The organism is Caulobacter sp. GW821-FHT10A10 (assembly GCF_059415745.1).
Genome location: NZ_JBWKNV010000005.1, coordinates 280,787 through 389,740, shown reverse-complemented (window position 1 = coordinate 389,740; position 108,954 = coordinate 280,787). Strand labels below are relative to the sequence as shown.

General features: G+C 69.3%; 111 protein-coding genes, 2 pseudogenes and 1 riboswitch (2 of these 114 only partly in view). Of the genes and pseudogenes, 56 read left to right on the top strand and 57 right to left on the bottom strand.

Features of this window, described 5'->3' with window-relative positions:
• The 4 genes from AC07NS_RS16125 to dmeF all read left to right on the top strand — a co-directional run.
• Window positions 1-122, top strand: the end of a protein-coding gene (locus tag AC07NS_RS16125) for a hypothetical protein (RefSeq protein WP_494604795.1). It extends 574 nt beyond the left edge of the window; 122 of the gene's 696 nt are visible here — the last part of the coding sequence; its start codon lies off the left edge, out of view; it ends in the stop codon at window positions 120-122.
• Between the two features lie 34 nt (window positions 123-156).
• Window positions 157-1,086 (top strand): M20/M25/M40 family metallo-hydrolase, encoded by a 930-nt coding sequence (locus AC07NS_RS16120; protein WP_494604793.1) that lies wholly within the window; start codon window positions 157-159, stop codon window positions 1,084-1,086.
• 204 nt (window positions 1,087-1,290) lie between these two features.
• Entirely contained in the window at window positions 1,291-1,566 is a 276-nt protein-coding gene (locus tag AC07NS_RS16115) for a metal/formaldehyde-sensitive transcriptional repressor (protein ID WP_110121486.1), read from the top strand.
• 8 nt (window positions 1,567-1,574) lie between these two features.
• On the top strand, window positions 1,575-2,516 hold the full coding sequence (dmeF, locus tag AC07NS_RS16110) for a CDF family Co(II)/Ni(II) efflux transporter DmeF (protein WP_494604791.1): 942 nt from the start codon (window positions 1,575-1,577) through the stop codon (window positions 2,514-2,516).
• A gap of 170 nt (window positions 2,517-2,686) precedes the next feature.
• Here the strand turns inward: dmeF and AC07NS_RS16105 are convergent, their stop codons facing one another.
• The gene (locus tag AC07NS_RS16105; RefSeq protein WP_487287863.1) at window positions 2,687-2,878 is read right to left on the bottom strand and encodes a hypothetical protein; all 192 of its coding nucleotides are present in this window, start codon (window positions 2,876-2,878) and stop codon (window positions 2,687-2,689) included.
• Between the two features lie 72 nt (window positions 2,879-2,950).
• Window positions 2,951-3,757 (bottom strand): SDR family NAD(P)-dependent oxidoreductase, encoded by an 807-nt coding sequence (locus AC07NS_RS16100; protein WP_494604789.1) that lies wholly within the window; start codon window positions 3,755-3,757, stop codon window positions 2,951-2,953.
• A gap of 126 nt (window positions 3,758-3,883) precedes the next feature.
• On the opposite strand from AC07NS_RS16100, the gene AC07NS_RS16095 reads away from it, so the two are divergent.
• The 3 genes from AC07NS_RS16095 (at window position 3,884) to AC07NS_RS16085 (ending at window position 5,852) form a co-directional block, all read left to right on the top strand.
• Window positions 3,884-4,378 carry a winged helix-turn-helix transcriptional regulator gene (locus tag AC07NS_RS16095; RefSeq protein WP_494604787.1) on the top strand — a complete coding sequence of 165 codons (495 nt, stop codon included), beginning with the start codon at window positions 3,884-3,886 and terminating at the stop codon, window positions 4,376-4,378.
• Between the two features lie 85 nt (window positions 4,379-4,463).
• Window positions 4,464-5,234 carry a hypothetical protein gene (locus AC07NS_RS16090; RefSeq protein WP_494604785.1) on the top strand — a complete coding sequence of 257 codons (771 nt, stop codon included), beginning with the start codon at window positions 4,464-4,466 and terminating at the stop codon, window positions 5,232-5,234.
• A gap of 69 nt (window positions 5,235-5,303) precedes the next feature.
• A complete protein-coding gene (locus AC07NS_RS16085) occupies window positions 5,304-5,852 on the top strand; it encodes a hypothetical protein (protein WP_494604783.1) in 549 nt (182 codons plus the stop codon).
• 10 nt (window positions 5,853-5,862) lie between these two features.
• Here AC07NS_RS16085 and ribH read toward each other — a convergent pair whose 3' ends face one another.
• The 4 genes from ribH to ribD are packed head-to-tail and all read right to left on the bottom strand — an operon-like array spanning window position 5,863 to window position 9,109.
• Window positions 5,863-6,321 (bottom strand): 6,7-dimethyl-8-ribityllumazine synthase, encoded by a 459-nt coding sequence (ribH, locus tag AC07NS_RS16080; protein ID WP_494604781.1) that lies wholly within the window; start codon window positions 6,319-6,321, stop codon window positions 5,863-5,865.
• Complete coding sequence (gene ribB / locus AC07NS_RS16075) at window positions 6,318-7,541, bottom strand: 3,4-dihydroxy-2-butanone-4-phosphate synthase (protein WP_494604779.1); 1,224 nt, start codon at window positions 7,539-7,541, stop codon at window positions 6,318-6,320. Before ribB ends, ribH begins: the two co-directional genes overlap by 4 nt.
• Window positions 7,517-8,131 (bottom strand): riboflavin synthase, encoded by a 615-nt coding sequence (locus tag AC07NS_RS16070; protein WP_494604777.1) that lies wholly within the window; start codon window positions 8,129-8,131, stop codon window positions 7,517-7,519. The genes ribB and AC07NS_RS16070 overlap by 25 nt, the downstream gene beginning before the upstream one ends.
• A 12-nt stretch (window positions 8,132-8,143) precedes the next feature.
• Window positions 8,144-9,109 (bottom strand): bifunctional diaminohydroxyphosphoribosylaminopyrimidine deaminase/5-amino-6-(5-phosphoribosylamino)uracil reductase RibD, encoded by a 966-nt coding sequence (ribD, locus tag AC07NS_RS16065; RefSeq protein ID WP_494604775.1) that lies wholly within the window; start codon window positions 9,107-9,109, stop codon window positions 8,144-8,146.
• Between the two features lie 144 nt (window positions 9,110-9,253).
• On the opposite strand from ribD, the gene AC07NS_RS16060 reads away from it, so the two are divergent.
• Both AC07NS_RS16060 and AC07NS_RS16055 read left to right on the top strand, forming a co-directional pair.
• Window positions 9,254-9,937, top strand: coding sequence for a GntR family transcriptional regulator (locus AC07NS_RS16060; protein ID WP_494604774.1), 684 nt, complete (start codon window positions 9,254-9,256; stop codon window positions 9,935-9,937).
• 40 nt (window positions 9,938-9,977) lie between these two features.
• On the top strand, window positions 9,978-10,430 hold the full coding sequence (locus tag AC07NS_RS16055) for a MaoC family dehydratase (protein WP_494604773.1): 453 nt from the start codon (window positions 9,978-9,980) through the stop codon (window positions 10,428-10,430).
• Between the two features lie 6 nt (window positions 10,431-10,436).
• Here the strand turns inward: AC07NS_RS16055 and AC07NS_RS16050 are convergent, their stop codons facing one another.
• From AC07NS_RS16050 to purL, 3 genes are all read right to left on the bottom strand, one after another.
• Complete coding sequence (locus AC07NS_RS16050; RefSeq protein ID WP_494604772.1) at window positions 10,437-11,105, bottom strand: phytanoyl-CoA dioxygenase family protein; 669 nt, start codon at window positions 11,103-11,105, stop codon at window positions 10,437-10,439.
• Between the two features lie 126 nt (window positions 11,106-11,231).
• Complete coding sequence (locus AC07NS_RS16045; protein ID WP_494604771.1) at window positions 11,232-11,588, bottom strand: hypothetical protein; 357 nt, start codon at window positions 11,586-11,588, stop codon at window positions 11,232-11,234.
• 33 nt (window positions 11,589-11,621) lie between these two features.
• Window positions 11,622-13,829, bottom strand: a complete 2,208-nt coding sequence (gene purL / locus AC07NS_RS16040) for a phosphoribosylformylglycinamidine synthase subunit PurL (RefSeq protein WP_494604770.1) — start codon at window positions 13,827-13,829, stop codon at window positions 11,622-11,624.
• Between the two features lie 66 nt (window positions 13,830-13,895).
• Between purL and AC07NS_RS16035 the strand changes: the two genes are divergently transcribed.
• From AC07NS_RS16035 to AC07NS_RS16025, 3 genes are all read left to right on the top strand, one after another.
• The gene (locus AC07NS_RS16035) at window positions 13,896-14,159 is read left to right on the top strand and encodes a type II toxin-antitoxin system VapB family antitoxin (RefSeq protein ID WP_494604769.1); all 264 of its coding nucleotides are present in this window, start codon (window positions 13,896-13,898) and stop codon (window positions 14,157-14,159) included.
• Window positions 14,156-14,551 carry a type II toxin-antitoxin system VapC family toxin gene (locus tag AC07NS_RS16030; RefSeq protein ID WP_494604768.1) on the top strand — a complete coding sequence of 132 codons (396 nt, stop codon included), beginning with the start codon at window positions 14,156-14,158 and terminating at the stop codon, window positions 14,549-14,551. The genes AC07NS_RS16035 and AC07NS_RS16030 overlap by 4 nt, the downstream gene beginning before the upstream one ends.
• Window positions 14,552-14,686: 135 nt before the next feature.
• Window positions 14,687-14,833 (top strand): hypothetical protein, encoded by a 147-nt coding sequence (locus tag AC07NS_RS16025; protein WP_198577659.1) that lies wholly within the window; start codon window positions 14,687-14,689, stop codon window positions 14,831-14,833.
• A gap of 87 nt (window positions 14,834-14,920) precedes the next feature.
• Here the strand turns inward: AC07NS_RS16025 and purQ are convergent, their stop codons facing one another.
• From purQ to AC07NS_RS15980, 9 genes are all read right to left on the bottom strand, one after another.
• Window positions 14,921-15,583, bottom strand: a complete 663-nt coding sequence (gene purQ, locus AC07NS_RS16020) for a phosphoribosylformylglycinamidine synthase subunit PurQ (RefSeq protein WP_494604767.1) — start codon at window positions 15,581-15,583, stop codon at window positions 14,921-14,923.
• 56 nt (window positions 15,584-15,639) lie between these two features.
• Entirely contained in the window at window positions 15,640-16,125 is a 486-nt protein-coding gene (locus AC07NS_RS16015; RefSeq protein ID WP_494604766.1) for a DUF3291 domain-containing protein, read from the bottom strand.
• 73 nt (window positions 16,126-16,198) lie between these two features.
• Window positions 16,199-16,777: an SCO family protein gene (locus AC07NS_RS16010; RefSeq protein ID WP_494604765.1), complete on the bottom strand. Its 579-nt coding sequence runs from the start codon at window positions 16,775-16,777 to the stop codon at window positions 16,199-16,201.
• Window positions 16,777-17,217, bottom strand: a complete 441-nt coding sequence (locus AC07NS_RS16005; protein ID WP_494604763.1) for a copper chaperone PCu(A)C — start codon at window positions 17,215-17,217, stop codon at window positions 16,777-16,779. The genes AC07NS_RS16010 and AC07NS_RS16005 overlap by 1 nt, the downstream gene beginning before the upstream one ends.
• Before the next feature lie 2 nt (window positions 17,218-17,219).
• Window positions 17,220-18,566, bottom strand: coding sequence for a PepSY-associated TM helix domain-containing protein (locus tag AC07NS_RS16000; protein ID WP_494604761.1), 1,347 nt, complete (start codon window positions 18,564-18,566; stop codon window positions 17,220-17,222).
• A 2-nt stretch (window positions 18,567-18,568) separates the two neighbouring features.
• Complete coding sequence (locus tag AC07NS_RS15995; protein WP_494604759.1) at window positions 18,569-20,626, bottom strand: TonB-dependent receptor family protein; 2,058 nt, start codon at window positions 20,624-20,626, stop codon at window positions 18,569-18,571.
• A 97-nt stretch (window positions 20,627-20,723) separates the two neighbouring features.
• Window positions 20,724-21,161: a DUF2946 family protein gene (locus tag AC07NS_RS15990; protein WP_494604757.1), complete on the bottom strand. Its 438-nt coding sequence runs from the start codon at window positions 21,159-21,161 to the stop codon at window positions 20,724-20,726.
• A 49-nt stretch (window positions 21,162-21,210) separates the two neighbouring features.
• Entirely contained in the window at window positions 21,211-22,041 is an 831-nt protein-coding gene (locus tag AC07NS_RS15985) for an endonuclease/exonuclease/phosphatase family protein (RefSeq protein WP_494604952.1), read from the bottom strand.
• Window positions 22,041-22,796, bottom strand: coding sequence for a DeoR/GlpR family DNA-binding transcription regulator (locus AC07NS_RS15980; RefSeq protein WP_494604755.1), 756 nt, complete (start codon window positions 22,794-22,796; stop codon window positions 22,041-22,043). The genes AC07NS_RS15985 and AC07NS_RS15980 overlap by 1 nt, the downstream gene beginning before the upstream one ends.
• Before the next feature lie 188 nt (window positions 22,797-22,984).
• Here AC07NS_RS15980 and AC07NS_RS15975 point away from each other — a divergent pair, with 188 nt between their 5' ends.
• On the top strand, window positions 22,985-25,777 hold the full coding sequence (locus AC07NS_RS15975) for a TonB-dependent receptor (RefSeq protein WP_494604753.1): 2,793 nt from the start codon (window positions 22,985-22,987) through the stop codon (window positions 25,775-25,777).
• Between the two features lie 160 nt (window positions 25,778-25,937).
• A complete protein-coding gene (locus tag AC07NS_RS15970) occupies window positions 25,938-27,338 on the top strand; it encodes an alkaline phosphatase PhoX (protein WP_494604751.1) in 1,401 nt (466 codons plus the stop codon).
• A 251-nt stretch (window positions 27,339-27,589) separates the two neighbouring features.
• Here AC07NS_RS15970 and purS read toward each other — a convergent pair whose 3' ends face one another.
• Both purS and purC read right to left on the bottom strand, forming a co-directional pair.
• A complete protein-coding gene (gene purS / locus AC07NS_RS15965; RefSeq protein ID WP_110121476.1) occupies window positions 27,590-27,829 on the bottom strand; it encodes a phosphoribosylformylglycinamidine synthase subunit PurS in 240 nt (79 codons plus the stop codon).
• A 141-nt stretch (window positions 27,830-27,970) separates the two neighbouring features.
• Window positions 27,971-28,726 carry a phosphoribosylaminoimidazolesuccinocarboxamide synthase gene (purC, locus tag AC07NS_RS15960; protein WP_109454828.1) on the bottom strand — a complete coding sequence of 252 codons (756 nt, stop codon included), beginning with the start codon at window positions 28,724-28,726 and terminating at the stop codon, window positions 27,971-27,973.
• Window positions 28,727-29,115: 389 nt separating this feature from the next.
• Between purC and AC07NS_RS15955 the strand changes: the two genes are divergently transcribed.
• From AC07NS_RS15955 to AC07NS_RS15945, 3 genes are all read left to right on the top strand, one after another.
• Entirely contained in the window at window positions 29,116-29,433 is a 318-nt protein-coding gene (locus AC07NS_RS15955) for a DUF1476 domain-containing protein (protein ID WP_110121474.1), read from the top strand.
• 228 nt (window positions 29,434-29,661) lie between these two features.
• Window positions 29,662-30,084, top strand: coding sequence for a DUF1842 domain-containing protein (locus AC07NS_RS15950; RefSeq protein WP_110121473.1), 423 nt, complete (start codon window positions 29,662-29,664; stop codon window positions 30,082-30,084).
• A gap of 176 nt (window positions 30,085-30,260) precedes the next feature.
• Window positions 30,261-30,626 (top strand): DUF1842 domain-containing protein, encoded by a 366-nt coding sequence (locus AC07NS_RS15945; RefSeq protein WP_494604749.1) that lies wholly within the window; start codon window positions 30,261-30,263, stop codon window positions 30,624-30,626.
• 136 nt (window positions 30,627-30,762) lie between these two features.
• On the opposite strand, the gene AC07NS_RS15940 is transcribed toward AC07NS_RS15945, so the two are convergent.
• The 5 genes from AC07NS_RS15940 to AC07NS_RS15920 all read right to left on the bottom strand — a co-directional run bounded on the left by AC07NS_RS15940 (window position 30,763) and on the right by AC07NS_RS15920 (window position 35,295).
• Window positions 30,763-31,257, bottom strand: a complete 495-nt coding sequence (locus tag AC07NS_RS15940; protein WP_494604747.1) for a DNA-deoxyinosine glycosylase — start codon at window positions 31,255-31,257, stop codon at window positions 30,763-30,765.
• Between the two features lie 2 nt (window positions 31,258-31,259).
• Window positions 31,260-32,012 (bottom strand): 2OG-Fe(II) oxygenase, encoded by a 753-nt coding sequence (locus AC07NS_RS15935; RefSeq protein ID WP_494604745.1) that lies wholly within the window; start codon window positions 32,010-32,012, stop codon window positions 31,260-31,262.
• Between the two features lie 5 nt (window positions 32,013-32,017).
• The gene (gene purB / locus AC07NS_RS15930; protein WP_494604743.1) at window positions 32,018-33,328 is read right to left on the bottom strand and encodes an adenylosuccinate lyase; all 1,311 of its coding nucleotides are present in this window, start codon (window positions 33,326-33,328) and stop codon (window positions 32,018-32,020) included.
• Window positions 33,329-33,382: 54 nt separating this feature from the next.
• Window positions 33,383-33,706 carry a hypothetical protein gene (locus tag AC07NS_RS15925; RefSeq protein ID WP_494604741.1) on the bottom strand — a complete coding sequence of 108 codons (324 nt, stop codon included), beginning with the start codon at window positions 33,704-33,706 and terminating at the stop codon, window positions 33,383-33,385.
• A 65-nt stretch (window positions 33,707-33,771) separates the two neighbouring features.
• Window positions 33,772-35,295 (bottom strand): spinster family MFS transporter, encoded by a 1,524-nt coding sequence (locus tag AC07NS_RS15920; protein ID WP_494604740.1) that lies wholly within the window; start codon window positions 35,293-35,295, stop codon window positions 33,772-33,774.
• Between the two features lie 216 nt (window positions 35,296-35,511).
• Between AC07NS_RS15920 and AC07NS_RS15915 the strand changes: the two genes are divergently transcribed.
• Complete coding sequence (locus tag AC07NS_RS15915; RefSeq protein ID WP_494604739.1) at window positions 35,512-35,679, top strand: hypothetical protein; 168 nt, start codon at window positions 35,512-35,514, stop codon at window positions 35,677-35,679.
• Window positions 35,680-35,969: 290 nt separating this feature from the next.
• On the opposite strand, the gene AC07NS_RS15910 is transcribed toward AC07NS_RS15915, so the two are convergent.
• On the bottom strand, window positions 35,970-37,304 hold the full coding sequence (locus AC07NS_RS15910) for a spinster family MFS transporter (RefSeq protein ID WP_494604738.1): 1,335 nt from the start codon (window positions 37,302-37,304) through the stop codon (window positions 35,970-35,972).
• 152 nt (window positions 37,305-37,456) lie between these two features.
• Here AC07NS_RS15910 and AC07NS_RS15905 point away from each other — a divergent pair, with 152 nt between their 5' ends.
• Complete coding sequence (locus AC07NS_RS15905) at window positions 37,457-38,074, top strand: glutathione S-transferase family protein (RefSeq protein ID WP_110121465.1); 618 nt, start codon at window positions 37,457-37,459, stop codon at window positions 38,072-38,074.
• Here the strand turns inward: AC07NS_RS15905 and AC07NS_RS15900 are convergent.
• The 3 genes from AC07NS_RS15900 to AC07NS_RS15890 all read right to left on the bottom strand — a co-directional run bounded on the left by AC07NS_RS15900 (window position 38,071) and on the right by AC07NS_RS15890 (window position 40,161).
• Window positions 38,071-38,721 (bottom strand): glutathione S-transferase family protein, encoded by a 651-nt coding sequence (locus tag AC07NS_RS15900; protein ID WP_494604737.1) that lies wholly within the window; start codon window positions 38,719-38,721, stop codon window positions 38,071-38,073. The two genes, AC07NS_RS15905 and AC07NS_RS15900, sit on opposite strands and share 4 nt — an antisense overlap.
• Window positions 38,722-38,849: 128 nt before the next feature.
• Window positions 38,850-39,833 carry a methylmalonyl Co-A mutase-associated GTPase MeaB gene (gene meaB / locus AC07NS_RS15895; RefSeq protein ID WP_494604736.1) on the bottom strand — a complete coding sequence of 328 codons (984 nt, stop codon included), beginning with the start codon at window positions 39,831-39,833 and terminating at the stop codon, window positions 38,850-38,852.
• Between the two features lie 10 nt (window positions 39,834-39,843).
• A complete protein-coding gene (locus tag AC07NS_RS15890; protein WP_494591470.1) occupies window positions 39,844-40,161 on the bottom strand; it encodes a heavy metal-binding domain-containing protein in 318 nt (105 codons plus the stop codon).
• Window positions 40,162-40,335: 174 nt separating this feature from the next.
• On the opposite strand from AC07NS_RS15890, the gene AC07NS_RS15885 reads away from it, so the two are divergent.
• Together AC07NS_RS15885 and AC07NS_RS15880 are read left to right on the top strand one after the other, a co-directional pair.
• A complete protein-coding gene (locus tag AC07NS_RS15885; RefSeq protein ID WP_101712668.1) occupies window positions 40,336-40,800 on the top strand; it encodes a DUF4112 domain-containing protein in 465 nt (154 codons plus the stop codon).
• A gap of 32 nt (window positions 40,801-40,832) precedes the next feature.
• Window positions 40,833-41,306: a DUF4112 domain-containing protein gene (locus AC07NS_RS15880; protein WP_494604734.1), complete on the top strand. Its 474-nt coding sequence runs from the start codon at window positions 40,833-40,835 to the stop codon at window positions 41,304-41,306.
• Between the two features lie 4 nt (window positions 41,307-41,310).
• On the opposite strand, the gene AC07NS_RS15875 is transcribed toward AC07NS_RS15880, so the two are convergent.
• The 5 genes from AC07NS_RS15875 to AC07NS_RS15855 all read right to left on the bottom strand — a co-directional run bounded on the left by AC07NS_RS15875 (window position 41,311) and on the right by AC07NS_RS15855 (window position 46,621).
• The gene (locus AC07NS_RS15875; RefSeq protein WP_494604732.1) at window positions 41,311-41,886 is read right to left on the bottom strand and encodes a Uma2 family endonuclease; all 576 of its coding nucleotides are present in this window, start codon (window positions 41,884-41,886) and stop codon (window positions 41,311-41,313) included.
• Window positions 41,887-41,931: 45 nt separating this feature from the next.
• Complete coding sequence (locus AC07NS_RS15870) at window positions 41,932-42,390, bottom strand: hypothetical protein (RefSeq protein WP_494604730.1); 459 nt, start codon at window positions 42,388-42,390, stop codon at window positions 41,932-41,934.
• A gap of 104 nt (window positions 42,391-42,494) precedes the next feature.
• A complete protein-coding gene (gene ybiA / locus AC07NS_RS15865; protein ID WP_494604728.1) occupies window positions 42,495-43,001 on the bottom strand; it encodes a riboflavin biosynthesis intermediates N-glycosidase in 507 nt (168 codons plus the stop codon).
• Window positions 42,998-45,154 carry a methylmalonyl-CoA mutase gene (gene scpA, locus AC07NS_RS15860; protein ID WP_494604726.1) on the bottom strand — a complete coding sequence of 719 codons (2,157 nt, stop codon included), beginning with the start codon at window positions 45,152-45,154 and terminating at the stop codon, window positions 42,998-43,000. Before scpA ends, ybiA begins: the two co-directional genes overlap by 4 nt.
• A gap of 3 nt (window positions 45,155-45,157) precedes the next feature.
• Window positions 45,158-46,621 carry a methylmalonyl-CoA mutase family protein gene (locus AC07NS_RS15855; protein ID WP_494604724.1) on the bottom strand — a complete coding sequence of 488 codons (1,464 nt, stop codon included), beginning with the start codon at window positions 46,619-46,621 and terminating at the stop codon, window positions 45,158-45,160.
• 162 nt (window positions 46,622-46,783) lie between these two features.
• Here AC07NS_RS15855 and AC07NS_RS15850 point away from each other — a divergent pair, with 162 nt between their 5' ends.
• The 6 genes from AC07NS_RS15850 (at window position 46,784) to AC07NS_RS15825 (ending at window position 54,631) form a co-directional block, all read left to right on the top strand.
• Window positions 46,784-47,791, top strand: coding sequence for an NAD(P)H-dependent flavin oxidoreductase (locus AC07NS_RS15850; RefSeq protein WP_110121457.1), 1,008 nt, complete (start codon window positions 46,784-46,786; stop codon window positions 47,789-47,791).
• A 93-nt stretch (window positions 47,792-47,884) separates the two neighbouring features.
• Window positions 47,885-48,622 carry a DUF2793 domain-containing protein gene (locus tag AC07NS_RS15845; RefSeq protein ID WP_494604721.1) on the top strand — a complete coding sequence of 246 codons (738 nt, stop codon included), beginning with the start codon at window positions 47,885-47,887 and terminating at the stop codon, window positions 48,620-48,622.
• Between the two features lie 249 nt (window positions 48,623-48,871).
• Window positions 48,872-48,979, top strand: a riboswitch (yybP-ykoY riboswitch).
• A 91-nt stretch (window positions 48,980-49,070) separates the two neighbouring features.
• Window positions 49,071-49,646, top strand: a complete 576-nt coding sequence (locus AC07NS_RS15840; protein WP_494604719.1) for a TMEM165/GDT1 family protein — start codon at window positions 49,071-49,073, stop codon at window positions 49,644-49,646.
• Window positions 49,647-49,703: 57 nt separating this feature from the next.
• Complete coding sequence (locus AC07NS_RS15835) at window positions 49,704-53,309, top strand: hydantoinase B/oxoprolinase family protein (RefSeq protein WP_494604717.1); 3,606 nt, start codon at window positions 49,704-49,706, stop codon at window positions 53,307-53,309.
• Between the two features lie 59 nt (window positions 53,310-53,368).
• Window positions 53,369-53,974, top strand: coding sequence for a peptidylprolyl isomerase (locus tag AC07NS_RS15830; RefSeq protein WP_494604716.1), 606 nt, complete (start codon window positions 53,369-53,371; stop codon window positions 53,972-53,974).
• A 60-nt stretch (window positions 53,975-54,034) separates the two neighbouring features.
• Complete coding sequence (locus tag AC07NS_RS15825; RefSeq protein WP_494604714.1) at window positions 54,035-54,631, top strand: SRPBCC family protein; 597 nt, start codon at window positions 54,035-54,037, stop codon at window positions 54,629-54,631.
• Here AC07NS_RS15825 and AC07NS_RS15820 read toward each other — a convergent pair.
• Window positions 54,628-54,981 (bottom strand): potassium channel family protein, encoded by a 354-nt coding sequence (locus AC07NS_RS15820; protein WP_494604712.1) that lies wholly within the window; start codon window positions 54,979-54,981, stop codon window positions 54,628-54,630. The genes AC07NS_RS15825 and AC07NS_RS15820 overlap by 4 nt on opposite strands.
• Window positions 54,982-55,030: 49 nt before the next feature.
• Window positions 55,031-56,398 carry a pectate lyase gene (locus tag AC07NS_RS15815; protein ID WP_494604710.1) on the bottom strand — a complete coding sequence of 456 codons (1,368 nt, stop codon included), beginning with the start codon at window positions 56,396-56,398 and terminating at the stop codon, window positions 55,031-55,033.
• A 318-nt stretch (window positions 56,399-56,716) separates the two neighbouring features.
• On the opposite strand from AC07NS_RS15815, the gene AC07NS_RS15810 reads away from it, so the two are divergent.
• A complete protein-coding gene (locus AC07NS_RS15810; protein ID WP_494604708.1) occupies window positions 56,717-57,820 on the top strand; it encodes a methyl-accepting chemotaxis protein in 1,104 nt (367 codons plus the stop codon).
• A gap of 258 nt (window positions 57,821-58,078) precedes the next feature.
• Here AC07NS_RS15810 and AC07NS_RS15805 read toward each other — a convergent pair whose 3' ends face one another.
• On the bottom strand, window positions 58,079-58,669 hold the full coding sequence (locus AC07NS_RS15805) for a hypothetical protein (protein WP_494604706.1): 591 nt from the start codon (window positions 58,667-58,669) through the stop codon (window positions 58,079-58,081).
• Between the two features lie 39 nt (window positions 58,670-58,708).
• Entirely contained in the window at window positions 58,709-60,028 is a 1,320-nt protein-coding gene (gene aptA, locus AC07NS_RS15800; RefSeq protein WP_494604704.1) for an omega-aminotransferase AptA, read from the bottom strand.
• Between the two features lie 88 nt (window positions 60,029-60,116).
• On the opposite strand from aptA, the gene AC07NS_RS15795 reads away from it, so the two are divergent.
• From AC07NS_RS15795 to AC07NS_RS15745, 11 genes are all read left to right on the top strand, one after another.
• Window positions 60,117-60,842, top strand: coding sequence for a GntR family transcriptional regulator (locus AC07NS_RS15795; RefSeq protein ID WP_494604702.1), 726 nt, complete (start codon window positions 60,117-60,119; stop codon window positions 60,840-60,842).
• A gap of 10 nt (window positions 60,843-60,852) precedes the next feature.
• A complete protein-coding gene (locus AC07NS_RS15790; protein WP_494604701.1) occupies window positions 60,853-62,343 on the top strand; it encodes an aldehyde dehydrogenase in 1,491 nt (496 codons plus the stop codon).
• A gap of 5 nt (window positions 62,344-62,348) precedes the next feature.
• Entirely contained in the window at window positions 62,349-63,794 is a 1,446-nt protein-coding gene (locus tag AC07NS_RS15785; RefSeq protein ID WP_494604699.1) for an NAD-dependent succinate-semialdehyde dehydrogenase, read from the top strand.
• Window positions 63,791-65,158, top strand: a complete 1,368-nt coding sequence (locus tag AC07NS_RS15780) for an aspartate aminotransferase family protein (protein WP_494604698.1) — start codon at window positions 63,791-63,793, stop codon at window positions 65,156-65,158. Before AC07NS_RS15785 ends, AC07NS_RS15780 begins: the two co-directional genes overlap by 4 nt.
• A gap of 157 nt (window positions 65,159-65,315) precedes the next feature.
• Window positions 65,316-66,695: a glutamine synthetase family protein gene (locus AC07NS_RS15775; RefSeq protein WP_494604696.1), complete on the top strand. Its 1,380-nt coding sequence runs from the start codon at window positions 65,316-65,318 to the stop codon at window positions 66,693-66,695.
• A 66-nt stretch (window positions 66,696-66,761) separates the two neighbouring features.
• Entirely contained in the window at window positions 66,762-67,868 is a 1,107-nt protein-coding gene (locus tag AC07NS_RS15770) for an ABC transporter substrate-binding protein (protein WP_494604695.1), read from the top strand.
• Between the two features lie 158 nt (window positions 67,869-68,026).
• Window positions 68,027-68,920, top strand: a complete 894-nt coding sequence (locus AC07NS_RS15765; protein ID WP_494604693.1) for an ABC transporter permease — start codon at window positions 68,027-68,029, stop codon at window positions 68,918-68,920.
• Entirely contained in the window at window positions 68,917-69,774 is an 858-nt protein-coding gene (locus AC07NS_RS15760; RefSeq protein WP_494604692.1) for an ABC transporter permease, read from the top strand. Before AC07NS_RS15765 ends, AC07NS_RS15760 begins: the two co-directional genes overlap by 4 nt.
• Before the next feature lie 196 nt (window positions 69,775-69,970).
• Complete coding sequence (locus tag AC07NS_RS15755; RefSeq protein ID WP_494604690.1) at window positions 69,971-71,098, top strand: ABC transporter ATP-binding protein; 1,128 nt, start codon at window positions 69,971-69,973, stop codon at window positions 71,096-71,098.
• 148 nt (window positions 71,099-71,246) lie between these two features.
• Complete coding sequence (locus tag AC07NS_RS15750) at window positions 71,247-72,053, top strand: gamma-glutamyl-gamma-aminobutyrate hydrolase family protein (RefSeq protein ID WP_494604688.1); 807 nt, start codon at window positions 71,247-71,249, stop codon at window positions 72,051-72,053.
• 87 nt (window positions 72,054-72,140) lie between these two features.
• Window positions 72,141-73,547 (top strand): aspartate aminotransferase family protein, encoded by a 1,407-nt coding sequence (locus tag AC07NS_RS15745; RefSeq protein WP_494604687.1) that lies wholly within the window; start codon window positions 72,141-72,143, stop codon window positions 73,545-73,547.
• Window positions 73,548-73,555: 8 nt separating this feature from the next.
• Here AC07NS_RS15745 and AC07NS_RS15740 read toward each other — a convergent pair whose 3' ends face one another.
• Window positions 73,556-73,831 (bottom strand): type II toxin-antitoxin system RelE/ParE family toxin, encoded by a 276-nt coding sequence (locus AC07NS_RS15740; protein ID WP_494604685.1) that lies wholly within the window; start codon window positions 73,829-73,831, stop codon window positions 73,556-73,558.
• Window positions 73,819-74,001, bottom strand: coding sequence for an antitoxin (locus tag AC07NS_RS15735; protein WP_494604950.1), 183 nt, complete (start codon window positions 73,999-74,001; stop codon window positions 73,819-73,821). Before AC07NS_RS15735 ends, AC07NS_RS15740 begins: the two co-directional genes overlap by 13 nt.
• Before the next feature lie 97 nt (window positions 74,002-74,098).
• Here AC07NS_RS15735 and AC07NS_RS15730 point away from each other — a divergent pair, with 97 nt between their 5' ends.
• The gene (locus tag AC07NS_RS15730) at window positions 74,099-75,499 is read left to right on the top strand and encodes a glutamine synthetase family protein (protein ID WP_494604683.1); all 1,401 of its coding nucleotides are present in this window, start codon (window positions 74,099-74,101) and stop codon (window positions 75,497-75,499) included.
• Between the two features lie 153 nt (window positions 75,500-75,652).
• A complete protein-coding gene (locus AC07NS_RS15725) occupies window positions 75,653-76,954 on the top strand; it encodes an NAD(P)/FAD-dependent oxidoreductase (protein WP_494604681.1) in 1,302 nt (433 codons plus the stop codon).
• Window positions 76,955-76,958: 4 nt separating this feature from the next.
• On the opposite strand, the gene AC07NS_RS15720 is transcribed toward AC07NS_RS15725, so the two are convergent.
• Entirely contained in the window at window positions 76,959-77,342 is a 384-nt protein-coding gene (locus AC07NS_RS15720; RefSeq protein ID WP_494604679.1) for an SdpI family protein, read from the bottom strand.
• A complete protein-coding gene (locus tag AC07NS_RS15715; protein ID WP_494604677.1) occupies window positions 77,339-77,644 on the bottom strand; it encodes an autorepressor SdpR family transcription factor in 306 nt (101 codons plus the stop codon). Before AC07NS_RS15715 ends, AC07NS_RS15720 begins: the two co-directional genes overlap by 4 nt.
• Window positions 77,645-77,733: 89 nt before the next feature.
• On the opposite strand from AC07NS_RS15715, the gene AC07NS_RS15710 reads away from it, so the two are divergent.
• The 8 genes and pseudogenes from AC07NS_RS15710 to AC07NS_RS15675 form a co-directional block, all read left to right on the top strand.
• The gene (locus tag AC07NS_RS15710) at window positions 77,734-78,063 is read left to right on the top strand and encodes a hypothetical protein (protein ID WP_494604675.1); all 330 of its coding nucleotides are present in this window, start codon (window positions 77,734-77,736) and stop codon (window positions 78,061-78,063) included.
• Between the two features lie 30 nt (window positions 78,064-78,093).
• A pseudogene (locus AC07NS_RS15705) lies at window positions 78,094-78,187 on the top strand (hypothetical protein); the annotation flags it as partial.
• Window positions 78,188-78,310: 123 nt separating this feature from the next.
• The gene (locus AC07NS_RS15700) at window positions 78,311-80,332 is read left to right on the top strand and encodes a tetratricopeptide repeat-containing sulfotransferase family protein (RefSeq protein ID WP_494604673.1); all 2,022 of its coding nucleotides are present in this window, start codon (window positions 78,311-78,313) and stop codon (window positions 80,330-80,332) included.
• 135 nt (window positions 80,333-80,467) lie between these two features.
• Window positions 80,468-82,804, top strand: coding sequence for a TonB-dependent receptor (locus AC07NS_RS15695; protein WP_494604671.1), 2,337 nt, complete (start codon window positions 80,468-80,470; stop codon window positions 82,802-82,804).
• 81 nt (window positions 82,805-82,885) lie between these two features.
• Window positions 82,886-84,193, top strand: coding sequence for an APC family permease (locus tag AC07NS_RS15690; protein ID WP_494604669.1), 1,308 nt, complete (start codon window positions 82,886-82,888; stop codon window positions 84,191-84,193).
• A gap of 10 nt (window positions 84,194-84,203) precedes the next feature.
• Window positions 84,204-85,529 (top strand): Xaa-Pro dipeptidase, encoded by a 1,326-nt coding sequence (locus AC07NS_RS15685; protein WP_494604667.1) that lies wholly within the window; start codon window positions 84,204-84,206, stop codon window positions 85,527-85,529.
• Between the two features lie 129 nt (window positions 85,530-85,658).
• Window positions 85,659-85,901 (top strand): hypothetical protein, encoded by a 243-nt coding sequence (locus tag AC07NS_RS15680; protein WP_494604665.1) that lies wholly within the window; start codon window positions 85,659-85,661, stop codon window positions 85,899-85,901.
• Between the two features lie 88 nt (window positions 85,902-85,989).
• Window positions 85,990-86,118: pseudogene (locus tag AC07NS_RS15675) on the top strand (hypothetical protein); the annotation flags it as partial.
• Between the two features lie 41 nt (window positions 86,119-86,159).
• On the opposite strand, the gene AC07NS_RS15670 reads toward AC07NS_RS15675, so the two are convergent.
• From AC07NS_RS15670 to AC07NS_RS15640, 7 genes are all read right to left on the bottom strand, one after another.
• Window positions 86,160-86,747 carry a TetR family transcriptional regulator C-terminal domain-containing protein gene (locus AC07NS_RS15670; protein ID WP_494604664.1) on the bottom strand — a complete coding sequence of 196 codons (588 nt, stop codon included), beginning with the start codon at window positions 86,745-86,747 and terminating at the stop codon, window positions 86,160-86,162.
• Between the two features lie 186 nt (window positions 86,748-86,933).
• Window positions 86,934-88,073, bottom strand: coding sequence for an aromatic ring-hydroxylating oxygenase subunit alpha (locus AC07NS_RS15665; RefSeq protein ID WP_494604663.1), 1,140 nt, complete (start codon window positions 88,071-88,073; stop codon window positions 86,934-86,936).
• Between the two features lie 181 nt (window positions 88,074-88,254).
• Entirely contained in the window at window positions 88,255-89,880 is a 1,626-nt protein-coding gene (locus AC07NS_RS15660) for a phytoene desaturase family protein (RefSeq protein WP_494604661.1), read from the bottom strand.
• 251 nt (window positions 89,881-90,131) lie between these two features.
• Window positions 90,132-91,073, bottom strand: coding sequence for a prephenate/arogenate dehydrogenase family protein (locus AC07NS_RS15655; protein WP_494604660.1), 942 nt, complete (start codon window positions 91,071-91,073; stop codon window positions 90,132-90,134).
• 101 nt (window positions 91,074-91,174) lie between these two features.
• Window positions 91,175-92,290 carry a histidinol-phosphate transaminase gene (hisC, locus tag AC07NS_RS15650; RefSeq protein WP_494604658.1) on the bottom strand — a complete coding sequence of 372 codons (1,116 nt, stop codon included), beginning with the start codon at window positions 92,288-92,290 and terminating at the stop codon, window positions 91,175-91,177.
• Window positions 92,291-92,330: 40 nt separating this feature from the next.
• Window positions 92,331-93,122 carry a chorismate mutase gene (locus AC07NS_RS15645; protein WP_494604656.1) on the bottom strand — a complete coding sequence of 264 codons (792 nt, stop codon included), beginning with the start codon at window positions 93,120-93,122 and terminating at the stop codon, window positions 92,331-92,333.
• A gap of 358 nt (window positions 93,123-93,480) precedes the next feature.
• Window positions 93,481-94,500 (bottom strand): DUF2125 domain-containing protein, encoded by a 1,020-nt coding sequence (locus AC07NS_RS15640; protein ID WP_494604654.1) that lies wholly within the window; start codon window positions 94,498-94,500, stop codon window positions 93,481-93,483.
• Window positions 94,501-94,538: 38 nt separating this feature from the next.
• Here AC07NS_RS15640 and AC07NS_RS15635 point away from each other — a divergent pair, with 38 nt between their 5' ends.
• On the top strand, window positions 94,539-95,087 hold the full coding sequence (locus tag AC07NS_RS15635) for a gamma-glutamylcyclotransferase (protein WP_494604652.1): 549 nt from the start codon (window positions 94,539-94,541) through the stop codon (window positions 95,085-95,087).
• Between the two features lie 166 nt (window positions 95,088-95,253).
• Here AC07NS_RS15635 and AC07NS_RS15630 read toward each other — a convergent pair whose 3' ends face one another.
• Genes AC07NS_RS15630 through ftsE form a run of 4 tightly spaced genes read right to left on the bottom strand, consistent with a single transcriptional unit; the run spans window position 95,254 to window position 98,211 of the window.
• The gene (locus AC07NS_RS15630; RefSeq protein WP_494604650.1) at window positions 95,254-95,967 is read right to left on the bottom strand and encodes a lysophospholipid acyltransferase family protein; all 714 of its coding nucleotides are present in this window, start codon (window positions 95,965-95,967) and stop codon (window positions 95,254-95,256) included.
• Window positions 95,964-96,590 carry a YdcF family protein gene (locus tag AC07NS_RS15625; RefSeq protein ID WP_494604648.1) on the bottom strand — a complete coding sequence of 209 codons (627 nt, stop codon included), beginning with the start codon at window positions 96,588-96,590 and terminating at the stop codon, window positions 95,964-95,966. Before AC07NS_RS15625 ends, AC07NS_RS15630 begins: the two co-directional genes overlap by 4 nt.
• Window positions 96,587-97,480, bottom strand: a complete 894-nt coding sequence (locus AC07NS_RS15620; RefSeq protein ID WP_494604646.1) for a cell division protein FtsX — start codon at window positions 97,478-97,480, stop codon at window positions 96,587-96,589. The genes AC07NS_RS15625 and AC07NS_RS15620 overlap by 4 nt, the downstream gene beginning before the upstream one ends.
• The gene (gene ftsE / locus AC07NS_RS15615; RefSeq protein WP_494604645.1) at window positions 97,480-98,211 is read right to left on the bottom strand and encodes a cell division ATP-binding protein FtsE; all 732 of its coding nucleotides are present in this window, start codon (window positions 98,209-98,211) and stop codon (window positions 97,480-97,482) included. Before ftsE ends, AC07NS_RS15620 begins: the two co-directional genes overlap by 1 nt.
• A 57-nt stretch (window positions 98,212-98,268) precedes the next feature.
• Between ftsE and AC07NS_RS15610 the strand changes: the two genes are divergently transcribed.
• Together AC07NS_RS15610 and AC07NS_RS15605 are read left to right on the top strand one after the other, a co-directional pair.
• The gene (locus tag AC07NS_RS15610; RefSeq protein ID WP_494604643.1) at window positions 98,269-99,231 is read left to right on the top strand and encodes an MJ0042-type zinc finger domain-containing protein; all 963 of its coding nucleotides are present in this window, start codon (window positions 98,269-98,271) and stop codon (window positions 99,229-99,231) included.
• Between the two features lie 15 nt (window positions 99,232-99,246).
• On the top strand, window positions 99,247-99,777 hold the full coding sequence (locus AC07NS_RS15605; protein ID WP_110118024.1) for a phosphoribosyltransferase: 531 nt from the start codon (window positions 99,247-99,249) through the stop codon (window positions 99,775-99,777).
• 216 nt (window positions 99,778-99,993) lie between these two features.
• On the opposite strand, the gene mnmA is transcribed toward AC07NS_RS15605, so the two are convergent.
• Entirely contained in the window at window positions 99,994-101,220 is a 1,227-nt protein-coding gene (gene mnmA / locus AC07NS_RS15600; protein ID WP_494604642.1) for a tRNA 2-thiouridine(34) synthase MnmA, read from the bottom strand.
• Between the two features lie 133 nt (window positions 101,221-101,353).
• Between mnmA and AC07NS_RS15595 the strand changes: the two genes are divergently transcribed.
• Window positions 101,354-102,013, top strand: a complete 660-nt coding sequence (locus AC07NS_RS15595; protein ID WP_494604640.1) for a GNAT family N-acetyltransferase — start codon at window positions 101,354-101,356, stop codon at window positions 102,011-102,013.
• 8 nt (window positions 102,014-102,021) lie between these two features.
• On the opposite strand, the gene AC07NS_RS15590 is transcribed toward AC07NS_RS15595, so the two are convergent.
• The 3 genes from AC07NS_RS15590 to AC07NS_RS15580 are packed head-to-tail and all read right to left on the bottom strand — an operon-like array spanning window position 102,022 to window position 105,430.
• Window positions 102,022-102,945 (bottom strand): flagellin, encoded by a 924-nt coding sequence (locus tag AC07NS_RS15590; RefSeq protein WP_494604639.1) that lies wholly within the window; start codon window positions 102,943-102,945, stop codon window positions 102,022-102,024.
• Window positions 102,946-102,953: 8 nt separating this feature from the next.
• Entirely contained in the window at window positions 102,954-105,062 is a 2,109-nt protein-coding gene (flgK, locus tag AC07NS_RS15585; RefSeq protein WP_494604637.1) for a flagellar hook-associated protein FlgK, read from the bottom strand.
• Entirely contained in the window at window positions 105,062-105,430 is a 369-nt protein-coding gene (locus AC07NS_RS15580) for a hypothetical protein (RefSeq protein WP_494604635.1), read from the bottom strand. The genes flgK and AC07NS_RS15580 overlap by 1 nt, the downstream gene beginning before the upstream one ends.
• Before the next feature lie 47 nt (window positions 105,431-105,477).
• Between AC07NS_RS15580 and AC07NS_RS15575 the strand changes: the two genes are divergently transcribed.
• The 3 genes from AC07NS_RS15575 to flgE form a co-directional block, all read left to right on the top strand.
• Complete coding sequence (locus tag AC07NS_RS15575; RefSeq protein WP_494604634.1) at window positions 105,478-107,091, top strand: flagellar hook-length control protein FliK; 1,614 nt, start codon at window positions 105,478-105,480, stop codon at window positions 107,089-107,091.
• Between the two features lie 11 nt (window positions 107,092-107,102).
• Entirely contained in the window at window positions 107,103-107,792 is a 690-nt protein-coding gene (locus AC07NS_RS15570; RefSeq protein ID WP_494604632.1) for a flagellar hook assembly protein FlgD, read from the top strand.
• Between the two features lie 139 nt (window positions 107,793-107,931).
• Window positions 107,932-108,954 carry the 5' portion of a flagellar hook protein FlgE gene (gene flgE, locus AC07NS_RS15565; protein ID WP_494604630.1) on the top strand. Its footprint extends 660 nt past the window's final position, so 1,023 of the gene's 1,683 nt are visible here — the first part of the coding sequence; the start codon lies at window positions 107,932-107,934; its stop codon lies beyond the right edge, outside the window.

Below are 108,954 nucleotides of genomic sequence, written 5' to 3'. Positions count from 1 at the left end.
TGCGCGACGCCGCGCGGCGCAGCGAAGGGCTCGCCGTCGCCGCCTCGCCGCCGCTGCGCTGGTTGCGCGAACACAGGCCTGATGATCAAACCTTCGACCAGTGGCTCATGTCCTGGCTGTGACTTGGCTGTGAACGGGCCGAACGGGAAAGTTTCGATGCGTAAGGTTCTCGCCGCCCCCTCCGCGCTTTTGCTCGCGGCCGCTGTCCTCGCCGGCCTCGCCGCGCCCGCCCTGGCCGGTCCGGGCGACCTGGCGCTGGACGACGTGAAGATCCTGTCGGCCGACGCCATGCAGGGACGGGCGGTGGGCTCGCCCGGCTCGCAGCTGGCGCGCACCTACATCCTGGAGCGCTTCAAGGGGATCGGCCTGGCGCCGATCGGCGAGGGCTTCGAGCGGCCGTTCCGCTTCAAGCGCAAGGACGGCGTGACGGTCACCGGCGTCAATCTCGTGGCCCGGATCAAGGGGACGGAAGGCGGCGGCAAGGTGCTGCTGGTCACCGCCCACTACGACCATGTCGGGGTCAGGAACGGCCAGATCTACAACGGCGCGGACGACAACGCCTCGGGCGTGGCGGGCCTGCTGGCGGTGGCCGAGGCGTTCAAGGAAAAGCCGCCCAGGCACGACGTGCTGATCGTCGCCCTCGACGCGGAGGAAAGCGGTCTGCGCGGCGCCAAGGCCTTCGCCGCCGCGCCTTCGGTCCCGCTGGCGAACATCGGCCTGGCGGTGAACTTCGACATGCTGAGCAAGAACGCCAAGGGCGAGCTCTATGTCTCGGGCGCCTCGCCGCAGCCGTTCCTCAAGCCCATCCTCGACGACGTCGCCAAGATCGCCCCAGTGACCCTCAAGCAGGGCCACGACACCGACGCCCAGGGCAAGGACAACAACTGGACCTTCCAGTCCGACCAGGGCGCCTTCGCGCAGAAGGGCGTGCCGTGGGTCTATTTCGGCGTCGAGGACCACCCCGAATACCACCAGCCCACCGACGACTTCGAAACCATCCCTCAGCCCTTCTTCAAGGGTTCGGTGGCGACGGTGGTCCAGGCGACCCGGGCGTTCGACGAGCGGCTGGGGGAGATCCACCCTTAATCCCTCTCCCCTTGCGGGAGAGGGTGGCCCCACGGAGTGGGGTCGGGTGAGGGGTCTCTCAGAAACCTGACGCCGCGACAGTCGATCCGCTGCCGCGGCGTTTTCGTCTGTGCGACCCCTCATCCGTCGCTTTCGGCGACACCTTCTCCCGCAAGGGGAGAAGGGGCGTGCTTTCGGAACGAATATACTATAGGGGGGTATGCTATGGCTCACCTCTCCACCGACAACGACGCCCTGCTCAAGCGGGTCCGCCGCATCGCCGGCCAGGTCGCGGCGATCGAACGCGCGATCGAGGGCGACCACGACTGCGCCAAGACCCTGCACCTGGTCGCCGCCACCCGCGGCGCGCTGAACGGCCTGCTGGACGAGATCGTAGAGGCCCACCTGCGCGAGCACGTGGCCGCTCCTGGCCTCACCGACGCCGAGCGCGAAAAGGGCGCGGCCGAGGTGATCGAGGCCTTCCGCCGCTATTCCAAATGAGATCCCACATGACCGCCGTCACCGCGCCCCCGCATCAGCACGACCACGTCTTCCTGGCCGCCGACCACGACGCCAACGCCCGCCGCACCCTTTGGGTGGTGGCCCTGACCGCCGTGATGATGGTGGTCGAGATCCTGGCCGGCTGGTGGACCGGCTCGATGGCCCTGCTGGCCGACGGCTTCCACATGGCCACCCACGCCGGCGCCCTGGCCGTGGCGGCCGCCGCCTACGCCTATGCCCGCAAGCATGCGACCAGCGCCCGCTACAGCTTCGGCACCGGCAAGGTCGGCGACCTGTCCGGCTTCGCCTCGGCCCTGGTGCTGGCGGTGATCGCCATCGGCATCGGCGTGGAGTCGGTGCGCCGCCTGTTCGAGCCGTCGTCGATCGCCTTCATGGAGGCGATCGTCATCGCCGTGGTCGGTCTGCTGGTGAACCTGGCCAGCGCCGCCCTGCTGTCGGGCGGACATCATCATGGGCATCACCATGGCCACGACCACCATCACGGTCATGACCACGCGCACCACGACCATGCTCATCATGGGCACGGCCACGACAACAACCTGCGCTCGGCCTATATGCACGTGCTGGCCGACGCCCTGACCTCGGTGCTGGCCATCGTCGCCCTGGTCGCCGGCCGTCAGTTCGGCTGGACCTGGCTCGACCCGATCATGGGCGTGGTCGGGGCGGTGGTCATCGGCCGCTGGGCCATCGGCCTGATGCGCGACACCGCCGCCGTCCTGCTCGACACCACCGACGACCACGTGGCCGAAGAAGTGCGCGAACTGGTCGAAGGCCCCGGCGACGCCCGGATCCTGGACCTGCACGTCTGGAAGGTCGGCCCCCAGGCCCACGCCGCCATCGTCAGCGTGGCCGGCCTGACCGCCGAGGCCGTGCGCGGCCGGCTGGTTCCGGTGCACGAGCTGCGGCACCTGACGGTGGAAGCTTCGTAGCATGGTCCCTCTCCCCTTGCGGGAGAGGGTGGCCCGAAGGGCCGGGTGAGGGGTCTCTCAAAAGCAAGGCGCCGCGGCAGCCGATCAGCTGCCGCGGCGTTTTTTCGTGGGTGCGCCCCCTCATCCGTCATCCTTCGGATGACACCTTCTCCCGCAAGGGGAGAAGGGGATCAGTCCACCTCGTCGTTGGCCGCCTCGACCTCGACGCCGAACACCTCGTCGATGACCTCCATGATCTCTTCCAGATCGTCGAGGGTCACGCGGACGCGCAGGGTCTGGTCGTCGTCGGCGGTGAGCGTCAGGAAGATGCCGTGCTCGGACTCTTCCAGGATGAACTCGTCGAGATTGGCGATGACGGACATGGCGCGCCTCCCAGCTGGCGAAGGGGGAGCGGACGGCGGCGGCTTTCGTTCCGGGCCGCCGCCGTCGAGGGCTCAGGCGTGTTCCGGGACCCGGTAGCGGGGCGCCGGACGGTCGCGCGACAGGTTGGGGGCCAGCTTCAGCCGCGCGCCGTCATAGGCGGCGAAGTCGGCGGCGTCGGGCAGGGAGGGGATGGTCACCAGCTCGCCCTGGTCGAAGCCCGCCAGGGCCGCGTCCACCAGGTCGCCGACCTCCATCAGGGTGGAGGGATCGAGCGCGTCGGCGCCGCCGCTGCCCGAACGGTCCCAGATCTCGGTGCGAGTGGCGCCGGGCAGCACCGCCTGCAGCCTGACGCTCTCCGGCAGTTGGCTGCGCAGGCCCTGCGTGAAGTAGGTCACATAGGCCTTGGTCGCGCCATAGACCGGCGAGCGGAACTCCGGCAGCAGGCCGACCACCGACGAGATGTTGACGATCGCGCCGCGATCGCGGGCCTTGAAGGCGCCGGCCGCGGCGTGGGCCAGGCGGGTCACCGACACCACGTTCAGCTGGATCAGGTTGTCGACCTTGTCGAGGTCCTGATCGACGAAGTCGCCGGCCAGGGCCGCGCCAGCGTTGTTGATCAGCAGGCTGATGGCGGCGTCGTCGCGCAGCTTGGCCTCGACACGGGCGAGGTCGGCGGATTTGGTCAGGTCGGCCTGCAGCACCTCGACCTTGACGCCGGTCTCGGCGACGAGGCGCTCGGCGAGGGCCGCCAGACGCGTCGCGTCGCGAGCCACCAGCACCAGGTCGTGGCCGCGCTTGGCCAGGCGGTCGGCATAGGTGGCGCCGATGCCGGTGGACGCGCCGGTCACCAGGGCCTTGCCGGAGATTTCCTTGCTCATGATCTTCAATCCCCTCGGGGTGTTCGCCGGGCGGTCGTCGCGGCGGCGTGACTTGCAGATGGCAAGTGACTTTTGAATTGCAAGTGACTGGCTTTCATTTTGCTAGCCAGGCCCTATCTTTCCTCCATGACCACACGCGCCTTCGATCCCGGACAATGCCCCGTCGGCCGCACGCTGGAGCGCGTCGGCGACGTCTGGAGCCTGATGATCCTGCGGGACGCCTTTCACGGCCTCACCCGCTTCGACGCCTTCGAAAAAAGCCTCGGGGTCGCGCCGAACATTCTGACCAAGCGGCTCGGGGCGCTTGTAGAATCCGGCTTTCTCGAGCGGCGGCCCTACCAGGAGCGGCCGGTGCGCCACGAGTACGTGCTGACGGAAATGGGCCGCGACTTCGCGCCTGTGCTGACGGCGCTGCTGGCCTTCGGCAATCGCCATCTCGCCAAGGAAGGGATCGCCAGCTGCCTCGTTGATCGCGAGACGGGCCAGACCGCCGAGCCGGTGGTGGTCGACGCCCGCAGCGGCAAGCCGATCGATAGCGCGGACTTCGCCTATGCCGCCGGCCCGGCCGCGGGCGAGGCGGTGCTCGCGCGCTTGGCGCTGATGGAGGTCTTGAGCGGCTGAAACTGAAACGGCGACCTTGCCAGCGGCTTTCGCCTTGGTTGTATGCTATCCTCGATTGTGAAAGCGCCGCCGGGGAGGCACGACCATGGACACCATCACCGCCAAGAGCGCCAACGGCGCGACCGATCCGGCCGCGATCTCGGCGCTGGCCGAGGACGTCGCCCCGTCCGCCTCGGTCACTGCCGCCGAACCCGAGGCCCAGTCCGAACCCCTGACCGCGACCGCGTCCTCGAGCGGTCCGGAGGTGAAGCTCAACTTCGTCAACCGCTCCAACGGCAGTCCCGCCACCCAGGTCCTGGTGTTCGGCGAGGCTGTGGAGCCGTCCGTCGACGAGGCCGCATCGGCCTGGCTGGTGATCCGCAACTGCGCGCCCGGCTGGAGCCACCCGTTCGTCTGGCCGGCGGCGACCAGCGTCGGGGTCACCGACGCCTGGGGCAACGTCTCGCCGCGACTGGCGATCGCCAACGGCCAGATGGCCGCCGTGGTCGCCACCGACTCCGGCCAGAGCCTGCGGCTGATCGACCAGACGGCCGGCCCCACCGCCTTCGGCGTGCTCAACCAGCTGCCCCAGGGCGCGGTGTCGGTCACCGTGTTCCGGGACGGCAGGCCCTACGCCCCGACCCGGGCGCTGTTTCCCGGCGCCCAGATCATCTATTCGTTCAAGCCGACCATCTGGATCGGCGCGATCTCGCAGCCGCACGAGGGCGAGGTCGTCAGCGGCGCCGTCGTCCAGCAGGTCAATACCGAGATCAACCTGACGGGCATCGCCGGCGCCGACATCGTCATGACCGGCGGCGGCGAAGGCCCCGACGCCAAGCCGTTCATCTTCACCCTGGAGAATGTGACCTACGCCTGAGGCGGCAAGAGCTGCGCGCCTGCTTCGATCGGAAGTTGCCAAGCTTTGCCGATCTCGTAGAAGGCGCGCATGAGCCACGACGCCGACAGACTCGTCATTCCCTACACGCCGACCGAGAAATCCATCGTCGCGGCCATGCTCTGCGTGGCCAACTTTCCGGCGATGTACGGGATCTCGGCGGCGGCCGGCGCGGCGATGGCCGTCTTCTTCGGCTTCACGATCTTCGACTGGAGCACGCCGGAGGCCGCGCGTGGATCGATGATCGGCTGCGTGCTCGAGGGGCTGGGCATGGCGGGCGCCCTGTTCGCCTACTTCCGCTTCATGCTGTTTCCGGTGATGGCCCGAACGATCCTGCGCAAGCACTCGGCCTACTACGCCCATTCCAGCGTCGTGGCGCGCGAGGACGGGCTGAGCTTCCTGTCGGCGAACACCCAGGCGACCTATGGCTGGGCCGAGTTGCGCGGTTATCACGTGACCAATGACGCCCTGGTCATCGTGGCCGACAAGTCGCTGTGGTTCTCGATCCCGACGGCCGGGACGCCGGCCGCCGATCTCACCGCCTTGCAGGCGCGGTTGGCGGGGCGGATCTCCGAGCTGGGCAAGCGCCGCCGCCGCTGAGCGGCGGTCGTCACGCCGCCGCGCGGATCGCCCTCAGCGTCGCCGCCGCCTCGACGCAGGCCGCCGCCGCCTCGCGGCCCTTGTTGCCGGCGTCGTCGCGGCTGCGCAGTTCCGCCTGCTCGTCGGTGTAGGTGGTCAGCACCCCGAAGGCGATCGGGGTCTCGGTGGCCAGGCCCGCGCTGACCAGGCCCCAGGCCGTACCGGCGCTGATGAACTCGAAGTGGGCGGTGTCACCCTTGATGACGCAGCCCAGGCAGGCGATCCCGGCGTAGCGGCCCGTCCGCGCCAGGGCCTGGGCGATCAGCGGCAGCTCGAAGGCGCCGGGAGCCTCGAAGACGTCGGCCTCCGCGACCGGCGCGCCGCGCTCGGCGAATTCGGCCAGGGCTCCGGCCAGCAGGCCGCCGGTGACCTCGGGATTGAAGCGGCTGATGGCGATGGCGAAGCTTTGCTCGGAAGGGGGAGCGGTCATGCGGGGATCCTCGAGGACGGAACGGAAAGACGGTGGCCGAGCTTGGCGCGCTTGGTGGCCAGGTAGCCGGCGCTCAGCGGGTCGGGCGGAACGACCAGCGGCAGGGTCTCGCGCACGGCGACGCCCAGGTCCTCCAGCGCCTTGGCCTTGCGCGGATTGTTGCTGAGAAGGCGGACCTCGGAGACGCCCAGGGAGTGCAGGATCGCGGCGGCGGGGCCGTAGTCGCGGGCGTCGTCGGGAAAGCCCAGGGCGTGGTTGGCCTCGACGGTGTCCAGCCCCTGGTCCTGCAGGGCGTAGGCGGCGATCTTGTTGGCCAGGCCGATGCCGCGCCCTTCGTGGCCGCGCAGATAGACGAGTACGCCGTTGCCCGAAGCGTCGATCTCGTCCAGCGCCGCGTCCAGCTGGGCGCCGCAATCGCAGCGGCGCGAGCCGAAGGCGTCGCCGGTCAGGCATTCGGAATGCACCCGCACCAGCGGCGCGCCCGTCAGCGGTCCCCGCACCAGGGCCAGGTGCTCTCCGCCGTCGAGGCGGCTGCGGAAGGCGCGGGCCTCGAACTGGCCGTGGCGGGTGGGCAGGCGGGCGGAGGCGACGGCCTCGACCGGCGGATCGGCGGCGTTCAGGTGGGCGCGCAGTTCGGCGATGCTGAGGATCGGCAGGTCGTGGCGGGCGGCGAAGGCGGCCAGGTCGTCGCCCCGGGCCATCGTCCCGTCGTCGTTCATGATCTCGCAGATCACCGCCGCAGGGGTGAGGCCCGCCATCTTCGCCAGCTCCACCGAGGCCTCGGTGTGGCCGGCCCTCGCCAGCACCCCGCCGGGCACGGCCCGCAGCGGGAAGACGTGACCCGGCGAGACGATGTCGGCCGGGCTGGCGTCGGCGGCGACCGCCGCCTGGATGGTCCGCGCCCGGTCGCCTGCGGAAATGCCGGTGTCGACGCCGTCCGTCGCCTCGATCGAGACGGTGAAGGCCGTGCTGCGCCGCGTGCGGTTGTCGGCGACCATGGGCGGCAAGCCCAGACGGTCGATCAGCGGGGCTTCCATGGCCAGGCAGATCAGGCCGCTGGCCTGCTTGGCCATGAAGGCGATGGCGGCGGCGTCGGCGAACTGGGCCGCCTGCACCAGATCGCCCTCGTTTTCGCGGTCCTCGTCGTCGACAAGGATGATCATGCCGCCGGTCTTGAGGCGCTCTAGCGCCGTGTTCAGGCGTTCAGGGAGGCGTGACATAGCCGCTCCACGTATTTGGCCAGCACGTCGACCTCGACATTGATCTGGTCGCCGGGCGCGGCGTGCTGCAGGTTGGTGTGGGTCCAGGTGTGGGGGATCAGGGTGACCCCGACGGCGAAGCGGCCGTCCTCGACCGGCTCCACCGCGTTCAGGGTCAGGCTGACGCCGTTGAGGGCGATCGAGCCCTTCTCGACGCAGTAGGGGGCCAGGGCCGCCGGCAGGTCGAAGCGGGTCTTCCAGGCGCCGTCCTCGTGGAGGATCGAGGCCACGCGAGCCTCGCCGTCGACGTGTCCCTGGACCAGATGGCCAGACAGCCGGGTGGCCAGGGTCACGGCCCGCTCCAGATTGACGAAGCCGCCGGCCGCGAGGGCTTTGAGGTTGGTGCGCGCCAGGCTCTCGGCGCTGACGAACACCTCGGCGCGACCGCTCGCATCGCTGGCGACGATGGTCATGCAGGCGCCGTTGACCGCCACGCTCTCGCCCAGGGCAAGGTCGGGGAAGCCGGTCTGCAAGGTCAGGCGCACGGCGCCGTCGGCGACGGTCTCGACCGCGGTCACCTCGCCCAGGCGCTCGACAATTCCGGAAAACATCGGGTCTCCTTCTCAGGCCAGGACGTGGGTGACGACGTCGCCGTCGGCGCTCTGGCGGATGATGATCTGCTCGTCCCACAGGCCCGCTTCGAGGAAGGCCGCCAGCAGGACGGGGCCGCACTCGACCAGGGCCTCCATGACCCCGTCCTCGGCGAGGGCGGCCAACGCCTGCGGGATGTCGCCGTGCAGGCTGGGGGCGAAGCCTCGGTCGTGGGCGGCGTCGAGATAGGCGGGCGGCGTACGACCCCGACGGTCGAGGATCGCCAGGCGGCGGGGCTTGCGGCGCGGGTCCTGAACCCGGCGGACGGTGAACAGCGGGCTGTCGGCCAGGATCGTGCCCGAGCCGGTGATCACCGCGTCGGCGCGTCGGCGCAGGTCGTGGGCCACGGTCAGGGAAGCCTCCGACGTGAAGGTCTTGGCGCCGACCGGCGGGATCATCGAACCGTCGACGTCCAGGGCCTGCTTGATCGTCAGCCAGGGGCGACCCTTGGTCAGGCGGGTGACGAACGGCGCGATCAGCCGGGCGGCGCGGACGGAAAGGTCCGTGGCGTCGGGGTGGCCGAGGGTGGCGATGGGCTGGACGCTCAGCCCCGCCGCCGCCAGCCGCGCGGCGCCGCCGGCCGCCGTCGGGTTGGGGTCGCCCGCGCCGTACCAGATCGCGCGCGCCGGGCTGGCCAGGATCGCCTCGGCGCATGGCGGCGTGCGGCCGTGGTGGTTACAGGGCTCCAGGGTGACGACCAGGGTATGGACCGCGTCCAACCGTCCGGCCGCGCGGCACGCAGCCAGGGCGGCGGCCTCGGCGTGGGGCCCGCCGGCCGCTTCGTGAGCGGCGACCGCTAGCACCGTCCCATCCGCCGACAGCACCGCGCAGCCCACCGGCGGGTTGGGCGCGGTGGCGCCGACGAAGCGGTCGGCGGCGTCCAGCGCCAGCCGGAAGGCCGTCGCGATATGGTCGGGGGAAAGGAAGGGGGCCGTCATCGGCCGGCTACTAATGACGAGGTCGGCAGCTTTCCAAGCAAGCATCGCCTTTGGCGTCTCTTACATTTTAGACCCCGTCGGGAATGACGCTTCGCGGCTTTTGGCTTAGCTACGGAGCATGAACGACCGTCCGCCACCGCCGCGATGAAGGGGCCGCGCAACAGCGTCGAGCCGCACGGCGCCTGGTCGCCGGGGCTGCAGAAGGCGCGGCTGTACGAGCTGATCCTGCAGGACATCCTGCTGGGCGACCTGGCGCCCATGCAGGTGCTGGAGGAGAAGGCCCTGGCCGCCCGTTACGCCGGAGGCCTGGCCGGCGTGCGCGACGCCCTGGGGCGTTTGGCCATCGAGGGGTTGGTCGTGCGGCGTCCCCGCGTCGGCACCATCGTCGCGCCGTTGGACGTGGCCGAGATCGAGCACGCCTTCCAGGTGCGGCTGATGCTGGAGGCGAAGACCGCGGGCCTAGCCGCCCGCAACCATCGCCCTGCCGACCTGCCGGCGATCCTGACGGCCTTCGACGGGGCCGAGGAGGCGGTCGCGGCCGGCGACTTCCGGGCCATGCTGGCCATGGACCTGGCCTTCCACCGCGCGGTGGCCTTCGCCACCCAGAACCCGACCCTGGCCCGCTTCGTCGTCAGCCTGCAGAACACCGCCACCCGCTTCTGGATCTGGCAGATGGAGAAGCAGGCGCCCGACGACCAGCTGGTCGACGTGGTCCTGCACCGGCGGATGGCCGACGCGATCGCTGCTAGAGACGCCGTCCTCGCCGAGTCGATCTGCGCCCAACTGATCGGCCAGCCGCCCAGCGCTTCCGAACCCGAAGGGCGGTAACGGTTTTGCGGCGCGGGGCGACCCGTGCTAACGCCGCGTCATGATCGAACAACATCCCTCCGGCGGATATATCCTCGAAGAGCTCTTTGTCGGCATGACGGCCGAAAAGCTCGTGCCCGTCACCGAAGAGCGCATCCAGCTGTTCGCCGAGGCGTCGGACGACTTCAATCCCGTTCACGTGGACGAGGCCTTCGCGGCCAAGACCGCCTATCGCGGCCGTATCGCCCACGGCCTGCTGTCGGCGTCGTTCGGCTCGGCGGTGGTCGGCACCATCCTACCCGGCGCGGGCGCGATCTATCTCAGCCAGACCCTGGCCTTCCACCGGCCGGTGCGTATCGGCGACGTGGTCACCGCCCGCATCACCGTCTCGGCCATCGACCAGGAGAGCGCGCGCGTGACCCTGACCTGCGCCGCCCTGGTCGGCGAGGACGTCGTCATGGACGGCGAGGCCACCGTCCGCGTCCCGCGTCGCCGCCGTCCGGCCAAGGCCTGAGGCCCCTCAGGGGACGAACACCTCGCTGGTGTCCATGCGCACGGTGCGGACCGCCCGGCAGGCGTCTTCGCCGGCGCGATGATCTTCGTGCATGAAGCTCACCAGCAGCGAGCGCCGGCGCGCGCCTGAGCGGTTGGTGGTCGCGCCGTGCGGCAGGTCGGCGTCGAACACCAGGATGTCGCCCGGCTCGCCGGACAGGACGAGGGCTTGGCTGTCGTCCAACAGGCCGTCGTCGAGATGACGCGACAGCACCCGGGTAGCGCCGTTTTCGGGGCCGTAGGGGTCGAGATAGACCATCGCCGAAACGGTCTTCAGGCCCGCGCCGTCGCGGTGAAGGGGCTGATGGCCGCAGTCCGGCAGCGGCTCGCGGCCTTCCACCTGGCTGAAGAAGAAGGGGCCGCCCAACATTCGGGCGACGGCGCCCAGGAGGACCGGCGCGCGGCAGGCCTTCTGCACGACGGGATCGAGATCGACCAGGGCGTGGCGCCAGCCCGGGGCGCGGGGCACGGCCCATTGTTCAGGCGGGCCCTCGCCGGCGTCGAAGGCGGCGCGCATGGCCTCGCGCCAGGCCTCGGGTACGGCGCCGCGCAGCAGCAGATAGCCCTGGTGATCGAGAAGAGCGGCCAGGTCCGCGTCCAGCGGCGCGACCTTGGTGGGTGCTAGCAGATCGACCATCACGCTCCCGACGCCCTCGCCGCGCCGAGCGTGAACAGGTTACGCTCGGTCGCAGTCAGGCAGGAGCGTAGCCGTCCGAATTTCCATTTGAAGTGGAAATAGACACCGATCCGAAGATCGGGCGCGTCAGTCCACGCAGATGGTCGCCGTCGCGCGGCCGTTCTCGACCTTGGCGTAGCAGCCGAACTGCACGTTGGAGCGGCGGCACTGGCCGGTGACCGGCTCGTCGCGGCTCTCCAGATTGCCTTCCAGCACGCAGCCGCCCTGGCATTGCGAACCGCTGGTGCAGGCCTTGCCGGCGTCGGCGTAGGGCACGACGCAGGTCGGCAGGCCGCGGCGACCGACGGTCTCGATCTGGCCGCCGCGGGCCGTGCAGGCCTCGACGCTGTCGCCTTGGGCGACGGGCGTCGGGGCGGGCGCCGGCGCCGTCGGGGCGCAGGCGGCCAGGGAGAGCAGGAGGGCGGCGATCAGCGGCAGGCGCATGGCGTTCCTTTGGTGAAGGGCGAGGTTTTCACCTCACCCCATGAACGCCGGCAGCCAGGCTTCGTTCGTCTCGCGCAGCTTGGCCAGCGGGATCGAGAACAGGTCGGTCGAGGCGAAGGCCTCGCCGCCGGCCACGCCCGCGAGGTTGGCGTGCACGCCGGCCTCCTTGGCCGCTTCCAGCAGGGCGTCCGGATCGGGCGTCGCCACCAGATAGCGGGCTTGGTCCTCGCCGAACAGATACGGGTGAGCGTGGGCGTGGCTGGAGGCGTTCAGGGTGATCCCGACCTTGCTGGCCAGGGCGATGTCGGCCGCGGCGACCAGCAGGCCGCCGTCCGACAGGTCGTGCACGCCGGCCACCAGGCCCGAGCCGATCAGGCCGCGCACGAAGTCGCCGTTCTTGCGCTCGACCGCCAGGTCGACGGGCGGCGGGGCGCCGTCCTCGCGGCCCAGGATTTCGCGCAGATAGATCGAGGCGCCCAGTTCGCCATGCGTCTCGCCGATCAGCACCAGGGTGTCGCCCTCGGCCACGTTGCCGAAGCCCGTGCGCAGGTCGAAGTCGGTCAGCAGGCCGACGGCGCCGACGGTCGGGGTCGGCGGAATGGCGACGCCGTTGGTCTCGTTGTAGAGGCTGACGTTGCCGCTCACGACCGGGAAGTCCAGCGCGCGGCAGGCCTCGGCCATGCCGTCGGTGGCGCGGACGATCTGGCCCATGGTCTCGGGCTTTTCGGGGCTGCCGAAGTTCAGGTTGTCGGTGATGGCGATGGGCAGCGAGCCGGCGGCCGTCAGGTTGCGCCAGGCTTCGGCGACGGCCTGCTTGCCGCCTTCGTACGGGTCGGCCTGGACGTAGCGCGGGGTGCAGTCGCTGGTCACGGCCACGGCCTTGCCGGTGCCGTGGATGCGCACGATGCCGGCGTCGCAGCCGGTGGCGCTGTCTTCCAGGGTGTCGGCCATGACGTGGCGGTCGTACTGCTCCCACAGCCAGCGCTTGGAGGCCATGTCGGGGCAGCCGATGACCTTCAGCACCGCCTCTTCCCAGTTCTCGGGGGCGGGCACGTGGCCCGGGTCGAGGCGGGCGTCGACCTTGGGCTCGGTCCACGGACGGTCATAGAGCGGCGCGTCGTCGAACAGCGGGGCCAGCGGCACGTCGCAGACCGTCTCGCCGTGATGCTTGAGCACCAGGCGGCCGGTGTCGGTGGTGTAGCCGATGACGGCGGCGTCCAGGCCCCACTTCTCGAAGATGGCGTGGCCGTCCTGCTCGCGGCCGGGCTTCAGGACCGCCAGCATGCGCTCCTGGCTTTCCGACAGCATCATCTCGTAGGCCGACATGCCGGTCTCGCGCTGGGGCACGGCGTCCATGTTCAGCTCGATGCCGACTCCGCCCTTGCCGGCCATCTCGACCGACGACGAGGTCAGGCCCGCCGCGCCCATGTCCTGGATGGCGGCGACGGCGCCGGTGGCCATCAGTTCCAGCGTGGCCTCGATCAGCAGCTTTTCGGCGAAGGGGTCGCCAACTTGCACGGTCGGGCGCTTCTCCTCGGAATCCTCCGAGAACTCGGCCGACGACATGGTCGCGCCGTGGATGCCGTCGCGGCCGGTCTTGGAGCCGAAATAGACGACCGCCAGGCCAGCGCCCGGAGCGGCCGAGTAGAAGATGCTGTCGGACTTGGCCAGGCCCACGCACATGGCGTTGACCAGGATGTTGCCGTTGTAGCCCTTGTGGAAGTTGGTCTCGCCGGCGACGGTGGGCACGCCCACGCAGTTGCCGTAGCCGGCGATGCCGGCGACCACGCCGTCCACGAGGCGCTTGGTCTTGGCGTGGCCCGGCTCGCCGAAGCGCAGGGCGTTCAGCAGGGCGATGGGGCGCGCGCCCATGGTGAAGACGTCGCGCATGATGCCGCCCACGCCCGTCGCCGCGCCCTGGTAAGGCTCGATGTAGGACGGGTGGTTGTGGCTCTCCATCTTGAAGATGATCGCGTCGCCGTCGTCGATGTCGATGACGCCAGCGTTCTCGCCGGGACCGCAGATCACCCGCGGGCCGCTGATCGGGAACTTCTTCAGCTGGTTCTTCGACGACTTGTACGAGCAGTGCTCGGACCACATCACCGAAAACACCCCCAGCTCGACGAGGTTGGGCTCGCGGCCCAGGCGGTCGAGGACGACCGCGTATTCCTCGGGCTTCAGACCGAATTCGGCGGCCGTATCGGCCATGGACTTGGCGGGGGCGGTGGAGGGTGCGCTCATGGGCGCGCCTTCTAGCGCGGCTGGGGGGATTCCGCTATATTCTAGAAAGCTGAAGGTGGTTCTAGAATGGGCATCAGCATCAAGCGGGCCGAGACGGAGCAGCTTGCGCGTCAGGTGGCCGAGGCCACGGGCGTCAGTCTGACCGACGCGATCCACAACGCCTTGGCCGATACGCTGAAGGCGCTGGGGCGGGAGCCTCAGGCGCAGAGGGATCAGCGCGCCGAGATCGAGGCTTGGTTGCGCGAGGTCGATGCGCGACCTCGGATCTCCGACAAGACGGCGGCGGAGATCGACGCCGAAATGTATGACGAGCAGGGCCTGCCCCGTTGATCGTCGTCGATACGTCGGCGTTGGCGGCCATCGTCCTGAAAGAGCCCGAGCGCGAGATGTTTCTTTCGCTCCTGCTCGCCCAGCCGCGCAAGGCGATGTCCGCCTCCAGCGTGGTTGAGGCCGCCCACGTCTATGCCAAGGTCTTCGTTCCGGAGATCGTCTCGAACGAACTCGACAGGGATCTGCGGATGCTCGGGATCGAGATCGTCGATGTCGATCGGACGCAGGTGCGTCTGGCGGTTGAGGCGGCGATGACCTTCGGCAAGGGTCGTCATCCGGCGAGGCTGAACCTCGGCGACTGCTTTTCCTACGCCCTGGCCAGGTCGCTGAATGCGCCGCTGCTCTACAAGGGCGACGACTTCGCCCATACCGACATTCGCTCCGCGCTCTGACGCATGGCGCGAAAACGCCTGCGAAAACATTAGCTAAGCAGGAACTAAGGCAGCTCCGCCGGAGGAACACGGCGAGTCCTCGGCCCGTTTTCTGTCTCGTGCGCAGCCAGCGCGCGGACCGAAGAGGAGAAGCCCATGGGCGACCAAAACCGCAATCCGCAGCAACAGCAGCAGAACCCGCAGCGACAGGCCCCGGGCCAGCAGCAACAGCAGCGCCAGAACGAACAGGGCCGCAACCCGGGCGGCCAGGAAAATCAGCCGGATCGCGACCGCGAACGCTGATCTAGAGCGTTAGCAGCGCTCCATCGGAGGAAGGGCCGGCGTTCGCTCCGTCGGCCCTTTTTCGTGGGCGGCGAATAGGGTGAAGCCTCAGGCGCTCTGGAAGACGCTGCGGAACAGGATCGCGCCGTCTTCCGAGCCAAGGTCGGCGTCGAACGAGCGGTCGGGGTGGGGCATCAGGCCCAGGACGTTGCCGCCGGCGTTGACGATGCCGGCGATGTCGCGGGCCGAGCCGTTGGGGTTTTCCTTGTAGCGGAACACCACCTGGCCCTCGCCCTCGATGCGGTCGAGGGTCTCTTCGTCGGCGAAGAAGTTGCCCTCGCCGTTGCCGACGGTCATGACCGCGTCGCGCTGCTCGCCGAAGCTGGCGGTGAAGCGGGTCTGGCCGTTGACGATGTCGAGGTCGACCGGCTTGCAGATGTACTTCAGCTTGGCGTTGCGCAGCAGGGCGCCGGGCAGCAGGCCCACTTCCGTCAGCACCTGGAATCCGTTGCAGATCCCGACCACGGCCACGCCCTTGCCTGCGGCCGAGACCACTTCGCGCATCACCGGGCTCTGGGCGGCCATGGCCCCGCAGCGCAGATAGTCGCCGTAGGAGAAGCCGCCGGGCAGGACGATCAGGTCCAGGTCGTCCGGCAGGGCCGTCTCCTGGTGCCAGACCATCTCGACGCGAGCGCCGGTGGAGCGTTCGACGGCGACCTTGCAGTCACGATCGCAGTTGGAACCCGGGAAGACGACGACGGCGGCTTTCATGGCGCGGGCCTGTAGCACCGTTCGGATCGAATGTCAGGCGCCGGAAGGCCGAAACGTCACGCGCATTCGTCCAGCACCGGTTCGACCGTCTCGCCGGCCGGGGCGGGGAAGGGCTGGCGGAAGGTGAAGGCGGCGGGCGTCGGGCCATGGGCGGCCAGCAGGGCCAGCTTCTCGACCGCCTCCTCGACGGTGGGGCGGTGGCCGGCGGGAACCCACCACAACGCCAGGTGCGGCCCCTCCGCCGGCTCGAACCATTCGCGCCGCCGCCGCATGATCTCGACATGGGCCGAGCGGTAGACATAGGCGCCCAGCGAGGGGATGTCGGTCCAGGTCGACAGGTTGGGGATCAGCAGAGGATCGCCGCCGACGGCCAGGTCGGTGGCGTTGTTGCCGTCGCCCTTCAGCCGCCAGACGAAGCCCGGCGAGGCCTCGGCCAGCGCGTTGATGCGGTCCAGGTTATCGACGAAGTCCTTGATCGCCGGATCGTCGATCGGCGCCCGCAGGCGGCCGATATTGATCTCGGCCAATTCGAAGGCGGCCATGACGTCCTCCCGTCTTGTTGCCCAGTCCTGTTGCAAGGTGGAGGTAGGAAGCCACGGCCGCCGCCGGAAGGGCTCAGCTTCCCAGCAGCTTGCGCAGCTGGCCCTCCGCCCGGTCGGGTGGCGACTGGTAGGCGATCGGCTCGACGAAGCCGCCCTTGGCGTCGAACAGGTAGATCGCCGAGGAATGGTCGATCGTGTACTCGCCGCCCTCCTGCGGGACCTTCTTGTAATAGACGCGATAGGCCTTGGCGGTCTTGGCGATCTCGTCGGGCGTGCCTGTGAAGCCCTGGATGCGGTGGTCGAAGTTCGACAGGTAGAGCTTCAGCTGGGCGGGCGTGTCGCGCTCCGGATCGACCGAGACGAACACCACGTTCAGCTTGTCGGCGTCGGGGCCCAGGGCCTTCAGCCAGGCGGTCATGTCGGCCATGGTCGTCGGGCACACCTCGGGGCAGTAGGTGAAGCCGAAGAAGATCGCCGTGGGCTTGCCCAGCAGGCTTTTTTCGGTGACCGGCTTGCCGTTGGTGTCCACGAGGTTGAACGGCCCGCCGATCTGGATCGTCGAGCGCGGGGCCTCGGCAGGGTCCTTCTGGCCGCAGGAGGCGAGGGGCAGGGCGGCGGCGGCGAGCGCGGCCGCCAGGAACAGCGCGCGCATCAATGCTTCACCACGGCGCGGACCGGAGCCTGCACGGTCACCGGCGGGGCCTTGGCGAACTTCAGGGTCAGGGGGACCTTGGCGCCGGCGGTCAGGGCGATCTTCGGGCCGATGATCATCAGGTGCTCGGCCCCCGGCTTCAGGGCCACGGCCTTGCCGGCCGGCAGGGCGAGGCCGTCGGCCAGCTTGCGCATGCGCATGACGCCGCCGTCCATCGACATGGTGTGGATCTCGCCGCGCTTGGCGGCGGGGGTCTCGACGGCGACCAGGCGATCGTCGGCGCCGGCCGTCAGGGTCACGTAGCAGCCGCCGGCCATGGCCCCGGCCGGGGCGGCGCGGCACCAGGCGTCGGCGACGGTCACTTTCGGAGCGGGCGGCGCGGCCAGGGCGGGGCTCGCCAGCACGGCGAAGGCGAGGGGAAGAAGAGCGAAGGCTTTCATAGTCAGGCTCCGAGACGCGGCGCGGGGGACAGCCGCCGCAGGACGAGGTCGAGGATCAGCGCCGCCGCCAGCGTGGCGCCGACGAGCGGATAGAGAATGGCCAGCGGCAGCACGACCGCCAGGAGACCGAGATAGGCGCCGCGACGGGCCGGCGGAACGGGGGCGGCCAGGCGGCCCTTCGGCCGCCGCTTCCACCACATCACCACGGCCGAGACGCCCAGCAGCCACACGACGATGCAGCCGGCCAGCATGACCAGCTTGTTGGCGAGGCCGAACTCCTGGCCCTGGTGCACGGCGATGCCCCATTCGATGACCTTGGCCGCCGGTCCGAAGTCGCGGTAGCCGAGGTCGGCCAGCACCCGGCCGTCGCCGCCGTCGAGATAGACGGCGCGGGTGGCCTCCACCTTGTCGGGCATGTAGGCGGCGGTCCAGGTTCCGCCGTGGCCCTTGGGCAGGGTCAGGGTGAAGCCTTCGGTCAGGCCCGCCGCGCGGGCCTTGGCGACGATCGCATCGACATCCAGGCTAACGTGATGGGGCGTAGAGGCGGGCGAGGCGTGGGTCTGTAGCGCCCAAGGGACGTCCTCAGCGGGCGCGCTGGGAGCGGGCGCGCCGGCGTGATGGCCCTCGGCGACCGGCGGCTTGGGGCGGCCCCAGCCGGCCTGTGTGGTGATCTGGCGGACCTCCTTGCCCCAGAAGGCCGACCACGGCATGCCGGTGGCGGCCAGGAACACGATCACCAGCCCCGCGAAGGCGCCGGTCACCGCGTGCAGGTCGCGCCAGAACAGGCGCTTGGCGGGCCGGCTGCGCACCGTCACCACCCCGCCGCCCTGGCCGCGCGGCCACCACAGGAAGATCCCGGTGGCGACCAGCACGATGGCCCAGCCGGCGACGATCTCGACCAGCAGGTTCGCGATCGGTCCGGCGATATCGAGGCTGTGCAGCCGCTTGACCAGGCCCATCAGGCCGCCCGGCGCGGTGACGCCCAGGGCCTGGCCGGTGTGGGGATCGACATAGGCCGTGCGCGGGCCTTCATCGGTGTCTACCTCCAGCTGGACCGAGCGGTCGCCGCGGGCCGGAACGGCCAGCCGTCGGACCTTGCCGCCCGAGACCAGTTCGGCGTTGGCGATCCAGGTGGCGACCGGCGTCGTCGCGGGGCCGTCGGCGACCACCACCAGCGGCCGGTGGACGATCGCCGTCAGCTCGTCCTTGAAGAGATACAGCCCGCCGGTCAGGGCCAACAGCATCAGCACCGGCAGCACCAGCAGGCCGGCGTAGAAGTGCCAGCGCCAGAAGGCGCGATAGACCTCGCCGGCCGCCCCTGTCGTCGGGGTTGGTTCGATCGCGGCCATGCTCAGAACGCCACCGTCACGCCGCCATAGACCGAGCGGCCGTCGCCCGGCCACAGCACGGCGCTGGACGCGGTCCACACCGTGGCGGCCTGGGTGTTGGAGACATAGGCCTTGTCGGTCAGGTTCCGGGCGTCGAGGAACAGCGAGACCTTGTCGGTCGCCTTCCAGCCGGCGTTGAGGTTGAGGATCGCGTAGGCCGGTGCGGCCTTGGTGTTCTTGTAGTCGATCCACTGGTCGCTGGCCGACCACTCGACCGACGGGGCCACGAACCAGCCGCCGCGTCCGTCGTAGCGCACCTCGGCGCGATAGAAGTACTCGGGCACGATCGGCAGGCGGTTGTCGCCGTACTGGGCGTCGCCGTCGAAGCGGAAGTCCGACCAGGTCCAGGTCTGGCGGATGCGCCAGCGCGGGGCCACGGCCCAGTCCAGCGCCGCCTCAATGCCCTGATGGATGGTCTTGTCGGCGTTGAAGGTGGTGGCCGGAATGGTGCTGCTGACCGTGTACTGCAGCATCTCGTGCTTCAGGTTGGCGCGATAGACGGTCAGGTCGTAGGTCAGCGGGCCGCGATGGCCGCGCGTGCCGATCTCGCCGGTCCAGGCCTCCTGCGCCTCCACCGGGGTGAAGCCGGCGTTGGTCGGGCTCATCGAACTGAAGTTCGGCGGCTCCACCGAGCGGGTCACATTGGCGAACACTTGGTCGCCGGCTTCATTCTGCCAGAGCAGGCCGACGCGCGGCGAGAACCAGTCATAGGTCTTGTCAGCCGTCAGGTTGAAGGTCGTCGAGACCCCCGGCACGGCGAAGCTGACATAGTTGCGCTCGGCCCGGCCCCAGCTGGCGCCGCCGACCACGGCCAGTTGCTCGGTCACGAACAGGCGGCCTTCGCCGAACAGGTCCATGGCCTTGGCGTTCTGCTGGGTGCGCGAGGTCGGCGCGCCCCGGGCCCCGCGGTTGTTGACGTAGAAGTTGGAGTCCATGTCGCCCAGGCGCCACCAGGCGCCGAAGAAGGCGTCGGTGCGCAGGCCGCCCAGCTGGCCGTCCCAGTCGAAGCGGCCGAAGGCGCCGTAGTTGCGGCTCTGCTGGTCGATGACCTGGAAGATCGGGTGGTCCAGATCCTTCCACACCGCATAGACCGCGCCCTCGAACACCAGCTGCTCGTTCAGCCGCCAGCTGGTGCGCAGCGAGCCGCGCAGGCCACGCTGGTTACGGCCCTGGTCGGCGGCGGCGCTGGCGGCGGCGGTCTGGCGCGGGTTGGCCTCGAACTGGGCCAGGGTCAGGGCGCCGGGGATCTCCTGATTGACGTTCGAGCCGTTGAGGATGAACCGCACCTCGCGGTCCTCGCCGAACGATCGCCCGACGTTCAGGCTTCCGAACTGGATGTTCTGCTGGCTCTGCGAGCGCCAGCCCTGGGCGGTCTGGTTGGTGGCGGCGGCGTAGACGTCCCAGTCGCCGGACTGGCGGGCCAGGGCGACGTGCTCGCGGATCAGGCCGTAGGAGCCGCCGTCGATGCGGACCTGGTTCTCGAAACCGGCGTCCTTGCCGGTGGGGGTGACCATGTTGATCGCCCCGCCCAGCAGGGCGCCGCCGAAGCGCAGGGCGTTGCCGCCGCGATAGACCTCGGCGTAGCGGGTGTTGAGCGGATCGGCGACCTGGCTGTCGCCATAGCCGTCGGCCTCGTTCAGCGGCACGCCGTCCTGGGCCATCAGCAGGCCGCGGTTGTGGCTGGCGTTGCCGATCCCCGAACCGCGGATCGAGATGCGGATGTCGCCGCCCCACTTGCGCTGGGCGTAGACCCCGGGGGCGTCGCGCAGCACGTCGTCCAGCGCCAGCGACTGGCGGGAAGCGAAGGATTCCTGGGAGATCACCGACACCGCGCCCGGCGTTTCCGACAGGCGCCGGCGGGCGGCGGCGACCACGGCCGGCTCCTCGGGATTGGGACGGGCGGTGACGATGACCGACGAGACGTCGGTGTCCGCGTCGGCCGGAGCGGTGGTGGCGTCGGCGGCGAAGGCGGCGGGCGCGACGGCGAGCATGGCCGCGGAGGCCAGCAGGAGAGACTTCATTGTGGTTTGTTCGTCCTTCGGCCGCGCACGGCGGCCGTGATGATCTGCGCGCGTCGCCAAGGACGCGCGGGCGTTCAGCCGGCCGAGGGCGGCCGGATCAGATCAGCAGGGACGGAGGGCCGGTGGCGGGCGGCGGCGGGGCGGCCAGGCCCCGGCCGGGAACGACGGTGCGGGCCAGCGCCGTGGGCGCTTCGGATTGCGTGGCCACCAGGGTTTCGGCGGCCAGGGCGATCTCGACCGGCGGCGCGGCCGGGCCCTGGGTCGCGAACGGGCAGGGGCCGTCGTGATGCTGTTGCTTGCCGTCGTCCTGATCGTGCTGCTGATCGCCCGAGCGCGAATCCAACAGCGCGCCGGGCGAGACGGTCTTGGCCCCGTCGGCGGTGCAGAGCACCAGGGCGAAGGGCAGGCCGTTGCGCGGCTCGGCGCCTGGCATGAAGCCCGCCGGGATCAGGACCTTGAGCACGATCGCCAGCACCGCGAGCGCCATGAAGGCGTCGCGCGCAAGCCATCTCGCAAGGGTGGTCGGGCGGGTCACGACCCAGTCATAGCCGAAACATCCTGGGTTGTCCCCTGGGCGGGATGTCCTAGCGCGCCTCCAGGTCGGCGATGATCGGGAAGTGGTCCGAGATCACCTTTCCCGATGCGGTGTCGCTCAGGGTGGCGAAGCTGCGCACCTTCAGCCGGCGGTCGGCGAAGACGAAGTCGATGGGCGGGGCTGGCGGCGGGCTCGGCGAGAAGTCGTTGAACGTGCCTTCGGGTCCCGAAACCGCCGGGCTGGCGGCGCGGGCGTCGACATACGGCGCGTCGGGCGCGGTCAGCAGTCGATGCGGCGCCTCGGCGGGGCCGCTGTTGAAGTCACCCAGGGTCACCAGCATCGCGCCGGGCCAGGCGGGCAGGTCGCGGATCTGGGCCGCGCAGCGCTCGCGGGAGACCGGCCCGCGGTGGTCGAGATGGGCGTTGCGCACGTCCAGCAGCGCGCCGCTTTTCCGGTCGCGCAGCACTAGGCGGGTGAAGGTGCGGGGCAGGGCGGCATCATAGGCCTTGCCCGGAACGTCCGGGGTCGGCGAGCACCACTGGGTCTGGCCGGCCACCTTCTCGAAGCGGTCGGCGCGCCAGAACACCGTCGTGCTCTCGCCGGCCGTCGCCCCGTCGTCGCGGCCGACGCCGTAGTGGTCGTAGCCGGGCAGGGCGCGCGCCAGGTCGTCGACCATCGGTAGGAGCGCCTCCTGCACGCCCAGCACGTCGGGCGCGACGCGGCGGATCTGCTCGCCCATCGGGCCGCGCCGGGCGCGCCAGTCGGGAACGTCGTCGGGATTGTCGTAGCGGATGTTGTAGCTCATCACCCGCAGTTCGCCCGCCTGGACGGCGGCGGGCGCAAGGACCAACAGCAGGGCGGCGAGACCCAGGGGGCGCATCACGCCACCACCACGGTCGAGCCGGCGAACATCGCCGCATAGGCTTCGTCGAGCGCATGGTCGGTGACCAGGATGTCGACGTCGTCGGCAGTGGCGGTGCGGATCAGGCCCAGTCGGCCGAATTTGGTGTGGTCGGCGGCCAGCAGCACCCGGTCGGCGCAGCCATAGGCGATGCGGCTCATGGCGGCCTCGCGGGCGTGGCGGTCCATCAGGCCGTGGTCGGCGTGGATGGCGCTGACGGTGAGGATGGCGAGGTGCGGGGTGAACTGGGCGAGATAGGCCTGGGCCGCGTGATCGGAAAAGGCCTTGTAGTCGTAGTCCAGCTCGCCGCCGGCCAGGAACAGGGTGTTGCCGTTGCGGCCGCCCAGGGTCTGGGCCACGGTCAGCGAGTTGGTGATGACCGTCAGGTCGCGGCGCACGCCGGCCAACACCCGGGCCACGAAGCAGGCGGTGGTGCCGGCGTCGATGAAGATCGTGTCGCCGTCGCCGACGAAGCGGGCCGCCGCCTCGGCGATGCGGGTCTTTTCGGCGACGTTCTCCTGCAGGCGGCGGTCGAACGGCCCCTCGGCCGTGGCGGCGGCCAGGCGCACCGAGCCGTGAGTCCAGAGCACCGAGCCCTGGGCCTCCAGCACCCGCAGTTCGCGGCGGATGGTCTCTTCTGAGACCTCCAGTTCCTGGGCAATCTGGGCCAGGGCCCGGCTTTCGCCCGGACGCAGCCGGCTCAGGATCTCGCGCTGGCGGTCTTCGCGTTTCAAGCCCGGCTTCCTTCGATGCGATGGTTGAGAGGGATTATGTTGGGTTCGTGGAAATTGTGCGAGATAAATGTGAGATTGATGTGTCTACGTTTTGCATTTTGTGAATTTTCCGCAGAATTGTCACAGAATCTTGTTGCGCCCCCCGTACTAGGCCCCCCGTCGCCCGATGCGACGTCGAGAGGGGCCTCATGCAAAGTTTCAACCTTTCGCGCCTTGCCGCGCCGCGCCGCTTCAAGCGCGCCCTGCTGGCCAGCGCCGTCCTGGGCGCGGCCGTGGCCGCCGGCACCCAGGCGCAAGCCGCCGAGACGGCCGCCGCCGATCCCACCGAGATCGACTCGGTGGTCATCGTCGCCAACCGCAACGACGCCGCCCAGGCTCAGCTGAAGGCCGCCACGGCCGTCTCGGTGCTGTCGGCCGAGGATCTGGAGCACACGGCCGTGCACAACGTGGCCGAGGCCCTGGGCATGATGCCCAGCGTCAACGTCATGAACACCGGCTCGTCGTTCTTCGGCGGCATCGACGGCGCCTCGCGCGGCGAGGGCATGTTCGTCTCGATCCGCGGCCTGAACGCCGAGTTCAATGTCAACATGATCAACGGCGTCACCGTGGCCCAGGGCATGCCCTACAGCCGCCAGGTGCAGCTCTCCCTGCTGCCGCCGTCGGGCCTGCACACCATCGTGCTGAACAAGACCTCGACCGCCGACATGGACGGCGACGCCATCGGCGGCACGGTCGATTTCCGCACGCCCTCGGCCTTCGACTTCCGTGACGACTTCAACGGCTCGATCACCGCCTCGGGCCGCATCGAGAGCCGCGCCCGCGACTATGGCGACGAAGGCCTGGGCGGCGGCCTGTCGGCCGAGTGGGCCCATCGCTTCGGTCCCGACCAGAGCTTCGGCGTCTACGCCAGCGCCTTCTATGACAAGCGCAGCTACGCCAACAGCGAGATGGCCGGCGTCATGGCCGCCACCAACGACGGCGGCTGGGGTTATCTGGTCAAGGACGCGGCCGGCAACAGCTATCCGGGCCTGGATCCCGAGAAGAACATCACCCAGACCGGCCTGAACGTCGGCGTCTCCAACGGCTATACCGAGCGCTGGGGCGGCAATTTCACGCTGGAATGGCGTCCGGACGACACGCTGAAGGCCTATCTGCGCAGCTCCTACGCCTTCGCCAAGACCGAGCAGAACTCGACGCTCAGCCAGTTCGTCAGCGCCAGCAAGAGCTACAAGGAAACCGTCGCCGGCAGCGGCCGCTACAATCTCAGCGTCGACGCCATCTCGACCCGCGTCTGGTACGAGACCAACCCCGAAGAGGCCGACCTCGGCACGGTGCAGCTGGGCCTGGACAAGACCCTGGGCGCCTGGACCCTGTCGCCGCAGGTCTTCTACAGCGAGGGCGACAACGACCGCCCCGACCACATCGAGGCCTCGGTCCGCATCAACCAGAGTGACAACTACAACAGCGGCTCCAACCTGGCCTATGGCGGCCTGTCGATGGGTTATTCCGACAACCTGCCCCGGCCTCTGTTCACCCAGGCCATCTACGACACCCTCAACAACGCCAACACCGCGCTGCTGGCGCGTCGCGCCGGCCAGCTGACCGAGCAGTACAGCGGCCAGGAGAAGTACGGCTTCAAGTTCGACGCCAAGCGGGTGTTCGAGGGCGGGGCGCTGCAGTGGATCAAGCTGGGCGGCAAGTACGTCGACAGCCACCGCCGGGTGACCAACCGCGACTGGACCAACGACCACTTCGCCAACCTGCTGGGCCAGGCCGGCGTCACCTGGGCGAGTCTCGGCATCGCCACCGGCTATTACGACCAGGTGTTCCCGGGCGAGTACACCTGGCGCGTGCCGAAGGTGAACCACCAGGCGCTGGTCGACTACTTCTACAAGTACAAGACGGCCGCCAGCTTCGACACCTGCGGGTCGAACTTCGTCAACAACATGAACTGCAACACCCAGAAGGGCGACGAGGCGGTGGCCTCGGTCTACGCCATGGCCAACTACCGCTTCGGCGACGTCGAGGTGGTTCCGGGCCTGCGCTACGAGCACACCAAGATCGACAACACCTACTGGGTGATCCCGACCACCAGCGCCGGCGAGCAGACCGGCTCGTGGGGCTTCAACAGCACCGAGTACAACGAGGTGCTGCCCAGCGTGTTCGTCACCTGGCGTCCCAGCGACGCCAGCGTCTATCGCGGCTCGGTGTGGACGTCCTACACCCGCCCGGCCTTCGTCCAGCTGGCCGGCGGCGAGCGGCGGCAGGTGGGCGACGACGGCAACGTCACCATCACCCGCGGCAATCCCGACCTGAAGCCGATCCGCGCCATCAACCTCGACCTGTCGGGCGAGTGGAGCAGCGGCAAGGGCGGTTACGCCATGGTCGGCGCCTTCTACAAGCGCCTGTCGGACTACATGTACGACAACGGCTCCAGCTCGGTGAATTCCGACACCTACACCGAGGGCAAGACCACGATCAGCCAGCCGACCAACGGCGGCGACGGCGACGTCTACGGCCTGGAACTGCAGCTGCGCCAGAAGTTCACCGAACTGCCGGGCCTGCTCAGCGGCCTCGGCGCGGGGGTCAACGTCACCCGCCAGTGGACCAGCGTCGACCTGGGCGACGGGATCGACAACCGCATCCAGAACGCCCCCGACTGGCTGGCCGACGCCCAACTGTTCTACCAGCGCGGTGGCCTGAGCGTGGACCTGATCTACCACTACACCGGCGCGTACCTGGCCTCGTACGACGTGCTCGACCAGGCCGGCCAGTGGGACAACCTGTGGGTCCGTCCGCTGCGCAGCGTCGACCTGCACGTCGGCTACGCCTTCGACAACGGCTTCAAGGTCGATCTGTCGGTGGCCAACCTGCTGAAGGACTACAGCTACTGGTCGCACATCGGCGAGCACAGCCTGGCCCTGTCGGACGTGGTCGACTCCGGCCGCACCACCCTGCTGACCTTCAAGAAGACCTTCTAGCGACGAGACCTTCCAGGCGTCGCCGTTCCCCAGACGCCTGGAACCAGGCCCGCCGGACCCCTCCCGTCCGGCGGGCCGATCCTACTGCCGACCCGCCGTCGCGGCGGCGTCATCGAAACATGAAAGATAGTCCGTTCGCGGACTCGACGAGGTGGTTCAAATGGCTCTTTCCCGCAGGCTCTTCCTCGGCGCGGCCGCCACCAGCCTGGCGTTCTCCGGCTTCTCCGCGCGCGCCCAGGACGAGGCGCCCGAGCTGGAGACCTATCTCAACGAGGTCGAGGGTTATGGCCCGCTGATCCCTGATCCCAAGGGCATGCTCGACCTGCCCAGGGGCTTCCGCTACCGCGTCATCGCCCAGGTCGGCGAGACCATGAGCGACGGCCTGCTGGTGCCGGGCAAGGGCGACGGCATGGGCTGCTTCGGCGTCGACGCCGACCGGGTGCTGCTGGTGCGCAACCACGAGCTTTCGGTCACCGACCACGACTACGGCCCCTACGGCCTGGGCATGCGCTATGTCGACAAGGTGGACCGTTCGAAGGTCTGGGACTTCCACAACGGCGACCTGCCGCTGGCTGGCGGCACGACGACCCAGCTCTACAATCTGCGGACCGGCCAGACCGAGCGCCAGCACCTGAGCCTGGCCGGCACGATCATCAACTGCTGCGGCGGCGTCACGCCCTGGGGCTCGTGGCTGAGCTGCGAGGAGACCACGCTCGACGCCGGCCTCGAGGTGGGCAAGAGCCACGGCTACGTCTTCGAGGTGCCCAGCGCCCATGTCGGCCTGGTCGAACCGGTGGCGCTGACCGCCATGGGCCGTTTTCAGCACGAGGCCGCCTGCATCGATCCGCGCACCGGCGTGGTCTACATGACCGAGGACGTGGCCGACGGCCTGTTCTACCGCTTCCTGCCCAACGACCGCAGGAACTTGGCGGCCGGCGGGCGCTTGCAGGCCCTGGGTCTCGTGGAAACCCCCGAAGGCGGCGACACCCGCAATCAGGTCGAGAAGTCTTTCCCGCCGCGCAGCTGGAAGACCGTGCGTTGGATCGACCTCGACGGCGTCGACAACCCGCATGACGACATCCGCCGCCGCGGGCACAAGGCCGGCGCGGCGATCTTCTGCCGGGGCGAGGGGCTCTATTTCGGCCAGGGCGAGCTCTACTTCGCCTGCACCTCGGGCGGGCCGATCGGGGCGGGCCAGCTGTTCCGCTACGTGCCCAGCGCCCTCGAGGGGCAGGCGGGCGAGGCCGACCAGCCGGGCCGCCTGCAGCTCTTCGTGGAAAGCGGCAACGGCCGCGTGCTCGACTACGCCGACAACTTGGTGGTCGCCCCCTGGGGCCACGTCATCGTCTGCGAGGACCGCTATTCGGAGACCCTGCGCAACCACCTGCGCGGCGTGACGCCGGACGGCAAGGTCTACACGCTGGGCCGCAACGTCTTTCCGGGCAATTCGGAACTGGCCGGCGCCTGCTTCTCGCCCGACGGGACGACGCTGTTCGTCAACATCCAGAACCCGGGGATCACGGTGGCGATCTCGGGGCCATGGGCTTCGGCGAAGGTGTAGGGCGGGCCGACATCCATCGGCCTTGGCTCATTTTCCACCGAGCATCCCCGCGAAGGCGGGGACCCAAGCCGAGTCCGCGGGTGATCCACGGCCGGGCCTCATCCTGACAGCCAGCTTGGATCCCCGCCTTCGCGGGGATGCTCGGATTTGAAGATCGCGAACGGCTGACTGTCGATCCGTCTAGGACAAGAAAAAGGGGCGGCTGGATCAGCCGCCCCTTTCCAATTGCATACGCCTTAAGGCCCAGCCTCTTAGGCGATGTCGATGCGGTAGCTTTCGATGACCGTGTTGGCCAGCAGCTTCTCGCACATGGCCTTGACCTCGGTCTTGGCGGCCTCGGCGTCGGTCGCATCGAGGTCGAACTCGATGACGCGGCCGACGCGGGCGTCCTTCACCGACGGCCAGCCCAGGCCATGCAGGGCGTTCTCGACGGCCTTGCCCTGGACGTCGAGCACGCCGGGCTTCAGGAACACGTGGACAGTGGCTTTCACTATAGATTCCTCCCTCGCGAAGCGGGGGAGGGGGACCGCGAAGCGGTGGAGGGGGCGTGAGCCCGTCCACGGCGATCGGGATCTTCCCCCTCCGTCGCCTCCGGCGACACCTCCCCCTCCAGGGGGAGGATCAAAAATGACTTAGTGCACGCCGCCTTGGATGACGGTGGGCATTTCCTTCATGATGCCGAGGCGGCGGGCCACTTCGGTATAGCTCTCGATGACGTTGCCGAGGTCGCGACGGAAGCGGTCCTTGTCCAGCTTCTCGTTGGTGGCGGCGTCCCACAGGCGGCAGCTGTCGGGGCTGATCTCGTCGGCCAGGATGATCCGCGAGAAGTCGCCCTCGTAGATGCGGCCGAACTCGATCTTGAAGTCCACCAGCGTGATGCCGACGCCGCTGAACAGGCCCGACAGATAGTCGTTCACCCGCAGGGCCATGGCCATCATGTCGTCGATCTCCTGGGTGGCGGCCCAGTTGAACGCGGTGATGTGCTCTTCCGACACCATCGGGTCGTTGAGCTTGTCTTCCTTGTAGTAGAACTCGATGATCGAGCGCGGCAGCGGCTGGCCTTCGGTCAGGCCCAGGCGCGTGGCGATCGAGCCGGCGGCGATGTTGCGCACGACGACTTCCAGCGGAACGATCTCGACTTCCTTGATCAGCTGCTCGCGCAGGTTCAGGCGGCGGATGAAGTGGTTCTGCACGCCGATCGCGTTCAGGCGAGTCATGATGTACTCGCTGATGCGGTTGTTGATGACGCCCTTGCCTTCCAGCTGGGCCTTCTTCTCGCCGTTGAAGGCGGTGGCGTCGTCCTTGAAGTACTGGATCAGCGTGCCGGGCTCGGGGCCCTCGTACAGGATCTTGGCCTTGCCTTCGTAGATCTTCTTGCGACGGGTCATGGCTCTCGTCGAGGCCCTTCCTGCGAATAAGCGCGCCGCCCTAGCCCGGTAAGGACTCCTGGAGAAACGAAAAGCGCGCGCGGCGGATAGCTGCGCGCGGCGTTCGACTCAAGGCCGCTCACTGAAAAATGTCCGTTGGAACCTACTCGAAGGCGGCCTTTGGCGCAAACGTGGCCTGCCATCGTGGTAAACCTTCGCCCTGCGGCGACGCGGGCGATTGCCCCCCGCCTCGCCACGGGATATGGAGCCGCCACAAGAACCACTTCGCCTCGCGGACACCCTATGTTCGCACGGGACGAAACCGATCTACTCTCTTACACTGGATCGCCGCTCTACCGCCCTGGGTTGCAACCCATCGGCGGAGGCGTTTCGGAAAACTTGGGGCTTTCATGACGACCTTCGACGACCGCGAGCAGGCTTTCGAACGCAAGTTCGCGAACGACCAGGAGCTGGAGTTCAAGGCCACCGCTCGCCGTAACCGCCTGGTCGGCGAATGGGCCGCCGGCCTGATGGGCCTCGCCACGGTCGAGGAATACGCCCGCGCCGTGGTCAAGTCCGACTTCGAACAGCCGGGCGACGACGACGTGGTCCGCAAGGTCTTCGAAGACCTGAAGGGCTCGGGCGTGGCCGTGTCGGAAGGCGAGGTCCGCATGAAGATGGCTGAGCTGCTGGCCTTCGCCCGCGAGCAGATCCGCTCGGGCGAATAAGCCGCGCCGCCTTTCGAGGTGGCAAAAACGAAGAGGCCCGGCCCGGTTCGCACCGGCCGGGCCTTTTCTTTTGCGCTATCGCCGTTCTGTGAAAATGAACACCTTAAGGTTGTCGAAAATCTGAAATCGTCCTCAGGCTTTATCGGGCGGCGAATTCGCCCGGCAGGCGCATCGTCGAAAGACGGGGCGGCGGCCAAGCGACCGTCCCGCTAAATCGGAGGACGACACATGGCTGACGACGTCGGCAACCTGCACTCCCAAACCACCGAAATCAGCCCGGTCGGGCTTTATCTGGTCAAGCTCGTGGTCGGTAACGTCGGCACGCCCGGCGCTCCGATCGTCAGCCTGGCCCTGACCGTCGACGCGCCCTCGGGCCATGTCAGCGGCATCGCCGAGATCAACCAGGCGATCATCGGCGGCCAGCACCGCTTCCCGGTGCAGGGCAACATCTACCACACCGGCTTCGGCCAGGATCAGCTGCTGGTCGCGCTGCACGGCCAGTTCGTGGCCAGTGTGCCGCCGCCCGCCATCGGCGCGTTCCTGGTGCAGTTCCGCGCCGGCCTCGTGGTCGACAAGAGCTGGAACGGCCACGGCGGCTTCGACTACCTCAACACCCACGTCGACAACGTGCCGGTGAAGAACGTCGGCTGAGGTCGGCCTGACGCGATGAGACGAGGCCCGGTCCGGCGCTGCGCCGGCCGGGCCTTTTCTATTCGTGAGCCGGCGTTGTGCGAAATCGCACGGTGCACGCGACAGCGTGGTCCTAGGTTCGCGGCCGAACGTCGGGGCGGGGCAGGGGGCCGCCGCACGCGTTCGGGGGAAACGAAATGGCGGACGACGTCGAGGTGTGCGGCGAGGCTGCGGTCGCGATCCAGCTGATCGTGGGCCGGTTGGGCATGCCCGGCGCGCCGATCCTGCGGCTGGAGCTGCAGATCGACGGCGCCGGCGTCAACGGCGCGGCCGAGATCAATCAGGCGGTGATCGGCGGCCGGCACCGGTTCGAGGTCGCGGGCGAGGTCGGCCCGGCTGAGCAGGGCCGGCAGATCTCGCTGAGCGGCCAGTTCACGCCCGCCGGCCAGCCGCGGGCCGACTTCACCGCCGTGCTGTCGGTCGGCGACGACTGGAGCGGCACGGGCCGGTTCGACTACCTCCAGACCCACGTCCAGAACGTGCCGGTGAAGGCAGAGGGGTAAAAATCCTCCCCCTCTGGGGGAGGTGGCGCGAAGCGCCGGAGGGGGGGCGTTTTCAGCTTTCGAGGCGATTGCCGACATCGCAACGACTTCCCCCTCCGTCGGCTTCGCCGACACCTCCCCCTTCAGGGGAAGGGTCCTAGAGCCACGCCCTCAGCCCCAGCCATGTCTCGCGCTTGGCCTCGAAGCCCATCGCCGCATAGGCCGGACTGGACGAGGGCAGGGGGACCAGGGCCAGGCCCGATCCCGCCAGCTGCGGCGTGGCGATCTTGGCCGACCGGCCGCCGTTGAAGCCCACGGCGCGCAGGCGCGGCAGTTCGGCGACGAGCGCGCGCAGGTCGTTGTCGGCGGCGTTGCGGATGGCGGAGTCCAGGCTGCCGGCCCGTTCGGCCTCGGCGTGGACGTCCCAAAGGCCGACGCCCGCCGTGCGCAAGGCGTTCAGGCGATCCTCATAGGCCAGGGAGACCAGGTCTCGGTCGATCACCGCGCCCATCAGCCGCCAGAAGCCGTTGCGCGGGTTGCCGTAGTACTGCCGGGCCGCCAGCGAGGCATCGCCGGGCAGGGCGCCCAGCACCAGCAGGCGGGTGTCGGCGTCGACCACCGGCGGGAAACCGCGTTTGCGCCCCGCCTCCATGGTCATTGTCCCCGCGGCGTGCCCGACGGCGGGCTGTCCTTCAGCCAGCCGGTCACCATCAGCCGCGGCGCGCCGGCATAGGGCGCGACGGGGGCCACCGAATGCTGGCGGGGCACCTTGAAGATGGTCATCACGTTGAAGGCCGGGGCGAAGCCGCGCTCGATGTCGCCCTCGCCGTCGTGGAACAGGAGCTGGCCGCCCCAGTCGCTGCGCCATTCGCGGGTCAGGCTGATGGTGTAGGCCGCCCGCCGGTCGCCCTCGCCGGTGTCGTCGTGGCGGGTGAGGAAGTCGCCAGGCCGGTAGAGGGTCGCCTGGGCGTCGAGCTTGGTGATGCCGGTCTCGCCGATCACCGCCGCCCCGAAGGCGATCATCTCGGGGCTGTTGAGGAAGTCGGTCAGGTCGTGGATCGGGTGGCCCGGGTCGCGCCCCTTCAGATAGGCGCTGATCATCGGATAGCCGAGATAGACGTAGGCGAAGCCGTTACGGGCCCGCAGGGTGGCGGCCTTGAGCTTCTCGCCGACCCCGGCCGCGCCCAGCTTCTGGATCGTCGCGCGGTCCAGCACCTCGGCCTTGCCGGTCTCGGTGGAGCAGATGACGTCCCAGTTCATGCCCTGCTCGAGCATGCGCGCCAGGACGTCGGCCGTGGCCGGCTCGAAGATCCCCGGGATCCGCACCACGCCGTCGCGAGCATAGGCGGCCGCGAAGGCCGCCGGATCCAGCGCCGGGTTCAGACGAAGGATCGGCGGCTCGCTCAAGCGGTTCAGGCCTGTTCGCCGAAGACGCGCTTGAAGATCACGTCGACGTTCTTGGTGTGGTAGCCGAAGTCGAACAGCTCCTCGAGCTCGGCGTCGGTCAGGGCCTTGGAGACCACCGGGTCGGCCTTCAGGAAGTCGAGGAAGCGGCCTTCGCCGCGCCACACCTTCATGGCGTTGCCCTGCACGGCGGCGTAGGCGTCTTCGCGCGACACGTCTTTGTGCGTCAGGGCCAGCATGACCCGCTGCGAGAACACCAGGCCCCCGAGCTTGTCGAGGTTCTTGGCCATGTTGTCGGGATAGATGTTGAAGCGCTCGATCACGCCCGCCAGACGGCGCAGGGCGAAGTCGAGGTGGATGGTGGCGTCCGGGCCGATGCCGCGCTCGACCGACGAGTGGCTGATGTCGCGCTCGTGCCAGAGGGCGACGTTCTCCATGGCCGGCACCACGGCCGAGCGGACCAGGCGAGCCAGGCCCGTCAGGTTCTCGGTCAGGATCGGGTTGCGCTTGTGCGGCATGGCCGACGAGCCCTTCTGGCCCGGATCGAACGGCTCTTCGGCCTCCAGCACTTCGGTGCGCTGCAGGTGGCGGATCTCGGTGGCCAGGCGCTCGATCGACGAGGCCACGACGCCCAGGGCGGCGAAATAGGCGGCGTGACGGTCGCGCGGAATCACCTGGGTCGAGACCGGCTCGACGGCCAGGCCCATCTTGTCGGCCACGTGCTGTTCGACGCGCGGATCGACATTGGCGAAGGTGCCGACGGCGCCCGAGATCGCGCAGGTGGCGATCTCGAACTTGGCCATCGCCAGACGCTCCTTGGCGCGCTGGAACTCGGCGTAGTAGCCGGCCAGCTTCAGGCCGAAGGTGATCGGTTCGGCGTGGATGCCGTGGCTGCGACCGACGCAGACGGTCATCTTGTGCTCGAGGGCGCGGCGCTTAAGGGCGGCGAGAACGAGGTCGACGCCGTCCAGCAGCAGATCGGTGGCGCGCGACAGCTGCACGGCGAAGCAGGTGTCCAGCACGTCGGACGAGGTCATGCCCTGGTGCAGGAAACGGGCCTCGGGGCCGACGATTTCCGACACGTGGGTCAGGAAGGCGATGACGTCGTGCTTGGTGATGCGTTCGATCTCGTCGATGCGGTCGCTGTCCCAGACCGCGTCGCGGCCCTTTTCCCAGATCGTCTCGGCGGCGAGCTTGGGGATGACCCCCAGTTCGGCCATGGCGTCGGCGGCGTGGGCCTCGATCTCGAACCAGATCTTGTACTTGGTCTGGCTGGACCAGATGGCGGCGGCTTCGGGGCGGGCGTAGCGGCTGATCATGGGCGGGGGGTTTCGTCGCGTGAGGCCGCGGAGTCAAGGGAAGCGGGTTATTACTTAAGCCAGTTCGCCGGGGCGGCGGCGCTTCCCAGGCTCCTCAAGTCCCGGCCAGTTGAAGGCCAGGCCGATGACCATGGCGAAGATCAGCAGCCCGGCGACGCCTTGTACGCTCTCGACCGCCAGCCGCACCGCGTTCTGAGTTGGGGTCATGCGCACGGTTCGCCGGCGTCCCTCGATCTTGACCTCGCGTTCGATCACGCCGGGCGTTCCGGCCGGCGGCTGGTCTTCATAGATCAGGGTGTCGGTCACGCCCAGGGTCATCCAGCTGACGAGCAGAGCGGCGACGGCGACGCCCAGCAGGCGTAGGTAGCGTTCGAGCATGGTGCGACCTTAGCGGCTGGGCGGCGGAATGGAAACGAACCAGCCCGCCGCCATCTCGCGCTGTCTCAACCCCGCGACTTCATGTGCTTGACCATGCCGATCGCCGCCAGGGCGTAGTGGACGCCGGCCCAGGCGTAGAAGCACAGGGAAACGATGATCCCCTGCTGGGTGGCGCGGGCCATGGCCGCGCCGCAGGCCTTGGCGGCCTCGACCGGCGCGCCCTTGGGAGCGATCCCGCCGGGGCAGGCGCTCGCGAAGTCGACGGCGCCGGGCGAGAACATGCCGCCGAGGGCGGCGAAGATGCCGCCGGCCTGCGGATGGTTGAAGTGGAAGCCGGCCAGGTGGTCGATCAGCCAGCCGGTGAACACCGGCCCGCCGCCCAGGGCGATCAGGTTGAGGAAGAAGAACAGCAGGGCCGTGGCCGTGGCCCGCCGGCGCGGCTCCACCGAGTTCTGCACCACCCCGAAGGTCGGGGCCAGATAGACGTAGTGGAAGACGCCGGGGATCAGCAGGATCAGGGCGGTCATCTGCCAGTCGGTCTGCAGGTAGGCGGCGATGTAGATCGGCGTACAGACGATCAGGCCGATGGCCGGGGTCAGGGCGTACCACTTGGCGCTGCGCTTGCCGGCCCAGTCGCTGAGGAAGCCGCCCACCAGGGTGCCGACCCCGGCCGAGAAGCCGCCGATCAGGCCGACGATCAGACCCACCTGGGCCAGGCCCAATCCAAAGGCGCGGACGAAATAGGGCGGCACGAACGCGCCCGAGCCGTAGGAGCCGAACGAGGCGATGGTCACCCCCAGCACCATGTGCAGCACCGGCCACTTGCCGAACAGCACCTTGGTCACGGCCCACAGTTCGGAAAACTCCCTGGCCAGCGAGAAGGCGGGTTTGGCCGGTTCGGCGGGGATGACGGCCTCGGGCTCCAGCGGCGTCTCGACCACGTCGGAATGACCGCGCGGAGGCTCCTTGATCACCAGCTTGACCAGCAGGGCCAGCAGGATGCCCGGCAGGCCGACGATGACGAAGGCGGCCCGCCAGCTCAGCTCCTGGGCCAGCCAGCCGCCCGCGACGGCGCCGAACATCGTGCCCAGCGGGATGCCGAAGCTGTAGATCGACAGGGCCGAGGCCCGCTGCTTGGGCGCGTAGTAGTCGCTGATCAGCGAGTGGCTGGGCGGCGAGCAGCCGGCCTCGCCGACGCCCACCCCGAAGCGGTAGAGCGCCAGCTGCGCAAAGCTGGCCGCCGTGCCGCACAGGGCGGTGAAGCCCGACCAGATGACCAGCGAGATCGAGATGATCGACACCCGGTTCCAGCGCTCGGCCAGCCGAGCGATCGGAATACCGAGGATGGTGTAGAGCAGGGCGAAATAGAGCCCGCCCAGCAGGCCCAGCTGGGTGTCGGTGAGGTGCAGGTCGACCTTGATGGCCTGGCCGATGGTGGCGATGATCGTGCGGTCGATGAAGTTGAAGGTGTAGGTCGCCAGCAGCAGCGCCAGCACCGAGGCCTTGTAGCCTTTGGAATAGAGCGGCGCTCCGCCGTAGCCCTTGGAATAGGGCGGCGTCTCGCCGCCTGGCGCACGCGCCTGGCCCATCCTGACTCTCTCCCTTCAAACGTTTGTTCTATTTGCGAGGACTGTGACCCAACGGCAGGGCGAGCGCCACCCTCTTTTCGAAGCTTCGGAATGGTGGCGGCTTTGCGGCGCGGGGATGAACCTAAGACAACGAACGGGGTCGGGGACGTTCAGGAAGGCGAGCGCCTACTGGGTCACACAAGGCCGCTCGAACGGCCGCCGCGTCGGAGGTCTCCCATGCAAGCCGCCCCCCGCCCGATACGTCAGGAAACGCCCGCCCGCAGCGCCGAGATCGTGCCGCTGGCCGCCTTCAACCACGCCCGCTCGATGAAGGCCCTGGAGCGCTGGGATGCGAGCGTCCCCGCCGACCGTTACCCCTTCGCCTACTGCTTCCCGAGGTCCTGAACGATCCTTCTCCCCTTGCGGGAGAAGGTGGCGGCCGAAGGCCGACGGATGAGGGGTCTCTCAGATATCGGACGCTGCCGCCCGGCCTTACCGCTGCACGCGGTGTTGGGTTCTGAGAGACCCCTCACCCGACCTGCTTCGCAGGCCACCCTCTCCCGCAAGGGGAGAGGGATCAGTTGTTCCGCTTTCGCGGGGACTTTACGGGGAGGATGGCCAGCCCTGCGGCAGCTGAAACCGTCCCCCCTCCGGCCCTTCGGGCCACCTCCCCCAGAGGGGGAGGATTTGGGGATCTACCCCACCATGTCCTCGCGGATCGTCTTTCGCGCCGCCCAGAACAGGGCGAAGGCGACGAGGCCGAACATCGTCGAGACGATCAGCGCCCAGCGCACGCCCTGGGCTTCGCCCAGGCCGATCGGACCCGCCAGCACGTCGCTGAGCGCGCCGACGGCGACGGGGCCGAGGCCCAGGCCGATCAGGTTGATCACGAACAGCAGCACGGCCGAGGCGGTGGCCCGCATCTCGGCCGGCACGATGCTCTGGGTGGTCGCATAGACCGGCCCGTACCACAGCGTGCCCAGCAGCATCGGCACGGCCAGGATCAGGATCGCCGCGCCCACGGCGTCGAGGCTGACGACGGCGATGTAGAACGGCAGGGTCACCAGCGAGGCGATGGCCGGAACGGTGACGTAGGCCCGCACGTCCTTGGCCCCCAGGCGGTCGGCCAGCTGTCCGCCCAGCCAGGCGCCGACGACGCCGGCCGTGCCGCCGATCAGGCCGAGCGAGAGCCCGAGGAAACCCGCCGACTTCAGGCCGAACTGGGCGGCCAGGGCGGCGATGTCGGCGCCGTGGACCCGGAAGAAGTACGAGGCGATGAACGGCGCCTGGCCATAGCCGACGAAGGCCTTCACCGAGGCGGCGAAGGCCACCAGCCAGAAGGTCTTCTTGGCCATCAGCACCGCCAGGGCCGCGCCGAAGCCGATCGGCTGGGCGGCGCGGACGGCCAGGTCCCGGGCCAGGCGCTTGCGGGGCTCGACCAGGGTGAAGGCCGCGATCAGGGCGAAGACCACGCCCGGCGCGCCGGCGATCATGAAGGCCACGCGCCAGCCCCAGGCGTCGGCGACCAGCCCTCCCATGGCCATGCCGGCCAGAGTGCCCAGCGGGGTGCCGATCGAATAGAAGGCGATGGCGCTGGCCCGCTTTTCCTTGGGGACGTAGTCGGTGATCAGCGAGTGGGCCGGCGGGGTGCAGCCGGCCTCGCCGACGCCCACCCCGATGCGGGCGGCGATCAGCTGCCAGACGTTCTGGGCCAGGCCGCACAGCAGGGTGAAGGCGCTCCAGGCCAGGATCGAGACGGCGATGATCCGCGGCCGGTTCCGGCGCTCGGCCAGCCGTGCGATCGGGATGCCCAGCACGGTGTAGAAGATCGCGAAGGCCAGGCCCGTCATCATGCCCAGCTGCCAGTCGGCCAGGCCCAGGTCGCGCTTGATCGGCTCGGCCAGGATGTTGACCACCTGCCGGTCGAGGAAGTTCAGCGTGTAGATGATCAGCAGCACCCATAGGGCGTAGCGGCGATAGCCGCTCGACACAGGGGCGATCAAAGGCGACGGGGCAGCCGTCTCCGCCATGGACTCTCTCCCTCGAACATTTGTTCTAATCGTTGAGGCGACTGTAGACGCGCGCTAAGCCGGAACACCAGAGCCTGCCGGCTAGCAGGCTCTGAATTCCAGAAGCGAGCGCGCCTGGCGCGCTCTAGGCCGCATCGCTCAGGAGACCGTCCATGGAACTCGTCATCGGCACCAAGAAGTGGTCGACCTGGTCGCTGCGCCCCTGGCTGGTGCTCAAGCGCGCCGGCGTCTCATTCAAGGAGACGGTGATCCCGCTGCGCCAGGCCGAGGTCACCGACGCCGAGATCGCCAAGCACTCGCCCAGCAAGCTGATCCCGGTGCTGAAGGACGGCGACCTGACGGTCTGGGACTCGCTGGCGATCTGCGAATACCTGGCCGAGAAGTATCCCGAGGCCAAGCTGTGGCCGGCGGATCCGGAACTGCGGGCCCTGGCCCGCGCGGCGGCGGCCGAGATGCATTCGGGCTTCACCTCGCTGCGCGGCGAATGCCCGATGGACCTGGGCGTCATCAAGCACGCCGACCTTTCCGAGGCGACCCAGAAGGACGTGCGCAAGATCGTCGAGCGCTGGAACCAGCTGCTAAAGCGTTCGGGCGGGCCGTTCCTGCTGGGCGAATGGTCGATCGCCGACGCCTTCTACACCCCGGTCGCCACCCGCTTCCGCACCTATGGCGTCCACCTGTCCGACTACGGCGACGCCGGGGCGGCGGGAACCTATTGCGAGCGTCTGCTGGAGACGCCGGAGTTTCTGGCCTGGGAAGCCGAGGCCTAACCCTCCGGGAACATGTGCAGATAGGGCCCGGCCTCCTCAAGCGTCCGCGCATAGGAGGGACGGGCCTTCAGCCGTTGCAGATAGGCGGCCGCATTGGGCCGGTCGGCCGCCAGCGGCGTGATCTTGTCGGCGTAGAAAAGCGCCGGGGCGGCCGCGCAGTCGGCCAGGCTGAAGGCCTCGCCCGCCGCCCAGGTGCGGTCGGCCATCTCGCGCTCGACGATGTCGAGGCCGCGGGCCAGGTCGGCGCGGGCCGCGGCCAGGCCGTGCGGATCCTTGGCGTCGGCCGGGCGGATGCGGTCGGCCACCACCTTCTGCATCGGCACGTGCACCGACAGGTCGAAGAACCGGTCCTTGGCGCGAACCTCCAGGGCGGCGTCGGGGTCCTCGGGGATCAGCCGGGTCGCGACCGGATGATGGATCTGCAGATACTCGATCAGGATCGAGCTTTCCGGCACCACCCGCCCGCGCCCGGCGTCCTCCAGCACCGGCATCCGCGCCATCGGCCACAGCGCCCGGAACGCCGCCGCCGAGGTCGGGTCGCCGAAGTCGACCATCCGCTGCTCGAAGGGCAGGCCGAACTCGTACAGGGCGATCAGCGCCTTGTGGCAGAACGACGAGAGCGGGTGGGCGTGCAGGATCAGCGCCATGCGGTGGTTTCCTTGGCTGCGGGGAGACCCCCTCCGGCCCTCTGGGCCACCTCCCCCAGAGGGGGAGGATCTAGCTAAGCAGATGCTCCCCCTCTGGGGGAGCTGTCGCGTAGCGACTGAGGGGGTTTTTACAGCCCGAACGCCTTCAGCAATCGATCCGCCGCCGCCGAGGCGGGGAGGTCGCCGGCGCGGACGGCGGCTTCGGTCTCGCCGACCAGGGCCGCTACGGCCGGGGCGGCGCGGAAGGCTTCGGCCAGGCGGTCGTTGACCATGGCCCACATCCAGCGGCCGTCCTGGTCGGCGCGACGGGAAGCGCGGGCGCCGTTGGCGTTCATCACCTCGCGATGGCGCTCGACCTGGCCCCACAGCAGGTCGAGTCCCGCCCCGGTCAGGCCCGAGACGGTCAGCACCGGCGGCGTCCAGTCCGGGTGGGCCGGCGTGAGGATGTGCAGGGCGTTGCGGTAGTCGCGGGCCGAGCGCTCGGCCTTGGCCGGATCGGCGTCGGCCTTGTTGATGACCAGCAGGTCGGCCAGCTCGATCAGGCCCTTCTTGATGCCCTGCAGCTCGTCGCCGCCGCCGGGGATCAGCAGGGCCACGAAGATGTCGACCATGTCGGCGACGACGGTCTCGGACTGGCCCACGCCCACGGTCTCGACGATCACCACGTCGAAGCTGGCCGCCTCGCACAGCAGCATGGCCTCGCGGGTCTTGCGGGCGACGCCCCCGAGCGCGCCGCCGGACGGGGAGGGGCGGATGAAGGCGTTCGGATCGACGCTGAGCCGCTCCATCCGGGTCTTGTCGCCCAGGATCGAGCCGCCGTGTCGGCCGGACGAGGGATCGACCGCCAGCACCGCCACGCGATGGCCGGCGGCGGTCAGGGCGCAGCCCAGGCTCTCGATGGTGGTCGACTTGCCCGCGCCGGGCACGCCGGTGATCCCGACCCGCTGGGCCTTGCCGGTGCGCGGCATCAGGCGTTGCAGCAGGTCGCGGGCGGCGGCCTGGTGGTCGGCGCGGCGGCTCTCGACCAGGGTGATGGCCCGGGCCAGGGCCGCGCGCTCGCCGGCGACGAGGCGGTCGGCCAGATCGGCGATGTCGAGGACGGGCGGGCTCACCCCTCCGGACTTAGAGGACGACGGCGGTGCCGGAAACCGAAACCATCATCATCTGGCCGTTGGGGCCGACGGTGTTGTAGTCGAGATCGACGGCCAGGATGGCGTTGGCGCCGACTTTCTGGGCTTCCTTGATCAGGCCCTTGAGGGCGTCCTCGCGGGCCCGTTCCAGCACCCGCTCGTAGGAACTGGAGCGGCCGCCGATGAAGTCGCGGATCGAGGCCAGGAGGTCGAGCACCACGTTGGCCCCCAGGATCGCCTGGGAATAGACCGCGCCCTTGTACTCCTGGACCGGACGGCCCTCGATGAACGGGGTGGTCGAGATCAGCATCGGCGGCGGTCCTTCGGTCGATGGCGCATAGTTAAGCATAAATGGCGAGCGCCGCGAGGGGCTCCCCGATCGCGTGCAGGTCGTGGAGCGAAGTTTCGCCTCTGGCGGGAAACCGGCTTCCGGGAAGCCTGGCCTTGAGGCAGATTGCCCCCGCTTACGCTGGGGGGCTGGCCGTTGTTCTTCGCCAAATCGCATCTCGACCTGCACAACATCCGGGGCAGCGTCGAACGCACGGTCAAGCTTTCCGACAACATCGTCGGCGTCGGGCCGGTCGGCATCGGCCTGGACGGCATTCTCGCCTGGTTCGGTGGGGCGGGCTCGCTCTACTCGCTGGGCGCGGGCGGGGTGCTGCTGTTCGACGGCGTGCGGGCTCGGGCCGCGCCCATGGTGCTGATCCAGATGACCGCCGTGCTGCTGATCGACGCCCTGCTGCCGCTGGGCCCGCCCGGCCTGGGCGCGGTGGCCGACACCCTGTTCACCGGCCAGAAGTGGGCCGGCGGCATGCTGATCAAGCACATGGACGACACCATCTATTTCGAGGGCTCGCGCAAGGACGCGCAGGGCACGGCCGAATATCGCGACCTGCTGGAGCGCATCCGCTCGGGCAAGGAAAAGCGCCGGGTGGTGTTCCTGGGCTGACAACCAAGCTTGCGTCGAGGCGTTGAGACGACATGACCGACGAAGCCGCCCTGCATGGCGAAGTGATCGATGCCAAGATCCTTGAGGAAGGCCCGGCCGGCCATCGCCGCCGGGCGCACAAGGCCTGGCGCAACGCCGAGACCATCAAGCGGCTGTCCGACCGGCTGATTGGCCTCGGGCCCGTCGGCATCGGTCTGGACGGCGTGCTGGCCTGGGTGCCGGGCGCGGGCCTGGCCTACGGCCTGGGGGCCGGCGCGCTGCTGATGTTCCACGCCGTGCAGGCCAAGGCGGGCGCGGCGACCATGGCGCGGATGCTGGCCTATCTGGCCGCCGACAACCTGTCGGACACCGTGCCGGTGCTGGGCTGGGCGGTCGACACCCTGTTTCCTGGCCACCTGATGGCCGCCAAGGCCCTGCAGAAGGACATCGAGTCCCGCCACGGCCTGCCCGACGACGTCGATGTGAAACGGCGCAAGAAGGTGAAGGCCAAGGCCGGGAAGCGCTGAGCGATTAGCGGATCGGTGGCAGGTCGGCGAGGCACAGGCTCAGCTGGGGCAGGACCAGCGAGGTCACCGTGTCGCGCGCCGAATAGCGGACGACGTCGCGATAGACGCCGCCGCTGAGGGTGCGGTGCACGACGATCTCGGCGCTGTTGACGTCCAAGACCCAATAATCACGGACGCCGTGCTCGGCGTAGACCTCGGCCTTCACCGACAGGTCCTTGGCGACCGTGCTCTGGGCGATCTCGATGACGAGGCCGACGTTACGGCCGTCCACCGTGTCGAGCGGCACGCGGGCGTCATAGGCGTAGAGGTCGGGGTCGGGCGCGTAGGTTGGCGACAACTGAAGCGTCGAGTCGATGATGACCTGGATCGAGTGGCCGGCCTGTGCCATCAGCGCCTTGGCGATCTGCATTTTCGCGCGGGTATGCTCCGCGCCTTCCGAAGCCATCTCGACCAGCCCCCCGTCGATCAGCTCCACCCTGGCGTCGGCGTCGAGGATGCCGGCGTCCTGCATGCGCAGGACGTCTTCCAGCGTGAACCGGTGCGGTTCGGAGGTCTCGAGCGCGCGGGCCAGGGCGTTCATGGGCTGGATGATAGCACGAGCGTTACTGCGCGTAACGGCGTGCGCTCAGAGCACGAGCCGGCCGGGCGGGGGCTTGGCGACAGGCTTCAGCAGCCACTGCCGGCCATAGGCGATCCACCAGACGCCGAGGCCGGTCAGCAGGCCGACGCCGATGCAGAGCGGCCAGGCGCCCTGGATCCCGAAGAAGCGGCCGTCGCGGAACGAGAACCAGGCCACGCCCGCGCCGACGGCGAGGCCGGCCAGGGCGGCCGCCCACGGGTGATGCTGCTCGATCTGGTCGAGCAGGGCCCAGGCGGCGAGGCCCGCGGCCAGGTAGGGCCAGCCGAGCAGCAGGCCGAACATCGGCGCGGCCAGCATGGCGTTGAAGGGCTCCCCGTCGATCTGGTCGCCGCCGGGAACGAACAGGCCATACACCGCGCCCAAGGTCAGCGATGGCGCGAGGTGGCAGAACAGCGCCCCCACGATCACCCGCAGCATGGTCGTCCGCGCTTTGGCCCGTCTCACGCCCGTCTCACGCCCGTCTCCCGTCCGTGGCTGAAAGGCCATTGGACGGCGCATGGATGCAGCCGCTCTGGCGCCCGCGATGGAGAAGCGGTGCAGAAGGCTGACTAGTCGGCCAAGCGCGTCCTCACGTCGGTCAGGATCCGGCCCAGCAGGTTCTCGCCCTTCCAGTCTTCCGGCCGCTGCACGGCGGGATCGTCGGAGGACAGGCCGATCCCCCAGTTCCAGTCGCGGGGATTGGCCTCGACCAGCATGGCCTCGCCGGTCGCCATCAGCTGGCGGCGGGCGCCGTCGTTCTGCCCGAACTTGGCCAGGCTACCGCGATGGACGATATCGACCTTCCAGGCGTCCCAGGTCTCCTGCTCGAAGCCGGCGACGGTCTGGCCGAGACGCTTCTGCACAGAGGGATCCGGCGTGGCCAGGATGGCGGTCGCGACGGCCTCGTCGCCGAACAGGCGGGCCTTGCCGTACATCATCCATTGCTCGGCGGTGGCGAAGTCGAGCCCCTCCAGCGTGAAGGGCGTGGCGTGCCACTGGCTGAACACGCCCTTCAGGAAGGGATGAAAGCTCGTGAACCTGGACGGATGCGGCAGGTCGGCGACTGTGACCGTCACGCCGCCTCGCCCTGGGTGTAGCCGAGCTGCTTGTTCAGCTTGTCGAGCAGCTCGATCACCGCCTCGGCGATCACGGTGCCGGGCGGGAAGATCGCCGCGGCGCCGGCGTCGCGCAGGGCCTGGAAGTCCTGCGGCGGGATCACGCCGCCGACCACCATCATGATGTCGGCGCGGCCCTGCTTGCCCAGTTCGGCTTTCAGCTCGGGCGCGAGCGTCAGGTGGCCGGCCGCCAGCGACGAGGCGCCGACGATGTGGACGTCGTTCTCCACGGCCTGGCGGGCGGCCTCGGCGGGCGTCTGGAACAGCGGGCCGATGTCGACGTCGAAACCGAGGTCGGCGAAGGCGGTGGCGATCACCTTCTGGCCGCGGTCGTGGCCGTCCTGGCCCATCTTGGCGACCAGGATGCGGGGGCGGCGGCCGTCGGCCTGGGCGAAGGCCTCGACCATGGCCTTGGCGCGGGCGGTGGTGGGGTCGGCGCCGGCTTCCTTCATGTAGACCCCCTGGATCGACTTGATCTCGGCCCGGTGGCGGCCGAACACCCGCTCCAGGGCGTCGCTGATCTCGCCGACCGTGGCCTTGGCGCGGGCCGCATCGACGGCCAGGGCCAGCAGGTTGCCGGTCCCGCGTGCGCCGTCCTCCAGCGCCTTCAGCGCCGCTTCCGTAGCCGCCGGATCGCGCTCGGCCTTCAGCCGGGCCAGCTTTTCGAGCTGCTGGTTGCGCACCGAGCTGTTGTCGACCTTCAACATCGGGATGACGTCGGCCACCTCGGGCTTGTAGCGATTGACGCCCACCACGCTCTGGCGATTGGAGTCGATGCGGGCCTGGGTCTTGGCGGCGGCTTCCTCGATGCGCAGCTTGGGGATCCCCTGCTCGATGGCCTTGGCCATGCCGCCGGCCGCCTCGACCTCCTCGATGTGGGCCAGGGCCTTGACCGCCAGGTCGTGGGTCAGGCGCTCGACATAGTACGAACCGCCCCACGGATCGGCGACTCGGGTCGTGCCGCTTTCCATCTGCAGGAACAGCTGGGTGTTGCGGGCGATGCGGGCCGAGAAGTCGGTCGGCAGGGCCAGGGCTTCGTCCAGGGCGTTGGTGTGCAGGCTCTGGGTCTGGCCGTTGACGGCGGCCATGGCCTCCACGCAGGTGCGCGAGACGTTGTTGAACACGTCCTGCGCCGCCAGCGACCAGCCGGAGGTCTGGCTGTGGGTGCGCAGCGAGAACGAGCGGTCGTCCTTGGGCTCGAACTCGCGCTTCATCAGCCGGGCCCACAGCAGGCGGGCCGCGCGCATCTTCGCGACCTCCATGAAGTAGTTCATGCCGATCGCCCAGAAGAAGCTCAGGCGCGGGGCGAAGGCGTCGATGCTCATGCCGGCCGCGACGCCGGCCCGGGCGTATTCGATGCCGTCGGCCAGGGTGTAGGCCAGCTCCAGGTCGGCCGAGGCCCCGGCCTCCTGCATGTGGTAGCCGCTGATCGAGATCGAGTTGAACTTGGGCATGTTCGCCGATGTGAAGGCGAAGATGTCCGAGATGATCCGCATCGAGGGCGCAGGCGGATAGATGTAGGTGTTCCGCACCATGAACTCTTTGAGGATGTCGTTCTGGATCGTGCCCGAGAGCTTGTCGGGGCTGACGCCCTGCTCCTCGGCGGCGACGATGTAGAGCGCCAGGATCGGCAGCACCGCGCCGTTCATGGTCATCGACACGCTCATCTTGTCGAGCGGGATGCCGGAAAAGAGGGTGCGCATGTCGAGGATCGAGTCGATGGCCACGCCCGCCATGCCGACGTCGCCCTTCACCCGCTCGTGGTCTGAGTCATAGCCGCGGTGGGTGGCCAGATCGAAGGCCACCGACAGGCCCATCTGACCGGCGGCCAGATTGCGACGGTAGAAGGCGTTGCTGTCCTCGGCCGTGGAGAAGCCCGCGTACTGGCGGATCGTCCACGGGTTGGTGACGTACATGGTCGGGTAGGGGCCGCGCACGAAGGGCGCGACGCCGGGACGGCCGTCGGTGAAATCCAGGCCCGCCGCGTCCTCGGCCGTGAAGGCGGGCGCGACGTCGACGCCCTCGGGCGTGCTCCAGGCTGGACCGGCTTGCGGCGCCGCGGCGGGTTCGGGCGTCTCGAAGGCGACGTCGGCGAAGTCGGGGAACTTGCTCATGGCTCAGGCTCCCTCGAAGGCGGCGGCGAAGCGGATGGGAACCAGCGCCGGGCAGCGGCTGTCGGGGCCGGGCAGGCGAGGATCCGGGCCGTCGACGGCGAAGGCGGCCGCGTCGGGCGTCTCGACGTCCGGCGTCTTGTCGTCGGCGTTGGGGAAGGCGGTGACGCCCAGGATCTTGCGGCTCTTGTCGGCGAACGACGCCTCTTGCCCCTCGCGGGTCTCGGCGACGATGTCGGCGATCAGGCTGCTTTCCAGCGCCTTGACGATCCCGCCGTCGGCCTCGATAGCCTGGAAGCCGCCCCAGGCGGCGCGGGCCAGCTGGTCGGTCAGGGTGTCGAGGTACCAGGCGCCGCCGGCCGGGTCGGCGACGCGGCCCAGGTGGCTTTCTTCCATCAGCACGAGCTGGGTGTTGCGGGCCTGGCGGCGGGCGAAGGCGGTCGGCAGGCCGACGGCGTCGGTGAAGTTTCCCAGCACCACCGTATCGGCCCCGCCCACCGCGCCCGCGAAGCCGGCGGCGGTCAGGCGCAGCAGGTTGGTCCAGGCGTCGGCCTTGGCCAGCATCCGTTGCGACGAGCGGGCCTCGATCCGGGCGGGGCCCTCGACGCCGCAAGCCTTGGTGAGTTGACCCCACAGCGCGCGGACGGCGCGCACCTTGGCGACGCCCGTGAAGTATTCGCCGTCCAGGCTGACGCCCAGCACGATGCGCGACCAGGCCTCGTCCATGGAGAGGCCCGAGCGGACCAGGGCCTTGGCGTAGGCGACGGCGCTGGCGGCCATGACAGCCAGCTCCTCGGCGTTGGAGCCGCCGGCTTCGTGCACGGCGCGGCCGGTGGCCAGGAACAGGCTGGCGGTGGCGTAGGTTTCGGCCAGGCGCGCGCCGACCGTGGCGGCGCTGAACAGGTGGCTCTCGATCGGGCCGGGGCTGACGCCGGCTTGCATCCAGGCGGTCAGCGGGTCCATGTGGAAGGCCAGAGGCGCGTTGGGCGCGGCCTTGGCCAGGGCGCCCAGCCAGTCGGCGGCCTTGGGGCCCAGGAACCCGGCGTCCAGCGCCACGGGAGCCAGGTCCAGCAGCACGCCGTCCAGCACGCGGGCCAGATCCTCGCGCGAGCCGACCGCGACGCCGTTTCCGCCCTGCGGGTGCAGCGCCAGCAGCACCGAGGCCGCGCCGTTCTCCAGGTCCTTCAGGATCTCGCCGTTGGCGTGCCTGGGATCGGGGTGGGCGACCCGCGTGCGAAGGTCCCACGGACGATCGACGTCGCGCGGGCGCAGGTCGCGGGCCACGGTCACGGCGTCTTCGGCGGTGTAGAGCGGGCGGATGGTGATCCCGTCCGGCGTGGCGCGCGTCAGGGTCTCGTCGAAATCGGCCCCCTTGAGGGTCTTCTCGACCAGTTTCAACCACTTGGCCTGGGCCAGGCTTTCGTCGGGCGGGCCGAAGTCTTCGGCCAGAGGAGCGGGGGCCTCGCTCACGACGGGTTTCTCCTGCGGTGCGGCAATTTCCGGTTTTGGCGTCCAGTTGCGCGCCTGCCGTCACGGAGGTCAAGCGCTTGCAAGTCCCATGAACGAGCGTTTAAGCTAACGCTGTTAACATGCGCGGCGCGTGACGTCGCGGAACGAGGAGACCCCCGTCCCATGGCTCTGCCGCCCATTCTGCGCGACCGTCTGCGCCTGCCGGTGATCGCCTCGCCGCTGTTCATCATCAGCAATCCGGATCTCGTGATCGCCGAGTGCAAGGCCGGCATCGTGGGCTCGTTCCCGTCGCTGAACGCTCGTCCGCTGTCGCAGCTGGACGAATGGCTGGCCCGTATCACCGAAGAGCTGGCCGCCTGGGACAAGGCCCATCCGGACATGCCCTCGGCGCCGTTCGCCGTGAACCAGATCGTCCACAAGACCAACAACCGGCTCGAGCAGGACATCGAGCTGTGCGTGAAATACAAGGTGCCGGTGGTGATCACCTCGCTGGGCGCGCGCGAGGACCTGAACCAGGCGATCCACTCGTACGGCGGCATCACCCTGCACGACGTGATCAACGACCGCTTCGCCCGCAAGGCCATCGAGAAGGGGGCCGACGGCCTGATTCCGGTGGCGGCCGGCGCCGGCGGCCACGCGGGCGCCATCTCGCCCTTCGCCCTGGTGCAGGAGATCCGCACCTGGTTCGACGGCCCGGTGGCCCTGTCGGGCGCCATCGCCAGCGGCCGCTCGATCCTGTCGGCCCAGGCCATGGGCGCGGACCTGGCCTATATCGGCTCGGCCTTCATCGCGACCGAAGAGGCCAATGCGCCCGAGGCCTACAAGCGGACGATCACCGAGGCCAACGCCAGCGACATCGTCTATTCGAACCTCTTCACCGGCGTGCACGGCAACTATCTGCGCCAGTCGATCGTCGCCGCGGGCCTCGATCCGGACAACCTGCCGGAAAGCGATCCGTCGAAGATGAGCTTCGGCTCGGGCGGCAACCAGGACGCCAAGGCCTGGCGCGACATCTGGGGCTCGGGCCAGGGCATCGGCGCCATCAAGGAAGTGCTGCCGGTCGCCGAACGCATCGCCAAGCTGGCGGAGGAATATGAGGACGCGAAGGCCGAACTGGCGGCCAAGACGGCGCTGACGGCCGGCAACCGCCTGGCTTTCGCCGCCGAGTAGGACGGGGATCCAGCCGGGGACGAAGGCGGCTTTGTCCCCGGCGACTCCGGCCGGGCGATCCTAGGCGGGTTCGAAACCCGCCAGGAGCGCCTCATGTCCGACGCCGCCACGCCCCGTCTTTCGCTGCCCTACGTGGCCGCGGGGCAAGCCCAGAAGCACGTCACCGTCAACGAGGGCCTCGCCCGGCTGGACGGCCTCGTCCAGCCCTGCGTCGTCAGCCGCGCGATCGCGACCCAACCCGCCGCGCCCGCCGACGGCGCGATGTGGATCCGTCCAGCCGCCGCGACCGGCGCCGACTGGGCGGCCGCTCCCGCCAATAGCCTGATGCGCTTCGAGGCCGGGGCCTGGGAGGCCATCGCCCCTTCCGCCGGCTTCACCGCCTGGATCGCCGACGAGGGCCAGATGGCGGTGTTCACCGGCTCGGCCTGGGTCGCTTTGTCGTCCACCTTCACCAGCCTGACCGCCGCTCGCTCGCCGTTCGGGGCCGACATCCGCGTCGAGATCCGCGAGGTCGAAGCGACTTTGAGCGGCGCCTCGGTGACCACGTCCGCCGTGATCCCGGCCCGCTCAATCGTGCTGGGCGTCTCGACCCGCACCAGCGCAGCTGTCACCGGCGCGGTCTCCTACAGCTGCGGGATCGCCGGCGAGAACGGCAAGTTCGGCAGTTCGCTGGGCGTGGCGCTGAACGCCAGCAACATCGGCGTGGTGGGGCCGACAGCTTATTACGCTGACACCCCGGTGGTGCTCACCGCGGCCGGCGGCAGCTTCGTCGGCGGCAAGGTGCGGGTGGCGATCCAGCTGCTGCGGTTCGAGGCGCCTGGGGCGGTGTAGGCCCGCTTTCCCCACTTCCCGTCATTCCCGCCCTTGTGGCGGGAAACCCTGGTTCCGCTTCCACCTGAGGCGCAAGCGGCGTGCTGAGCACGCCGCCTCATACGCCCTTGCGGCCGATAGAGGGGTTCCCGCCACAAGGGCGGGAATGACGAAAGTGGGGAGGAGGGTTTGGGAACGCTCGCCAGCCGACCACTGCGACACTTGCGAATGGCTCTCTGCTTGATCCGGGCGGCGGCTGCGGTTACACGGCCCGCATCCCTTGGGGAGTAGCCGCCCGCGCCTATCAGCGGGGCCCGCCGTCAACATACTTGATCCTCGGATCATGGCGCGGGTGAAGGAAGCACCGACAGCTTTCTTGGCGAGACCAATGGCGTCGTTTCCCGTCCGGGCTGGGCGGGGAAACGGTCGCTGTTGTCTTGTCTGCGCTCGGCCCCGCAACGGTGTTTCAATGGAATCCCTGCTCGTCTCGACCCTGGTGGTCGCCGTGGCCGAAATCGGCGACAAGACCCAGCTCTTGGCCATCATCCTGGCTACGCGCTTCAAGAAGCCGATCCCGATCATCCTGGGCATCCTGGCCGCCACCCTGCTGAACCACGCCCTGGCGGCCCTGGCCGGCTCGCTGGTCGCCCAATATCTGCAAGGCGCCTGGTTCCAGTGGCTGATCGCCATCTCGTTCATCGCCATGGCCGGCTGGGCGCTGATCCCGGACAAGGCCGACGACGAGGACGGCGGGGCGGTCGGCCGCTACGGCGTGTTCCTGACCACGGCCGTGGCCTTCTTCCTGGTCGAGATGGGCGACAAGACCCAGATCGCCACCGTCGCCCTGGGCGCCCAGTTCCACAACGTGCCGCTGGTGGCCGCGGGCACCACGCTGGGCATGATGCTGGCCAATGTGCCGGCCGTGTACCTGGGCGAGGCGGCGACCAAGATCGTGCCGCTGAAGTATGTGCGCATCGGCGCGGCGCTGATTTTCCTCGGCCTGGGCCTCTGGGGCGTCGCGACGCTGCTGGGCGTCTTCAAGTAATGACGTAGGCGGGGGCGGGGGCTATTCACGGGTCGAACGATCCGGAGCCCCCGCCTCATGACTGTCGAAGACCCGCGCGCGACCGGTTGGGAATTCTGGATCGATCGCGGCGGCACCTTCACCGACATCGTCGCCCGCCGGCCGGACGGGCGGCTGGTCACCCACAAGCTGCTGTCGGAGAACCCCGAGCAGTACGAGGACGCCGCCGTCGCCGGCGTGCGCGCCCTGCTGGATCAGGGCGGCGGCGGGTCGGTCGAGGCGGTGAAGATGGGCACCACGGTGGCCACCAACGCCCTGCTCGAACGCAAGGGCGAGCCGACCCTTCTGGCGATCACCAAGGGCCACGCCGACGCCCTGCGCATCGGCCAGCAGGCCCGGCCCAAGCTCTTCGACCGCAACATCATAAAGCCCGAGGCCCTCTACACCCGCGTCGTCGAGATCGACGAGCGCGTCGGCGTCGACGGCGAGGTGGTGCGGCCGCTGGACGAGGCAGCCGCCCACGAGGGCTTGCAGGCCGCCTATGACGCCGGCTTCCGCGCCGTGGCGATCGTGCTGCTGCACGGCTTCCGCTTCACCGACCACGAGGCCCGGGTCGCGGCGATCGCCCGCGAGGTCGGCTTCACCCAGGTTTCGGCCAGCCACGAGGTCAGCCCGCTGATGAAGCTTGTCGGGCGGGGCGACACGGCGGTGGTCGACGCCTATCTGTCGCCGATCCTGCGCCGATACGTCGACCAGGTGGCCTCGCGGCTGGGCGAGGAGACGCGCCTCTTCTTCATGCAGTCGAACGGCGGCCTGACCGACGCGCGGGCCTTCCGGGGCAAGGACGCCATCCTGTCCGGCCCGGCCGGCGGCGTGGTCGGCATGGCCAAGACGGCGGCCGAGGCGGGCTTTTCCCGCGTCATCGGCTTCGACATGGGCGGCACCTCGACCGACGTCTGTCACTACGCCGGCGAGTACGAGCGGGCCTACGAGACCGTGGTGGCCGGGGTGCGGATGCGCGCGCCGATGATGAACATCCACACCGTGGCGGCCGGCGGCGGCTCGATCTGCTCGTTCGACGGCGCGCGGCTGCGGGTGGGGCCGGCCTCGGCGGGCGCCAATCCGGGACCGGCCTGCTATCGGCGCGGCGGGCCGCTGACGGTGACCGACTGCAACGTCATGCTGGGCAAGCTGCAGCCCGAGTTCTTCCCGCACGTCTTCGGCCCCAACGCCGACCAGCCGCTCGACCGCGAGGTAGTGGTCGAGCGCTTCGAAGTCCTGGCCGCCGAGATCACCGCCGCCACCGGCCGCGCCATGACCCCCGCCGAGATCGCCGAAGGCTTCCTGACGATCGCCGTCGAGAACATGGCCAAGGCCGTGCGGCAGATCTCGATCCAGCGCGGCTACGACGTCACCCGCTATGTGCTGGCCTGCTTCGGCGGGGCGGGGGGGCAGCATGCCTGCCTGGTGGCCGACGCCTTGGGCATGAAGACGGTGATGATCCACCCGTTCGCCGGCGTGCTCAGCGCCTACGGCATGGGACTGGCGGATCTCCGCCTGCTGCGCGAGACCACGGTCGAGCAGCGTCTCGACGAAGCCGCCGCCACCCTGCCGGCCCGCGCCGCCGTCCTGGCGGCCGAAGCCGAAGCCGCCCTGCGCGCTCAGGATGCGCCGCTGGTGAACGTCGAGACCGAGGCGGCCCTGCTGGTGAAGTACGCCGGCACCGACACGCCGCTGCGGGTTCCGTTGACCGATGCGGAAGGCGTCAAGGCCGCCTTCGAGACCCTGCACCAGCGCCGTTTCGGCTTCGTCTCGCCGGCCACGCCGCTGGTGGTCGAGACCCTGAGCGTCGAGGCTATCGGCCATGCCGACGCCGGCGCCGCGCCCGATCTGGGCGCCGGCGAAGGCGGGCAGGGCGGGGTGCTGGCCACCGTGCCCGCGCGTTTGGCCGGGCAAGCCTACGACACACCGGTGCTCGACCGGGCGGGCCTGGCGGTCGGCGCCGAAGTCGCCGGGCCGGCGATCATCCGCGAGGCCACCGGCACCACCGTGGTCGAGCCCGGCTGGCGCGCCCGCGTGGATGCTCATCACAACCTGATCCTCGACCGCGTCGAGGCCCTGGCGCCGCGCCGCGCGGCCGGCACCGAGGCCGATCCGGTGATGCTGGAGGTGTTCAACAACCTCTTCATGGCCGTGGCAGAGGAGATGGGCTTCGCCCTGCAGAACACCGCCTATTCGGTGAACATCAAGGAGCGGCTGGACTTCTCCTGCGCCCTGTTCGATCGCGACGGAAACCTGATCGCCAACGCCCCGCACATGCCGGTGCACCTGGGCTCGATGGGCGACAGCGTGCGGGCCATCCGCGATGGCCGCAGCCATGACGGCCGGGGCATGAAGCCCGGCGACGTCTACATGCTCAACGCGCCCTATGCCGGCGGCACCCACCTGCCGGACGTGACCGTGGTCATGCCGGTGTTCGATGCGGCCGGCGCCTTGCTGTTCTACGTCGCCGCGCGCGGTCACCAGGGCGATATCGGCGGCATCACCCCCGGGTCCATGCCGCCGGGCAGCCGGACGGTCGAGGAGGAGGGCGTCCTCATCGAGAACTTCCTGCTGGTCGAGGGCGGGCGGTTCCTGGAGGCCGAAACGCGGGCCCTGCTGGCCTCGGGCAAGTGGCCGGCGCGCAATCCCGACCAGAACATCGGCGACCTCAAGGCCCAGGTCGCCGCCTGTGCGCGCGGGGCCGAAAGCCTGACCGGCCTCGTCGCCGAGTTCGGCCAGGACGTGGTCGAGGCCTACATGGCCCATGTGCAGGACAACGCCGAGGAGGCCGTGCGCCGGGTGCTGGCCAAGCTTTCGGATGGGCAGTTCGCCTACGAGCTGGACGACGGCAGCGTGGTGAAGGTGGCGATCACTGTGGACCAGTCGGCGCGGACGGCCCGTGTGGACTTCACCGGCACCAGCGACCAAGTCCCGACCAACTTCAACGCCCCGGCCTCGATCTGCCGGGCGGCGGCGCTGTATGTCTTCCGCACCCTGGTGGACGACGAGATCCCCATGAACGACGGCTGCCTGCGGCCGGTCGAGCTGGTCATTCCCGAGGGCTCGATGCTGAAGCCGCGCTATCCGGCGGCGGTGGTGGCCGGCAATGTCGAGACCAGCCAGGTGGTGGTCGACAGCCTCTACGGGGCGCTGGGCGTCATGGCGGCCGCCCAGGGCACGATGAACAACTTCACCTTCGGCGACGAGCGGCGGCAGTACTACGAGACCATCTGCGGCGGGGCCGGGGCGGGGCCGGACTTCGACGGCGCCGACGCGGTGCAGACCCACATGACCAACAGCCGCCTGACCGATCCCGAGGTGCTGGAGACGCGCTATCCGGTGCGGGTCGAGGCCTTCTCGATCCGGCGCGGTTCGGGCGGCGCCGGCGAGCATCGGGGCGGCGACGGGGTGGTGCGCACCATCGGCTTCCGCGAGCCGATGACGGTCACCCTGCTCTCCAACCGCCGCCGCGTGCCGCCGTTCGGCCTGCACGGCGGGGCCAGTGGGGCGCTGGGCCTGGCGCGGATCGAGCGGGCGGACGGGACGGTCCAGGCCCTGGCGGCGACCGACGAGGCGCAGGTGTCGGCCGGCGACCGCGTGGTCATCGAGACGCCGGGCGGCGGGGGCTGGGGGAAGGCCTAAGCCTTTCACCACCCCGTCCCGCGCGCTAAGCATCCCCGAACGAGAAGAGAGGCCCGACCATGACCGACATCGCCCGCCGCACCCTGATCGGCGCCGCCGGCCTGGTGGTCGCCACGCCCGGCCTGGCCCTGGCGGCCGGCAAGCCGAAGGTGGCGATCCAGACCAGCGCCGGCCTGATCGTCGTCGAGCTGGAGGACAAGAAGGCGCCGATCACCGCAGCCAACTTCCTGCGCTATGTCGACGGCAAGAAGTACGACGGCGGGACCTTCTACCGGGCCTCGCGGACCAAGGGCGTCAAGGGCTCCGGTTCGATCCAGGGCGCGCCGCCGGCTCGCGCGCGACGTTTCGCGCCGATCGCCCACGAGAGCACGACCAAGACCGGCCTGCGCCACAAGCCGGGCACGATCTCCATGGCCCGCAACGCGCCGGGCACCGCCACCTGCGACTTCTTCATCTGCGCCAGCGCCATGCCGTACCTGGACGCCCATCCCGGCGCGAAAGGCGACAACCTGGGCTTCGCGGCCTTCGGGACGGTGGTCGAGGGGCTGCCGATCGTGAAGAAGATCCTGGCCATGCCCACGGGCGGGCCCGCCTACACCGAGGCGATGAAGGACGAGATGCTCAAGGCGCCGGTCCAGATCCTCGGCATGAAACGGGTCGGCTGACCCGCATCTGATCGCTTGGCGGATACGTAACTGTCTTCGGGGACGAACCTGGAGACGCCGTTGCGGACGATATCGCTCCTCATCCTGGGCTCGTTTTTGGCTTGGGCGGCCGCCGGCCCGGCGAGCGCCTTCGAGCTGTCGCCGGAGGCGCGGGCCAGCCTGGCGCGCGGCGAGGCCCATGCCGAGGTCTCGCCCGATCCGGCCGGGGCGACAGGCGGCCAGGTGCGCGGCGTGATCGACATCGCCGCTCCGCCCGACCACGTCTGGGCCGTGCTGACCGATTGCGCCAGCGCGGCGCGGATGATCACCAATCTCGAACGCTGCGCGGTGCTGTCGGGCGACCAGAAGCGCGGTTGGGACGTCCGCGAGCACGTCACCCGCAAGAGCCTGTTCTTTCCCCGCATGCGCATCGTCTTCCGCTCGGACTACGAGGGGCGGCGACGCATCCGCTTTCGGCTGGTCGAGGGCGACCTCAAGGCCGAGGAGGGCGAGTGGCGGCTGCAGCCCCTGGCCGGCGGGGCGGGCACGCGGGTGTTCTACGAGAACCGCCTGGCTGTGGACTGGCTGATCCCCAAGGCCCTGCTGCGCGCGGGTCTGCGCAAGGACACGCCCAAGGCCCTGGCTCGCCTGCGCGAGGCCTGTCTGGAGGCCGGCTAGGTCTTCCCGTCCAGCTTGGCCTCCAGCCGCGCCAGGGTCGCCTTCAGCTCCTCCTGCTCGGCGTGGCTGAACTCGTTGGCGTCCTTGATGCAGCGCGAGCAGATGTTGCCGATCAGCAGGGGCAGGATCAGCAGCAGGGTGACGTGCATCAGCGCCACGGCCGTGATGCGCCCGCCCAGGGTGGCCGGGTACATGTCGCCATAGCTGACCGTCGTGGCCGTGACGCAGGCCCACCAGACGCCGTCGAGATAGGTCTTGCCCTCGAAGAAGGCGTAGGATCCCGCGGCCGCCAGCAGCATGACCACATAGACGATCAGCAGTTCGCGAACGGTATCGAGATACTTGAGCATGACGGGCTCCGCAGTTGAGGCGTCAGATCGCCTCAACCTCGGAAAGGCGTCAACCGCGCCGCTTGGCGGCGTCGGCCAGATAGAGCTCCAGATTGGTGTAGCCCGGGCCGTCCTTGGCCAGGGCGGGGCCGTCGGCGGCCTTCTTGGGGTTCAAGCCGTGGGCCTTCTCCCAGGCGTCGGGCATGCCGTCGCCGTCGGAGTCGAGCGAGGGCTTGCCGGCGGGCAGGGCGGGCCAGCCGCCGACGTCCTTCTGGCTGTTGATCACGGTCCCGGTGCGGTCGCGCACACCGGCCACGACCCGCGTGTCGACGCTGTCGCGGAACACCGAGGCCCCGGCGTCGGCCAGTACGCGCTCATAGGCCTTGTCGGCCGGCTCGGGCGCCACCGGCGCGACCTCGATGGGCGCGGCCTGGCGATAGCCGGCGGGCTCGGGGATGGTGAAGGTCACCAGGCTCCAGGGATCGGCCGGAACCGCGCCGGCCATGCTGTTGCCGGCGAAGTAGGCCTTGGCCAGGGTGTTACTTTCCTGGAAGGCCACCGGCTTGCCGCTGCTCGGACCCGGCACATAGGCGTTGTCGACGAAGTTGTAGGCGGCTAGGGCGGCCTTGTCGGCGTCGTAGCCGGCATAGCCCTTGCCCCAGTTGTAGAAGACGTTGGAGCGGAAATCGAACAGCGCGCCGACCGGATCCTTGTCGGGTCCGTCGTAGTTGCCGGGGCGGGGCATGCGGGCCATGTGGCTGGCCCACAGATTGTGGTGGAAGCTGATCCTCGAACCTTTGCCGCCGCGGATCAGACTGCCGTAGCCGTGGTCGCCCTTGGCGTGCAGCGAGTGGGCCATGGACTCGGCGATCAGCGACCACTGGACCGTCAGGTCGTAGAAGCCCTGGCCTTCCTCGTCGTAGCGGGCCGAGGCCGAGAGGGTCTCGTCCACCGACCAGCTGGCCGAGACGTGGTCGAGGATGATCCGCCGGCCCTTGTTGATCCAGATCGCGTCGCTCTCGGTCTTGCTCTCGTCGCCCAGGCGCGAGCGGATGAAGCGGATGACCACGTCGTCGGCCGAGACGACCAGGGTGTGGTCGCGCAGGGTGATCCCGCCGCCTGGCGCGGTCTGGCCGGCGATGGTGATGCGCGGCTGGCTGATCTTCAGGTCCGACTTCAGCTGGATCGTGCCGGCCACGTCGAAGACCACGGTGCGCGGGCCCTTGGCTTCGACGGCGGCGCGCAGCGAGCCGGGGCCGGAATCCTCCAGGTTGGTGACCTTGATCACCGCCCCGCCGCGGCCGCCCTGCGACAGCCGGCCCGCGCCCTCGGCCCCGGGGAAGGCGAGGGTTTCTGTCGCGGCCTGGGCGGCCCCGCCCAGCAGGGCGAGCGCCGCGGCGCCGGCGAGCAGGCGCGGGAGGATAGGGCGGATGGTCATGGCGGCGTGTCTCTCCCCGAAGGCCGGCGAGCGTCGATCGCGTCTCGTCCTGGCGAGGCGACCCTGCCCGCCTCTTAGAGAAATGTCCACCGGTGTCATAAGGTGTGACCGCCAAGCCTCTTGTGACGCTTGGTTGATGCATAACGCTGTTATGCAAATTGCTTGAGCAATCTCTGCTCGAAAACTATGCGAATGAGGGGGCGCTGTTCGCCTCTTCCCTCGCCACGCGAAGTTTCCTTCCGAAATGGGCGGTGGAAACCTGACGCTGGTGTCAACCTTACCGGAGCTTTCGATTCGCGTTCCCGGGGGGGAGCATTCATGTCCGTCGAAGAATCCAGCCTCCGGCCGGAACGCATCCTCGACCTGTCCGAGCGGCTGAGCATCGTCGCCGGCCAGAAGATCGGCGAGATCTCGACCGTCAACCGCGCGGCCAAGATGCTGGCCATCAACGCCCTGATCGTCGCCGCCCGCGCGGGCGAGGCCGGCAAGGGCTTCGCCATCGTCGCCGAGGAGTTCAAGAAGATCTCCACCCAGATCGACGAGGTGGCCGGGGCCCTGGAAAGCCAGGTGCGCGCCGACCTCGACGAACTGACCGCGATCGGCGGGGCGATCCTGTCGCATCTGCGCGGCCAGCGGCTGGCCGACCTCGCCTTGAACGCCATCGAGATCATCGACCGCAACCTCTATGAGCGCACCTGCGACGTGCGCTGGTGGGCCACCGACAGCGCTGTTGTCGACTGCGCCATGGCCCCATCGCGCGAGGCCGCCGACTACGCCAGCCAGCGCCTTCGCGTCATTCTCGACGCCTACACCGTCTATCTGGACCTGTGGATCTGCGACGCGGCCGGGCGGGTGATCGCCAGCGGCCGGCCCGACAAGTACCGCGGCGTGCAGGGCGCGTCGGTGGCCAACGCCTCGTGGTTCCAGGAAGCCATGCGCACCAAGAGCGGCGACGACTTCGCCGTGGCCGACATCGCCCGCCAGCGCCTGCTCGAAGAGGCTCCCGTCGCCACCTACGCCACCGCCATCCGCGAGGGCGGCGAGGCCAAGGGCAAGGTGATCGGCGTGCTGGGTGTTCACTTCGACTGGCGCCCGCAGGCCCAGGCCATCGTCGACGGCGTGCGCATGACCGACGAGGAACGCTCGCGCTCGCGCGTGCTGTTGCTCGACCAGAACCACCGGGTGCTGGCGGCCTCGGACGGTCAGGGCGTGCTGGTGGAAACCTTCAAGCTCGACACCTCGCACGGTTCGATGGGCAGCTACGCCGAAGGCGACCGCACGATCGGCTACGCCCTGACCCCCGGCTACGAGACCTACAAGGGCCTGGGCTGGTATGGCTGCCTGGTCCAGCGCCAGGCCGTGGACACGCCGCTGCCGGTGGCCGAGCGGGCGGTGGACAACGTGTTGCGGCTGAAGGCGTAGTCTTCCTTCTCCCCTTGCGGGAGAAGGTGGCGGCGAAGCCGTCGGATGAGGGGTCTCAGACATCGGACGCCTCACCCGGCCTGGACCGCCGCGGCGAGTTCGTGGGGGAGGGCGGCGCGCTCTATCTCTGTCCGGAAATCCCCAAACCATAAAATCCCCGCGAAAGCGGGGACCCAGGTGTTTTATCGTCGAGCGCGGTGGGCTGCAGAAAAAGCCTGGGTCCCCGCTTTCGCGGGGATTTTACGGAGGATTGGTCACTCAGTACCGCCCGGTCTTGGGGCAGGCGGGGCCGGCGCCGGTGGTGAAGGTCTTGCGGCCGTTGCGCCAGCTCATGGTGCAGGTCCGCAACGAGGCGGCCATAACGCGGAGCGTCTCGAGGTCGCCTTGCAGGCGCTCGGGGGTGGTGGTCAGGGAAAGAACGAGGTCGCGGGCGCCGTCTTCGCCGCGATAGGTGGTTTCGATGGCATATGAGGTCGCGCCGGTCGCGTCGGTCCGATGGCACACCGGCTGGTCGGCGTCGAACAGGCGCATCACGGCGATCTTGTCGCAGGGCGGCTTGGGCGGCGCGTCCTCGCCCACGGCGTAGCCATAATAGACCGCGATGAACGCCAGGTCCTTGGGCGGCTCGGCGTCACCGCGGGCGACGGCGCAGGAAACCGGCTTCAGGAACAGCGTCACGCCGTGATCGGCCCCGGTCCAATCGGCCGGGAGACGGCAGTTGAAGACGCCCGGAGGCGTTCGGAACGTCAGGCCATACTCCGCCGAGACGTAGGTCGGCGGCGGCGGGGCGGCCATGTCGGAGGACAAGCCGCCGGCCAGCAGCCAGGCGGCGACGAGGGCGGGCAGCATGTGCGGGGACTCCGAAGGTCGCCCGAAAGGTCGCGCCGCCTAGTCCACGGCGGCAAGTACTTTTCTGATCGTCTCCACCACCCGATCGATCTGGGCTTCCTCGATGATCAGCGGCGGCGACAGGGCGATGATGTCGCCGGTGACGCGGATCAGCAGGCCCTGGTCGAAGGCCGCCTCGAAGGCCTCCATGGCCCGGGCCGTCGGGGCGCCGGGGCGGGGCGAAAGCTCGATGCCGGCGATCAGGCCGAAGTCGCGGATGTCGATCACGTGGCGGGCGTCGGCCAGGGAATGGACGGCGGCGCGCCAGTAGGGCTCGATGGCCAGGGCGCGCTCGAACAGCCCCTCGCTCTGATAGATCTCCAGCGTGGCCAGGCCCGCCGCGCAGGCCAGCGGGTGGCCCGAATAGGTATAGCCGTGGAAGAGCTCGATGGGCGCGTCGGCCCCGTCGAGCATGGCCTCGTAGATCGCCGTGCTGGCGGCCACCGCGCCGGCCGGCACGGCGGCGTTGGTCAGGCCCTTGGCCATGCAGAGGAGGTCGGGCGTCACCCCGAAGCGGTCGGCGGCGAAGGGCGCGCCGACGCGGCCGAAGCCGGTGATCACCTCGTCGAAGATCAGCAGGATGTCGTGCCTGTCGCAGATCGCCCGCAGCTTCTGCAGGTAGCCCTCGGGCGGCACCAGTACGCCGGTCGAGCCCGCGACCGGCTCGACGATGACGGCGGCGATGTTAGAGGCGTCGTGCAGGGCGATGATGCGTTCCAGGTCGTCGGCCAGGTGCGCGCCGTGCTTGGGCAGGCCCTGGGCGAAGACGTTCTCGGGAATGCCGTGGGTGTGGGGCAGGTGGTCGACGCCGGTCAGCAAGGACCCGAAGTACATCCGGTTCTTGGGGATGCCCCCCACCGAAATCCCGCCGAAGCCGACGCCGTGATAGCCGCGCTCGCGGCCGATCAGCCGGGTCTTGGTCCCCTTGCCGCGGGCGCGGTGGTAGGCCAGGGCGATCTTCAGGGCGGTGTCGACCGACTCCGAGCCGCTGTTGGTGAAGAAGATCCGGTCCAGGCCCTTCGGCGTCACCTGGGCCAGGCGCGAGGCGAAGGAGAAGGCCAGCGGGTGGCCGAGGTTGAAGCTTGGCGCATAGTCCATCTCGCCGGCCTGCTTGCGGATGGCCTCGGTGATCTGCTCGCGCCCGTGGCCGGCGTTGACGCACCACAGGCCCGAGGTGGCGTCGAGGATCTGGCGGCCGTCGGGCGTGGCGTAGTGCATGCCCTTGGCGCCGGCGAGCAGGCGCGGATTGGCCTTGAAGCGCCGGTTGGGCGTGAACGGCATCCAGTAGGCGTCGAGGTCGTTGGCGCCGAAGTCGGGCATGAGCGAGGTCCTTCGCGAGACCTTGCATTGTGATCGCAATTATCGGCTAGCTGGCAAGCCCTGGAATGCGTCGCGGAGAGGAGGGGACATGGCCGAGCCGAAAACGCGCCGTCCCCTGGCCGATTCCACGGCGGTTCACGACCAGGTCTATGACTCCATCCGCCAGGCTTTGATCACCGGCAAGATCGCCCCGGGCGTCGGCGTCTCCCTGCGCAGCCTGGCGGCCGAACTGGGCGTGTCGCCCATGCCGGTGCGCGACGCGGTGCGGCGGCTGGTGGCCGAGCGGGCCCTGGCGATCAACCCGGCCAACAAGCGCCTGAGCGTGCCTTCGTTGAGCGCCGAACGGCTGGAGCAACTGGAGTTGGCGCGCCAGTGGATCGAGCCGGAACTGGCCGCCCGCGCTGCGCCCCGTGCCGACGAAGCCTTGGTGCGCAAGCTGAAGCTTATCGACCAGGATCTGGAAGACGCGCTGCGCGTCGGCGATGTCGACGGCTATATGGTGGCCAACCACGCCTTCCACTTCGCCATCTACGAACGGGCCGGAGCCGAGGTGCTGCTGGCCATGGCCGGCGGGCTGTGGCTGCAGATCGGGCCGTTCATGCGGGTGGTGTTCGGCCGGGTCGGCACCGGCAGCCTGCCGGCCGACCGCCACGCCGAAGCCATGGACGCCCTGAAGGCCCGCGACGCCGACGGCGCCCGCCGGGCCATCGCCGCTGACCTCTCCGAAGGCATGGACAAGATGCGGGCCGCGGTGGGCGTCGAGTCCGGCTTGACAGGGTCGATGGCGGCGCAAACTGTGATCACAATTCGATGAGGCTTTCCGCGTGACCGTTCCCGCGTCCATCTCCGCACAGCTGGGTCGCCTGTCCCTTCCCGACCGGGCGGTGATCGACGGCGCCCTGGTCGAGGCGGCCTCGGGCAAGACGTTCCGCAATGTCGGGCCGCGCGACGGCAGGGCGCTGAGCCTGGTGGCGGCCTGCGACGAGGCCGATGTGGAGCGCGCCGTGGCCGCGGCCCGCGCCGCCTTCGAGGACGGCCGCTGGCGCGACCTGCATCCGCGCCAGAAGAAGAAGATCCTGTTCCGCCTGGCCGAGCTGATGGAGCGCGACGCCGAGGATCTGGCCCTGATGGAGAGCCTGGACGTCGGCAAGCCGATCCGCGACGCCCGGGCCGTCGATATCCCGCTCGCGATCAACACCACCCGCTGGTACGCCGAGGCCCTGGACAAGGTCTATGGCGAGGTCGGCGCCTCGCCGGCCGATCGCCTTAGCTTCGCCACCCATGAGCCGCTGGGCGTGATCGGGGCGATCGTGCCGTGGAACTTCCCGCTGCACATGGCGATGTGGAAGGTCGCGCCGGCCCTGGCCATGGGCAACTCCGTCGTCCTCAAGCCGGCCGAGCAGTCGCCGCTGACGGCGCTGAAGCTGGGCGAACTGGCCCTCGAAGCCGGGCTCCCGGCAGGGGTGCTGAACGTGGTCCCCGGCTTCGGGGCGACCGCCGGCCAGGCCCTGGCGCGATCGATGGACGTCGACATGATCGCCTTTACCGGCTCGGGCCCCACCGGCCGGCGGCTGATGGAATATGCGGCGCAGAGCAACCTGAAGCGGGTGTCGCTGGAGCTGGGCGGCAAGTCGCCCCAGATCGTGTTCGCCGACTGCCCGGACCTGGATGCGGCCGCGCAGGCCGCCGCCTGGGGCGTGTTCTATAACCAGGGCGAGGTCTGCACCGCCGCCTCGCGCCTGCTGGTCGAGGCCTCGATCAAGGACGAGTTCCTTGAGAAGGTGGTCGCCGTGGCCAGGACCATCCAGGTCGGCGACCCGCTGGACGCCGACACCGGCTTCGGGGCCATGGTCAGCGAGCAGCAGATGAAGACTGCGCTCGGCTATATCGCCAAGGCCCGCGAGGAGGGCGGCGCGCCCGTGCTGGGCGGATCGCAGGTGCGTATCGAGACCGGCGGCTATTACGTGGAGCCCACGATCTTCGACGGCGTGCTGCCGTCGCATAAACTGGCCAAGGAAGAGGTGTTTGGCCCGGTCCTGGGCGTGATGAGCTTCACGGGCGAAGACGAGGCCTTCGCCCTGGCCAATGACACGGTCTATGGCCTGGCCGCCGGGCTGTGGACCAGCGACATCAACCGCGGCCTGAAGGGCGCGCGGAAGCTGAAGGCGGGCCTGGTCTGGGTCAATGGCTGGGACGCCTGCGACATCACCATGCCGTTCGGGGGCTTCAAGCAGTCGGGCTTCGGCCGTGACCGCAGCCTTCATGCGTTGCACAAGTACGCCGACCTGAAGTCGGTGTCCGTGACGCTGAGGTAGCCCATATGACCGCCCTGAACCTTGTCGAAACCGCCGCCCTGATCGACGGCCTGTGGATCGAAGGCGACGCGACCTTCGCCGTCACCAATCCGGCCGACGGCGAGACGATCGCCGATGTCGCCGAACTGGGCGCGGCCGAGACGCGGATCGCTATCGAGGCGGCGCATCGGGCCTTTCCAGGCTGGGCGGCGAAAACGGCCAAGGAGCGGGGCGCGATCCTGCGCCGGTGGAGCGACCTGATGCTCGCCCACGCCGACGACCTGGCCCGACTGATGACGGCCGAGCAGGGCAAGCCGCTGGCGGAGTCGAAGGGCGAGGTGGCTTACGGGGCCAGCTTCATCGACTGGTTCGCCGAGGAGGCCAAGCGCGGCTACGGCCACACCATCCCGACCCCCGATCCCAAGAAGCGCCTGGCCTCGATCAAGCAGCCGATCGGGGTGTGCGCGGCCATCGCGCCGTGGAACTTTCCCATCGCCATGATCACCCGCAAGGTCGGCCCGGCCCTGGCGGCCGGCTGCACCGTGGTGGTCAAGCCGGCGGCCGAGACGCCGCTGTGCGCCCTGGCCATCGCGCGGCTGGCGGTGGAGGCCGGCGTGCCGGCCGGCGTGCTCAACGTCGTCACCGGCACGGACGCCTCGGCCATTGGCAAGGCCCTGTGCGAGGACGGCCGGGTGCGCAAGCTGTCGTTCACCGGCTCGACCCCGGTGGGCAAGGTCCTCTATGGCCAGTGCGCCGGCACGATGAAGAAGCTCAGCCTCGAGCTGGGCGGCAACGCGCCCTTCATCGTCTTCGACGACGCCGACCTCGAGGCCGCCGTCGATGGCGCGATCGCCAGCAAGTACCGCAACACCGGCCAGACCTGCGTCTGCGCCAACCGCCTGATCGTCCAGGCCGGCATCCACGACGCCTTCGTCGCGCGCCTGACCGAGAAGGTCGCGGCGATGAAGGTGGGGCCGGGCACGGGCGAGGGCGTCGTGATCGGTCCGCTGATCAACGAGAAGGCCATCGTCAAGGTCGAGGCCCTGGTGCGCGAGGCCGTCGAGGGCGGGGCGCGGGTCGAGGTAGGGGGCGATCGCCACGAGATGGGCGGGCTGTTCTACCAGCCCACCGTGCTCTCCGGCGCGACGCCGGACATGCGCCTGTTCAACGAGGAGATCTTCGGTCCCGTCGCGCCGATCGTGAAGTTCCACACCGAGGACGAGGCGGTCGCCCTGGCCAACGCCACGCCCTTCGGCCTGGCGGCCTACTTCTACAGCCGCGACGTCGGCCGCTGCTGGCGCGTGGCCGAGGCCATCGAGGCCGGCATGGTCGGGATCAACGAAGGCCTGATCTCGACCGAGGTGGCGCCGTTCGGAGGGGTCAAGGAGTCGGGCCTGGGCCGCGAGGGCTCGTCCGAGGGCCTCGATGAGTATTTCGAGACCAAGTACCTGTGCTTCGGCGGGGTGGCATGATCGCCGAACTCTCCCGCCCCGCGACCCTCGCCGACCTGATCGCCGCCGAGCGCGCGCGGTTCCTGGCCGAGCATCCGCGCAGCGTGGCGATGGCCAAGGCGGCCGCGGCCGTGTGGCGGGGCGGGGTTCCGATGCACTGGATGGGCGATTGGGCCTGTCCTTCGCCGATCTTCGCCGCCCAGGGCGTAGGGGCGCAGGTCACCGACGTCGATGGCCGGCTCTATGACGACTTCTGCCTGGGCGACACGCCGTCGATGTTCGGCCATGGCGACGCTTCGGTGGCGGCGGCCGTCGCCGACCAGGCGAGGCGCGGCGCGGGATTCATGCTGCCGACCGCCTCGGCGGTGATCGTCGGCAAGCTCTTGGCCGAGCGGTTCGGCCTGCCGCTGTGGCAGGCGGCGACCACGGCCAGCGACGCCAACCGCGCGGCTGTCCGCTGGGCGCGGGCGGTGACGCAGCGGCCGGTGATCCTGGTGTTCGACGGCTGCTACCACGGCATGGTCGAGGACGCCTTCGTGGTGCTGAAGGACGGCCAGGCTGCGATGAAGCCCGGCCTGCTGGGCCAGGTGCAGGACCTGACGGCCACCACCCGCGTCGCGCCGTTCAACGATCTCGAAGCGCTGGAAGCGGCCCTGGCCCCCGGCGACGTCGCCGCCGTGCTGGCCGAGCCGGTGATGACCAACTGCGGGATGATCCTGCCCGACGTGGGCTTCCACGAGGCCCTGCGCCGGCTGACGCGCGAGGCCGGGACCCTGCTGATCATCGACGAGACCCACACCATCTCGACCGGTCCCGGCGGCTACACCAAGGCGCTCGGCCTGGAGCCCGACGTCTTCGTGCTGGGCAAGGCCGTGGCCGGCGGCGTGCCGGCCGCCGTCTGGGGCGTGACGGCCGAGCTGTCGGCGCGGATGGACGAGGCGCAGGCGCGCATCGGTCCGGGCCAGTCCGGCATCGGCACGACGCTGTCGGGCAACGCCCTGGCCATGGCGGCCATGCGGGCCATGCTGTCGGAAGTCATGACCGACGCGGCCTATGCGAGGATGCTGGCCGGGGCGGAGCGGCTGGTGGCCGGCCTGCGCGGTGTCATCGCGGCGGGAGGGCTGCCGTGGTCGGTGGTGCACGTCGGCGCGCGGGTGGAGCTGGTCTTCGCCGACCCGCCGCCGCGCGACGCAGTCTCCATGCGGAAAGTTCTGGACCAGGATGCGGTGGAAGCGCTGCATCTGTGGCTGATCAACCGAGGGGTGCTGATCGCGCCCTTCCACAACATGATGCTGGTCTCGCCCGTCACCGAAGACGCGGCGGTGGACCGGCTGGTCGCGGCGGTGGATGCCTTCGCCGCGGCTGTCGGGGAGGTGTCGGCATGACGTGTTTTCACTTTCCCTCCCCCTTTGATGGGGGAGGGGCAGGGGTGGGGGTGACACCGCCGGCGGGGCTTGGCTCGGCCGTGCAACATCACCAATCGCTGCTGTCACCCCCATCCCCGACCCTTCCCCCATCAAGGGGGAAGGGGGAGTTTTTCCTATGAGCCCCGTCGCCTCTCCCGACGAATGCCGCGACTTCCTGGCCGCCCATCCGCAGGTGAAATATGTCGAGGTGTTCTTCACCTCGATGACCGGGGTGCCGCGCGGCAAGCGTCTGCGGGTGCACGAGCTGCCGGCCATCTATGAGTACGGCCGGTTCCTGCCGGGCTCGATCCTGGTGGTCGACACCGTCGGGGCCGACTGCGAGGACACGGGCCTGGTCTGGGAAGACGGCGACGCCGACCGCCGCGCGCGGCCGGTGCCGGGCACGCTGACCTTGGCTCCGTGGCTGGGTCCCGACGTCGCCCAGGTGATGCTGTCGCTGTACGAGCTGGACGGGACGCCCAACGACCTGGATCCGCGCCACGTGCTGCAACGGGTGCTCGACCGCTACGCCGCCGACGGCCTGACGCCGGTCGCGGCCTGTGAGCTGGAATACTATCTGGTCGACATCGAGCGCGGTCCGAACGGCGAGCTCTTGCCCGCCAAGTCGGTGCTGACCGGCCAGCGGCCGACCGGCATCCAAGTCTACGGCCTGCCCGAACTGGAGGCCAACGCCCCGTTTCTGCGCGAGCTGTGGGACACGGCCGACACGATCGGCGTGCCGCTGGAAGGCGCGATCTCGGAGTTCGCCCCGGGCCAGGTGGAGCTGACCCTCAAGCACAAGCCCGACGCCCTGCGCGCCTGCGACGACGCCCTGCTGTACAAGCGCATGGCCAAGGGCGTCGCCCTGCGCCATGGCTGCGAGGCCACCTTCATGGCCAAGCCCTGGGCCGACCGGGCGGGCAACGGCTTCCACGTGCATGTCAGCTTCAACGACGCGGACGGAAACAACCTCTGCGCCGACGAGGACACGGAAGGCTCACAGATGCTCAAGCACGCCATCGGCGGCATGAAGCAACTGCTGGGCGAGGGCATGGCGATCCTGGCGCCGAACGCCAACAGCTATCGCCGCTTCAAGGCCAACTCCTACGCGCCGGTCGCGGCGACCTGGGGCGTCAACAACCGCACCGTCTCCCTGCGCGTGCCGGCCGGTCCGGCCCCGACCCGTCACGTCGAGCACCGCGTGGCCGGGGCCGACGGCAATCCGTATCTGGTGATGGCGGTGCTGCTGGCCAGCGCCCACCACGGCCTCACCAACAAGGTCGATCCGGGCCCGGCGGTGGTCGGCGACGGCTATGCCGCCGCCGCCAAGGAGAAGTCGCGCCTGCCGTCCAACTGGTTCGCGGCGGTCGATCTCTTCGACAAGTCGCAGGTGCTGCGCGACTACCTGGGCGACCGCTTCGTGGACATGTTCGTGTCGGTCAAGCGCACGGAACAGGCGCGCTTCTTCGAGGTCGTCACGGAGCTGGATTTCGATTGGTACCTTCGCAACGCCTGATGGCGGAGTGGAGCTTGGGTTGAACCGCCGGTGTGGGCCGGGAACGATAAGGGGAGTTTCGAGACCATGAGCACGATCACCCAACGCGGCCTGCAGAAGGCCGGCCTGAGCCGCCGCTCGCTGCTGACCGCCACCGGCGCGGCGGCCATCGGCCTGACCTTCACCGCCTGCGGCGAGAAGCCGGCGGCGACGGCGGGCGGCGAAGAGGCCAAGCTGAACTTCTACAACTGGGACACCTATATCGGCGAGACGACCCTGGGCGACTTCAAGAAGGCCACCGGCGTCGACGTCAACATGAGCCTGTTCGCCACCAACGACGAACTGTTCGCCAAGCTGAAGGCGGGCAATCCGGGCTTCGACGTGATCGTGCCGTCCAACGAGTTCGTCACCCGCATGGCCGAGGCCGGCATGCTGGAGCCGCTGGACCACGCCAAGATCCCGAACATCAAGAACATCGACCCGGCCTTCATGGACCCGGACTACGACAAGGGTCGCAAGTTCTCGATGCCCTACACCTGGCTGGTGCTGGGCATCGGCTATCGCAAGAGCAAGGTGAAGGGCGTTCCCGACAGCTGGAAGTGGCTGTTCGACAGCAACCAGTACGCCGGCAAGATCGGCCTGCTGTCGGAAAGCGCCGACCTGGTGCGCCTGTCGGCCAAGTACCTGGGCCATTCGGTCAACGCCATCCCGGCCGACCTGCTGCCGAAGATCGAGCAGATGCTGATCAAGCAGAAGCCGTTCGTGAAGGCCTTCCACGACGACAACGGCCAGGACCTGCTGTTGTCGGGCGAGGTGGACGTGGTGCTCGAGTACAACGGCGACATCGCCCAGGCGATGAAGGACGACGACGACATCGACTTCGTCGTGCCCAAGGAAGGCTCGCTGATCAACTCCGACACCCTGTGCATCCCCAAGGGCGCGCCGCGTCCGAACAACGCGCACAAGTTCATCAACTACCTGCTCGACGCCCAGGCCGGCGCCGAGATCAGCAAGACCATCCTGTACCCGACGCCCAACGCCGCGGCGAAGGCGCTGATGCCGGAGGACTACAAGAACAACAAGGTGATCTTCCCGCCCGCCGACATCATGTCCAAGTGCGAGTACGGGGCCTTCGAGGGGGCGGAAAAGGCCAGCCTCTACGAGGAGATCATCACCCGCGTGCGGGCGGCTTAAGGACGCCGTCGTCTCCCTTCCCCCTTGATGGGGGAAGGGCTGGGGATGGGGGTGGCTGCGGCGATTGCCGGCATCCCCGTCCATATTCGTCCTGACGCGCTGTCACCCCCAACCCCGACCCTTCCCCCATCAAAGGGGGAAGGGGGAGCTCCGTGAAAATGGAACAGAGCTGGAAGAAGGCCAAGGCGGTGTTCGCCGCCGCGCTGGGACCGCCGCTGGTCTGGCTGGTGGTGTTCTTCGTCGCGCCGATGGCGATCGTCTGGGCCTACAGCTTCGGCCACAATGTCGGTCTGACCGAGATCTCGTTCACCGGCACGATCGCCAACTACGCCCGGGCGCTGGAGCCGCTGTACCTGAAGATCTTCGTCAAGTCGGCCTGGGTGGCGGCGCTGACGACGGGCCTGTGCCTGGTGATCGGCTTCCCGGTGGCGCTGGCCATCACCTTCGCCTCGCAGAAGGCCAAGACCTGGCTCTTGCTGCTGGTCATGCTGCCGTTCTGGACGAACCTGCTGATCCGCACCTACGCCCTGATCGCCGTGCTGCGCACCGAGGGCTACATCAACCAGGGCTACGAGTGGATCTGGACCCTGGCCTCGAAGGTCGCGCCGCTGGGGGCGTTCCAGCCGCTGGAGCTGCTGCACAACAATTTCGCGGTGATCCTGGGCCTCGTCTACGTGCACCTGCCGTTCATGGTGCTGCCGCTCTATTCGGCGCTGGACCGGCTGGACAAGTCGCTGCTGGAGGCCAGCCTCGACCTCGGCGCCGGGCACCTGCGCACCCTGTTCCGCATCGTCGTGCCGCTGGCCCTGCCGGGCATCGCCTCGGGGATCCTGATCACGTTCATCCCGGCGCTGGGCGCCTATCTGACACCCGACCTGCTGGGCGGACCCGACAGCCAGATGATCGCCAACGTCATCGAGCGCCAGTTCAAGCGCGCCAACGACTGGCCGTTCGGCGCGGCCCTGTCGTTCCTGCTGATGTACCTGACCTTCATCGCCATCGCCGTGCAGGCCCTGTTGTCGAAGGGCAAGAAGAAGGAGGGCGTGGGATGACCAAGCGCAGCCCGCCTGGGCCTTTGGAATACCTGCGCCGCTGGCCGATCCGGCTGTGGCTGGCGGGCGTGGGGATCTTCCTCTACGCGCCGCTGATCGCCCTGATGGCCTTCAGCTTCAACGACAGCCGGCGCAACATCGTCTGGAAGGGCTTCACCCTCAAATACTACGAGAAGGCCTTCAACAACGACGGCCTGATCGAGGCCTTCGCCAACAGCCTGACCATCGCGGCGGTCTCGACCGTGCTGAGCGTCGTGCTCGGAGCCATGGTCGCCCTGGCCCTGTGGCGGTTCCGCTTCCCGGGCAAGACGGCGGTGGACGGGGCCCTGGCCCTGCCGATCGTGGTGCCCGAGATCTGCATGGGCGTGGGCATGCTGGTGTTCTTCGCCAAGGTGCTGCCCTGGCCGCAGGGGATGATCTGGCCGCTGAACCTGGGGGCGATCATCATCGCCCACGTGACCTTCTCGTTCCCGTTCGTGGCGGTGGTTGTGCGCGCGCGCATGGCCAGCTTCAACCGCGAACTGGAGGAGGCCGCGCGGGACCTCGGGGCGGGCGAGTTCCGCACCATCAAGGACGTGATCCTGCCGCACATGGGGCCGTCGCTGATCGCCGGAGCCTTGCTGGCCTTCACGCTCAGCCTGGACGACTTCGTCATCACCTTCTTCACGGCGGGCCCGGACACCGTGACCTTCCCGGTGAAGGTCTATTCGATGGTGCGCTTCTCGGTGACGCCCGAGGTCAATGCGGCCTCGACCATCCTGATCGTGCTGACCGTGATCCTGACCGCCGTGGCGCTGAAGCTGCAGGGCGATCCCGCCGCGACGGCGGGTGCGCATGGGGGGGACAAGGCATGAGGCTCGCCGTTCTGGAACCTCCCCCCGTGGGGGAGGCGGCCGAAGGCCGGTGGGGGGACGTTCTCAGCTTCCGCGGGGGTGGAAGTTCAGCACTCACGCCCCCCACCGATCGCTACGCGATCGCCTCCCCCAGAGGGGGAGGTTCCTCGTGGAATGAGGGGACTTCGCTGCTGACGTTTTCGGGGGGAATGAGCAAGTGACCGAACCCAAACCCATCATCACCTTCGAGAACGTCACCAAGCGCTTCGGCAAGCTGGCGGCGGTGGACAACGTCTCGCTGAGCATCAGGGAGGGCGAGTTCTTCGCCCTGCTGGGTCCGTCGGGCTGCGGCAAGACCACCCTGCTGCGCATGCTGGCCGGGTTCGAGACGCCCACCGAGGGCCGGATCCTGATCGACGGCGAGGACATCTCCAACGTGCCGCCCAACAAGCGGCCGGTGAACATGGTGTTCCAGTCCTATGCGGTCTTCCCGCACATGACCGTGGCCGACAACGTCGCCTATGGCCTGAAGGTCGACCGGGTCGGCAAGGCCGAGCGCGACCGTCGGGTGGAGGAGGCGCTGGAGCTGGTGCAGCTGGGCGGTCTGGGTCACCGCAAGCCCGACCAGCTGTCGGGCGGGCAGCGGCAGCGCGTGGCCCTGGCCCGGGCGCTGGTCAAGCGTCCGCGCGTGCTGCTGCTGGACGAGCCGCTGTCGGCCCTGGACGCCAAGCTGCGCGAGCAGATGCGCACCGAGCTGTGCACCCTTCAGGAGAAGGTGGGCATCACCTTCATCATGGTCACCCACGACCAGGATGAGGCGCTGGCCCTGGCCAGCCGCTGCGCGGTGATGAGCAAGGGCCTGCTGCAGCAGGTGGCCACGCCCAACGACCTCTACGAGTTTCCCAACAGCCGGCTGGTGGCCGACTTCATCGGCAGCGTGAACCTGTTCGAGGGCGTGCTGGCGGTGGACGAGCCGAGCCACGCGGTGATCAAGTCCGGAGGCCTGCCGACCGACATCTTCCTCGACCACGGCGTCACCGGTCCGCGCGGCGGTACGGTGTGGGCGGCGATCCGGCCCGAGAAGATCGAGCTGCACAAGCGGCCCGACGACAGCGACCCGCCGAACCTGGGCGACGCGCCGAAGGGGGCGAACGCGGTGGCCGGGGTGATTAAGCACGAGGCCTATCTGGGCGGGATCTCGACCTACGAGGTGGAGATCGAGGGGGGGCGTCGCGTGAAGGTGCAGCGCCCCAACCTGACCCGCTGGGACCAGGAGGACTTCCGGCTGGGCGAGGCGGTGTGGATCGCCTGGCACGCCTGCTCGCCGGCGGTGCTGCTGTCGTGAAACCGCGCGCACATTTCCCCTCCCCCTTGATGGGGGAGGGGCCAGGGGTGGGGGTGGTTGCGGCTTTGGCGGCCGCGCCAGGTTCTGAGGCGCTCTCACCCCCATCCCCGACCCTTCCCCCATCAAGGGGGAAGGGAGGAGACTGCTGATGCGTCCCGTCACCGGCGTCATCTGCTGCACCCGCACCGTCGGGATCGAGCCGGCCCAGGCGGTGATGAACCGCTATGTCGCCGGCGCGATGAAGTACGCCGACGCGGCGGCCTTGCTCGTGCCGTCGATGCCGGGGCTGATGAAGGCCTCGGAGGTCGCCGCCCGGCTGGACGGCCTGATGCTGACCGGCAGCCCGTCGAACCTCGACCCCGCTTTCTATGACGAGGCGGTGGACGACGCGCCGGGGCCGTTCGACCGCGATCGCGACGTCATGACCCGCGACCTGATCAAGGCCATGCTCGACCTGGGCCGGCCGGTGTTCGGGGTCTGCCGGGGCTTCCAGGAGATCAACGTCGCCTTCGGCGGCTCCCTGCGGCGCGACATGGCGACCAGCGCCGAGCTGATCGCTCATCACGCCCCCGACGAGGTCGATTTCAACGGCATGTTCGACCACCGCCACCCGGTCGACCTGACCCCCGCCGGGGTGCTGGCCACGGCCTTCGGGACGGAGCGGGCGGTGGTCAATTCGGTGCACTACCAGGGCGTCGACCGGCTGGGCGAAGGCCTGTCGGTGGAGGCTCGGGCGCAGGACGGCGTCGTCGAGGCGGTGTCGGCCAGCGTGGGCGGCGCGCCGGTGCTGGCCGTGCAGTGGCACCCGGAATGGAAGCCGGAAGAGAACCCGCAGAGCCGGACGTTCTTCGAGCTGTTTGGCCAGGCCTTGCGAGGCGAATTCGAGTTTCCCCTTCCTCTCGATGGGGGAGGGGCAGGGGTGGGGGTGAGTGCGGCGGTTCGGCCCGCGCCATGACCTGACACGCTGTCACCCCCATCCCCGACCCTTCCCCCATCAAAGGGGGAAGGGAGAAAAACAAAAGATCGTCCAGGAGTTCGTTCCATGACCGCCCCCCTCCGCAACCACGACATCGCCGAACTCAAGCGCCTGGATCTGGCCCACCACCTGCCGGCCCAGGCCGACCACAAGGTCATCGCCGAGCAGGGCGGCAGCCGGATCATCACCCGGGCCGAGGGCGTCTACATTCATGACGGCGAAGGCCACCAGATCCTCGACGGCATGGCCGGGCTGTGGTGCGTGAATGTCGGCTATGGCCGCGAGGAACTGGCCAAGGCCGCCTACGACCAGATGCTGGAGCTGCCGTACTACAACACCTTCTTCAAGACCGCGACGCCGCCGCCGATCGAGCTGGCGGCCAAGATCGCCCAGAAGATGGGCGGGCATCTGAGCCACGTCTTCTACAACTCGTCGGGGTCGGAGGCCAACGACACGGTCTTCCGCCTGGTGCGCCACTACTGGAAGCTGAAGGGCGAACCCAGCCGCACGGTCTTCATCAGCCGCTGGAACGCCTATCACGGCTCGACCGTGGCCGGGGTGTCGCTGGGCGGCATGAAGCACATGCACAAGCAGGGCGACCTGCCGATCGCCGGGGTCGAGCACGTGATGCAGCCCTATCTGTTCGGCGACGGCTTCGGCGAGGATCCGGCCGCCTTCCGCGACCGGGCGGTGCAGGCCATCGAGGACAAGATCCTCGAGGTCGGCCCTGAGAATGTCGCGGCCTTCATCGGCGAGCCGGTGCAGGGCGCGGGCGGGGTGATCATCCCGCCGGACGGCTATTGGCCGGCGGTCGAGGCCCTGTGCCGCAAGTACGGCATCCTGCTGGTCTGCGACGAGGTGATCTGCGGCTTCGGGCGGCTGGGCCAATGGTTCGGCCACCAGCACTACGGCATCAAGCCCGACCTGATCGCCATGGCCAAGGGCCTGTCGTCCGGCTACCTGCCGATCAGCGCCGTGGGCGTCGCCGATCACATCGTCGCCGAACTGCGCGAGAAGGGCGGCGACTTCATCCACGGCTTCACCTACTCCGGCCATCCGACCGCGGCCGCCGTGGCGCTGAAGAACATCGAGATCATGGAGCGCGAGGGCCTGGTCGAGCGCACCCGCGACGAGACCGGTCCCTATCTGGCGCAGGCCCTGGCGTCGCTGAACGACCATCCGCTGGTGGGCGAGACCCGGTCGCTCGGTTTGATCGGCGCGGTCGAGATCGTCCGCGAGAAGGGCACGAACCATCGCTTCCTCGACAAGGAGGGCGAGGCCGGCCCGATCGTGCGCGACCTCTGCATCAAGAACGGCCTGATGGTCCGCGCCATCCGCGACAGCATCGTCTGCTGCCCGCCGCTGATCATCACCAAGGCCCAGATCGACGAACTGGTCGGCATCATCCGCAAGTCGCTCGACGAGGCCGAACCGGTGCTGCGGGCGCTGAAGCCGAAGGAGGGCGATGCGTGAGTATCGCCTCAGTCCGGCCGGCGTGCGCCGTGCCGGACTTCCAGGATCAACACCTGTTCGGCCTTGATCCGGTAGCGGATCAGGTAGGGCGGCACGACGGCCAGTTCGCGGCGACCGCGCTTGATCGGTCGACCGCGATCGGGATTGGATGCCAACGTATCGCCCGTTGTGAGCAAGCGCTGCGCGAGGCGCTGGGCTGCGATGGGACTATGCTGGCCGACGATGTAGTCGACGATGGCCTCGATGTCGGCCAGAGCCCTGTCGGTCCAGACTACTTCCGCCACGAATACGGTGTCGGCTTCTGGTCCGGCGTGCCGACCGTCTTGAGCCACTCGCGCACGCGCTCGTGCGGAACGACGCGGCCGGCTTCAACGTCGGCGTCGGCCGCCGCTTCGGCGCGGCGCTCGGCCTCGTCGTCGGCGATGTCGAAGATGGCGGGATCGGGCTCGGCCATGTCCAAGACTATCACGGACACCGCCTGAGCGGAACGCCGCCGCCAAGCGTTACAATTCCCAACAGCCCAAACTTCAGCAAGCGCGAGGAGCGCCCCTATGAAGCCCAAGCACAAGAAGAACCACGACGGTCCGAAGATCACCCGGGGGGTCAAGACGCTGGACGAGGCCCAGGCCTGGTTCCGGAGCCAGAACATCGAGGAGATCGAGTGCGTCGTGCCCGATCTGGCCGGCGTCGCGCGCGGCAAGATCATGCCGGTGCGCAAGTTCCTGGGGACACCCTCGATGAACCTGCCGCTGGCGGTGTTCTACCAGACCATCACCGGCGACTTCCCCGAGTTCGAGGGGGCGGTGAACGCGGTGCAGTCGGACACCGATATCTTCCTGACCCCCGACCTGGCGACCCTGGCCACCGTGCCCTGGGCCCAGGACCCGACGGCCCAGGTGATCCACGACGCCTTCCATCCCGACGGCCGGCCGGTCGAGGAGAGCCCACGCCAGGTGCTGCGCCGGGTGCTGTCGCTCTATCGCGAGAAGGGCTGGAGCCCGATCGTGGCGCCGGAGATCGAGTTCTATCTCGTCGAGAAGAACATCGACTGGGACTATCCGCTGAAGCCGCCGGTGGGCCGCTCGGGCCGGCCCGAGAGCGGTCGGCAGGGCTATTCGATCAGCGCGGTCAACGAGTTCGACGCCCTGTTCGAGGACATGTACGAGTACTCGGAGCGCCAGGGCCTGGAGATCGACACCCTGATCCACGAGAGCGGCGTGGCCCAGATGGAAATCAACCTGCGCCACGGCACGCCGCTGGAGCTGGCCGACCAGGTGTTCATGTTCAAGCGCACCATCCGTGAGGCGGCGCTGGAGCACGACATCTACGCCACCTTCATGGCCAAGCCGATGGCCGGCGAGCCCGGCAGCGCCATGCACATCCACCAGTCGATCCTGACCGAGGACGGCGACAACCTGTTCTCCGATCCGAAGACGGGCGAGGCGACGCCGGCCTTCTACGCCTTCATCGCCGGCCAGCAGCGCTACCTGCCGGCGATCATGGCCATACTGGCGCCCTACGTGAACAGCTACCGCCGCATCGCCCGCGACAGCGGCGCGCCGGTCAACACCCAGTGGGGCTACGACAACCGCACCTGCGGCCTGCGGGTGCCGCCGTCGGATCCGGCCAACCGCCGGGTCGAGAACCGCATCCCCTCGTCGGACGCCAATCCGTACCTGGCCATCGCCGCGGTGCTGGCCTGCGGCTATCTGGGCATGACCCAGAACCTGGCGCCCACCGCGCCGGTCGAGATCGACGCCAGCGCGCGGGGGATCGAACTGCCGCGCAGCCTGCTGGAGTCGGTGACCCTGTTCGAGGACGCCAAGCCGCTCGTCGAGATCCTCGGGACCACCTTCTGCAGCGCCTATGTCCGGGTGAAGCAGGCCGAGTACGAGACCTTCATGCGCACGATCAGTCCGTGGGAGCGGGAGTTCCTGCTGCTGAATGTTTAGCCGGTTCCCCTCCCCCTGGAGGGGGGAGGGGTCAGGGGAGGGGGTGGCGCCGTCAGCGGGTACGAACTCGGGCGCGCCATATCCTGAACCGCCTCCACCCCCATCCCCGACCCTTCCCCCCTCCAGGGGGAAGGGGGCTTGGCGGAGGGCGTCATGAACAACACCGGCCACCCCGCCGCCTCCTGGTACGCCGAGACGGCGCACGTCCTGCCGCCGCTGCCCGCTCTGGAAGGCGAGACCTCTGCCGACGTCTGCGTCGTGGGCGCGGGCTACACCGGGCTCGGCGCGGCGCTGGAGCTGGCGTCGCGCGGCGTGTCGGTCGTCGTGCTGGAGGCCGCCCAGGTCGGGTCCGGGGCCTCGGGGCGCAACGGCGGGCAGGTGCATGCGGGGCAGCGCAACGACCAGGCCTGGCTTGAGAAGACGGTCGGCCGCGACGACGCCATGGCGCTGTGGAAGATGTCGCTGGACGCCCGCTCGCACCTGAGCGCGGTGATCGCCGAGCACGCCATCGCCTGCGACTTCACGCCGGGCATGATCCACGCCCGCCACAAGAGCGGCGGGGAGGGCGAGGACCTCGACCACATCGAGTTCATGGCCGCCCGCTACGGCTATCACGAGCTGGAGCCGATCGACGAGGACGCCCTGGCCGAGGAGCTGGGCACGGGCGTCTATCATGGCGGGACCCGCGACAACGGCGGCGGCCACCTGCATCCGCTGAACCTGGCGCTGGGCCTGGCGCGGGCGGCGCTGGCCAAGGGCGCGGTGATCCACGAGCGCAGCCGCGCCCAGGCTTGGCGCAAGGAAGGGGGGCGGCGCGAGGGCGGCAAGATCGTGGTCGAGACGGCGGCCGGACGGGTTCTGTGCGACCAGCTGATCCTGACCGGCGACGGCTACCTCGATGAACTGGCCGGCGGCGAGGCCCGGGCCCGGGTGATGCCGATCAACAACTTCGTGCTGGCCACCGAACCCTTGGGCGAGCGCGCCGAGACGATCATCCGCTCCAACGCCGCCGTGGCCGACAGCCGCTTCGTCGTGAACTATTTCCGCAAGACGCCGGACGGCCGGCTGCTGTTCGGCGGCGGCGAGAACTACCGGCCGGGCTTTCCGCCGGACCTGCCGGGCTTCGTGCGGCGGCACATGCTGAAGATCTACCCGCAGCTGGCCGACGTGAAGGTGACCCACGCTTGGGGTGGGACGCTGGGCATCACCGTCCACCGTTCGCCGTTCGTGCGCGAACTGGCGCCGGGCGTGCGGGTCGCGGCCGGCTATTCGGGGCAGGGGGTGATGCTGGCGCCGTGGTTCGGCAAGCTGCTGGCCGACGCGGCCCTGGGCGAAGCCGCCGGTGTGGAGCTGCTCTCCCGCCTGCCGACCCCGCCGTTCCCCGGCGGGCGGCTGCTGCGCTGGCCGCTGACGGTGGCGGGCCTGTCCTGGTACGCGATGCGGGACCGGCTGTAGCGGCTCAGGCGGCTTTCGCCTTGGCCCGCAACGACAGGCAGTAGCCGATCGTCACCGCCAGCCCCGCCAGGATCGCGCCGCAACCGCCCAGCACCGCCACCTGCGCCGGCGCGAACGCCCACAGTCCGGCATAGACGAGGCCGCTCAGCGCCATCGACCATCCGCCGACCCGGTTGGCCTTGCGGGCCCAGGCGCTGGGGACGAACCGCTTGGGCATGCGGTTGCCGAACCAGGCGACCATCAGGCCGATGGCGCCCATGACCAGCCTGTTGACCGTGTCGGTGTCGATATAGCCCAGCTTGCGCGCGAAGCTCGCGGCCAGGGCCAGCAAGACGATGCCGACGCCCCAGGCGAGGTCGGCGATCACGTCCTTCTTCATCGTGCTCATCGTGCGATCTCCTGCTTGGTCGGCGGGGGCGCGGGCGCCTCCTCGCCGAGGCCGAACGACTGGACGAAGCCCAGCAGCGCCTCTTCGAGCACCGAGAGCTTCAGGTGGTAGATGACGGACTTGCCGGCCTTCTCGGCATGCACCAGGTCGGCTTCCTTCAGCACCGAGAAATGGGCCGACATGGTCGGCTTGGAGACGTCGAACTGGTCGGCCAGTTCGCCGGCGCTCAAGGGACCCTCGCGCAGGAGCAGCAGCACCTTGCGGCGGGTCGGATCGGAGAGGGCTCTGAACACTTGGCTCATGATGTGATGATTAGCTAATCGTCGAAATGAGTCAAGCGCGAGCCGCGACGGGCTGGCCTGGACGCGTCCGTCGGGCTAACAACCCCCACATGGCGCGCACCAAGCTGAACCCCGAATTCGAGATCGACGTCGACGGCGAGACCTATGTCTGGCGGCTGCAGCGCACGCCCCACTGGTCGAAGGACCCGACCGAACGGCACGGCATGGCGATCTGCGTGCACCACAAGGACGGCAAGCGCGAGGTGGTGATCGAGTTTCCGCCGGGCGAGCAGCCCCGCTACGGCGCGCCTCAGCTGAAACCCGAGCAGATCCCCGTCAAGCTGGTGGGCAAGGCCATCGCCTCGGCCGTCGCGGCGGGGTGGGAGCCCTGGTCGCGCGGCAAGCCGGTGATCATCGCCGTGGACGAGACCGGCGCCTGAGGCTTCGACCGTGCGTCCTTCGAGGCTCGCCTGCGGCTCGCACCTCAGGATGAGGACCTCTTCGCACTGATTTCCTCATCCTGAGGCGCCCGCGCAGCGGGCCTCGAAGGACGCAGCGCGCCTCTCGAAGCGGCGGAGCCGGGTTTGGCGGCAATACGACTGCCGGCTCGCCATCGGCCGTCGGCCTGATTGACACCCGGCCAGCGTCGCCCTCCGATACCCCCGTTACGATGCGTTGCGGGGTGAGATGCAGGGGCAGGTTTCGGAGCCGACGGGCAGTCTGGCCACCGCGCTCGCCCATGCGGCGCGGCTATTGTCGCGCGATCCTGAACTGGCGCGCGAGCAGGCCCTGGCGATCCTGGAGGCCGCGCCTCGCCATCCCGGCGCGACCCTGATCCTGGCCGCGGCCCTGCGGCTGTCGGGCGATGCGGCGGCCGCCCTGCCGGTGATCGACCCGCTGTCGCGCGCCCTGCCGCAGGCTCCCGAGGTGCAGCTGGAGCACGGCCTCGTGCTGCTCGATCTTGGCCGCACCCAGGAAGCGGTGGCGGCGCTGCGTCGGGCGAGCACGCTGAACCCTGGCCTCGGCGAGGCCTGGCGGGCGCTGTCGGTGGGACTGACGGTGTTGGGCGACATGGCTGGCGCGCAGGACGCCGGCGACCGGCAGATCCAGGCCTCGGTGCGCGACCCGGCCCTGATCGCCGCCGCCTCGGCCCTGGTCGAAGGACGGCTGGCGGAGGCCGAGCACGGCTTGCGAGCCTATCTGGCGGCGCGCCCCGACGAGCCGGCCGCCTTGCGCATGCTGGCCGAGGTGGCCGCGCGCCTGGGCCGCTACGAGGACGCCGAGCGGATCCTGACCCAGACCCTGGCCTTCACGCCAGGCTTCACCGCCGCCCGGCACAATCTGGCGACCCTGCTCTATCGCCAGAACAAGACCCTGGAGGCCTTGCGGGAACTCGACCTGCTGCAGGCGGCCGACCCGCGCCATCCGGCCTACGCCAACCTGCGCGCCGCCGCCCTGGTGCGGATCGGCGAATACGAGGCGGCGACGGCGATCTATCGCGACGTTCTGGCTCGGCATCCGCACCAGCCGAAGGGCTGGATGAGCTACGGCCACGCCCTGAAGACCCTGGGCCGCCGCGCCGAGTGCGAAGCCGCCTATCGCAAGGCCGTCGAGCAGGCGCCGATGCTGGGCGAGGCCTGGTGGAGCCTGGCCAACCTCAAGACCCTGCGCTTCTCCGACGCCGACCTGGCCACGATGGAGGACCAGCTGGTCGCCGCCGACCTGATCGACGAGGACCGCTTCCATCTGCACTACGCCCTGGGCAAGGCGCTCGAGGACGCCGGCCGCTACGAGGAGAGCTTTGGCCACTACGCCAGGGGCGCGGAGCTACGCCGCGTGCAGATCCGCTACGACGCCGACGAGACCACGGCCCATGCGGCGCGCAGCAAGGCGCTGTTCACGCCGTCGTTCTTCGCAGAGCGCAAGGATTGGGGGAGCGAGGCGCCGGATCCGATCTTCGTCGTCGGCCTGCCGCGCTCGGGCTCGACCCTGATCGAGCAGATCCTGGCCAGCCACTCCCAAGTCGAGGGCACGATGGAGCTGCCCGACGTCATCGCCATCGCCAAGCGGTTGGGCGGCAAACCGGGCAGGGGCGGGGCCTCGCTCTACCCCGAGGCGCTGGCCGATCTCGACGCCGAGGCCCTGAAGGCGCTGGGCGAGGAGTATCTCGAGCGCACCCGGGTGCAGAGGAAGACCGACCGGCCGTTCTTCGTCGACAAGATGCCCAACAACTTCGCCCACGCCGGGCTGATCCACCTGATGCTGCCGAACGCGAAGATCATCGACGCGCGGCGCCACCCGCTGGGCTGCTGCTTCTCGGGGTTCAAGCAGCACTTCGCGCGGGGCCAGACCTTCAGCTACGGCCTGACCGACATCGGCCGCTACTACGCCGACTATGTGGACCTGATGGCCCATTTCGACGCCGTGCTGCCGGGCCGCGTGCACCGGGTGATCTACGAGGAGATGGTCGAGTCGCCGGAGGCTGAGATCCGGCGGCTGCTCGATCATTGCGGCCTGCCGTTCGAGGACGCGTGCCTGAATTTCCACCAGAACGACCGCGCCGTGCGCACCGCCAGCTCCGAGCAGGTGCGCCAGCCGATTTTCAAGGACGGCGTCGATCAGTGGCGCAACTATGAACCGTGGCTGGATCCGCTGAAGATGGCCCTGGGGCCGGTCTTGACCGCCTATCCCGCCGCGCCCGTTATTTGACCACCGGGCTCCGAGACTGCCGTTTTTGCAACAGTCTCATGAATTGCGCCGACGCGAAGCTTTGCTGCTTGCGACCCTGGATTAACTGAAAGAACGTCGTTCTCTCTGGGGCCAAGGAGTGAACACGTGCCGATTATGCGTTCAAAAACAATGAGGTCGGGCCTGCTGGTCACGGCCCTGATGTCGTCAAGCGCGCTCGGGGGAGCAGCTCTCGCACAGGACGGCGGGGTGGCGCTGGAAGAGGTGGTGGTCACCGCCCAGAAGCGTTCGGAAAACCTGCAGGACGTTCCGGTCAGCATTCAGGCGCTGGGCGAGACCAAGCTGCAGCAGCTGCAGGTCACCAATTTCGCCGACTATGTGAAGTTCCTGCCCAGCGTGTCGTTCACCGGCTCCGGTTCGGGCTTCAACCAGGTCTACATGCGCGGCGTGGCCAGCGGCGGCGACGGCAATCACTCGGGCTCGCTGCCCAGCGTCGGCATCTATCTCGACGAGCAGCCGATCACCACGATCCAGGGCGCGCTCGACATCCACGTCTACGACATCGCCCGGGTCGAGGCCCTGGCCGGTCCGCAGGGCACGCTGTACGGCGCCAGCTCGCAGGCCGGCACCATCCGCATCATCACCAACAAGCCGAGCACCGCCAGCTTCAAGGCCGGCTACGACCTGGAGGTCAACACGATCGCCGGCGGCGATGCGGGCTATGTCGCCGAGGGCTTCGTCAACCAGCCGCTGTCGGACACGGTCGCCGTGCGCCTGGTCGGCTGGAGCAAGCGCACCGGCGGCTACATCGACAACGTGCCGTCGACCCGCACCTATCCGACCTCGGGCGTCACCATCGACAACGATAGCGTGGCCAAGAAGGACTACAACGACACCGAGACCTACGGCGCCCGGGCGGCGGTGAAGGTCGACATCGGCGACAACTGGTCGGTCACGCCCCAGGTCATGGGCCAGGTGCAGAAGTCGAACGGCTTCGCCGGCTACGATCCCGAGGTCGGCGACCTGGAAATCAGCCACTACTATCCGGAAAGCGCCGACGACCGCTGGGTGCAGGCGGCCCTGACCGTCGAGGGCAAGATCAGCAACCTCGACATCGTCTACGCCGGTTCGTACCTGGAGCGGACGGTGCTGACCGAGCAGGACTACACCGACTACTCCTACTTCTACGACACGCTGTACGGCTACGGCGCCTACTGGACCGACGACGCGGGTAACCCGGTCGACCCCTCGCAGTACATCAACGGCAAGGACCGCTACTCCAAGGTCAGCCACGAGCTGCGCGTGAGCTCGCCGCAGGAGAACCGCCTGCGTTTCGTCGCCGGCCTGTTCTACCAGCGCCAGACCCACGGCATTCACCAGGACTACAAGATCGACGCCCTGGGCGAGTCGCTGTCGGTGGAGGGCCATCCGGGCACCATCTGGCTGACCGAACAGAAGCGCGTCGACCGCGACAGCGCCGCCTTCGGCGAGGTGTCGTTCGACATCCTGCCTAAGCTGACGGCGACGGCGGGCGTCCGATTCTTCAAGGCCGACAACTCGCTGGTCGGCTTCTACGGCTACGGATCGGGCTACAGCAGCGGCACCGGCGTGGCGGCGTGCTTCAAGGGGCCGGTCGTCGCCGGCTCGCCCTGCACCAACCTCGACAAGCGGGTGAAGGAGACGGGCAACACGCCCAAGTTCAACCTCACCTACAAGGTCGACGACGACAAGCTGGTCTACGTCACCTATTCGGAAGGCTTCCGGCCGGGCGGCATCAACCGGCGCGGCACGCTCGCGCCGTACCTTTCGGACTACCTGAAGAACTACGAGTTCGGCTGGAAGACCAGCTGGGCCCAGAACCGCTTCCGCTGGAACGGCGCGGCCTATTTCGAGAAGTGGGACAAGTTCCAGTTCTCGATCCTCGGCCCCAACGGCCTGACCGAGATCCGCAACGCCGGCGCGGCCGAGATCAAGGGCCTGGAGTCCGACATCACCTGGGCCGTGATCCACGGCCTGACGATCAACGCCGCGGCCGCCTATACCGACGCCCGGCTGGCCGAGAACTACTGCGGCTACACCGACAGCGCCGGCAATCCGGTGACCACCTGCGCCACGCCGCAGGCGCCGTCGGGCACGCGGTTACCGGTGACGCCCAAGTACAAGGCCAACGTCACGGCCCGCTACGAGTTCGACGTCAACACCTTCAGGGCCTTCGTCCAGGGTTCGGGCGTGGGCCAGTCCGACGTCTTCTCCGACCTGCGGGACATCGAGTCCGGCATCCTGGGGACGGGCGGCGGCTTCGTCACCTTCGACCTGTCGGCGGGTCTCAGCCGCGACACCTGGTCGTTGTCGGCCTACATCACCAACGTCGGCGACAAGCGGGCCAGCAACAACCGCTTCGTCCAGTGCGCCGAGGCGGTTTGCGGCGACAACGTCTATGTGATCCCCAACCAGCCGCGAACCATGGGCGTGAAGTTCGGCCAGAAGTTCTGATCGCGGACCACGCATGCGCCGCCTCCGTCCTTCGGGACGGAGGCGGTTGCGCGTTCCTCGCGCCGGTGAAAGCATGACCTTATGAGTACGCCCGCGCCCAAGGCCCTCGGCTTCTGGATGTGCACCGCCCTGGTCGTCGGCAACATGATCGGCTCGGGCGTCTTCATGCTGCCGGCCTCGCTGGCCCCGTACGGCTGGAACGGGGTGCTGGGCTGGATCGTCACCATCGCCGGCGGCCTTTGCCTGGCCTTCGTCTTCGCCCGGCTGGCGGCGGCCCTGCCGCGCGAGGGCGGGCCCTACGCCTACACCCAGGAAGCCTTCGGACCGACGGCGGGCTTCATCGTCGCCTGGGCCTACTGGATCTCGCTTTGGGTCGGCAACGCCGCCATCGCCACGGGGGCGGTCAGCTATCTGTCCGTCCTGGTCCCCGCCATCGCCAAGGTTCCCGGACTGCACGCCCTGGTCACGCTGAGCCTGATCTGGGGGCTGATCGGTGTGAACTGTTTCGGCGCCAGGCTGGCCGGCGAGGTGCAGGTGGTGACCACCGTCCTCAAGCTGCTGCCGTTGGCCGCCGTGCTGGGCCTGTCGGCTTGGCTGCTGACGAGGGTCGGATCGACCGCCGTCTCCGCGCCGTTGCGGGTCTCCGACCTGGGCGGGCCAGGCCTCGTCGCCGCCTCGGCCCTGACCCTGTGGGCGCTGCTGGGCCTGGAGTCGGCCACCGTGCCGGCCGACAAGGTCAAGGATCCGGCCCGCACCATCCCGCGCGCCACCCTGTTCGGCGCGGCCTTCACGGGGGTGATCTACCTGCTGGTCTGCTCGGCGGTGGTGCTGCTGTCGCCGCCCGACGCGCTGAAGGCCTCCAACGCCCCGATGGCCGAGTTCATCGGCCGGTTCTGGGGGGCGGGCGCGGCCATGGCCGTGGCCGCCTTCGCCGCTATCAGCGCCTTCGGGGCCCTGAACGGCTGGGTGCTGCTGCAGGGCGAGATGCCTTATGCGATGGCCCGGGGCGGGGTGTTCCCGGCCTTTCTGGGCCAGTCGTCCACGCGCGGGACGCCGGTGCGGGCGCACCTGGTCTCGGGCCTGTTCCTGACCGCCCTGGTGGGCATCAACTACGCCAAGTCGATGGCCGATCTCTTCACCTTCATCGCTCTCCTGGCGACCACGGCATCGCTGTTCACCTATCTGGCCTGCGCTCTGGCGGCGCTGAAGCTGCAGCACGCCGGCCGCGTGCCGGGCTCGCGGCTGCTGACCGTGATCGCCGTCCTGGCCGGGCTCTATGCGGTGTTCACCCTGTTCGGCGCCGGCAAGGAAGCCGTGCTGTGGGGGCTGGTGCTGCTGGCCGCCGGCGTTCCCGTCCATCTGCTGATGCGCCGTGCGGCGCGTGCGTGAGGCCTGCGGCATGATCCTGCGTTCGACCCTGGTTGCGCTCGCCGCGCTGGCCGCCGTTCCGGCCCTGGCGGCCGAGACGCCCAAGCCGACCCACAAGGTCTCCTATGTCCACGCCGGGCGGCTGATCGATCCCGTGGCCGGCAAGGTGCTGACCGATCGGCTGATCCGCATCGAGGGCGAGCGCATCGTCGCCGTCACCGCTTGGACCGGCGCCCCGGCCGACGGTCCGGTGCTGGACTGGTCGACCCTGACCGTACTGCCGGGCCTGATCGACATGCACACCCACATCGTCGACCAGGAGCAGACCGAGAACATCGCCGAGCCGCTGCTGACCACGGCCGCCGAGCAGGCCTATATCGGCGCGGCCCACGCCCGCACGACCCTGATGGCCGGCTTCACCAGCGTGCGCGACGTCGGAACGTGGAGAGCCTTCGGCGACGTGGCGCTGAGGGACGCCATCGACAAGGGCCTGGTCCCCGGTCCGCGCATGTCGGTGGCCGGGGCCTATGTGACGACGCCCGGCGGGGGCGGGGAGGTGACCGGCATCGCCGCGGACGTGGTCATCCCGGCCGAGATGCGCCGGGGCGTGGTGGAAGACGTGGCCGACACCCATCGCAAGACCCGCGACATCCTGGTGCACGGCGCCGATTTCCTGAAGCTGATCGCCACCGGCGCCGTCCTGACCGTCGGCACCGAGCCCGGCCAGCTGGAGCTATCGAAGGAAGAGATCGAGGCCGCCGTCGAGGAGGCTGCCAAGCGCGGGACCTACGCCACCGCCCACGCCCACGGGGCCGAAGGCATCAAGGTGGCGGTGCGGGCCGGGGTGCGCTCGATCGAGCACGGCTCGCTGATCGACGACGAGGGGATCGCCCTGATGAAGGCGCGGGGAGCCTGGCTGGTCGCCGACATCTACAACGGCGACTACATCGACGAGATCGGCACGAAGAACGGCTGGCCCGCCGAGACCCTGCGCAAGAATCGCGAGACGACGGACGCCCAGCGGGAAGGCTTCCGCAAGGCGGTGAAGGCCGGGGTCAAGATCGCCTATGGCACCGACGCCGGCGTCTATCCCCATGGCTGGAACGCTCGCCAGCTGCCCTACATGGTCAAGTACGGCATGACGCCGATGCAGGCGATCCAGTCGGCGACGACCAGCGCCGCGGCCTTGATGAGCAAGGACAAGGACGTCGGCTGCGATCAGGCCGGCTGCTACGCCGACCTGATCGCGGTGGGCGGCGATCCGCTGGCGGACGTGGCTGTGCTGCAGGACGTGGCCAAGGTTATGAAGGGCGGGGTGGTCTACAAAGATCAGGTTCCCCTGGCGCCAAAAAATTAACCGCTTGAGACCTGGCGCGGCGTGTGCATTGTGCGGCGCAACTCGATGTTGCTGTGCAGCATTGATACAGCTGTCGCGAAGCCGCCCGTGGGGGGAGGCTGGCGTCAGCCTCGATCAAGGAGCCTCCCCATGGCCGACTCGAACCACTACTACGTCCGTCCGGTCGCCGGCGTCTGGCACGTGACCTGGAACGACTCGCCCGAGCTGATCAGCTCCTGCCCGAGCCAGCACGAAGCCGTGGCCCTGGCCCAGCTCCTGGCCCGCCACATGAAGAGCCAGGGCCGCTACGCCGAGGTCCACATCGCCGAGCCGGAAGTGCGCCGCCCGACCTGGGGCCGCAAGGGCCTGGCCGGCGCCGCCGCCGCGGCCTGATCCCGAATTTTACCAATCTAGGCTGACTTCCAAGCCGCTCCGACGCCGTTGGGGCGGCCTTTTTCTTGGTTTGTTTCAGAGCGTCGGCGTGCCCGCTCCTCACCCGCTTGCGGGGGAGGGGGACCGCGAAGCGGTGGAGGGGGCGAGACTGGGCGCCGAGCTCTGTCACTCGCCCCCTCCGTCACGCTGCGTATCCGCAGCGCGCCACCTCCCCCGCACGCTTCGCTACGGGGGAGCAGCTGGGTCAACGCGCTTTCTTCAGTCAAGCCACGCGCCAGCGGCGGTCTCCAGCGCCCGCACCGCCTCGGTCGCGCTGAACGTGCTGGGGTCCAGGCACAGCTCCAGCCACAGCCCGTCCACCATCGCCGTCAGGCCGATCGCCGCCAGTCGTCGCTCGTGCGCGCCGCAGTCGGCCAGCAGGGTCTCCAGCCGCGCCCGATAGGCGGCGTAGGAGGCCGCGTGGATGGCGGCGATGCGGGGCTTGGTCTTGACCAGGCTCCAGAAGCCGATCCAGGCGGCCAGCAGGTCGGCGTCCAGCACCGGCGGGGCGAAGCTCGCCCCCAGATAGGCCGAGAGGCGCGCGCGAGGATCGCGATCCGTCGCCGCCACGGCCGTCTCCAGCGCCGCGTCGATCCGCTGGTCCACCGCCTCGTAGGCGGCGGCGATCAACTCGTCGACGCCCTCGAAATAGTGCCGCAGCAGGCCGGCCGAGACGCCGGCCTCGGCGCAGATCGTCCGCACCGACGTCCCGGCCACGCCCTCGCGGGCCAGCACGGCCTCGGCGGCCGCGACCAGGGCTTGGCGGCGGACGTCGGCGGCTTCGCGGGTGAAGGGGGCGCGGGTCATGGTCTCAAGACCCAAAAACGCTCGTCATCCCGGAAGCCGCGCAGCGGCTATCCGGGACCCAGGGGACTGGGCGCCGAGGTTGGATTAGCCGCCCTCCCGGTCGCCGGCGCGATGCGGCGGCTCCTGGGTCCCGGCTCTTCGCTGCGCTGCGGCCGGGATGACGGGCTTGGTTTAGGGAAGAGGTCTTCACCACCCCACCGGCGGCCGCGGCAGGCGGCTTTCGGGGATCAGGGCCCGCAGCTTGCGCCCGAAGCTTCTCAATGACACCTCGCTGGTCGCAAGCGGTCCGGCGGTGAAGGTGTGCGACGCCATGCCCTGCTGCACCCGCGCTACCAGTTCGGTGTCCTCGGCGTTGACCTGGCGGTTGATGCGCCAGTTGAGATAGCGCGCGGCCTTCATCTCGCGCCGCTCGTCGGGCAGGGCGTAGGCGATCTCGCGGATCATGGTCGTGGTGGCCGAGACGGGGATGAACTGCATGAAGTCCACCTGGTCGGGATAGATGTCGAAGGCGAAGTTCGGCCAGAGCTTGAAATAGGTCCAGAGGCGCTTGCGGTCGTCCGGCAGGTGCGGAACGTCGGGCAAGACGTCCTGGTAGAGGCGCTCGGACGGGTTGTTCGACGGCTCGTCGATCAGCTGGCCCCACATCTTGTCGACCCAAGCCTCGGCCGCCACGCCGTAGCCCTTGCCGAACAGGCGGGTCAGGCCCGGGTGGGCGATCGGGATGTGCAGGCCGTCAGAGTAGTTGTCGCTGATGTTCTTCCAGTTGACGTCGCGCGGCCGCAGGGTGACGCGGCCGAACGGCTGCAACTCTTCGAACCGGTAGTGGGCGACCTCGGCTTCGTAGGGGGCCATCATGTCGGCGACGCTGGGGCCGTCTCCTTCCAGCCGGACGAAGACGAAGCCGCGCCAGATCTCCAGGTCCAGCCTGGCCAGGCCCTGCTTGTCCATCTCCAGGGCCGGATAGTCGTCGCGCATCGGCACGCCGATCAGTCGGCCGTCCAGGTCGTAGGTCCAGGCGTGGTAGGGGCAGACAATGCGGCCGCAGCGGCCGGTCGGCCCGTCCAGTAGCCGCGCGCCCCTGTGGCGGCAGACGTTCGCGAACGCCTTGGCCCCGCCGTCCTTGCCACGCACCACGACGATGCTCTCGCCCACGAAATCGAAGGTGTGGAAGTCGCCGGCTTTCGGGATGTCGTTGAGGTGGCAGACGATCTGCCACGATGGCCGGAAAACCTTGTCCTGTTCCTCGCGGAAGAACCGCTCCGAGCCGTAGATCCAGCCGGGCAGGCCCCAGTCGGACTGGGGGTCGTGGTTGGGGAGGGCGGTCATGCTCGGGTTCCCCAAGCGTAAAATAGATCGCTTTCCTCGCCCTCGTGGCGAGGATCCATGGCGCCGCCGCCTCTGCCTTGCCTAGCTTCGCGCAGTCTGGGCGGTTGAACGATGGGTCCTCGCCACGAGGGCGAGGAAGGCGGGTTTGGTGAGGCAGGGGAGGGGAGAAAGCGTGCGACCATCACCGCCCCACCACGGCCAGCTTCACCGCCGTGGTGAAATCCTTGTCGCGCAGGATCTCGCGCGCGGCGTTACGGCCGGGGTTGCCCGACACCCCGCCGCCGGGGTGCGTGCCCGCGCCGCACATGTAGAGGCCCTTGATCGGCGCGCGGTGGCTGGCGTGGCCCAGCAGCGGGCGGGCGGCCCACAGCTGATCCAGGCTCATGTGGCCGTGCATGATGTCGCCGCCGATCAGGCCGAACTTCCGCTCCAGGTCCAGCGGCGACAGGATCACGCGACCCAGCACCGAGGCCTTGAAGTTCGGGGCCCACTTGTCGACCGTGTCGATGATCAGGTCGGCGGCCGCCTCGCGCTCGTCGTCCCAGCCTCGGCCGTCGGGAAGCGTCGGGGCGAACTGCTGGCAGAACAGGCTGGCCACGTGTTGGCCGGGCGGGGCCAGCGACGTATCCAGCGTCGAGGGGATCAGCATCTCGACGATCGGCGCCTTGCTCATGCCGCCGGCCTTGGCGTCGCGATAGGCGGCGTCCATGTAGTCGAGGCTGGGGGCGATGACGATCCCGCTCTGGTGATGCTCGGCCACGGCCTTGCCGGGCAGGGACGTGAAGTCCGGCAGCTCCGACAGGGCCACGTTCATGCGGAAAGTGCCCGAGCCGTTCTTGTAGCCGTCGATCGCCTTGCGGAAGTCGGCGGGCAGGGCCGAGGGCGCGACCAGCTTCTTGTAGAGCAGGGCCGGATTGACGTTGGCGCTGACGATCGGGGCCATAATCTGGCGGCCGTCGACAAGCTGCACGCCGACCGCTTTCCCGCCGTCCACGTGCACGCCTTCGACGGGAGCGTTCAGCAGGATCTCGACCCCGGCCTTCTCGCAGGCTTTCGCCATGGCCTGGGTGATCGCGCCCATGCCGCCGACGGCGTGGCCCCAGGCGCCCTTCTTGCCGTTCACCTCGCCGAAGGTGTGGTGCAGCAGCACATAGGCCGAGCCCGGCGTGTCGGGACTGGCGTAGTTGCCGACCACGGCGTCGAAGCCGAAGGCGGCCTTGACCGGTTCGCTCTCGAACCAGCCGTTCAGGAAATCCCGCGCGCTCTTGGTGAAGAGGTCCAGCAGGTCGCGCTTTCTCTCCCGGGAGAGCATGGCCAGCCGCCCGCCCTGGCGCAGGGCGCGCAGGATCCCCGGCAGGCCGTCGCCGAGATTGGGCGGGGTCTCCTGGGCCAGATCGCGCAGCACGTCGCCGATCTCGTCGAGCATGGCGTAATAGGCCGGCAGGATCTCGGCGTCGCGACGGCTGAACTTGCGGAACTGTTCCTGGGTGCGCTCCAGCCCGCCGCCGAGCTTCAGATACTTGTCGTCGGCGATCGGCAGGAAGTTGGAGATCGGCCGCTCCAGGAAGGTCAGGCCGAAACCGTGCAGGTCCATGTCGGCGATGACCCGCGGATTGAGCAGGCTGACCGTGTAGCTTGCCACCGAGTTGCGGAAGCCCGGATGGAACTCCTCGGTCACCGCCGCCCCGCCGACCACGCCGCGGGCCTCGCAGACGGTGACCTTCATCCCCGCCCTGGCCAGGTAGAAGGCGCAGACGAGGCCGTTATGGCCCCCGCCGATGATCACGGCGTCGCGGGTGTCGGTCATCGTCTCTCTCCCCAGGAGGCGTCTGGGGGAGAGGTTGCTATACGAGTGTAAAATAGTCCAGGGGCGTGCGGAGAAACCTCTCCCATAGGGAGAGGGAGGGGCCCGCTGCGAAGCAGTGGGAGGGTGAGGGGTTTCAAACTGCCCGATCTGGGCGCGGGTTCAGAGGTTCCGCCGGCAAACGGTGAAACCTCTCACCCTCCCACGCCTGCGGCGCGGGCCCCTCCCCCTCTCAAAGAGAGAGGGATCAGGAACTAGTGCTTCCCGCGATCGCGCCCGAAGTTCGGTTCGGCGCTTTCCTGGCCGGCGGCGACGATGCCGCGGCGGATCGCGCGGGTGCGGGTGAAGTGGGCGTGCAGGGTATCGGCGTCGCCCCAGCGGATTGCGCGGCTCATGGCCTGCAGGTCCTCGGTGAAGCGGCCCAGCATCTCCAGCACCGCGTCCTTGTTGGCCACGAAGATGTCGCGCCACATGGTCGGGTCGCTGGCGGCGATGCGGGTGAAGTCGCGGAAGCCCGAGGCCGAGTACTTGATCACCTCGTTCTCGGTGACGTTCTCCAGGTCGGCCGCGCTGCCGACGATGGTGTAGGCGATCAGGTGGGGCAGGTGGCTGACGACGGCCAAAACGAGGTCGTGGTGCTTCTCCTCCATCAGTTCGACCTGGGCGCCGAACGACCGCCAGAAGGCCGACAGCTTGGCGACGGCGGCGGCGTAGGCCTCGTCGTCGCGGTCGGCCAGCGGGGTCAGGATGGTCCAGCGGCCTTCGAACAGCTCGGCGAAGCCGGCGTCGGGACCCGACTGCTCGGTGCCGGCGATCGGGTGGCCGGGGATCGGGAACACCTTGGCCAGTTCGGGCGCGCGGAAGGCCTCGGCGATGGTGGCCTTGGTCGAGCCGACGTCGGTCAGGGTGGCGCCGGGCTTCAGGTGTGGGGCGACGGCGGCGGCGACCTCGCCGATCGACAGCACCGGCGTGGCGATGACCACCAGGTCGGCGTCCTTGACCGCCTCGGCGAGGTCGCCGGTGACGTGGTCGGCCAGGCCGATTTCGATGGCGCGGGCGCGGTGGGTCTCGCTGGCGTCGACGATGGTGACCTCGCCGACCACGCCGTGGGCGCGCGCGGCCAGGATCACCGAGCCGCCGATCAGGCCGGCGCCGACGACGGTCATCTTGGGATAGAGCAGGCCGGTGGGTGACATGGTTTTGTTCTTATAAGCCCTCCCCCTCGATGGGGGAGGGTTGGGTGGGGGTGATGCGGCGGTTGATCCTAGTGCGGCGGAACGGCGGGAAGGGAAGTTTCCTACCGCCCCACGAACTCGGCCAGGAGATCCACGACCGCGCGATTGTGCTCTTCGCGACCGATGGTGATGCGCAGTGATTGGGGCAGGCCGTAGTTGGCGACGGCGCGGACCAGATAGCCCTTGCCGGCCAGGAAGGCCTCGGCGTCGAGAGCGGTCTTGCCCGGCGTCGTCGGAAAGTCGACCAGCACGAAATTGGCCGCCGACGGCGTGACGGCCAGGCCAAGGCCGCCCAGCTGCTGGGCCAGCCACGGCCGCCACTGCTCGACCAGGGCCACCGAAGCGGCCTCGAAGGCGCGGTCGGCCAGGGCGGCGATCGCGGCTTCCTGCGCCGGGATCGAGGTGTTGAACGGCGGGCGGATGCGCTCGATCGGATCGATAATGTCGGCGTCCGCATAGCCCCAGCCGACCCGCAAGGCGGCCAGGCCATGGATCTTCGAGAAGGTGCGGGTGACGACGACGTTCCGGGCCTCGCGCGCCAAAGCCAGGCCGTCCTCGAAGCGCGGATCGGTGCAGAACTCGGCATAGGCGCCGTCCAGCACCAGGATCACCGACGGCGGCAGGGCCGCGTGCAGGTCGCGGATCTCCTCGCCGGTCAGCCAGGTACCGGTGGGGTTGGCCGGGTTGGCGACGAAGACGATACGGGTGCGCGCATCGACCTGTTTGACCACTTCGGCGACGTCGATGCGGCGGTTCGGCTCGGCGGCGAAGCGAACCTCGGCCTGACAGGCGCGGGCGCCGATGGCGTAGGCGGCGAAGCCGTGCTCGCCCTGGACGATGTTGTCGCCGGGCTCGAGATAGGCCTGGCACAGCAGGGCGAAGATCTCGTCGCTGCCGTCGCCGAAGGTCAGGCGCTCGGGCTCCAGGCCGTAACGTTGGGCGACGGCGGCGCGCAAGCCGCTGGCCTTGCCGTCGGGATAGGCATGCAGGCGGTCGGCGGCGTCGCGATAGGCGGCTTTCGCCTGTTCGCTGCAGCCCAGCACGTTCTCGTTGCTCGACAGCTTCACCGGATGGGCGATCCCCTCGACCTTCGACTTGCCGCCGACGTATGCGGCGATGTCGAGGATCCCCGGCTTGGGCAGCGGACGGGGCGAGGCGGAGCGGTCGGAAGCGGTCATCACGGGTCTCGGCGGGGCGCCTGAAGAGGCGCGGCCCTACTTACACGTCGAAGGGAACGGGGGCAGCCCCGACCACGCCCGACAGCTGGCCCGGCGCGCGGGCCAGGCGCTCGTCGTCGCGCTGGTAGAAGCCCGACAGCGAGAACAGCTTCAGGCCGCCGGCCTCGGCCACCGGCTCGGCGGCGACGCCGTCGGCGCCCAGGGCCTCGACGATGGCGGACGCGCTCTTGGCGCTGTCGGTGACCCAGAAGGTCTGGTCGCCGCCGGTCGGCTCGACCTCGACCTCAGCGACCGCGAAGGCGGCCTGCGGACCCCAGCGGGTCAGGCAGGGCAGGGCGGCGAAGATGTTGAGCGTCGGCTCGGCCAGCAGGCGAGCCCACCAGGCGCTGCCCGGTTGCAGGCCCAGCACAGCGACGCCCCACGGCGTCTTGGCGGCGGCCAGGGCGTCCTTGTCGGCGGCCACGACCTGCATCGGCGGGGCGGCGCCGAAGCGCGAGCGGGCCAGCTCGACCGTGCGGCCGTCGCCCCAGACGGTGAGATGGAACGGGCCCTGGCGCGACAGGCTGTCGGCCATCAGCTCGCGCCAGATGCGGATCAGCAGGGCGTCGGAGGCGTCGTTGCGCGGCGCGGCCAGCAGCTTGCGGACGATCAGGGCCTCGCGGCCGGGGCGCAGGCCAAAGCCGGCGTCGCCGGCGGCGCGCTTGGCCGTGGCGACGGCGCGCGACAGGCCGGCCCGCTCGTCGATCAGCGCGAGCAGTTGGCTATCGATGGCGTCGATGCGCCATCGGACCTCGTCCAGCGAGGGCGGCGTCTCGTCCGCGTCGCGACCCATGTCTATCCCCGAAAATGAGGGCCGGAACATAGTCTTTGCCGCGAAGGGCGCAATAGCCGCGTCGCCGGGGAAGGAAATTGCGCCGTACTATGTTCCCTCTCTCATGGGGAGAGGGAGGGGCCCGCGCCGAAGGCGTGGGAGGGTGAGAGGGTACAGCCTCTCCGAACGAGACGCTGTGGCGGCGACAGGATCAGGCCGGTAGAGCGCGGAACGCCTGAGCGTTCGGCGACGCCTTCTCTCCTAGCCAACAGGCCACGACTGTACGTTTTGGGATTTGCCTGCAAGCGGTGAAACCTCTCACCCTCCCATGGCTCCGCCATGGGCCCCTCCCTCTCTCTCAGAGAGAGGGAACGTTGATCTACCGCGGCACATACACCTGCGGCGACGGACCCGTGTCGAACGGTCCCAGACGCGTGCGGCCGTCCTGGAACTCCAGGGTGGCGCTGAGGGTCGGGTCCTGGCCGGCGGCCGCCGCGATAGCCGCTGCGGCGGAACGTGCGTCGGTGATCGCTTCGGCGGGGGAGGGCTTCTCGCGCACGGTGACGTCGAGGGCGCCGCGCAGGCGGCCGTTCGGATCGACGGTCAGGGCGCCGGACTTGGCTTCGATCAGGGCGTCGCCGGCGGTCAGCTTGCCGCTTTCGACGCTGATGGCGCCGCCGGCGGCGGTCCAGTCGCGCACCGCGTCGGTCCAGTTGTCGCCGCGCAGGGCCGAAGCCTTCGACAGGCGCGAGTCCCAGTAGAGCGAGGCGGTGCGGTCCTGGGCGATGCGGCCCAGCAGACCGGTGAAGGCCACCTTGGCGCCGTCGGCCTTGAACAGGATCGCGGCCTGGTCTTCGGGACCGGCCCGCAGGTGCAGCTGCAGGGCGTCGGTCGAGCTGATCGGGAAGGGCTCGACGTCGGCGGCGGTGGTGAAGACCAGCTTGGCGCCCTCGACCGAGATGCGCGGCGGATACTGGTCGAAGCCGGCCAGGCTGGCGCGCAACGCCTCGCCGGTGACGACGACGTCGCCCTTTTCCGGACGGGTCAGCACCACGCCAGCGGGGGCGACGATCATCCAGTGGCCGACGCCGTAGATCATCGCCTCGCCCTTCAGTTGCGGCGCGCGGACGGCCCAGCCCGAGGGTTCGGCGACGCGGGCGTTCTCAAGCCGCACGTCCAGCCGGAAGGGAAAGCCGGTGACCTCGCGACGGGTCCAGGAGAGGTCGTAGCCCTCGGCCTTCAGGTGGGCGGCCGTGGCGTCCATCCGCGTGACCATCTCGTTGCGCAGCCAGAACCAGCCGACGCTCCAGACGATGCAGACCAGGGCCGCGAGGACGAAAGGCAGGACCAGGCCGCGACGGCGGGGCTTGCGGGACGGCGTCGGGTCGCTATGGGTCATGGGCGAAGGGGCTGTTCCGGTCGGTGAGGGTGTCAGGCGTGTCGAGCGAGCAGCCGCGGGGCGGCGATCGTTGGGTGTTCGGTTACGGATCGCTGATGTGGCGGCCCGGGTTCCCGTTCATAGACCGAAGAACGGCGGTCCTCCATGGGCGCAGGCGCGCCTTCTGCATCTATTCGGTGCATCACCGGGGGACCTACGAGCGGCCGGGCCTGGTGCTGGGCCTGGCCCCCGGCGGCGCGGTGCGCGGCGTGGCCTATCGGGTCGCGGAAAGCGCCTGGCCCGAGGTCTACGCCTACCTGCGCGAACGCGAGCAGCCGACCGAGACCTATTTCGAGGCCTGGTCGAAGCTGAAGATCGACGGAAACGGCGAGGTCTCGGCTTTGGTGTTCCTGTCCGACCGCAAGCACGGGCAGTGGGCGGGGGCGCTGACCCTGGAGCAGCAAGCCGAGCTGATCGCCGGGGCGCGAGGATTGTCGGGGCCGAACATCGACTATCTGCGGGATCTGGTCGGTCACCTGCGCGAGGACGGGGTGCGCGATCACGCGATGGAGGCGTTGCTGAAGATGGTCGAGGCGCTCGAAACCTGAACCCTCTCCCCTTGCGGGAGAGGGTGGCCTCGCGGAGCGAGGTCGGGTGAGGGGTTGCACGAACGAAAACGCCGCGACGGCTGATCAGCTGTCGCGGCGTTTCATTTTTGAGAGACCCCTCGTCCGTCGGCTTTCGCCGACACCTTCTCCCGCAAGGGGAGAAGGATCAGACGTTCTCGTCCTCCAGCGCCTTGGTCGCCGTGTCGATCCGCGTCTGCAGTTCGCGCATGAACTCGCCGCGCTTGAGGCCGGCGGGGATGGGCGGCAGGTATTCGAAGACGATGACGCCGGGCTCGACCAGCAGGCTCTTGTGCTTCCAGTGCTGGCCGCAGTTGAGGGCCAGCGGGGTCACCGGCAGTTCCAGTTCGCGATAGAGCGCGGCGATGCCGGGCTTGTAGTCGCCGGGCTCGCCGACCTTGCCGCGGGTGCCTTCGGGGAAGATCACGACCTGGCGGGTCTCCTTCATGCGGTCGACGGTGTCGCGGACCAGCTTCTTCAGCGCGGCCGAGTGGCCGGCGCGGTCGACGACGATCATCTTGGCCTTCAGCCCGTGCCACCCGAACAGCGGCACCATCAGCAGCTCCTTCTTCATCACGAAGCAGGCGTCCGGCAGGATGGCGAACTGGCTGAAGACGTCGAACATCGACTGGTGCTTAGCGGCCACCAGCGCCGGACCGGTGGGAACGTATTCCTTGCCGCGCACCTCGATCTTCACGCCCGCCAGCACGCGCAGGGCCAGGATCACGCCCTGGGACCAGAAGCGCAGCACGGCGCGGTTGGCCGCGCGCGGCATCAGCAGGGTCACCAGCATCAGCGTGGCCAGGGTGGCCGACCACAGCCAGAAGAACAGCTGGAACAGGAACGAGCGCAGGTAGATCAAGAGTCTTTTTCCTTCGCCGACGTCTCGGCGGGCTTGTCTTTCGGACCCAGGTTCAGGAACGCCTCGCGCCCCAGGATCGCCAGGTACTTGCAGTATTCCACGATCATCCGCCGGGCGGTGTGGCTGCGCTTCCACCAGCGGCGGGCGTTGAGGCTTTCGGTGGCCACCGGATAGGCGTGCAACTCGACGTCCGGCATGGTGGCGTGCAGTTCCAGCATCGAGCGCGGCATGTGATAGTCGGCGGTGACGACGATCAGGCTCTCATAGCCGCGCGCCTTGGCCCATTCGGCCGTCTCGCGGGCGTTGCCGACGGTGTCGGCGGCGGCGAAGCCCAAGTCCACGCAGCAGTCGTAGATCGGCTTGACGGCCTTGGTGACGTCCTGGACGTCGGCGCGGGTGGCCTCGCGGTTGACGCCCGAGATCAGCAGGCGCTTGCCCTTGCCGGCCTCCAGCAGCTTGGTGGCCGCCTCCAGGCGCAGGTTCGAGGCGCCGGTCAGCACCACGACGCCGTCGGAGACGGGGGGATCGGCCGCCGGGGTCGAGCGCTCCACCCGCGAGGTGAAGGCCAGCAGACCCAGGGTCCAGATCATCACCACGATCAGAAAGGCGGCGATGCTCTTCACGGCATGTCCTTCAGCAGGCGGAGGGCCGCGGCGCGCGCGGCCAGCCCCGCGACCAGCGCGGCGATCAGCGGGCAGGGCAGGGGCGCCAGAAGGTCGATCCACGCCAGCGGCAACACCGGCGTGAGGCCCGTGCCGCCCCCCGCCAGCCGCGCCGTCACCCCGACGATGACCGCGGCCGCGCCGCCGAGCAAGCCCGCGCTGGCGGCCATGGCCGCGAAACGGTTCTGGAACAGCCTGGCGATGAAGCCGGCCTCGGCGCCGGAAAGGTGCAGCACCTCGATCACTTCGTGACGGGCGGCCAGGCCTGCCCGAGTGGCGAAGGTGATGACGGCGGCGGCGGCGGCGGCGATCAGGGCGAAGACGCCCAGCGCCGCCCAGCGGGCCAGGCCCGCGCCGCGTTCGATGTCGGCGATCCAGCGGCTGTGGTCGTCGACTATGGCGTCGACGGCGGCTTCCTTCAGGGCCTTGGTCAGGGCCTCGGCGCTGGCCGGAGCCTTGGGATCGAGGTCGAGGGTGACCAGGCGCGGGGTCGGCAGGTCGGCGACCAGGGCGTCGCGGCCGATCCACGGCTCCAGCAGGGCCTCGGCCTTGTCCTTGGTGAGAGCCTGGGCCTGGGTGACGCCCTTGACCCCGGCCAGGGTCTCGGCGGCGCGGGCGGCGGCGCTGTCGGGCGTCTCGCCGGCCTTGGCGCGGACGACGACGGTGGCCGAGCCGGTCAGCTGGGCGCTCCAGCCCTCGGCGGCGCGGTTGGCGGCGAGAGCGGCCAGGGCGGTCAGGCAGGCCAGGAAGCACAGCACGGCCACGACGAAGACCAGCGCCCCGTCGCGGGCGTCGCGCGGCGGCAGCAGCGGGCCGGGCTTCCAGCGGTTGATGTCGAACGGACCGCTCATCACGCCTCGCCCGGCTCGATCAGGCGGCCATGCTCCAGGTGCAGCACCGGGCGGGCGGCGCGGGCGACCAGCTCTTCGTCGTGGGTGGCGATCAGCACCGTGGTGCCCAGGCGGTTGAGCTCGACGAACAGGCGTAGCAGCCGCAGCGACATCGCCGGGTCGACATTACCGGTCGGTTCGTCGGCCAGCAGCACGTCGGGCCGGTCGACCACGGCGCGGGCGATGGCCAGGCGCTGCTTCTCGCCGCCCGACAGGGTGGCCGGCAGGGCGTGCATGCGCTCGCCCAGGCCCACCCAGTGCAGCAGCTCGGCGACGTCGTCGCGATAGGTGTTGGGCTTGCGGCCGGCGATGCGCAGGGGCAGGGCGGCGTTGTCGAACACCGACAGGTGCTCCAGCAGGCGGAATTCCTGGAACACCACGCCGATGCGGCGGCGCAGGAAGGGCAGGTCGCCGGCGTGGACCAGGCTGATGTCGCGTCCGAACAGCTCGACGCGACCCCGTGACGCACGATGCGCCAGGTAGATCAGCTTGAGCAGAGAGCTCTTGCCCGCGCCCGAGGCGCCGGTGAGGAAGTGAAACGACCCCGGGGCAAGGGAAAAGCCGACGTCGCGCAGGGTTTCGGGGCCCCGTCCGTAGCGCATCGAGACGCCGTCGAAACGGACCACGGGAACGGCGTCGAGGTCCTGATCTGCGCCGGTCCGCACGGGTGTGTCGATGGGGTTTCTGGACATCAGGGTTAAAATCGGCGACCTCCAATGCTGTAAAGCGGGGATGACCGATTCGCGGCCATGATACTGACCTGTCCGGAGTGCGCCAGCCGCTATTTCGTCGACGACGCCAAGGTCGGTTCGGCTGGCCGTGTCGTGCGTTGCGCCTCGTGCGGGGCGCGATGGACCGCGCGTAACGAAAACGCCGCCGACGAAGAGCTGTTCGATGCGCCGCCGGCTTCCGCGCCGGCCAACGACGGGGCCGCCGCGGCCGCGGCGCTGGATCCCCTGCACGCCCTCGACGACACGCCCGAGCCCGAACCGCCGGTCAGCGCCCTGCCGGGCGAGGAACTGCCCAAGGTGTTCCGCGCCCGCGCCGACGCCGAGCGCCGCCTGAAGGAGGCCAAGACCACCGGCATCGTCTGGGGCGGCATGGTCGCGGTGATGGTGGTGGTGCTGGTGGGAGCCGGGGTGTTCCGCCTCAACATCGGCAAGCTGTGGCCGAGCACCGCCGGCGCCTACGCCATGGTCGGCGCGCCGATCAACACCATCGGCCTGATCGTCGAGGAAGGCAGCATCCGCGCCGAGCCGACGATGCAGGACGGCCGTGCCGCCCTGACCATCACCGGCGTGATCCGCAACATCACCGAAAAGCCGGTGCAGGCGCCGCCGCTGCGCATCGCCCTGCTCAACAAGGCCCAGAAGCGCGTGGCCGGCCAGCTGGCCGCCGCCGCCGACCCGACCATCCCGCCGGGCCAGACCCGTCACTTCTCGGTCGTCCTGCTGAACCCGCCGTCCAGCGCCCAGGTGCTGGAGATCGCCTTCGCGGTCGAGAAGGGCGCGGGCCACGCCGTCAAGACCGGTCTGCACGCGGCCGAAGGCGGCCACGGCGAGCCGGAACTGCGCGGCGCCCAGGACACGCCGACTGAGGATCATGCCGTCGCCGAGGGGCATACGGAGGATTCCGCGGCCGAAGGGGCTGGACATGAAGCCCCTGGTCATGAGACCGGAGCGGCCGAAGCGGCTCCCGCCGAGCATCATTGACCAAGATCCCCTGACATGACCGATCCCGCCCGCCCCGAAGTGCTCATTTCAGAGCAAGAAATCGCCGAGCGGGTCGAGGCCCTGGCCCGTCAGATCGCCCCGCGCATCGACGACGACACCGTCGCCGTCTGCCTGCTGACCGGCGGCCTGTGGTTCGCCGCCGACCTGACCCGCGCCCTGTGGAAGGCCGGCCGCAACGTCCGTTTCGACGCCCTTTGGCTGGCCTCGTATCATGACGAGCGCAAGAGCACCGGCCGCTGCGAAGTGCGCGCCGACCTCCAGCGCCCGCTGGTTGGTCGCCGCGCCCTGGTGGTCGACGACGTGTTCGACACCGGCCTGTCGCTGTCGGAAGCCGCCCGCCTGGTGAAGGACGCCGGCGCCAGCGAAGTGCTGACCGCCGTCTTCGCCCGCAAGCCCTGGCCGACCTCGCGCGGCATGGAGCCCGACTTCGTGGCCTGGGAAGCCCCGGCCCGCTACCTCGTCGGCTATGGCCTCGACGACGAAGGCAAGAGCCGCGGCCTGCCGTACATCGGCGCCCTGGACTAAGGCCCTTTTCCCGGGGGCTCTCAGACGCAAAACGCCGCGAAAGCTGATCGGCTTTCGCGGCGTTTCTGTTTCTACGAACCTCCCCCTGTGGGGGAGGAGATCGCGAAGCGATCGGTGGGGGGAGCGGTTCGGAAATCGGCCTCTCCAGCGGAAGCTGAAAACGGCCCCCCCACCGGCCTTCGGCCGCCTCCCCCAGAGGGGGAGGTTCATTGTGGATCAGTCCATCGCCCTGACGGTCGTGGCGATAAACCCGCCGCCGAGCACACGCTCGGGATCGGCGGGGTCGTAGAGCACGCAGGCCTGGCCGGGGGCGACGCCTTCTTCCAGGCCGTCGAACACCAGCCGCACGCCGCCGTCTTCCAGCGACAGCCGGCCGGCCACCGGCTCGCGGGTCGAGCGAACGCGGGCCAGGACCGGCGCGTGGGCCTTGGCGGCCTCGATCAGGTCGTCCTCGCCGCCCAGCCAGTTGTCTTCCTTCAGGGTCAGCGACTTGGTCAGTAGGGCCTCGCGCGGACCGACCACGACGTGGCGCTTTTCGGCGTCGATGCGGACCACGAACAGCGGCTCGCCCGTGCCGCCGCCGACGTTCAGGCCGCGCCGCTGGCCGATGGTGTAGCGGGTGACGCCCTCGTGACGGCCCAGCACCTTGCCGTCCAGGTGCACGATGTCGCCCGCCTCGGCGCCCTGCGGGCGGATGCGGTCGATCACCGTGGTGTACTTGCCCTCGGGGACGAAGCAGATGTCCTGGCTGTCGGGCTTGTCGGCCACCGACAGGCCGAGCGCGGCGGCGACGGCGCGGACCTGCGGCTTGGCGAAGCCGCCCAGCGGGAAGCGCAGGAAGTCGAGCTGCTCGCGCGTGGTGGCGAACAGGAAGTAGGACTGGTCCTTGCCCGGGTCGGCCGCGCGGCGCAGCTGCGGGCGGTTGCCGCCGCCGACAAAGCCGCGTTGCACGTAGTGGCCGGTGGCCATGGCCTCGGCGCCCAGGTCGCGGGCCACGTCCAGCAGATCGCGGAACTTGACGGTCTGGTTGCAGCGCACGCAGGGGATCGGCGTCTCGCCGCGCAGATAGGCGTCGGCGAATTCCTCGATGACCTGTTCCTTGAAGCGGCTTTCGTAGTCCAGCACGTAGTGCGGGATGCCAATCCGCTCGGCCGCCATGCGGGCGTCCATGATGTCCTGGCCGGCGCAGCAGGCGCCCTTCTTCGAGATCGCCGCGCCGTGGTCGTAGAGCTGCAGCGTCACGCCGACCACGTCATAGCCGGCGCGGGCCAGCAGGGCGGCGGTGACGGTCGAATCCACGCCGCCGGACATGGCCGCGACGATCCGGGTTCCTTCAGGCAAACCGACGGCCTGCTTCACCGCCTGCGCGGCCTGCGCGATCAGGGCGTCGCCCTCCGGAGCGGGGGCGTGGGCGGGGTCGAAACGAGCGAGGTCGGCGTCCATCGCGGCTATTTAGGCCCTGAGCGACGGTTTTGCGAGGCTGAGCAGCGTCGCAGGTCGAGCCGGCCTGCAATCATGCTGACAAAGGGCGGCGGCTAGGCGGCTTATGTGCGGCGTTCGGGCGAGGGGAGAGGCGATGGCGGCGGACGATCACGCGGCGGATCCGAGACTGGTCGAGGCCTGGGTCGACGGCTGGGCGCTGTCGCGCGGCGTGGCGCGGCCCGAGCGTATCGCGGGCGGCTTCCACCTGACGGTGGGCGAGCCGGGGCATCTGGCGCGCTACGTCTTTCCCGTGCTCGACGCGGTCGCTCTCGCCCGGCTGGGGCGGGGGATCGGCCAGCCGGGCGTGCTTTTGAAGGCGTTCTGTCCGCCCGAGGCGCTGATCGCGGCCCTCGACGAGCGTTGGCGGCTGGAAAGTTTCGCCGATCTGATGGCGACGGCCCTGGACGGCGCTCCGGCGGTCGAACCCGATCCCGCCTATCGCCTGTCGACGACCCTCGAAGGCGCGGTGCTGGTCATCGCCGCGACGGCCCCGGACGGGACGCTGGCGGCGTCCGGGCGCGCGGCGCTCACTGGACCGTTCGCGGTGTTCGACAAGATCGTCACGGATCCGGCTCACCAGAGGCGAGGTCTCGGCCGGGCCGTGATGACGCGCCTGGCCGCCGAAGCCGTCGCTCGCGGGGCGGCTGAGGGCGTTCTGGCCGCCACCGTCGAGGGGCGGGCGCTCTACGAGGCGCTCGGCTGGCGGTTCGAGGGGCGCCTGCACACGGCGGTCATCCCTGGTCCCGACGCCTAGACGAGATCCTACTTCAGCACGTTCAGCAGCGACGAGCTCTGCAGCGTCGAGAACACCTGGGCCGAGGCCTGGACCGCCAGCTGGGCGGCCTGGAGGCGGGTGACGGCTTCGGCCATGTCGACGTCGACGACGCCGCCGATCATCACCGTCAGGCTGTCGGACTGGTTCTGCAGCGCGGTCTGGGCGTCTTCGAAGCGGCTCTGGTTCAGGCCGTTCTTGCCCTGGGCCGTGGTCAGGTCCTTCTGGGCGGTGTCGAACGAGGGCAGGGCGCCCTTGAGGAAGGTGGTCTGGGCCTCGGTCAGGTTGCCGGTGAACGGGCCGTTGGCGTCGACATAGGCCTGGATCTGCTTGAAGGCGTCGAACAGGCCCGTGCCGAGGGCGTCGCCGAGCACGCCGGTCTTCACCGTCGTCGACTCGTCGATACGGTTGGTGGTGACGTACTGGTCGTTCTGGAACAGCGAGGCCGTGCTGGGCGCGGACGTCAGGTCGGCCATGCTGGTGGCCGTGGTCGTGGGCGTGTCGGTCTTGGCGCCGGAGAACACGTAGTAGCCGTTGGACTTGGTGTTGAGGCCCCGCACCGCGTCGCCGAAGGCGTTCTGCAGCTGCTCCATCAGGGTGGTGGCGTTGCCGGCCGCCAGGGCGTTGGCGATCGCCTCGCGGGCGTCGCCGGCCGCGTCGGAGACCTGGCCGATGCCGGTGTCCTGCATGTCCAGGCGGTTGGAGACCAGCTTGGTCTGGTCCAGGAAGCCGTCGATCTTGGCCTGGGCGCTCTTCATCGCCGTCAGCATCTCGGCGTTCTTGGCGTAGCCCTTCAGGTCGCTGGCGATCTTCTGGCTGGAGACCTGTTCGCCGATCTCGTTCTGGCGCACTTGCGCCAGCATGAGATTGGAGGTCATCACGCCGAAGTTGCTGGAAGTGGAGACACGGGTCATGGGCGGCCTCAGATGAGGTTGGTCAGGACGTCGTACATGTCCTTGCTCGCCTGGATCAGGCGGGCGGAGGCGTTGAACGCCTGCTGGTACGTCGTCAGATTGATGAGCTCTTCGTCGAGATTGACGCCCTCTTGCGACTGGCGCTGGGTGTCGACCTCGGTCTTGACCGAAGCGGTGGCGTCCTTCCGGGACTCGGCGGCGGCCGCCTTGCGGGCGATCGAGCCGGAGAAGTCGGCGGCGTAGCGCAGGACGCTGCTGGTCGCCGCGCCGACGCCGCCGGCGGACGAGAAGCTGACCGTGCTGTCGCCGGCCTTGGCCAGGGCCAGGGCGCCGCGGGCGTCGCCGACGGCCAGGGACGAGGTTCCCGCCGCGGCGGTCAGGTCCAGCTTGGCGAAGGCCAGGCGGCTGGGGTTGGAATCCAGGGTCGCATCGACCGCGTAGCTCGAGGCGCGGGTGCTGCGCTCGGACGGGCCCAGGCCGAACAACTGGCTCAGCGTCGGGCCGCCGGCGCCGCGCTCGGTGTTGTCCTCGACCACCGACAGGGTGACCGGCGAGGCGCTATTGGAGCTGAAGTTCAGCGCGCCCTTGGAGTCGAGCGAGAAGGTTCCGTACTGGCCCGCGCCGTCGCTGCGCGAGTTCATGGCGGTCAGCAGGTCCTGCATGGTGCCGCCCGTCGGGACCGTGACCTTCACGTCGCGGATGCGGCCGCCTTCGACGTCGGTCAGGCGCAGGGTGATGGTGTCGCCGGCGGTGAAGCCGTGCTGCGAGGCCGTGGTCATGCCCGTCTCGTACGGCGAGTAGCCGGTCGAGCGGACGATGTCGTTGAGGCCGAAATAGTGGCTGAAGCCCTTGCCGGCCTTGGTAGACGGGGTGGTGGCGTCGTCGGCGACGGCCACGCCCAGGCCGCCGTTGGCCGACAGGCTGAGCGCGCCGTTCGAGAAGGTGGCCTGGCCGTCGGTTCCCAGGGCGCTGTTCAGCTGGGTCAGGAAGTTGCCGGGCGTGAACGACGGGCCGGCGACGCCGTCGACGGTCATGGAGCCGGCGCTGAAGTCGACGTCGATGCGGCGCTGGATGACGCCGCTGGAGTCGGTCAGGGCGATCGTCGTCTTGCCGGTGAAGCCCGAGAAGGCGGTCGTGGCGTCCAGGCCGGTGTCGCGGCCGGTCATGCTGGTGGGGGCGGGGACCGCGGAGTTGGCGTTGGAGGCGCGGTTCAGCTCTTCCGTCGCGCGGGTGACGAACTCGCCCAGCTGGTCGGACAGGGCCGGCAGCTCGGTGTTGCGCAGCTCCATCAGGCCCTTCAGCTCGCCGCTGCTGATGTACAGCGGGCTGGCCTGGCCGCCGCTGTTGGGCAGGGTGACCGTCAGGTAGCCGTTGGCCGTGGGCGACTGCTCGTACTTGACGGTGGCCGCGCCGTCGCCGGCCAGGCTGAGGCCCTCGGTCGAGCGGATCAACACGCCGCCGTTGGCGCGCTGGCTGACCTGCACGTTCATCAGGCCCGACAGTTCGTCGATCAGGCCGCTCTGGATGTTCTCCGAGCCGGTCGAGTCGACGCCGGTGGTCTTGGCGCGGGTGATGTCGCTGTTCAGTTCGTCGATCTGCTTGAGCAGGACGTTCACGCGGTCGACGTCGGCCGAGATCTTGGTGTCGGCGTCCTTGCCCAGGTTCGACAGGCCGGCGGTGATGCGGCTGGACTCGCCGAGGAAGTCCTCGACCTTGGTCAGGGCCTGGGAGCGCAGCAGCGACGAGGACGGCTCGTCGGCGGCCTGCGAGAAGGCCGAATAGACCTCGTCGAGCATCGAGAAGAAGTTGGTGCTGGCGCTGGGGTCGCCGAACAGCTTCTGGGCGTTGTCGAGCGCGCTGGACAGCGCCGAGGCCCGGCCCGAGTCCGAGGCGGCGTTCAGGCTGGCCGACTGCAGGAAGCGGTCGGTCGCGCGCTTGATCGCGTCGATGTTGACGCCCACCCCCATGCCGTTCGACACGAGGTTCGACTGGCTGACGGTCTTGCGGACGTAGCCGGCGGTGTTGACGTTGGCGATGTTGTCGGAGACGACGCGCAGGCCCGTCTGGGCGGCCATCATCCCCGAAGTCGCGGTGTTCAGGATGGTGTTGAGGGACATCAGAAGTCTCCTGTCCGCCCGGCAAAGCACGAACCACGCGACGCGACCTTGCCCGGCGAAACTTGCCGGGTCCGGGTCGAGAGCGTCTCGTTACAGATGTGCAAACCGTTGAAATACAAGGCGTTGGGTTCCGTGCGCCGTGCGGACGACGAAAAGGTGAGCGCAAGGATGGCGCCAACCCCGGTCCTGGCCCGGCTGCGGCGCGCCGACGCGGCAAACGAGGGGTCATTCTTTCCGTTTCCGCCCGGCAAAAAGCGCCGCAACCTGTCGAAATGAAAGGGTAAATCAGGAGTTAAAATCTTTAAAATCAAAGACTTGTAAGAAATTTCCGGGTTGGCCCGGCGATTGCTCAGGGAACGGCGGATCAAGGCGTGCTCCATCCGAGCCGTCATCCAGCCCGAGCGTACCGACCCGCATGACCGCGATCGCCGCCTCTCTTCCGCTTCCGACGCCCGCCCCGGGCGCCGCCGGCGTTTCCGACGCTTCTGGCGCCGGCGACGTGTTCGGCGCGCTGCTGGCCGCCTCGGGCGACGAAGGCGGGTCCGACCAGGCCGAAGCCCGTCCGACGGGCAAGTCGCAGGCCAAGCCGGCGACCAAGGCCGCCGCCGACCGCAAGGATGGTGAAGACGCTTCCGCGGGCCAGGACGCCGCCGCCGCCCAGGTGGGCGCGGCCGTGGTCGCCGCCATGACCGTTCAACAACAACCGGCCAAGCCGGCCCAGGGCGATGACGCCACAGCGGCCGTGAGCGCCGATGCTTCCACCCAAGCCGCCGCCGGCAAGGGCGAAGGCCTGCTGGCCAAGGCCGCCGAGCTGGTCGGCGACGTGGCGGACACCGTAGCCGGCGCCGCCAAGCTGGCCGGCGCGGCTCCGGTCGCCGCCGCGGCCACGGCCGTCGCCGCCGCCGCCGACCTGACCTCCGACGCCGTCGCCGCGGCTTCGACGACCGAAGGCGAGACCGCCGCGACCGTCGACCTGTCGGCGCTGCAAACCCTGTCGCCGAGCGAGCAGGCCCCGGCCTCCGCCGACCTGACCAAGCTGGCCGAGCAGGCCGCCCTGGCCAACCAGACCGCCAAGACCACCGACAAGTCGGCCGTCGCCGACGCCAAGGCCGCGACCGACGCCGCCCAGCCGGCCGCCGCTTCGCTGGGCGACGAGATCGCCAGCCTGACCGCCGTTCAGACGGCCGCCGAGGACGTGGCCCCCGCCGCGACCGACGCCCAGGCCGTCGAAACCACCGAAGTCGCCGCGTCGGCCGCCCTGACCCAGGCCGCCAAGCCGGCCGAAGCCGCCCCGGTCGCGCCGCAGGCCGGCAAGACCGAGGTCGCCGCCAAGGGCGAGGCCGTGGTCACCGCCCAGGCCGTGGCCGCCGACCAGGCCGCCCACGACGCCGCGACCAACAGCGACGGCGACAAGAGCGGCGCCGACGCCTTCGCCAAGATGGCGACCGACACCGCCCCGACCGACGCGCCCGCCGCCAAGATCGACGCGACCTTCACCCCGACCGTCCAGACCCAGGCCACGCAAACGGCCCAGGCGCCGGCCGAGACCATCGTCCGCGGCTCGCCCGAGACGGTCGCGGCCCTGTCGGCAGAGATCAGCAAGAAGCTCGACGCCAAGTCGACCCGCTTCGACATCGTCCTGACGCCGGAAGGCCTGGGCAAGGTCGACGTGCAGGTGCGCATCGGCGCCGAGGGCAAGCTGACCGCGACCCTGGCCTTCGACAATCCGCAAGCGGCCGCCGACCTGCGTCACCGCGCCGGCGAACTGCGCCAGGCGCTGAGCCAGGCCGGCTTCGACGTCGCCGACAACGCCCTGAAGTTCGACGTGTCGAGCCAGGGCGGCAACAGCGGCCAGGGCCAGCAGCAGAACGCCTTCTTCGACTTCCAGGGCGGCGACCACGGCCGCCGCGCCTTCGCCGGCCGCGCCTTCGCGGGCGCCGCCGTCGAGGACATCCCCACCGTTTCGGCTTCGTCGCTGATCCCTGGTTACCGCGGTGCGGAAACCAGCGGCGTCGACGTCAAGATCTAGGAGCAAGCGTCATGGCCACCACGACCGCGACGTCCAGCAGCACCTCGGTGCTCGACAAGATCAACAACTCCAGGAACTCGCTCGCCAGCAGCGAAGAGACCTTCCTGAAGCTGCTGACCACCCAGATGAAGAACCAGGATCCGTTGTCGCCGATGGATTCCAACGCCTTCACCGGCCAGATCGTCCAGATGACGGGCGTCGAGCAGCAGCTGGTCACCAACGACCTGCTGGCGGCTCTGGTCGGCATGAACGACGGCGGCCTGACCAACGCCCTGGGCATGATGGACAAGCTGGCCACGGCCGAGACCGACAAGGCCACCATCAAGAACGGCAAGGCCGACTGGAGCTACACCCAGGCCCAGGCCGGCACCTCGGTGAAGATCGAGGTCCTCGACAAGTACGGCGCGACGATCGCCACCAAGTACCCGGACGACATGTCCAAGGGCGACCACACCTTCACCTGGGACGGCAAGTCCGACGAGGGCACGGCCCAGGCGGAAGGCGGCGAATACACCCTGAAGATCACCGCCATCAACGCCGATGGCGCGAACATCACCACCAGCTCCAAGGGCCGGATCGAAGGCATCGTGACCGCGGTGACCAACGAGAGCGGCCAGAACATGGTCACCATCGACGGGGTCAAGGTCCCGATCAGTTCGGTGATCGGCGTCACCAACCCGCCGGCGACCACCACCAGCTAAGGCCCCGCCGGCCTCTACCGAATGAACCGGGCGTCAGAATGACGCCGACGTGGTCCCCCCGAGCCAGATGGCCGACCCGGACCCAAACGCAAACAGCGCTGAACCCCTCGACACAAACTTCACGAGCAGGAATTCAGTCATGTCCATCAACAGCGCCATGCTCGCCGGCGTCTCCGGTCTGGTCGCCAACTCCTCGGCCCTGGCCGCCATCTCGGACAACATCGCCAACGTCAACACCGTCGGCTACAAGCGTTCGTCGGCCAACTTCTCGACCCTGGTCACCTCGCAGAGCAAGAACAGCACCTACAGCGCCGGCGGCGTGAAGGCGCTGACGCACCAGTTCATCAGCCAGCAGGGCCTGACCCAGTCGACGACCTCGAACCTCGACCTGTCGATCGCCGGTTCGGGCTTCTTCGTCACCACCGAGAAGCCGGAAGGCCTGACGGCCACCGACACCCGCTCGTTCACCCGCGCCGGCTCGTTCCAGCTGGACAACCTGGGCTACCTGAAGAACGACGCCGGCCTCTACCTGCAGGGCTGGCTGGCCGACCCGGTCACCGGCGCGATCACGCCCGACCCGTCGGACCTGACCCAGCTGTCGTCGATCAATGTGGGCAGCGTCGGCGGCACGGCCGAAAAGACCACCCGCGTCGGCGTCAACGCCAACCTGCGCTCGGAACAGCCGGTCTCGGCCTCGGCCAGCTTCACCACGGCCGCCAAGACCGTGACCGACAGCGCCGCGGTGATCCACAACGCCTACAAGGTGAACTACGCCCCGACCGGCACCGCCGGCACCTACGACGTCACCCTGTATGACGGCACGAACGCCATCGCCACCGGCCAGGCGGTGTACGACACCACCACCGGCGCCCTGACCAGCTTCACCCAGACGGGCGCCACCGGTCCGTCGACCACCATCGACATCGGCGGCGGCACCACCGTGACCCTGGCCTCGCTGGGCGCGGACACCAGCGCCGAAGCGGCCGCCGGCGGCATCTATGACCCGGCCACCAACTCGATGTCGGACTACGCGCTCGACAGCACCACCGGCGTGAAGCCGGACTTCGAGATCCAGGTTCCGATCTCGGACTCCAAGGGCGGCCAGCGCAACGTCACCCTGTCGCTGCTCAAGGGCCCCGGCCCGAACGAGTGGTACGCCGAA

Excerpts from the sequence above, each read along its gene's own strand:
- AC07NS_RS16120 (WP_494604793.1), top strand. The coding sequence starts at position 157 with ATGCGTAAGGTTCTCGCCGCCCCCTCCGCGCTTTTGCTCGCGGCCGCT.
- AC07NS_RS16115 (WP_110121486.1), top strand. The coding sequence starts at position 1,291 with ATGGCTCACCTCTCCACCGACAACGACGCCCTGCTCAAGCGGGTCCGC.
- dmeF (WP_494604791.1), top strand. The coding sequence starts at position 1,575 with ATGACCGCCGTCACCGCGCCCCCGCATCAGCACGACCACGTCTTCCTG.
- AC07NS_RS16105 (WP_487287863.1), bottom strand. The coding sequence starts at position 2,878 with ATGTCCGTCATCGCCAATCTCGACGAGTTCATCCTGGAAGAGTCCGAG.
- AC07NS_RS16100 (WP_494604789.1), bottom strand. The coding sequence starts at position 3,757 with ATGAGCAAGGAAATCTCCGGCAAGGCCCTGGTGACCGGCGCGTCCACC.
- AC07NS_RS16095 (WP_494604787.1), top strand. The coding sequence starts at position 3,884 with ATGACCACACGCGCCTTCGATCCCGGACAATGCCCCGTCGGCCGCACG.
- AC07NS_RS16090 (WP_494604785.1), top strand. The coding sequence starts at position 4,464 with ATGGACACCATCACCGCCAAGAGCGCCAACGGCGCGACCGATCCGGCC.
- AC07NS_RS16085 (WP_494604783.1), top strand. The coding sequence starts at position 5,304 with ATGAGCCACGACGCCGACAGACTCGTCATTCCCTACACGCCGACCGAG.
- ribH (WP_494604781.1), bottom strand. The coding sequence starts at position 6,321 with ATGACCGCTCCCCCTTCCGAGCAAAGCTTCGCCATCGCCATCAGCCGC.
- ribB (WP_494604779.1), bottom strand. The coding sequence starts at position 7,541 with ATGTCACGCCTCCCTGAACGCCTGAACACGGCGCTAGAGCGCCTCAAG.
- AC07NS_RS16070 (WP_494604777.1), bottom strand. The coding sequence starts at position 8,131 with ATGTTTTCCGGAATTGTCGAGCGCCTGGGCGAGGTGACCGCGGTCGAG.
- ribD (WP_494604775.1), bottom strand. The coding sequence starts at position 9,109 with ATGACGGCCCCCTTCCTTTCCCCCGACCATATCGCGACGGCCTTCCGG.
- AC07NS_RS16060 (WP_494604774.1), top strand. The coding sequence starts at position 9,254 with ATGAAGGGGCCGCGCAACAGCGTCGAGCCGCACGGCGCCTGGTCGCCG.
- AC07NS_RS16055 (WP_494604773.1), top strand. The coding sequence starts at position 9,978 with ATGATCGAACAACATCCCTCCGGCGGATATATCCTCGAAGAGCTCTTT.
- AC07NS_RS16050 (WP_494604772.1), bottom strand. The coding sequence starts at position 11,105 with ATGGTCGATCTGCTAGCACCCACCAAGGTCGCGCCGCTGGACGCGGAC.
- AC07NS_RS16045 (WP_494604771.1), bottom strand. The coding sequence starts at position 11,588 with ATGCGCCTGCCGCTGATCGCCGCCCTCCTGCTCTCCCTGGCCGCCTGC.
- purL (WP_494604770.1), bottom strand. The coding sequence starts at position 13,829 with ATGAGCGCACCCTCCACCGCCCCCGCCAAGTCCATGGCCGATACGGCC.
- AC07NS_RS16035 (WP_494604769.1), top strand. The coding sequence starts at position 13,896 with ATGGGCATCAGCATCAAGCGGGCCGAGACGGAGCAGCTTGCGCGTCAG.
- AC07NS_RS16025 (WP_198577659.1), top strand. The coding sequence starts at position 14,687 with ATGGGCGACCAAAACCGCAATCCGCAGCAACAGCAGCAGAACCCGCAG.
- purQ (WP_494604767.1), bottom strand. The coding sequence starts at position 15,583 with ATGAAAGCCGCCGTCGTCGTCTTCCCGGGTTCCAACTGCGATCGTGAC.
- AC07NS_RS16015 (WP_494604766.1), bottom strand. The coding sequence starts at position 16,125 with ATGGCCGCCTTCGAATTGGCCGAGATCAATATCGGCCGCCTGCGGGCG.
- AC07NS_RS16010 (WP_494604765.1), bottom strand. The coding sequence starts at position 16,777 with ATGCGCGCGCTGTTCCTGGCGGCCGCGCTCGCCGCCGCCGCCCTGCCC.
- AC07NS_RS16005 (WP_494604763.1), bottom strand. The coding sequence starts at position 17,217 with ATGAAAGCCTTCGCTCTTCTTCCCCTCGCCTTCGCCGTGCTGGCGAGC.
- AC07NS_RS16000 (WP_494604761.1), bottom strand. The coding sequence starts at position 18,566 with ATGGCCGCGATCGAACCAACCCCGACGACAGGGGCGGCCGGCGAGGTC.
- AC07NS_RS15995 (WP_494604759.1), bottom strand. The coding sequence starts at position 20,626 with ATGAAGTCTCTCCTGCTGGCCTCCGCGGCCATGCTCGCCGTCGCGCCC.
- AC07NS_RS15985 (WP_494604952.1), bottom strand. The coding sequence starts at position 22,041 with ATGCGCCCCCTGGGTCTCGCCGCCCTGCTGTTGGTCCTTGCGCCCGCC.
- AC07NS_RS15975 (WP_494604753.1), top strand. The coding sequence starts at position 22,985 with ATGCAAAGTTTCAACCTTTCGCGCCTTGCCGCGCCGCGCCGCTTCAAG.
- AC07NS_RS15970 (WP_494604751.1), top strand. The coding sequence starts at position 25,938 with ATGGCTCTTTCCCGCAGGCTCTTCCTCGGCGCGGCCGCCACCAGCCTG.
- purC (WP_109454828.1), bottom strand. The coding sequence starts at position 28,726 with ATGACCCGTCGCAAGAAGATCTACGAAGGCAAGGCCAAGATCCTGTAC.
- AC07NS_RS15955 (WP_110121474.1), top strand. The coding sequence starts at position 29,116 with ATGACGACCTTCGACGACCGCGAGCAGGCTTTCGAACGCAAGTTCGCG.
- AC07NS_RS15950 (WP_110121473.1), top strand. The coding sequence starts at position 29,662 with ATGGCTGACGACGTCGGCAACCTGCACTCCCAAACCACCGAAATCAGC.
- AC07NS_RS15945 (WP_494604749.1), top strand. The coding sequence starts at position 30,261 with ATGGCGGACGACGTCGAGGTGTGCGGCGAGGCTGCGGTCGCGATCCAG.
- AC07NS_RS15940 (WP_494604747.1), bottom strand. The coding sequence starts at position 31,257 with ATGGAGGCGGGGCGCAAACGCGGTTTCCCGCCGGTGGTCGACGCCGAC.
- purB (WP_494604743.1), bottom strand. The coding sequence starts at position 33,328 with ATGATCAGCCGCTACGCCCGCCCCGAAGCCGCCGCCATCTGGTCCAGC.
- AC07NS_RS15925 (WP_494604741.1), bottom strand. The coding sequence starts at position 33,706 with ATGCTCGAACGCTACCTACGCCTGCTGGGCGTCGCCGTCGCCGCTCTG.
- AC07NS_RS15920 (WP_494604740.1), bottom strand. The coding sequence starts at position 35,295 with ATGGGCCAGGCGCGTGCGCCAGGCGGCGAGACGCCGCCCTATTCCAAG.
- AC07NS_RS15915 (WP_494604739.1), top strand. The coding sequence starts at position 35,512 with ATGCAAGCCGCCCCCCGCCCGATACGTCAGGAAACGCCCGCCCGCAGC.
- AC07NS_RS15910 (WP_494604738.1), bottom strand. The coding sequence starts at position 37,304 with ATGGCGGAGACGGCTGCCCCGTCGCCTTTGATCGCCCCTGTGTCGAGC.
- AC07NS_RS15905 (WP_110121465.1), top strand. The coding sequence starts at position 37,457 with ATGGAACTCGTCATCGGCACCAAGAAGTGGTCGACCTGGTCGCTGCGC.
- AC07NS_RS15900 (WP_494604737.1), bottom strand. The coding sequence starts at position 38,721 with ATGGCGCTGATCCTGCACGCCCACCCGCTCTCGTCGTTCTGCCACAAG.
- AC07NS_RS15890 (WP_494591470.1), bottom strand. The coding sequence starts at position 40,161 with ATGCTGATCTCGACCACCCCGTTCATCGAGGGCCGTCCGGTCCAGGAG.
- AC07NS_RS15880 (WP_494604734.1), top strand. The coding sequence starts at position 40,833 with ATGACCGACGAAGCCGCCCTGCATGGCGAAGTGATCGATGCCAAGATC.
- AC07NS_RS15875 (WP_494604732.1), bottom strand. The coding sequence starts at position 41,886 with ATGAACGCCCTGGCCCGCGCGCTCGAGACCTCCGAACCGCACCGGTTC.
- scpA (WP_494604726.1), bottom strand. The coding sequence starts at position 45,154 with ATGAGCAAGTTCCCCGACTTCGCCGACGTCGCCTTCGAGACGCCCGAA.
- AC07NS_RS15850 (WP_110121457.1), top strand. The coding sequence starts at position 46,784 with ATGGCTCTGCCGCCCATTCTGCGCGACCGTCTGCGCCTGCCGGTGATC.
- AC07NS_RS15845 (WP_494604721.1), top strand. The coding sequence starts at position 47,885 with ATGTCCGACGCCGCCACGCCCCGTCTTTCGCTGCCCTACGTGGCCGCG.
- AC07NS_RS15840 (WP_494604719.1), top strand. The coding sequence starts at position 49,071 with ATGGAATCCCTGCTCGTCTCGACCCTGGTGGTCGCCGTGGCCGAAATC.
- AC07NS_RS15835 (WP_494604717.1), top strand. The coding sequence starts at position 49,704 with ATGACTGTCGAAGACCCGCGCGCGACCGGTTGGGAATTCTGGATCGAT.
- AC07NS_RS15830 (WP_494604716.1), top strand. The coding sequence starts at position 53,369 with ATGACCGACATCGCCCGCCGCACCCTGATCGGCGCCGCCGGCCTGGTG.
- AC07NS_RS15820 (WP_494604712.1), bottom strand. The coding sequence starts at position 54,981 with ATGCTCAAGTATCTCGATACCGTTCGCGAACTGCTGATCGTCTATGTG.
- AC07NS_RS15815 (WP_494604710.1), bottom strand. The coding sequence starts at position 56,398 with ATGACCATCCGCCCTATCCTCCCGCGCCTGCTCGCCGGCGCCGCGGCG.
- AC07NS_RS15810 (WP_494604708.1), top strand. The coding sequence starts at position 56,717 with ATGTCCGTCGAAGAATCCAGCCTCCGGCCGGAACGCATCCTCGACCTG.
- AC07NS_RS15805 (WP_494604706.1), bottom strand. The coding sequence starts at position 58,669 with ATGCTGCCCGCCCTCGTCGCCGCCTGGCTGCTGGCCGGCGGCTTGTCC.
- aptA (WP_494604704.1), bottom strand. The coding sequence starts at position 60,028 with ATGCCCGACTTCGGCGCCAACGACCTCGACGCCTACTGGATGCCGTTC.
- AC07NS_RS15795 (WP_494604702.1), top strand. The coding sequence starts at position 60,117 with ATGGCCGAGCCGAAAACGCGCCGTCCCCTGGCCGATTCCACGGCGGTT.
- AC07NS_RS15785 (WP_494604699.1), top strand. The coding sequence starts at position 62,349 with ATGACCGCCCTGAACCTTGTCGAAACCGCCGCCCTGATCGACGGCCTG.
- AC07NS_RS15780 (WP_494604698.1), top strand. The coding sequence starts at position 63,791 with ATGATCGCCGAACTCTCCCGCCCCGCGACCCTCGCCGACCTGATCGCC.
- AC07NS_RS15775 (WP_494604696.1), top strand. The coding sequence starts at position 65,316 with ATGAGCCCCGTCGCCTCTCCCGACGAATGCCGCGACTTCCTGGCCGCC.
- AC07NS_RS15770 (WP_494604695.1), top strand. The coding sequence starts at position 66,762 with ATGAGCACGATCACCCAACGCGGCCTGCAGAAGGCCGGCCTGAGCCGC.
- AC07NS_RS15765 (WP_494604693.1), top strand. The coding sequence starts at position 68,027 with ATGGAACAGAGCTGGAAGAAGGCCAAGGCGGTGTTCGCCGCCGCGCTG.
- AC07NS_RS15760 (WP_494604692.1), top strand. The coding sequence starts at position 68,917 with ATGACCAAGCGCAGCCCGCCTGGGCCTTTGGAATACCTGCGCCGCTGG.
- AC07NS_RS15750 (WP_494604688.1), top strand. The coding sequence starts at position 71,247 with ATGCGTCCCGTCACCGGCGTCATCTGCTGCACCCGCACCGTCGGGATC.
- AC07NS_RS15745 (WP_494604687.1), top strand. The coding sequence starts at position 72,141 with ATGACCGCCCCCCTCCGCAACCACGACATCGCCGAACTCAAGCGCCTG.
- AC07NS_RS15735 (WP_494604950.1), bottom strand. The coding sequence starts at position 74,001 with ATGGCCGAGCCCGATCCCGCCATCTTCGACATCGCCGACGACGAGGCC.
- AC07NS_RS15730 (WP_494604683.1), top strand. The coding sequence starts at position 74,099 with ATGAAGCCCAAGCACAAGAAGAACCACGACGGTCCGAAGATCACCCGG.
- AC07NS_RS15725 (WP_494604681.1), top strand. The coding sequence starts at position 75,653 with ATGAACAACACCGGCCACCCCGCCGCCTCCTGGTACGCCGAGACGGCG.
- AC07NS_RS15720 (WP_494604679.1), bottom strand. The coding sequence starts at position 77,342 with ATGAGCACGATGAAGAAGGACGTGATCGCCGACCTCGCCTGGGGCGTC.
- AC07NS_RS15715 (WP_494604677.1), bottom strand. The coding sequence starts at position 77,644 with ATGAGCCAAGTGTTCAGAGCCCTCTCCGATCCGACCCGCCGCAAGGTG.
- AC07NS_RS15710 (WP_494604675.1), top strand. The coding sequence starts at position 77,734 with ATGGCGCGCACCAAGCTGAACCCCGAATTCGAGATCGACGTCGACGGC.
- AC07NS_RS15700 (WP_494604673.1), top strand. The coding sequence starts at position 78,311 with ATGCAGGGGCAGGTTTCGGAGCCGACGGGCAGTCTGGCCACCGCGCTC.
- AC07NS_RS15695 (WP_494604671.1), top strand. The coding sequence starts at position 80,468 with ATGCGTTCAAAAACAATGAGGTCGGGCCTGCTGGTCACGGCCCTGATG.
- AC07NS_RS15690 (WP_494604669.1), top strand. The coding sequence starts at position 82,886 with ATGAGTACGCCCGCGCCCAAGGCCCTCGGCTTCTGGATGTGCACCGCC.
- AC07NS_RS15685 (WP_494604667.1), top strand. The coding sequence starts at position 84,204 with ATGATCCTGCGTTCGACCCTGGTTGCGCTCGCCGCGCTGGCCGCCGTT.
- AC07NS_RS15680 (WP_494604665.1), top strand. The coding sequence starts at position 85,659 with ATGGCCGACTCGAACCACTACTACGTCCGTCCGGTCGCCGGCGTCTGG.
- AC07NS_RS15670 (WP_494604664.1), bottom strand. The coding sequence starts at position 86,747 with ATGACCCGCGCCCCCTTCACCCGCGAAGCCGCCGACGTCCGCCGCCAA.
- AC07NS_RS15665 (WP_494604663.1), bottom strand. The coding sequence starts at position 88,073 with ATGACCGCCCTCCCCAACCACGACCCCCAGTCCGACTGGGGCCTGCCC.
- AC07NS_RS15660 (WP_494604661.1), bottom strand. The coding sequence starts at position 89,880 with ATGACCGACACCCGCGACGCCGTGATCATCGGCGGGGGCCATAACGGC.
- AC07NS_RS15655 (WP_494604660.1), bottom strand. The coding sequence starts at position 91,073 with ATGTCACCCACCGGCCTGCTCTATCCCAAGATGACCGTCGTCGGCGCC.
- hisC (WP_494604658.1), bottom strand. The coding sequence starts at position 92,290 with ATGACCGCTTCCGACCGCTCCGCCTCGCCCCGTCCGCTGCCCAAGCCG.
- AC07NS_RS15645 (WP_494604656.1), bottom strand. The coding sequence starts at position 93,122 with ATGGGTCGCGACGCGGACGAGACGCCGCCCTCGCTGGACGAGGTCCGA.
- AC07NS_RS15640 (WP_494604654.1), bottom strand. The coding sequence starts at position 94,500 with ATGACCCATAGCGACCCGACGCCGTCCCGCAAGCCCCGCCGTCGCGGC.
- AC07NS_RS15620 (WP_494604646.1), bottom strand. The coding sequence starts at position 97,480 with ATGAGCGGTCCGTTCGACATCAACCGCTGGAAGCCCGGCCCGCTGCTG.
- ftsE (WP_494604645.1), bottom strand. The coding sequence starts at position 98,211 with ATGTCCAGAAACCCCATCGACACACCCGTGCGGACCGGCGCAGATCAG.
- AC07NS_RS15610 (WP_494604643.1), top strand. The coding sequence starts at position 98,269 with ATGATACTGACCTGTCCGGAGTGCGCCAGCCGCTATTTCGTCGACGAC.
- AC07NS_RS15605 (WP_110118024.1), top strand. The coding sequence starts at position 99,247 with ATGACCGATCCCGCCCGCCCCGAAGTGCTCATTTCAGAGCAAGAAATC.
- mnmA (WP_494604642.1), bottom strand. The coding sequence starts at position 101,220 with ATGGACGCCGACCTCGCTCGTTTCGACCCCGCCCACGCCCCCGCTCCG.
- AC07NS_RS15595 (WP_494604640.1), top strand. The coding sequence starts at position 101,354 with ATGGCGGCGGACGATCACGCGGCGGATCCGAGACTGGTCGAGGCCTGG.
- AC07NS_RS15590 (WP_494604639.1), bottom strand. The coding sequence starts at position 102,945 with ATGACCCGTGTCTCCACTTCCAGCAACTTCGGCGTGATGACCTCCAAT.
- flgK (WP_494604637.1), bottom strand. The coding sequence starts at position 105,062 with ATGTCCCTCAACACCATCCTGAACACCGCGACTTCGGGGATGATGGCC.
- AC07NS_RS15575 (WP_494604634.1), top strand. The coding sequence starts at position 105,478 with ATGACCGCGATCGCCGCCTCTCTTCCGCTTCCGACGCCCGCCCCGGGC.
- AC07NS_RS15570 (WP_494604632.1), top strand. The coding sequence starts at position 107,103 with ATGGCCACCACGACCGCGACGTCCAGCAGCACCTCGGTGCTCGACAAG.